This window comes from Pseudomonas sp. A-RE-19, assembly GCF_019956555.1.
In the GTDB taxonomy this organism is placed as follows: Bacteria; Pseudomonadota; Gammaproteobacteria; order Pseudomonadales; family Pseudomonadaceae; genus Aquipseudomonas.
In genome coordinates this window covers 1-115,343 of record NZ_JAHBDQ010000003.1, presented here as the reverse complement: position 1 = coordinate 115,343, position 115,343 = coordinate 1, and the positions used below count along the sequence as shown (strand labels likewise).

98 protein-coding genes, 2 tRNA genes and 1 pseudogene (1 of these 101 running past the window's edge) are annotated in these 115,343 nt (G+C 60.1%); 48 read left to right on the top strand and 53 right to left on the bottom strand.

Features of this window, described 5'->3' with window-relative positions; translation table 11 throughout:
• From KGB14_RS02540 to cobG, 5 genes are all read right to left on the bottom strand, one after another.
• A protein-coding gene (locus tag KGB14_RS02540; protein ID WP_223483954.1) for a TcdA/TcdB pore-forming domain-containing protein crosses the window boundary here: on the bottom strand, window positions 1-5,178 show its 5' portion. It extends 1,902 nt beyond the left edge of the window; only the first 5,178 of its 7,080 coding nucleotides appear in the window; its start codon is at window positions 5,176-5,178; its stop codon lies beyond the left edge, outside the window.
• 578 nt (window positions 5,179-5,756) lie between these two features.
• Window positions 5,757-7,460 (bottom strand): precorrin-3B C(17)-methyltransferase, encoded by a 1,704-nt coding sequence (cobJ, locus tag KGB14_RS02535; protein ID WP_223483953.1) that lies wholly within the window; start codon window positions 7,458-7,460, stop codon window positions 5,757-5,759.
• Window positions 7,460-8,191 carry a precorrin-2 C(20)-methyltransferase gene (locus KGB14_RS02530; RefSeq protein WP_183681463.1) on the bottom strand — a complete coding sequence of 244 codons (732 nt, stop codon included), beginning with the start codon at window positions 8,189-8,191 and terminating at the stop codon, window positions 7,460-7,462. The genes cobJ and KGB14_RS02530 overlap by 1 nt, the downstream gene beginning before the upstream one ends.
• Window positions 8,191-8,817 carry a precorrin-8X methylmutase gene (locus tag KGB14_RS02525; protein ID WP_007937188.1) on the bottom strand — a complete coding sequence of 209 codons (627 nt, stop codon included), beginning with the start codon at window positions 8,815-8,817 and terminating at the stop codon, window positions 8,191-8,193. Before KGB14_RS02525 ends, KGB14_RS02530 begins: the two co-directional genes overlap by 1 nt.
• Window positions 8,810-10,117 carry a precorrin-3B synthase gene (gene cobG, locus KGB14_RS02520; protein ID WP_317851007.1) on the bottom strand — a complete coding sequence of 436 codons (1,308 nt, stop codon included), beginning with the start codon at window positions 10,115-10,117 and terminating at the stop codon, window positions 8,810-8,812. Before cobG ends, KGB14_RS02525 begins: the two co-directional genes overlap by 8 nt.
• A 144-nt stretch (window positions 10,118-10,261) precedes the next feature.
• Here cobG and cbiE point away from each other — a divergent pair, with 144 nt between their 5' ends.
• From cbiE to ureC, 25 genes are all read left to right on the top strand, one after another.
• Complete coding sequence (gene cbiE, locus KGB14_RS02515; RefSeq protein WP_223483951.1) at window positions 10,262-11,473, top strand: precorrin-6y C5,15-methyltransferase (decarboxylating) subunit CbiE; 1,212 nt, start codon at window positions 10,262-10,264, stop codon at window positions 11,471-11,473.
• The gene (locus KGB14_RS02510) at window positions 11,466-12,563 is read left to right on the top strand and encodes a cobalt-precorrin-5B (C(1))-methyltransferase (protein ID WP_223483950.1); all 1,098 of its coding nucleotides are present in this window, start codon (window positions 11,466-11,468) and stop codon (window positions 12,561-12,563) included. The genes cbiE and KGB14_RS02510 overlap by 8 nt, the downstream gene beginning before the upstream one ends.
• The gene (locus tag KGB14_RS02505) at window positions 12,560-13,285 is read left to right on the top strand and encodes a cobalt-precorrin-6A reductase (RefSeq protein ID WP_223483949.1); all 726 of its coding nucleotides are present in this window, start codon (window positions 12,560-12,562) and stop codon (window positions 13,283-13,285) included. Before KGB14_RS02510 ends, KGB14_RS02505 begins: the two co-directional genes overlap by 4 nt.
• Before the next feature lie 56 nt (window positions 13,286-13,341).
• Entirely contained in the window at window positions 13,342-13,677 is a 336-nt protein-coding gene (locus KGB14_RS02500) for a type II toxin-antitoxin system RelE/ParE family toxin (RefSeq protein ID WP_052965863.1), read from the top strand.
• 4 nt (window positions 13,678-13,681) lie between these two features.
• Window positions 13,682-14,005 carry a DNA-binding protein gene (locus KGB14_RS02495; RefSeq protein ID WP_030128266.1) on the top strand — a complete coding sequence of 108 codons (324 nt, stop codon included), beginning with the start codon at window positions 13,682-13,684 and terminating at the stop codon, window positions 14,003-14,005.
• A 116-nt stretch (window positions 14,006-14,121) separates the two neighbouring features.
• Window positions 14,122-14,520: a DUF2946 domain-containing protein gene (locus tag KGB14_RS02490; protein WP_223483948.1), complete on the top strand. Its 399-nt coding sequence runs from the start codon at window positions 14,122-14,124 to the stop codon at window positions 14,518-14,520.
• Between the two features lie 48 nt (window positions 14,521-14,568).
• Entirely contained in the window at window positions 14,569-15,048 is a 480-nt protein-coding gene (locus tag KGB14_RS02485; protein ID WP_223483947.1) for a copper chaperone PCu(A)C, read from the top strand.
• A 21-nt stretch (window positions 15,049-15,069) separates the two neighbouring features.
• Window positions 15,070-15,525, top strand: a complete 456-nt coding sequence (locus KGB14_RS02480; protein ID WP_223483946.1) for a DUF2946 domain-containing protein — start codon at window positions 15,070-15,072, stop codon at window positions 15,523-15,525.
• Between the two features lie 84 nt (window positions 15,526-15,609).
• Window positions 15,610-17,727 (top strand): TonB-dependent copper receptor, encoded by a 2,118-nt coding sequence (locus KGB14_RS02475; RefSeq protein WP_223483945.1) that lies wholly within the window; start codon window positions 15,610-15,612, stop codon window positions 17,725-17,727.
• A 126-nt stretch (window positions 17,728-17,853) separates the two neighbouring features.
• Window positions 17,854-19,233 carry a PepSY-associated TM helix domain-containing protein gene (locus tag KGB14_RS02470; protein ID WP_223483944.1) on the top strand — a complete coding sequence of 460 codons (1,380 nt, stop codon included), beginning with the start codon at window positions 17,854-17,856 and terminating at the stop codon, window positions 19,231-19,233.
• A gap of 198 nt (window positions 19,234-19,431) precedes the next feature.
• Window positions 19,432-20,220: an ABC transporter ATP-binding protein gene (locus KGB14_RS02465; RefSeq protein WP_223483943.1), complete on the top strand. Its 789-nt coding sequence runs from the start codon at window positions 19,432-19,434 to the stop codon at window positions 20,218-20,220.
• Window positions 20,217-21,164: an ABC transporter substrate-binding protein gene (locus KGB14_RS02460; protein ID WP_223483942.1), complete on the top strand. Its 948-nt coding sequence runs from the start codon at window positions 20,217-20,219 to the stop codon at window positions 21,162-21,164. The genes KGB14_RS02465 and KGB14_RS02460 overlap by 4 nt, the downstream gene beginning before the upstream one ends.
• Window positions 21,161-22,171 (top strand): FecCD family ABC transporter permease, encoded by a 1,011-nt coding sequence (locus KGB14_RS02455; protein ID WP_223483941.1) that lies wholly within the window; start codon window positions 21,161-21,163, stop codon window positions 22,169-22,171. Before KGB14_RS02460 ends, KGB14_RS02455 begins: the two co-directional genes overlap by 4 nt.
• Window positions 22,172-22,695: 524 nt before the next feature.
• A complete protein-coding gene (locus tag KGB14_RS02450) occupies window positions 22,696-23,067 on the top strand; it encodes a DUF6124 family protein (protein WP_223483940.1) in 372 nt (123 codons plus the stop codon).
• A 392-nt stretch (window positions 23,068-23,459) separates the two neighbouring features.
• Complete coding sequence (gene urtA / locus KGB14_RS02445) at window positions 23,460-24,725, top strand: urea ABC transporter substrate-binding protein (protein WP_223483939.1); 1,266 nt, start codon at window positions 23,460-23,462, stop codon at window positions 24,723-24,725.
• Window positions 24,726-24,883: 158 nt separating this feature from the next.
• Entirely contained in the window at window positions 24,884-26,386 is a 1,503-nt protein-coding gene (urtB, locus tag KGB14_RS02440; protein ID WP_223483938.1) for an urea ABC transporter permease subunit UrtB, read from the top strand.
• Window positions 26,386-27,465, top strand: coding sequence for an urea ABC transporter permease subunit UrtC (gene urtC / locus KGB14_RS02435; RefSeq protein WP_223483937.1), 1,080 nt, complete (start codon window positions 26,386-26,388; stop codon window positions 27,463-27,465). Before urtB ends, urtC begins: the two co-directional genes overlap by 1 nt.
• Window positions 27,462-28,331, top strand: a complete 870-nt coding sequence (urtD, locus tag KGB14_RS02430; RefSeq protein WP_411740768.1) for an urea ABC transporter ATP-binding protein UrtD — start codon at window positions 27,462-27,464, stop codon at window positions 28,329-28,331. The genes urtC and urtD overlap by 4 nt, the downstream gene beginning before the upstream one ends.
• A gap of 132 nt (window positions 28,332-28,463) precedes the next feature.
• Entirely contained in the window at window positions 28,464-29,162 is a 699-nt protein-coding gene (urtE, locus tag KGB14_RS02425) for an urea ABC transporter ATP-binding subunit UrtE (RefSeq protein WP_123721453.1), read from the top strand.
• Window positions 29,163-29,192: 30 nt separating this feature from the next.
• Entirely contained in the window at window positions 29,193-30,032 is an 840-nt protein-coding gene (locus KGB14_RS02420; protein WP_223483936.1) for an urease accessory protein UreD, read from the top strand.
• Between the two features lie 157 nt (window positions 30,033-30,189).
• On the top strand, window positions 30,190-30,492 hold the full coding sequence (gene ureA, locus KGB14_RS02415) for an urease subunit gamma (protein WP_007937143.1): 303 nt from the start codon (window positions 30,190-30,192) through the stop codon (window positions 30,490-30,492).
• Between the two features lie 9 nt (window positions 30,493-30,501).
• A complete protein-coding gene (locus KGB14_RS02410) occupies window positions 30,502-31,035 on the top strand; it encodes a GNAT family N-acetyltransferase (protein WP_223483935.1) in 534 nt (177 codons plus the stop codon).
• 6 nt (window positions 31,036-31,041) lie between these two features.
• Window positions 31,042-31,575, top strand: coding sequence for a GNAT family N-acetyltransferase (locus KGB14_RS02405; RefSeq protein ID WP_223483934.1), 534 nt, complete (start codon window positions 31,042-31,044; stop codon window positions 31,573-31,575).
• A complete protein-coding gene (locus tag KGB14_RS02400; RefSeq protein ID WP_030128285.1) occupies window positions 31,575-31,880 on the top strand; it encodes an urease subunit beta in 306 nt (101 codons plus the stop codon). Before KGB14_RS02405 ends, KGB14_RS02400 begins: the two co-directional genes overlap by 1 nt.
• Before the next feature lie 139 nt (window positions 31,881-32,019).
• Window positions 32,020-33,720, top strand: a complete 1,701-nt coding sequence (gene ureC, locus KGB14_RS02395) for an urease subunit alpha (protein ID WP_223483933.1) — start codon at window positions 32,020-32,022, stop codon at window positions 33,718-33,720.
• A gap of 54 nt (window positions 33,721-33,774) precedes the next feature.
• On the opposite strand, the gene KGB14_RS02390 is transcribed toward ureC, so the two are convergent.
• Window positions 33,775-38,859, bottom strand: coding sequence for an NEL-type E3 ubiquitin ligase domain-containing protein (locus tag KGB14_RS02390; protein WP_223483932.1), 5,085 nt, complete (start codon window positions 38,857-38,859; stop codon window positions 33,775-33,777).
• Between the two features lie 249 nt (window positions 38,860-39,108).
• Between KGB14_RS02390 and KGB14_RS02385 the strand changes: the two genes are divergently transcribed.
• On the top strand, window positions 39,109-40,236 hold the full coding sequence (locus KGB14_RS02385; RefSeq protein ID WP_223483931.1) for a sensor histidine kinase: 1,128 nt from the start codon (window positions 39,109-39,111) through the stop codon (window positions 40,234-40,236).
• Window positions 40,237-40,371: 135 nt separating this feature from the next.
• Here KGB14_RS02385 and KGB14_RS02380 read toward each other — a convergent pair whose 3' ends face one another.
• Together KGB14_RS02380 and KGB14_RS02375 are read right to left on the bottom strand one after the other, a co-directional pair.
• Window positions 40,372-40,677 carry a chaperone modulator CbpM gene (locus tag KGB14_RS02380; protein ID WP_223483930.1) on the bottom strand — a complete coding sequence of 102 codons (306 nt, stop codon included), beginning with the start codon at window positions 40,675-40,677 and terminating at the stop codon, window positions 40,372-40,374.
• A gap of 24 nt (window positions 40,678-40,701) precedes the next feature.
• A complete protein-coding gene (locus KGB14_RS02375) occupies window positions 40,702-41,649 on the bottom strand; it encodes a DnaJ C-terminal domain-containing protein (protein ID WP_223483929.1) in 948 nt (315 codons plus the stop codon).
• A gap of 296 nt (window positions 41,650-41,945) precedes the next feature.
• Between KGB14_RS02375 and KGB14_RS02370 the strand changes: the two genes are divergently transcribed.
• Complete coding sequence (locus tag KGB14_RS02370; protein ID WP_223483928.1) at window positions 41,946-43,220, top strand: Hsp70 family protein; 1,275 nt, start codon at window positions 41,946-41,948, stop codon at window positions 43,218-43,220.
• Between the two features lie 122 nt (window positions 43,221-43,342).
• Here the strand turns inward: KGB14_RS02370 and KGB14_RS02365 are convergent, their stop codons facing one another.
• From KGB14_RS02365 to KGB14_RS02355, 3 genes are all read right to left on the bottom strand, one after another.
• Window positions 43,343-44,356, bottom strand: coding sequence for an AI-2E family transporter (locus KGB14_RS02365; RefSeq protein WP_223483927.1), 1,014 nt, complete (start codon window positions 44,354-44,356; stop codon window positions 43,343-43,345).
• A 163-nt stretch (window positions 44,357-44,519) separates the two neighbouring features.
• On the bottom strand, window positions 44,520-44,825 hold the full coding sequence (locus KGB14_RS02360) for a PsiF family protein (RefSeq protein ID WP_223483926.1): 306 nt from the start codon (window positions 44,823-44,825) through the stop codon (window positions 44,520-44,522).
• Between the two features lie 72 nt (window positions 44,826-44,897).
• A complete protein-coding gene (locus tag KGB14_RS02355; RefSeq protein ID WP_223483925.1) occupies window positions 44,898-45,686 on the bottom strand; it encodes an AraC family transcriptional regulator in 789 nt (262 codons plus the stop codon).
• 97 nt (window positions 45,687-45,783) lie between these two features.
• Here KGB14_RS02355 and KGB14_RS02350 point away from each other — a divergent pair, with 97 nt between their 5' ends.
• Window positions 45,784-46,671 carry a DMT family transporter gene (locus tag KGB14_RS02350; protein ID WP_223483924.1) on the top strand — a complete coding sequence of 296 codons (888 nt, stop codon included), beginning with the start codon at window positions 45,784-45,786 and terminating at the stop codon, window positions 46,669-46,671.
• Window positions 46,672-46,774: 103 nt separating this feature from the next.
• On the opposite strand, the gene KGB14_RS02345 is transcribed toward KGB14_RS02350, so the two are convergent.
• From KGB14_RS02345 to KGB14_RS02330, 4 genes and pseudogenes are all read right to left on the bottom strand, one after another.
• A complete protein-coding gene (locus KGB14_RS02345) occupies window positions 46,775-47,665 on the bottom strand; it encodes a lipase family alpha/beta hydrolase (protein ID WP_223483923.1) in 891 nt (296 codons plus the stop codon).
• Window positions 47,666-47,774: 109 nt separating this feature from the next.
• Window positions 47,775-47,939, bottom strand: a pseudogene (locus tag KGB14_RS02340) (DMT family transporter); the annotation flags it as partial.
• A gap of 264 nt (window positions 47,940-48,203) precedes the next feature.
• Window positions 48,204-48,347, bottom strand: a complete 144-nt coding sequence (locus KGB14_RS02335; protein ID WP_411740767.1) for an SMR family transporter — start codon at window positions 48,345-48,347, stop codon at window positions 48,204-48,206.
• Window positions 48,348-48,986 (bottom strand): FMN-dependent NADH-azoreductase, encoded by a 639-nt coding sequence (locus tag KGB14_RS02330; protein ID WP_223483922.1) that lies wholly within the window; start codon window positions 48,984-48,986, stop codon window positions 48,348-48,350.
• Between the two features lie 109 nt (window positions 48,987-49,095).
• Here KGB14_RS02330 and KGB14_RS02325 point away from each other — a divergent pair, with 109 nt between their 5' ends.
• Window positions 49,096-50,073: a LysR substrate-binding domain-containing protein gene (locus KGB14_RS02325; protein ID WP_223483921.1), complete on the top strand. Its 978-nt coding sequence runs from the start codon at window positions 49,096-49,098 to the stop codon at window positions 50,071-50,073.
• Between the two features lie 129 nt (window positions 50,074-50,202).
• On the opposite strand, the gene KGB14_RS02320 is transcribed toward KGB14_RS02325, so the two are convergent.
• Window positions 50,203-52,278 (bottom strand): AsmA family protein, encoded by a 2,076-nt coding sequence (locus KGB14_RS02320; protein ID WP_223483920.1) that lies wholly within the window; start codon window positions 52,276-52,278, stop codon window positions 50,203-50,205.
• A 386-nt stretch (window positions 52,279-52,664) separates the two neighbouring features.
• Between KGB14_RS02320 and KGB14_RS02315 the strand changes: the two genes are divergently transcribed.
• The 7 genes from KGB14_RS02315 to KGB14_RS02285 all read left to right on the top strand — a co-directional run bounded on the left by KGB14_RS02315 (window position 52,665) and on the right by KGB14_RS02285 (window position 57,914).
• Window positions 52,665-53,135 carry a hypothetical protein gene (locus tag KGB14_RS02315; protein WP_223483919.1) on the top strand — a complete coding sequence of 157 codons (471 nt, stop codon included), beginning with the start codon at window positions 52,665-52,667 and terminating at the stop codon, window positions 53,133-53,135.
• Between the two features lie 154 nt (window positions 53,136-53,289).
• Window positions 53,290-53,922, top strand: coding sequence for a TetR family transcriptional regulator (locus KGB14_RS02310; protein ID WP_223483918.1), 633 nt, complete (start codon window positions 53,290-53,292; stop codon window positions 53,920-53,922).
• A 246-nt stretch (window positions 53,923-54,168) separates the two neighbouring features.
• Window positions 54,169-54,669, top strand: coding sequence for an urease accessory protein UreE (ureE, locus tag KGB14_RS02305; protein WP_223483917.1), 501 nt, complete (start codon window positions 54,169-54,171; stop codon window positions 54,667-54,669).
• Complete coding sequence (locus tag KGB14_RS02300) at window positions 54,666-55,340, top strand: urease accessory protein UreF (protein WP_223483916.1); 675 nt, start codon at window positions 54,666-54,668, stop codon at window positions 55,338-55,340. The genes ureE and KGB14_RS02300 overlap by 4 nt, the downstream gene beginning before the upstream one ends.
• Window positions 55,341-55,363: 23 nt before the next feature.
• Window positions 55,364-55,978 carry an urease accessory protein UreG gene (ureG, locus tag KGB14_RS02295; protein ID WP_223483915.1) on the top strand — a complete coding sequence of 205 codons (615 nt, stop codon included), beginning with the start codon at window positions 55,364-55,366 and terminating at the stop codon, window positions 55,976-55,978.
• A 28-nt stretch (window positions 55,979-56,006) separates the two neighbouring features.
• Window positions 56,007-56,579 carry a HupE/UreJ family protein gene (locus tag KGB14_RS02290; RefSeq protein ID WP_223483914.1) on the top strand — a complete coding sequence of 191 codons (573 nt, stop codon included), beginning with the start codon at window positions 56,007-56,009 and terminating at the stop codon, window positions 56,577-56,579.
• A gap of 201 nt (window positions 56,580-56,780) precedes the next feature.
• Window positions 56,781-57,914 (top strand): AGE family epimerase/isomerase, encoded by a 1,134-nt coding sequence (locus KGB14_RS02285; protein ID WP_223483913.1) that lies wholly within the window; start codon window positions 56,781-56,783, stop codon window positions 57,912-57,914.
• Window positions 57,915-58,043: 129 nt separating this feature from the next.
• Here KGB14_RS02285 and KGB14_RS02280 read toward each other — a convergent pair whose 3' ends face one another.
• The 9 genes from KGB14_RS02280 to KGB14_RS02240 form a co-directional block, all read right to left on the bottom strand.
• Window positions 58,044-58,949 carry a cation diffusion facilitator family transporter gene (locus KGB14_RS02280; RefSeq protein ID WP_223483912.1) on the bottom strand — a complete coding sequence of 302 codons (906 nt, stop codon included), beginning with the start codon at window positions 58,947-58,949 and terminating at the stop codon, window positions 58,044-58,046.
• 159 nt (window positions 58,950-59,108) lie between these two features.
• Window positions 59,109-59,876, bottom strand: a complete 768-nt coding sequence (locus KGB14_RS02275; protein WP_223483911.1) for an SDR family oxidoreductase — start codon at window positions 59,874-59,876, stop codon at window positions 59,109-59,111.
• Window positions 59,877-60,728: 852 nt separating this feature from the next.
• The gene (locus tag KGB14_RS02270; protein ID WP_223483910.1) at window positions 60,729-61,445 is read right to left on the bottom strand and encodes an ABC transporter ATP-binding protein; all 717 of its coding nucleotides are present in this window, start codon (window positions 61,443-61,445) and stop codon (window positions 60,729-60,731) included.
• Window positions 61,442-62,317, bottom strand: coding sequence for an ABC transporter ATP-binding protein (locus tag KGB14_RS02265; protein WP_223483909.1), 876 nt, complete (start codon window positions 62,315-62,317; stop codon window positions 61,442-61,444). The genes KGB14_RS02270 and KGB14_RS02265 overlap by 4 nt, the downstream gene beginning before the upstream one ends.
• Window positions 62,314-63,612 (bottom strand): high-affinity branched-chain amino acid ABC transporter permease LivM, encoded by a 1,299-nt coding sequence (livM, locus tag KGB14_RS02260; RefSeq protein ID WP_223483908.1) that lies wholly within the window; start codon window positions 63,610-63,612, stop codon window positions 62,314-62,316. Before livM ends, KGB14_RS02265 begins: the two co-directional genes overlap by 4 nt.
• Before the next feature lie 2 nt (window positions 63,613-63,614).
• Window positions 63,615-64,529 (bottom strand): ABC transporter permease subunit, encoded by a 915-nt coding sequence (locus tag KGB14_RS02255; RefSeq protein ID WP_057397753.1) that lies wholly within the window; start codon window positions 64,527-64,529, stop codon window positions 63,615-63,617.
• Window positions 64,530-64,720: 191 nt separating this feature from the next.
• Window positions 64,721-65,854, bottom strand: a complete 1,134-nt coding sequence (locus tag KGB14_RS02250) for a branched-chain amino acid ABC transporter substrate-binding protein (protein WP_223483907.1) — start codon at window positions 65,852-65,854, stop codon at window positions 64,721-64,723.
• Window positions 65,855-66,235: 381 nt separating this feature from the next.
• Window positions 66,236-67,519, bottom strand: a complete 1,284-nt coding sequence (locus KGB14_RS02245; RefSeq protein WP_223483906.1) for an NAD(P)/FAD-dependent oxidoreductase — start codon at window positions 67,517-67,519, stop codon at window positions 66,236-66,238.
• Window positions 67,520-67,673: 154 nt separating this feature from the next.
• Window positions 67,674-69,164: an aldehyde dehydrogenase family protein gene (locus KGB14_RS02240; protein ID WP_223483905.1), complete on the bottom strand. Its 1,491-nt coding sequence runs from the start codon at window positions 69,162-69,164 to the stop codon at window positions 67,674-67,676.
• A gap of 184 nt (window positions 69,165-69,348) precedes the next feature.
• Between KGB14_RS02240 and KGB14_RS02235 the strand changes: the two genes are divergently transcribed.
• The 3 genes from KGB14_RS02235 to nadE all read left to right on the top strand — a co-directional run bounded on the left by KGB14_RS02235 (window position 69,349) and on the right by nadE (window position 72,589).
• On the top strand, window positions 69,349-70,257 hold the full coding sequence (locus tag KGB14_RS02235) for a LysR family transcriptional regulator (RefSeq protein WP_223483904.1): 909 nt from the start codon (window positions 69,349-69,351) through the stop codon (window positions 70,255-70,257).
• Between the two features lie 273 nt (window positions 70,258-70,530).
• Window positions 70,531-71,757 (top strand): nicotinate phosphoribosyltransferase, encoded by a 1,227-nt coding sequence (gene pncB, locus KGB14_RS02230; protein ID WP_223483903.1) that lies wholly within the window; start codon window positions 70,531-70,533, stop codon window positions 71,755-71,757.
• A 4-nt stretch (window positions 71,758-71,761) separates the two neighbouring features.
• Window positions 71,762-72,589, top strand: coding sequence for an ammonia-dependent NAD(+) synthetase (gene nadE / locus KGB14_RS02225; RefSeq protein ID WP_223483902.1), 828 nt, complete (start codon window positions 71,762-71,764; stop codon window positions 72,587-72,589).
• Between the two features lie 181 nt (window positions 72,590-72,770).
• Here nadE and azu read toward each other — a convergent pair whose 3' ends face one another.
• Window positions 72,771-73,217, bottom strand: coding sequence for an azurin (gene azu / locus KGB14_RS02220; protein ID WP_223483901.1), 447 nt, complete (start codon window positions 73,215-73,217; stop codon window positions 72,771-72,773).
• A gap of 344 nt (window positions 73,218-73,561) precedes the next feature.
• Here azu and KGB14_RS02215 point away from each other — a divergent pair, with 344 nt between their 5' ends.
• Together KGB14_RS02215 and KGB14_RS02210 are read left to right on the top strand one after the other, a co-directional pair.
• A complete protein-coding gene (locus KGB14_RS02215) occupies window positions 73,562-74,149 on the top strand; it encodes a TIGR00730 family Rossman fold protein (RefSeq protein ID WP_007902708.1) in 588 nt (195 codons plus the stop codon).
• 68 nt (window positions 74,150-74,217) lie between these two features.
• Window positions 74,218-74,409, top strand: a complete 192-nt coding sequence (locus KGB14_RS02210; protein ID WP_223483900.1) for a hypothetical protein — start codon at window positions 74,218-74,220, stop codon at window positions 74,407-74,409.
• 223 nt (window positions 74,410-74,632) lie between these two features.
• Here the strand turns inward: KGB14_RS02210 and KGB14_RS02205 are convergent, their stop codons facing one another.
• From KGB14_RS02205 to rnr, 11 genes are all read right to left on the bottom strand, one after another.
• Window positions 74,633-75,523 (bottom strand): transglutaminase N-terminal domain-containing protein, encoded by an 891-nt coding sequence (locus KGB14_RS02205; RefSeq protein WP_223483899.1) that lies wholly within the window; start codon window positions 75,521-75,523, stop codon window positions 74,633-74,635.
• Complete coding sequence (locus KGB14_RS02200; protein WP_223483898.1) at window positions 75,523-78,009, bottom strand: circularly permuted type 2 ATP-grasp protein; 2,487 nt, start codon at window positions 78,007-78,009, stop codon at window positions 75,523-75,525. Before KGB14_RS02200 ends, KGB14_RS02205 begins: the two co-directional genes overlap by 1 nt.
• An 88-nt stretch (window positions 78,010-78,097) precedes the next feature.
• Complete coding sequence (locus tag KGB14_RS02195; RefSeq protein ID WP_223483897.1) at window positions 78,098-81,373, bottom strand: DUF2126 domain-containing protein; 3,276 nt, start codon at window positions 81,371-81,373, stop codon at window positions 78,098-78,100.
• 304 nt (window positions 81,374-81,677) lie between these two features.
• Window positions 81,678-83,996: a YgiQ family radical SAM protein gene (locus KGB14_RS02190; protein WP_223483896.1), complete on the bottom strand. Its 2,319-nt coding sequence runs from the start codon at window positions 83,994-83,996 to the stop codon at window positions 81,678-81,680.
• A 170-nt stretch (window positions 83,997-84,166) separates the two neighbouring features.
• Window positions 84,167-85,564, bottom strand: a complete 1,398-nt coding sequence (gene dnaB, locus KGB14_RS02185) for a replicative DNA helicase (RefSeq protein WP_019691515.1) — start codon at window positions 85,562-85,564, stop codon at window positions 84,167-84,169.
• A gap of 135 nt (window positions 85,565-85,699) precedes the next feature.
• Window positions 85,700-86,146: a 50S ribosomal protein L9 gene (gene rplI, locus KGB14_RS02180; RefSeq protein ID WP_003197251.1), complete on the bottom strand. Its 447-nt coding sequence runs from the start codon at window positions 86,144-86,146 to the stop codon at window positions 85,700-85,702.
• Window positions 86,147-86,165: 19 nt separating this feature from the next.
• Window positions 86,166-87,059 carry a hypothetical protein gene (locus tag KGB14_RS02175; protein ID WP_223483895.1) on the bottom strand — a complete coding sequence of 298 codons (894 nt, stop codon included), beginning with the start codon at window positions 87,057-87,059 and terminating at the stop codon, window positions 86,166-86,168.
• Window positions 87,060-87,095: 36 nt separating this feature from the next.
• Window positions 87,096-87,326, bottom strand: coding sequence for a 30S ribosomal protein S18 (gene rpsR, locus KGB14_RS02170; protein ID WP_002551829.1), 231 nt, complete (start codon window positions 87,324-87,326; stop codon window positions 87,096-87,098).
• Window positions 87,327-87,354: 28 nt separating this feature from the next.
• Window positions 87,355-87,777, bottom strand: a complete 423-nt coding sequence (rpsF, locus tag KGB14_RS02165; protein ID WP_095052890.1) for a 30S ribosomal protein S6 — start codon at window positions 87,775-87,777, stop codon at window positions 87,355-87,357.
• A 351-nt stretch (window positions 87,778-88,128) separates the two neighbouring features.
• Window positions 88,129-88,890, bottom strand: coding sequence for a 23S rRNA (guanosine(2251)-2'-O)-methyltransferase RlmB (gene rlmB, locus KGB14_RS02160; protein ID WP_223483894.1), 762 nt, complete (start codon window positions 88,888-88,890; stop codon window positions 88,129-88,131).
• Window positions 88,887-91,517, bottom strand: a complete 2,631-nt coding sequence (gene rnr / locus KGB14_RS02155; protein ID WP_223483893.1) for a ribonuclease R — start codon at window positions 91,515-91,517, stop codon at window positions 88,887-88,889. The genes rlmB and rnr overlap by 4 nt, the downstream gene beginning before the upstream one ends.
• 226 nt (window positions 91,518-91,743) lie before the next feature.
• Here rnr and KGB14_RS02150 point away from each other — a divergent pair.
• The 5 genes from KGB14_RS02150 (at window position 91,744) to KGB14_RS02130 (ending at window position 94,981) form a co-directional block, all read left to right on the top strand.
• A tRNA-Leu gene (locus KGB14_RS02150) sits at window positions 91,744-91,830 on the top strand.
• Between the two features lie 165 nt (window positions 91,831-91,995).
• Window positions 91,996-92,082, top strand: a tRNA-Leu gene (locus tag KGB14_RS02145).
• Window positions 92,053-92,322: a hypothetical protein gene (locus KGB14_RS02140; protein ID WP_223483892.1), complete on the top strand. Its 270-nt coding sequence runs from the start codon at window positions 92,053-92,055 to the stop codon at window positions 92,320-92,322. The genes KGB14_RS02145 and KGB14_RS02140 overlap by 30 nt, the downstream gene beginning before the upstream one ends.
• Before the next feature lie 83 nt (window positions 92,323-92,405).
• Window positions 92,406-93,416, top strand: coding sequence for an iron ABC transporter substrate-binding protein (locus KGB14_RS02135; protein WP_223483891.1), 1,011 nt, complete (start codon window positions 92,406-92,408; stop codon window positions 93,414-93,416).
• Window positions 93,416-94,981: an ABC transporter permease gene (locus KGB14_RS02130; RefSeq protein WP_223483890.1), complete on the top strand. Its 1,566-nt coding sequence runs from the start codon at window positions 93,416-93,418 to the stop codon at window positions 94,979-94,981. The genes KGB14_RS02135 and KGB14_RS02130 overlap by 1 nt, the downstream gene beginning before the upstream one ends.
• Before the next feature lie 92 nt (window positions 94,982-95,073).
• Here the strand turns inward: KGB14_RS02130 and KGB14_RS02125 are convergent, their stop codons facing one another.
• The 12 genes from KGB14_RS02125 to KGB14_RS02070 all read right to left on the bottom strand — a co-directional run bounded on the left by KGB14_RS02125 (window position 95,074) and on the right by KGB14_RS02070 (window position 110,076).
• Window positions 95,074-97,008, bottom strand: a complete 1,935-nt coding sequence (locus KGB14_RS02125; RefSeq protein WP_223483889.1) for a methyl-accepting chemotaxis protein — start codon at window positions 97,006-97,008, stop codon at window positions 95,074-95,076.
• Between the two features lie 150 nt (window positions 97,009-97,158).
• A complete protein-coding gene (locus KGB14_RS02120) occupies window positions 97,159-98,451 on the bottom strand; it encodes an adenylosuccinate synthase (protein ID WP_105340473.1) in 1,293 nt (430 codons plus the stop codon).
• Window positions 98,452-98,505: 54 nt separating this feature from the next.
• On the bottom strand, window positions 98,506-99,693 hold the full coding sequence (locus tag KGB14_RS02115) for an ATP phosphoribosyltransferase regulatory subunit (protein WP_223483888.1): 1,188 nt from the start codon (window positions 99,691-99,693) through the stop codon (window positions 98,506-98,508).
• A gap of 313 nt (window positions 99,694-100,006) precedes the next feature.
• On the bottom strand, window positions 100,007-100,876 hold the full coding sequence (gene hflC, locus KGB14_RS02110; RefSeq protein WP_223483887.1) for a protease modulator HflC: 870 nt from the start codon (window positions 100,874-100,876) through the stop codon (window positions 100,007-100,009).
• Complete coding sequence (gene hflK, locus KGB14_RS02105) at window positions 100,876-102,045, bottom strand: FtsH protease activity modulator HflK (RefSeq protein ID WP_223483886.1); 1,170 nt, start codon at window positions 102,043-102,045, stop codon at window positions 100,876-100,878. The genes hflC and hflK overlap by 1 nt, the downstream gene beginning before the upstream one ends.
• A 96-nt stretch (window positions 102,046-102,141) precedes the next feature.
• Window positions 102,142-103,443 carry a ribosome rescue GTPase HflX gene (hflX, locus tag KGB14_RS02100; protein ID WP_223483885.1) on the bottom strand — a complete coding sequence of 434 codons (1,302 nt, stop codon included), beginning with the start codon at window positions 103,441-103,443 and terminating at the stop codon, window positions 102,142-102,144.
• Between the two features lie 12 nt (window positions 103,444-103,455).
• Window positions 103,456-103,716, bottom strand: a complete 261-nt coding sequence (hfq, locus tag KGB14_RS02095; protein WP_007902656.1) for an RNA chaperone Hfq — start codon at window positions 103,714-103,716, stop codon at window positions 103,456-103,458.
• A 93-nt stretch (window positions 103,717-103,809) separates the two neighbouring features.
• On the bottom strand, window positions 103,810-104,781 hold the full coding sequence (gene miaA / locus KGB14_RS02090) for a tRNA (adenosine(37)-N6)-dimethylallyltransferase MiaA (RefSeq protein ID WP_223483884.1): 972 nt from the start codon (window positions 104,779-104,781) through the stop codon (window positions 103,810-103,812).
• Window positions 104,781-106,691: a DNA mismatch repair endonuclease MutL gene (gene mutL, locus KGB14_RS02085; RefSeq protein ID WP_223483883.1), complete on the bottom strand. Its 1,911-nt coding sequence runs from the start codon at window positions 106,689-106,691 to the stop codon at window positions 104,781-104,783. Before mutL ends, miaA begins: the two co-directional genes overlap by 1 nt.
• Window positions 106,688-108,118, bottom strand: a complete 1,431-nt coding sequence (locus KGB14_RS02080) for an N-acetylmuramoyl-L-alanine amidase (protein WP_317851006.1) — start codon at window positions 108,116-108,118, stop codon at window positions 106,688-106,690. The genes mutL and KGB14_RS02080 overlap by 4 nt, the downstream gene beginning before the upstream one ends.
• On the bottom strand, window positions 108,119-108,589 hold the full coding sequence (gene tsaE / locus KGB14_RS02075; protein ID WP_223483882.1) for a tRNA (adenosine(37)-N6)-threonylcarbamoyltransferase complex ATPase subunit type 1 TsaE: 471 nt from the start codon (window positions 108,587-108,589) through the stop codon (window positions 108,119-108,121).
• Window positions 108,577-110,076 carry an NAD(P)H-hydrate dehydratase gene (locus tag KGB14_RS02070; RefSeq protein ID WP_223483881.1) on the bottom strand — a complete coding sequence of 500 codons (1,500 nt, stop codon included), beginning with the start codon at window positions 110,074-110,076 and terminating at the stop codon, window positions 108,577-108,579. The genes tsaE and KGB14_RS02070 overlap by 13 nt, the downstream gene beginning before the upstream one ends.
• A gap of 63 nt (window positions 110,077-110,139) precedes the next feature.
• On the opposite strand from KGB14_RS02070, the gene queG reads away from it, so the two are divergent.
• Window positions 110,140-111,204: a tRNA epoxyqueuosine(34) reductase QueG gene (gene queG / locus KGB14_RS02065; RefSeq protein ID WP_223483880.1), complete on the top strand. Its 1,065-nt coding sequence runs from the start codon at window positions 110,140-110,142 to the stop codon at window positions 111,202-111,204.
• Between the two features lie 117 nt (window positions 111,205-111,321).
• Here queG and KGB14_RS02060 read toward each other — a convergent pair whose 3' ends face one another.
• Together KGB14_RS02060 and orn are read right to left on the bottom strand one after the other, a co-directional pair.
• Window positions 111,322-111,933 carry a trimeric intracellular cation channel family protein gene (locus KGB14_RS02060; RefSeq protein WP_223483879.1) on the bottom strand — a complete coding sequence of 204 codons (612 nt, stop codon included), beginning with the start codon at window positions 111,931-111,933 and terminating at the stop codon, window positions 111,322-111,324.
• A 180-nt stretch (window positions 111,934-112,113) separates the two neighbouring features.
• Window positions 112,114-112,656, bottom strand: a complete 543-nt coding sequence (gene orn / locus KGB14_RS02055) for an oligoribonuclease (protein ID WP_223483878.1) — start codon at window positions 112,654-112,656, stop codon at window positions 112,114-112,116.
• A 107-nt stretch (window positions 112,657-112,763) separates the two neighbouring features.
• On the opposite strand from orn, the gene rsgA reads away from it, so the two are divergent.
• A complete protein-coding gene (gene rsgA / locus KGB14_RS02050) occupies window positions 112,764-113,795 on the top strand; it encodes a small ribosomal subunit biogenesis GTPase RsgA (protein ID WP_223483877.1) in 1,032 nt (343 codons plus the stop codon).
• 154 nt (window positions 113,796-113,949) lie between these two features.
• Here rsgA and KGB14_RS02045 read toward each other — a convergent pair whose 3' ends face one another.
• Window positions 113,950-114,219, bottom strand: a complete 270-nt coding sequence (locus KGB14_RS02045) for a hypothetical protein (protein WP_223483876.1) — start codon at window positions 114,217-114,219, stop codon at window positions 113,950-113,952.
• A gap of 354 nt (window positions 114,220-114,573) precedes the next feature.
• The coding region (locus KGB14_RS02040) for a hypothetical protein (RefSeq protein WP_223483875.1) at window positions 114,574-115,343 on the bottom strand (770 nt) is incomplete at its 5' end.

Below are 115,343 nucleotides of genomic sequence, written 5' to 3'. Positions count from 1 at the left end.
ATAGCGCCGAATCAGCGTTCCCGTGGTTGCATCAACCTGCCAGACGTAGAAAGACTCGCGGTGATAGAAGTAGGCCGAGCCCTCGACCACTGCCCCCAATATAACCTCTTCGGCAAGTAGCACCTGCGGGTCACGTATATACAGAAAACGATCTTGAGCCGAGTCGTAATACGCGGCGACCGTCCTGGGTTCGTCCGGATTTTCGAACGGAACCACGAACTTATGAACGGGGGTATAAGGCATGATCAGTCGGTGTTCACGGGCCAGAGACTTGAAATGATCCAGCAACGCTTGCTCCCCGAGAGCCGGGTCCGCATCCTCTTCGACCTCCTCCAACCGCAGGTCAACAAGATCAACGCGCATGATCTTGTTGCCAGCCAGCTTGAGCAATACATCGTGAACGCCGTCACCCGCAAATTTCACACCCAACGTGGCAGCCACAAGGCGACCCAAAGGTTCTATCCGGATATCTGCCTCTTTCAGCCAGGGGACGAGCAGCACCCAGCGAGTTGCGATGTGGAACGGTGTGATCAGCTCAAGGCTGACGCCTGGATTGAGCAGCACGGAACATTGCGCGCCCGCGCTTTCAATCCGGTAGGTAAGCAGGCCATGCCAGACTTTGGGTAAAGCAGGCACCACCAGCGAGCGCTCGACATTGTCGAGACGAATGTTGAAAACTGTCGGTCTGTAGACAGGGTTCAGTCGGTTGACAACGTAGTCACCGGGAAACGAGTAAAACGAAAACAGAAACTGCCATTGCCCCTGTGCGTTCTTTTTCTCCAGACGACGTGCCGTATCAAATCCAGCATCATGACGAAACGTGACAAACGGCAGCCACTTGTATTCGTAGCCGTACCAGGTTTTGGGCGTGCAGGGCAGCACGATCGTTTGCCCGGCCTGCGGTGAGAAATGTGCAGAGTCGGGCAATTCAAGGCCCTGGCGAATATCGGTGGCACGTGCGTAATCCACATCGAAATCCGGAACCCCGAAATGGTCTCGCAGCGGGAACAACTTCGGGCTGTCAAAACGAACGGTGGATTCACGCAAATCCAGTTTGGCGAATACCAGCAGCGGATGCGCAATCCAGGTATTGGAAACAGCATCCAGGTGATAACCGCCTTGTAAATAAGCCTTTTCGAGCCCGTCAAAGAACAGCCCGACCTCCTTGGCCTCCTCCGCAATGGTCGCAAAGCCTTCTGCCAGCGCAGTAACGCCCACCGCCAGCCCGCCCAGAATCACTGCGCCGCCCCCCAATACCGCAGCAGCCGTGCCCGCACCCACAACTGCGGCGCCCAGGCCGGCGGCAGCCAACACTACACTGGCGGAGTCGAACGCCAACTGTGTCCCGAACTGCGCCTTTTCAATGTCATTGGTCGCATGGCTCAGCTGGTAAATATCAAACCCGACATTCACCAGCCCCAACACCGTCCCCACCCCTTCGTTGGCAATATGCCCCAAGGCTTTTTGCACAATCGGTACGCTGGTCCGGGCGATCAGTTTTTCATCGTCCAGTGCCAGGCGAACCAGTTTGACAATGCCGATGACGTCCACCACGTTGCCATGGGCCAGTTGGGCATAACTCACATAAGCATGCAGGCGAATAGCGGTGGTCAACGCATTGTCACCACCGCTTGCCGCGCCTTCATGCTGTCGCAGCGCGTTCATCAAAGCCTGTATGGTGAAGCCGGCATTAAGCGTATGAACACTGCCCGCGTCAGTCGGATCGGAGCCGGGGACTGGCGATTGTTGTTGGCTGGCCAATGTCCTGAAAACCCCAGAGAGAAACGCCTTTATCCTGAGGAACCGGTGATCATCCGTCGTGACACGCGCCATGGTCTGCCCAACTTTTGGATCGACCAGACTGATCTTGTATTCTCCGCTCGGCGTAACCTCCAGCGTCTCGAACAGCGGGACAGTATCCGGCGATAACTGGTGCCGGGTCTGCAACTGCCTTGTCGCCTGGGCGATCTGTTCTCCCCACCAATGAGCATCCAGCTCCCGCAAAGAGCTGCCCAGCACTGCATTGTTCACCAGCGATCGCCCACGGGCGCTGGCCACGCGTTGTCGAACCCGTGACAGCGTTTGTTCAGGCAAAGCGCCGGGCCTGGACAAGCTCGACACTTCGATACCGGACGCAAGCACCCTCTTGTTCAAGCCCGCCCCGTCGAGCTCGATCAAATCAAAGGTCGGCCGCTGCGCATCGCCAAAGGCTGCGTAATGGCTAGCCATCTGCTTGCTGATGAAAAAGTGCGTCAATGCATCATTGAACGCCAGTGGTGTAGCAAATTCGAAGATCCCGAAATTCGGGTCATAGAGAAGATAAATGCTGTGCTCGCCTTCAAAGGTTTTCGCCACCAGCATCGAGTGGTTATCCGAGTTGAGCATCAGGGTCGTGGTGGCCGTTTTCTCTTCCAGCATCGCGACGACCCGAGTCAGATCAGAGCGCATCAACGGTTTGCCGATGTCGTTGAAAGGGACATCACGCAACTCTTCGATCAAGTTCACAAACGCCCTTGAATCACCGGCCTCGGGGTCAGTGACGGCCAGGTAAAAACGTTCGCGCAGGGTGTTTGCCGCGTTGTTGCCATTGTGAAGCGCTGCCGCCATGGCCAACGCCAACGGGTAACAGCGCCCGGCGACCCGGTCGCCCGCGCCTTCGAGCAACAAGTCCTGTGGCACCATTTTGAAACTGCCGTGATCGAAGCTTGCCAGCACTTCTCCCATTTGCTCGCTGATCCGGTCGCGGTATTCGAGTTTCGCCACGTGCTGAATTTTCGCGACCCGGCGCCCCCACTCGATCAGGGTCAGCGGCTGGTCGAGTGCCTGCCGCTTGAGTTCGACACTGGTTTCGGACAGGGTCGCATACGGGTTGGAAGTACCCGCCAACCCTGCCAGGAACGCCGGATGGCTCTGCCTGAACAGCTCCTGTTCAATGGCCCCATAACGATGAGAAACGCCCAATTCGGACACCGTATTGGTCAGGTTCTCCAACCCGGCGCTGGCCACATCAAAGCTGCGCTGATCCAGTGCCTTTGCCCCCACCAGCGCGCCAATCAACAACCGTTGCAGAGGGTTCAGTTGCTCGACCTGCAAGGATCCCTTGGCAATTTGGCGAAGCATTTCATCGATCGGCAAATCCCGCGTCGCCGCCTCATTGGGAGACGCCGGCGGCGGGAGCTCAACCGCTTGCGCAATGATGGATTGGCGCTCATCGAAACCCAGCTGCAGTTGCTGTTCGAACGTCACTTCACCCTCGGCGCGCTGGCTCATTGCCTGCAACAATGGTTCGCCAAGATTCTCCGCCAGGGACTGCAGCAGGTCCGTCGACAACACATGCCGACCTTCGATCACTGGCCAGCCATTATCGAAAAGGATTGTCTGGTTACTGAGTAACTGATCCAGTTTGCCGACATAGCGCGCCTTGAACTGCCCCTCCTCCCAACGCTGTTTTTCTCTTTTCAGCCATTGGGTGGTATCGCTCTCGTTCTCCTTCCAGGAGTGGTCCAACTCTTCCTCGGTCGCCCGATTGACGGTCGCGATGGCTGGAATAGCGACTTCAGCCCGCGAGGCTTCAGCGCCCCGTGGGGTGAAGTGCATCTTTTCGTAATCCGCCAGTCCATCGCGCATCGCAGCAGGCCCGGTCAGATAGATCGTCACTTCGCTCTGGGGACGGATACCGTCGCTGTAGTACGCAGCGGCGGCTTCAACCAGGAAACTGACCGCTATTTCTTCCTCCATCGACAGTTCATGCAAGGGGCCGAACCTATTCTCGACTACCTCTTCGGCCAGGCCACTGACGGCTTCAGCGTCGATAAACGCAATCTTTCTTTCAATGGCCAACCGAGCGGTGGCATCGACCACTTCATAGTTGAACCTGAAACGGTCAAGAACGGCCTTGAGCATTGCAGAACCGGGATGAGCCATCATGAACGCATTACTCAACGAGCTTTGTTCGGCGACGGCTCGCAGCCCATCCGGCCGAACCTTGCGCTCTGCCGGCGCGTGGAAAACATCGCTGATCTGCGGTCGGCTTCGGGCGAAACGCTCCAACTCCGCGCGATGCTCCAGGGGGATTTGCTCGAAGAAGCGTGTGTACCTGCCGCGCGCAGCCTGACGTCCCGGCATCCATTCGGGTTGTTCATCCAGTATCAACTGCAGAACACCCAGGCGTGCATCCGAACCGAACCGGCTGATATCCACACCACCCAGCGTTTCAAACAGAGGCGGCAGATTATCGACATCGGCGTAGCTGCCACCTTCGGCGAACAGCGCCTCGGCGCGTACAACATCGGAGGCAGCAGCAAAATTGCCGCGCAAGCTGATTTCTCGCTCGTAGATATCTTGCAAGTAAAGCGGAGTCGCCTCGGTGGCGAGATCGCGCAGAACCATACCGCCCTCACCCAACGCCAACAGGCTACGGCGATTGCTTTCCCTCAGAACATTCAAACGCTCCTCATTCTGACCATAGCCGCGAACCAGCAAGCTGATTCTGGCGTCGTCTGCGTTCTCGCCGTGTTCTATCGCTTTACTGATGTGCGCGAACATTTGTTGCTTGAGGGCGATGGCCCGCTCTTCATACTTGTCGCCCAGCTCAATAGCGCTGCTACTGGCCTGCCCGCCATTAAGCATGGCATCAGCCTTGGCCGCCTCGACAATAATCCGGTTGGTTTCGTAAGCCAGCAGCGCATCGCTGTCATACCAAAGTTTGAGGGTGTAACCCTGCCCGGCCAACGTCTGTTTCCAGAGGTTGATATAGTCGCGTTGAATATCTCCGATCCCGCCGCCGAGCCAGACGAAGTGCAAGTTGTCAGGCACTTGGGTTGCCGGAGTTTGCAACTGCCGGACCCCGCTCGCGAGACGAACTTCGAAACCTTCAATTCGTTCGTAGATATCGGTCAGGTCAGGCGCTGCGCGCTCGGGAATTGATTCCGTGGTTCGCCGCAGTCGGTCGACAGGCACGATGAAAGAAGCCAAAGCCTGCTTCAACAGGCCCAGCGGCTCCAGCAGCCTGGGAGAATCGAGCAAACCGATGCAGCCAAAGTAATACCTGAAGACAGCGTCGTATTCGGCCGTCCCTTTGTGCGAAATCAAAGCGTGCTCAAGCTCAGCAACTTTAACCAGATTAATGAACTTCACGTAGCCACCCACGTGCGGGGCATAGAAATTATTATTAGACAAAATGCTCTCCTGCCATCAATACATGCAAATAAAGGTTGAATACCAGGCACACCAAACAGGCCTCCCGGCATCTATCAACAATGAAGATCGTTATTTCTCAGGCGTACAAATACCGCCCGGCAACCCCGCCAAACATCTCGTATTCTTTTCGAATAAAACCAAACTAACAGGGCAAAGCAAGTGCTTCACACGAGACAAACTAAATCGTGTGAACCGGCACTTCAAACGTGAAGAAATTCAATTAATTTCAACGCAGCCAAACTTGTAAAAAAATAAAACTTCATATTGCAGCAGTCACATAAACGCACACACAAGCCAGAACCCTGAAACCCTGCAACAAACAGACGGCTTTACCCGTCACGCGCAAGATTGAGGTATCCAACTAAAGAAAAGGACTACACGAACAGTGGAAAGCAGCAACAAACGACTGTCGAATTTCTTCTTGGCAGGAGTAATAGATCCGACAACAACTGTTGAAATAGATGACATTTCAATCGCCGAAACAATCGAAATGAAAGGACGGCCGCCAAAGGGTGGGGACCTTTAATGACAGGCGGCCCCGACGGGGCCGCTGTGATTCAGGAGGCAGGCTTGGTGCCATACCAGCGCGGTGTGTATACCCAATCGCCACCTTCGGCGCGGGGGAACACGCAGGTGGTGGACGAGCCGATCAGCACCATGGTGCGCATGTCCACTTGCTCCGGCGTGAGCGCGCCAAGCGTGGTGACCCGCAGCGTCTGGCCAGGCCGGCCGATATCACGGCCCAGAACCACCGGGGTTTGCGGCGTGCGATGCTGTGCGACGATTTCCAGGGCACGGCCCAACTGCCACGGTCGCGAACGGGAAATCGGGTTGTAGAACGCCAACGCCAGATCGGCTTCGGCGGCCAGGTCCAGACGCTTTTCGATGATCGACCACGGCTTGAGGTTGTCCGACAGCGACATCACGCAGAAGTCATGCCCCAACGGCGCACCGGCCTGAGCAGCCGTCGCCAGCGAAGCGGAAACCCCTGGGAGGATCTCCAGATCGACGCTGTGCCAGGCCGGGTCACTCGACTCGTGCAACGCTTCCAGCACGGCGGCCGCCATGGCGAACACGCCGGGGTCACCGGAGGACACCACAATCACCGAACGCCCCTGGGCCGCCAGTTCGAAAGCGTGACGGGCACGCTGCATCTCCTCGCGGTTGTCGGTGCAATGCAACACTTGATCCGGCCGAAACGGCCCGGCCATGCGCACATAGGTTTCGTAACCGAGCACATCAGTGGCTCTGGCCAGTTCGGCCTTCACCGCAGGCACCATCAGTTCGGCGGCGCCCGGGCCCAGGCCGATCACCGCCAGTCGACCACGAGGGCGGCCGATCTGCGCGATGTCCAGCGGTTGCTCAGCGATCGCCAGCGCCAGGTTTGAGTCGATCGGGATAATCGTGGCGCCGGGAACAGCCCCGCGAGCCAGCTCGCCGGCATCGCTGGCGGGCGCCGCAAAACGCAGCGGTACACCCAACTCAAGCGCCGCTTCGCGCAACGCCGGGCTGGCCATCTCCGTGACCGGCGCCAGCAGGCACGCCAGCGATTGAACGGCGACTTGGGCCTGACGCAACGCCGCGCGAATCGCCTGGGGCAAATCCGCCACACTGACGCTGACCGCCAACAACACACTGCGTGGGTAGATCAGCAGTTCATTGGCTACCGGCGTCCGTTCGGCGCTGCCGACATGGATCGACAAATGCGCCTGAGGATCTTCTGGCAACTGTGCTTGCGCCAACCAGGGCGCAGCGCCTTCGATGCGCACGTGTTCGCCGGCCAGCAAGTCCGAGACGAAGCGCTTGCCCAGCTCCAGATCGCCCAAGGCATAGCCGCTGGGTGGGTTGAGCAGGCAGGTGCCGAAACGCAGCTCACCGCTGGTGGTGATCGCCGCCGCGACGTCGAGGCCGGCGGCAATCGCGCGCGCCATGACATTCACACCACCGAGGCCGCCGAGCAATGGCACCACGGCGCTGCCGTCTTCGGCCACGGCCAGCACCGGCGGTTCGGCGCCCTTCTCCAGCAGCAACGGCGCCAGGGTGCGGATCACAATCCCGGCGGCGCACAGCGCGATGATCGGCGAGTCCTGTTGATAAAGCTCGCGCAGGGTCGCGCCGAACTCATGATAAACACGGTCCGCGCCTTCGACCCGTTCGGCCAGGCCATGGATCAGTGCGCCCGGATACACCTGCTGAATCTTGCGCGCGGTCGCGAGGCTGCCATTGCCGAGAATGACAATCGCCGGAGCGGAATGGGCCATCAGCCTTGCCACCTTTCACCGGGAACGATGATCAGCGAGAAGTACGGCGAGGACATCGGCTCGACCTGATCCAGCGGCACGATTTTCTGATTGGCCATGGTCGCGCGCTCGACGTACAGCGCACGCTGCGCCAGACCGAGTTCTTCGAGCACCTGACGGACCTTGGGGAAGTTGCGCCCCAGTTTCATGATCACCGCGGCATCGGCATCGGCCAGTCGCCGCTTGAGGTCTTCGTGGGGCAGCACACCCGACAACACCGACAGGCTCTGATTGCGATACACCAGCGGTGCACCGAGTACCGACGCACCGCCGAGCATCGAGCAGACACCCGGCACCACTTCGGCTTCATAGCGTTCGGCCAGACGATCGTGCAGGTACATGTAAGAGCCGTAGAAGAACGGATCGCCTTCGCAGATCACCGCCACGTCACGGCCCGCATCCAGATGCGCGGCCAGTTGCTCACCGGCGGCATCGTAGAAATCGCTGATCACTTGTTCGTACGACAACGGCGCCGGCAACGCTTCGGTGGTCACCGGGTAAACCAGTGGCAGCAGGGTTTGTGCGTCCTGCAAGTGCGCTTCGATGATGCCGAAGGCGTTGCCTTTCTTGCCCTTGGCGACGAAGTACGCCACCACCGGCGATTCGCGCAGTAACCGCAGGGCTTTGACGGTAATCAGTTCCGGATCACCGGGGCCGACGCCCAGGCCAATCAAACGTCCAGGTTGCTGCATCATTCAATCTCCGTGGCGAGGGCGTTGACGGCGGCGGCGGCCATGGCACTACCGCCCAGCCGGCCTTGCATGATGACAAAGGGCACGCCACGGCTGTCCGCCGCGAGCATCGCCTTGGATTCGGCGGCGCCGACGAAGCCCACCGGGAAGCCGAGGATCAGCGCCGGTTTCGGCGCGCCGGCGTCGAGCATTTCCAGCAGATAAAACAACGCGGTCGGCGCATTGCCGATCACCACCACGCTGCCTTCCAGGTGCGGGCGCCACAGCTCCAGCGCGGCGGCGGAACGGGTATTGCCCAACTCGCGGGCAAGCTCCGGGACGCTGTCGTCGCGCAGGGTGCAGATCACTGGGTTATTGGCGGGCAAACGCGCGCGGGTCACGCCTTCGCTGACCATCCGCGCGTCGCACAGAATCGGCGCGCCGGCCGCCAGTGCATCGCGCCCGGCCTTGCCGGCGCCTTCGGAAAATTGCAGACCGTCGATGGCCTCGACCATGCCGCAAGCGTGGATCACCCGCACCGCGAGTTTCTCCAGATCGGCCGGAATGCGCGCGAGGTTGGCCTCGGCACGAATGATCGCGAAGGAGTTGCGATAGATCTCCTGACCGTCGCGGATGTAATCAAGCATCAAGGGGGCTCCGTGAGCGGGCGTCGAGCAAGGCTGCGACCGCTTCAATAGTAAGGTTGCGTGCATGCAGCGCGCCGAAACCCGGCTGCGCTGCATCGCGAAAATAGAGGTCGTAGTGACCGGGTGAGACTGCCAGCAAGGTCACTGGCGTGATGTGCGCCGCCGCGCAGGAACGCGCGCAGCCAGACAGATGCACATTCAGGATTGAGCCGTGATGTTGCAGCAACGCCGCCAGTTGCAGGGCATCACCCTTGGTGTCGGACAGGCCTTTGCCGCAACCCGCCGAACCGGTGCAGGCGATCAGATGCGCCAAGGCGTCGTCTGCCGAACAGCGCAGGCCCAGATTTTCCAGGCTGTGGATAACTTCAGCGGCATCGCGTTCGTGGATATCGGGCAACAGCAGGCTTTGCCAAGGCGTGAAGCGCAGACTGCCATTGCCCCGTTCACGGGCCAGTTGTGCCGCGCCCCGAAGCATGGCGGGATCGAGCCGGCCCAGAGGCGGCGTCGCGCCGACATAGACACGACCGGTTTCACGCTGAGGATGAGCGCCGATATGCGAAACGTTAGAGTTCATAACGCGCGGCGCGATCACGCTGGACAGTAACGGCACACGTTCGGCCAGTTGAGCGACAAACCCGGCCACCGGGTATTCGGCCAGCAGGTGACGCATGCGCGTCTGGTCGGGACGCGCCAGATCAAGGAACAGCTCAAGCACCGCGATCACCAGCGCATGCCCGTCTTCCAGTCGCACCGCGCCCGACGGCGTCTGCGTCGGACAACCCGCCAGCCCGAAAGCCAGCACACACGCGCCCTCTTGCTCAACGGCGCTCAACCACAGGTCGTGAGGATGTTCGAGCATCGCCAGGCCTTCGCCGCCATCGAGTTGCACGGCAAATTTGGCGCTCAATTGGTGAAAACGCTCATGGCTTTGCAGGCTGGTGAGGATCTGTTCGGCCAGCGGGCGCGTATCGAACGACATCTGCCGATCAATCCCGGCGCTCGGGCTGAGCATCAGGTTGCGCACATCGTCACCCGCCGCGGTACGCGGGCCCAATCCTGCGGCGAGCAGGCTGTCGATCAAGGCCGTCTGTTCGCTGCCAATCCCGCGAATCTGCAGGTTGGCCCGGTTGGTCGCCTCGATCACGCCGCCGGCAAACCGTTCGGCTGCGCTGGCCACCGCTTCAGCCTGGGCGGCGCTGATCGAACCGCCGTTCAATTTGATCCGACAGATGCCGCCATCCAGCGCCTGGACGATACGCAGCAACCCCGGGCAGGCCGAGGGGCGTAAGGCGGTGGACATCGGGCGTTCGTTCAAAGGGGCGACCGGCTGTGTGGGAAAGGCGCTTCGCGGGCGAAGGCGCGGTATTATGCCTGCTTTGTTCGACGGCATGAAAAGCCTGCCCGTCGGAACAGTCCGTTTGCGGACTTTTTTTGAGGACGGCAGATGTCACCCTGGCTGACAGTAGTAGGTATCGGTGAAGACGGCTTCAAGGGCCTGGGCAAGAACGCTCGACGGGCTCTGCTGGGCGCTTCGCGGATCATTGGCGGTCAGCGACAACTGGATTTGCTGCCGGTGTGCATTCGCGGCGAGCGCCAGCCCTGGCCCAGCCCGTTTACCCTTGAGCCATTACTGGCACTGCGTGGCGAGCCGGTTTGTGTGCTGGCCAGCGGTGACCCGATGTTCTTTGGCGTGGGCGCCAGCCTTGCACGGCAAGTGCCCGCCGAGCAGATGCTGATTCTGCCGGCGCCCTCTTCTTGCTCCCTCGCGGCAGCGCGAATGGGCTGGCCGTTGCAGGACGTGGTGACGCTTTCGGTAGTCGCCCGCCCCGTCGCCGCACTCAACGCCCATGTGTTCAGTGGTGTGCGCTTGCTGGTGTTGAGCAACGACGGCCACAGTCCGGCGGCCATCGCGGCGTTGCTGCGCGAGCGCGGTTTCGGGCCCAGTCGCCTCACCGTACTGGAACATCTGGGCGGTGAAGCCGAACGACGCATCGAGGCTGTCGCCAACGACTGGACTGACCCGGCTATCGCCGACCTGAACCTGATCGCCATCGAATGCATCGCCGAACCGAACACACCTCGCCTGTCCCGACTGGCCGGTCTGCCGGACTCTGCCTTCCAGCACGACGGCCAACTGACCAAACGCGACGTGCGCGCCATTACCCTCGCCCGCCTCGCACCGACACCCGGCGAACTGCTGTGGGATGTCGGCGCTGGCAGCGGTTCGATCGGTATCGAATGGATGCGCGCTCACCCGAGCTGCCGGGCGCTGGCCATCGAAGCCGATGACGGTCGGCAGTTGTTGATCGAACACAACCGCGATGCCCTCGGCGTCCCGGGTCTGCAATTGATTCGCGGCAGCGCGCCGCAAGCCTTGGCCGGGCTGGAACGCCCGGACGCGATTTTCATCGGCGGCGGCGTCACCCGCGAAGGCGTGCTCGACACTTGCTGGGCGCAACTCAAACCCGGTGGCCGGTTGATCGCCAACGCCGTCACCCTGCAAAGCGAAGTGACCCTGATGGCCTGGCGCGAACGGCATGGCGGTGAGCTGACCCGCATTCACGTCGCTCAGGCGCAACCGCTGGGCGAGTTCGACACTTGGCGTCAGGCGCTGCCGATTACCTTGCTGGACGTGACGAAACCCCTCGATGCGTGACGAAACCGCCGAACAACCCGCCCCGCTGCGCAGCGGCCTGACCACCGGCAGCTGCGCCACCGCCACCAGCCTCGCGGCGGCACGCCTGCTGCTCAGTGGCGTGGAAGCGGACGCCGTCGAGATTATTCTGCCCAAAGGCAAACGGGTGCAGATGCGCCTGGAATTCTGTCGGCTGATGAATGACGGCGCCGAAGCCGGAACGATCAAGGACGCTGGCGACGACCCGGACGTGACCCATGGCGCCCTGCTCTTTTCCCAGGTGCGCCTGCACAGCGAACCGGGCATCCGCTTCAGCGCCGGCCGTGGCGTGGGCACCGTCACCCGTCCCGGGCTGGTGCTGAACGTCGGCGAACCGGCGATCAACCCGGTGCCGCGCAAGATGATCAGCGAACACCTGACGCTGCTGGCCGAGGAGCTTGATTACCGGGGCGGCTTCGAGGTCACGGTGAACGTCGAGGGCGGTGAAGCCCTGGCGCTGAAAACCATGAACCCGCGCCTGGGGATTCTCGGCGGCTTGTCGATCCTCGGCACCAGCGGCATCGTCCGGCCATTCTCCTGCGCGGCCTACATCGCCTCGATCCATCAAGGCATCGACGTCGCCAAAACCAACGGATACCTGCACATCGCCGCGTGCACCGGCAACGCCAGCGAAGACACCATGCGCCGAGTCTACGACTTGCCGGAAATCGCCCTGATCGAAATGGGCGACTTCGTCGGCGCGGTGCTCAAGCACCTGCGCAAAGTGCCTGTGGATAAACTCAGCCTGTGCGGCGGCTTCGGCAAGATCAGCAAACTGGCGGCCGGGCACATGGATTTGCACAGTCGGCATTCAAGCATCGACCTGTCGCAACTGGCCGAGTGGGCCGCGGCGGTCGGCGCGGATGAGGCGTTGCAACAGGCGATCCGCGAAGCCAATACCAGTCAGCAGGCGTTGGCCATGGCCAGCGCTGCCGGTATCACGCTCGGCGATGCAGTGTGTCAGCACGCTCTGGACTTCGCCCGCAGCGTGGTGCCAGCGCAGGTTCAGGTCGAGGTGTTCGCCATTGATCGCCAGGGCGGGATTGTTGGCCATGCGGGAGTTTTTCAATGAAGCGCGTGTTATTGCTCGGCGGCGTCACTGAGGCCCTGGCCATCGCCCGGACCCTGGGCCCGGAACACATCTATAGCCTGGCCGGTGTCGGTCGCGTGCCGACGGATCTGAACTGTCAGGTTCGCGTTGGCGGCTATGGCGGCGCTGAAGGTCTGGCGCAATTCATCCGGGATGAAGGCATTGACCTGCTGCTGGATGCGACCCATCCCTACGCCGCGCAAATCAGCCAGAACGCCGCCACTGCCGCGCAATTGTGCGGCATCGCCTGCTGGGCCCTGCGGCGTCCGGCCTGGCAACCACAAGCCGGGGATGATTGGCGCGAAGTCAGCGACTGGGCCGAACTGATCGAAGCACTGAAACCCTTCCGCCGACCGCTGTTCACCCTCGGTCGCGAACCGTTGCAGCACCTGCACGAAATCCCGCCGGAGCAATTCTGGACGTTGCGTGCACTGGACGTTTACCCGGGCAACGAGCGCTGCGAAGTGATCGGCGCGCGTGGGCCGTTTCTGATCGAGGATGAACGCGAGCTGTTCGAACGCCGGCAGATCGACGTGCTGATCAGCAAGAACAGCGGCAGCACCGCCACCGAGCCGAAACTGGAAGTGGCGCGGGAGCGTGGAGTGCCGGTGCTGGTGTTGAAACGGCCGGTGTTGCCGGGGGTTGAGCGGGAGTTTCTGACGCTTGAAGAAACACTTGTTGCATTGGCGACCTTCACTCCGTAAGGCAGGATCATTGGCTTGCATGAACAGTAACCTATTTGTTACCTTCAAGGCCGCCTGTGATCACACTCGAAGAATACTTGCAAGAAAACGAAACAAGCCCGTTCGGACGTTGGTTCTCAACCTTGAGCCCACAGGCAGCTCTCAAGGTATCCAACGCTATGGTTCGATTGGAATTGGGCAACACCTCCAACATCAAGTGGTTCGACGGTCTCGGTGAATACCGAATCAATTGGGGACCTGGCTATAGAATCTATTTGGTACAAGAGGGAAAGCGCCTGATCATCCTGTTCGGCGGTGGCGATAAGTCCACTCAAAAAACCGACATAAAACAGGCAAAAACACTAATAGCCGAATTTCGAACTCGAAAAAAAGCTGAACGGAACCGGAGGTAACTTCATGGCTCTCACCCGAAGCTACAAACACACCATTGCCGAACGTGCCAAGCGTGATCCTGAGTTCGCACAGGCATTACTGGATGAGGCTGCTACTTTGTTTCTCAATGGTGAGCCGGAAATGGCCAGGATCATATTGCGCGACCTCGTCAACGCTACCGTCGGCTTCGAAGAACTGGCGAAGGAAACGGCAAAACCCAGCAAAAGTCTCCATCGAATGCTATCTGCCAAGGGCAACCCAAGCATGGATAACCTCGCCGCAATATTCGCAGTTATTCGAGCTACGCTAGGAGTAGATATGCAAGTACATGCCGTACCTGCACACTGACAGCTCCAAATCAGCAGTTTTACTGCGACACCACACCGCACGCGGCCTTTTTACTTATCGCCCCTGATCAGGCTAAATAGCCGCGCCTGATTGCTCACTCAACCGGATCTGCCCTCATGTCCCGACAACGGCTTGCATTTGCCTGGATCGCCTGCTTTGCAGTGCTGTTCAACATGCTCGCCATGCCGATGTCCGGAGCGATGGCGCAGACGGCGAAATCGCCTGCCGAGCAGTTGTTGTGGGGCAGTTTCTGTTCTTCCAGCGGCACGAAGCTGGTGGCGATTTCCCTGGGCGCTATCGAGCAGAAAGCTCCGCAGAGCGACGACCATTCCAACATGCAACATTGCTGGTGTTGCTCGGGTTCCGCACCGTTAGTGGCGCTACCGGGGCATGCTCCGCAATTGTATTTCGCGCGTTTCGAGGCCAATCGAAGCCTGCCGCCTGCCACGCTCGACACACCGACACCGCGCCAGCAATGGCCGAGTCTCAACCCCCGCGCTTCCCCTCTGGTGTGATTCCTTCTCGCAATTGACCTGCGTTTTGAATCGTTCTGGAGAACTGCCATGTTGAACAAACTCATCGTCCTGGCTGCGTTGCTGCTGCCTGCCTGTTTTGCCAATGCCCACGAATACAAGGCTGGCGAGCTTGAGATCGCCCATCCATGGTCGCAAGAGTTGCCACCCAACGCGCCCACCGTCGCAGCGTATTTCGTGATTCACAACAGCGGCAAAAGCGCCGACCGATTGCTGAGCGTCGACTCGCCGATCGCAGGCGTTGCCCAGCTGCACGAGCACGTGATGCAAAACGACCTGATGAAAATGCAGCAAGTGCCCAGCGTCGAGATTCCGGCGGGCGGCGAAGTCACTTTCGCCCCGATGGCGTATCACGTGATGCTGCTGGAGCTGAAAGACCGCAGCCTGTTGAGCGACGGCAAGCGCTTCCCACTGACGATGCACTTCGAGAAGTCCGGCAATGTGACGGTCGAGGTCGCGGTGCAGAAAAAGGCACCTGACGGCATGCAAGGGCATATGCACGCCCAGTAATCGCCCGCGTTGAAATCGCCCATGCCCCCGCCTGGTGCCAGGTCATCCGTGCAACGTCGTCAGTCAATGAGCCTGACGCGTGGCAGCTGGATCAGCCTGTTCGCCATGCTGATGATCTTTATCGGTCCGCTGATTTCTCAGTCGATGCCGATGGATCAACGCGCCTCGGCTCTGATGAAAGCCTCCGTGAGCATGAGCATGTCGATGGACATGCCCATGGACATGTCGGCCATGGAGCATGGCGCGCAACCCGCCGCCGAGCACTGCCCACCCAAAGCCGAGCATCACGCACTCTGGGAAAAATGCGGCTATTGCAGCCTGCTGTTCAATTGCCCGGCGCTCACTGGCGGTCAATCCTTCGTCGCCTTCGACAGTCCACAGACAACCACCTTCACCACTCCTGCCACCCGCCTGGGCCATGCCCGGCAAACCTTCTTCCCCGGCGCTCGCACCCGCGCGCCGCCCATCGTCGCGTAAACACCCACCTCCGATCTCACACGGTTTAGAAGACAGCCGCAGGCTGCCGGCCGTGTCGTTTACGACTGTTCGATGGAAATTGTCATGTCCAGGTTTTCTGCTGACACACGTTTGGGCGCTGCCCAGGCTTCTTTTGCCCTGAACGAATCCCGCGTTCGTTTCAGGCACGCCACCGCCGTTCTTTGCGGCTTGCTGCTGACACCGATGGTGCTGGCCGATGAACACACCGACCACACCGAAGAACTGAGCCCGACGGTGATCACCGCCATCGCGCCGAGTTCGCCGCTGACCATCGTCACCAACCCCAAGGACCCGCGCCAACCGGTGCCGGCCAGCGACGGTGGCGATTATCTGAAAACCATCCCCGGTTTCGCGCTGGTGCGCAACGGCGGCACCAATGGCGATCCGGTGCTGCGCGGCATGTTCGGCTCGCGACTGAATATCCTCACCAACGGCAGCATGATGCTGGGCGCCTGCCCCGGCCGCATGGACGCGCCGACTTCGTACATTTCACCGGAAACCTACGACAAACTCACCGTCATCAAAGGCCCGCAAACCGTGCTCTGGGGCCCCGGCGCATCGGCCGGCACCGTCCTGTTCGACCGGGAGCCGGAAAGCTTCGGCGAACTCGGCACCCGGGTGAACGCCAGCGTGCTGGCCGGTTCCAACGGCCGCTTCGACAAAGTGGTGGACGCCGCTGCCGGCGGGCCGCTGGGTTACGTGCGAGTGATCGGCAACACCGCCCATTCCGATGACTACAAGGACGGCAACAACGACACCGTGCCCTCGCGCTATGACAAATGGAACGGCGACGTCGCGGTCGGCTGGACCCCGAACGCCGACACCCTGCTGGAACTGACCGCCGGTAAAGGCGATGGCGAAGCCCGTTACGCCGGGCGCGGCATGGACGGTTCGCAGTTCTTGCGCGAAAGCCTGGGCCTGCGTTTCGAACAGTCGAACATCGGTGAGGTGCTGGATAAGGTCGAGGCACAGGTCTACTACAACTACGCCGACCACGTGATGGACAACTACACCCTGCGCACGCCGTCCGGCACCGGGATGATGGCCGGCCCCATGGCCTCCAACGTCGACCGTCGAACCCTCGGCGCGCGGATCAAAGCCACCTGGCGCTGGGCCGATGTGCAGCTGATCGGTGGCCTGGATGCGCAGACCAACGAACACCGTCAACGCAGCGCCATGGGCGTCGACGCCTACAAGGATGTGCCGCGCAACAAGGACGCCGACTTCCACAATTACGGCGTGTTCAGCGAACTGACCTGGTACGCCGCCGACCGTGATCGGTTGATCACCGGTGCGCGACTGGATCGCGCGTCGGCCAAGGATTATCGGCAGACCATCGGCTCCGGGATGATGGCCCGCCCGAACCCGACGGCCGACGACACCCGCGCCGATACACTGCCGAGCGGTTTTGTCCGTTACGAGCATGATCTGGCCGACAGCCCGACCACGCTGTATGCGGGCCTCGGTCATGCCCAGCGTTTTCCGGATTACTGGGAGCTGTTTTCGCCCAAGTCCGGCCCCGTCGGTTCGCTGAATGCGTTCGACTCGATCAAACCGGAGAAAACCACCCAGCTCGACTTCGGCCTGCAATACAAGACCGAAGACCTCGAAGCCTGGGCCTCGGGTTACGTCGGGCAGGTGCGTGACTACATCCTGTTCAACTACACGCCGGGGATGATGGGCATGACCTCGCAAGCCGAGAACATCGACGCGCGAATCATGGGCGGCGAACTCGGTGCGGCCTACAAGCTGACAGCCCACTGGAAAGCCGACGCGACCCTGGCCTACGCCTGGGGCAAGAACAGCAGCGACGGCACTGCCCTGCCGCAAATGCCACCGCTGGATGCACGTTTCGGCCTGACCTACAGCGAAGACAACTGGAGCGCCGGCGCCTTGTGGCGCGTGGTTGCGGCGCAGAACCGCATCGACCAGAACAAGGGCAACGTGGTCGGCAAAGACTTCGATAAAAGCTCGGGCTTTGGCGTGTTCTCGCTCAACGGCGCGTACCGGATCAACAAGAACTGGAAGGTCAGCAGCGGAGTCGACAATTTGTTCGGCAAGGCCTACGCCGAACACTTGAACCTGGCGGGCAACGCCGGTTTCGGCTTCCCGGCCAATGATCCGCAAGCCATCAACGAACCGGGGCGCACGCTCTGGACCAAGGTTGATATGAGCTTTTAAAAGCATCGCGAGCAGGCTCGCTCCCACATGGACAGTGTTGAACCTGTGGGAGCGAGCCTGCTCGCGATCGGTTGCGCAGCAACCGCAACAAACAACTAAAAGATCCAAGCCTAGCGGAGCACACGAATGAAACACCCCAAACCGAATTTCTACAACCTGGCCTGGCGCTGGCATTTCTATGCTGGCCTGTTCGTCGCGCCCTTCATGGTGATGCTGGCCCTGACCGGCATCATCTACCTGTTCAAACCGCAACTCGATCCATTGATGTACGGCAGCCTGCTGAACGTCCCGGCTGCTCATCACACAGTCTCCGCCGATGACCTGCTCAAGCGGGTGAAAGAGGCGTACCCCCAAGGCCGGATCAAACAGTACCTGCCGCCGGTCAATGCCGAACGCAGTGCGCAATTTGTCGTCATCCATGAAGGTCATGAACTGAACGTGTTCATCGATCCGTACCACGGCGACATCCTTGGCGAGCAAGATGCGAAGAAGAATCTGCAGGCGATTGCGCGCTCGATTCACGGCGAATTGATGATCGGCACCGTCGGTGATCGGCTGGTGGAACTGGCCGCCGGTTGGGGCGTCGTGCTGGTGGTCTCCGGGGTATTTTTGTGGTGGCCGCGCGGCCAGTCCGCCGGGGTTCTCTGGCCACGCTTGAACAGTCGTGGTCGAGTGCTCTGGCGTGACCTGCACGCGGTGACCGGGTTCTGGGGCGCGGCTTTGCTGTTGGTGATGCTGCTCAGCGGCATGACCTGGACCGGGTTCTGGGGCAAGCAATACGCCGACCTCTGGAACCGCTTCCCGGTCGCCATGTGGAATGACGTGCCGAAGTCCGACGTCGAGGCCCGCAGCCTCAACAGCGCCACGCGCCAGACCGTGCCCTGGGCCATGGAAAACACGCCGATGCCGATGTCCGGCGACCATGCTGAACACATGGCTCACGCCAGCACGCCAGCCGGCCCGGCGGCGCCGACCATCAGCCTGCAAGACGTGCAAGACATCGCCGTGCAACGCAAGGTCGAGCCCGGCTACAGCATCACCTTCCCGACCACGGCCACCGGCGTGTTCACCATCGCCGTATTCGCCGACGACCCGCGCAACGACGCCACCCTGCATGTCGACCAGTACACCGGCGACGTCCTCGCCGACGTGCGCTGGCAGCATTACAGCAACGTCGCGCGGGCCACGGAAGTCGGCGTGATGCTGCATGAAGGCAAGATGTTCGGCCCGTTCAACCAGATCATCGTGCTGCTGATCTGCCTGATGATTTTGCTTAGCGCGGTCAGCGGTGTGGTGATCTGGTGGAAGCGCCGGCCACAGGGCAAGTTCGGTGTACCGCCGTTGCGTCACGACCTGCCGAAATGGAAAACCGCGATGGTCATCATGTTCGGGCTGGCGGTGATGTTTCCGTTGGTGGGGGTTTCGCTGGTGGTCGTGTGGGTATTGGATCGGGTACTGCTGTCGCGTTTGAGCCGGCAAACTGAATCCACTTCAGCTTCATCATGAAACAGGCGAGATGCGCGTTTTAGAGGGATCTATAGACTTCTGGCGCTTATCTCTGAAGCATAAGGCCTCTTCGCGGGCAAGCCTCGCTCCTACAGGTTTTGTGTCGATCACAAATATTGCGTACGACACACAACCTGTAGGAGCGAGGCTTGCCCGCGAAGGCGTCATCAGCCACACCAAAAATCCCAAGAGAACCGCATGACCTCGCTGAACCTCACGAACCTCGCCTGGACACCCCTGGGCCACGGCCATTGCCATCACCAGTTCCAGCTGCGTGACGCATCGCTGCACGTGGCCGCCGGTGAGTTCGTCGGGTTGATCGGCCCCAATGGCAGCGGCAAGACCAGCCTGTTGCGTTGCGCCTACCGTTTCAGAAAACCGGAAAGCGGTGAGGTCAAACTCGACCATCACAACGTCTGGAAGCAATCCTCACGCTGGTGCGCGCAACGCATCGCCGTGGTGTTGCAGGAATTCCCCGATGCCTTCGGCCTGACCGTCGAGGAAGTGGTCGCCATGGGCCGCACGCCGCACAAAGGCCTGTTCGATGGCGACACCCTTGAAGACCGAAAACTCGCGACCCACGCCCTCGAATCAGTCGGCCTCAAGGGCTTCGAAGACCACGCCTTCGCCACCCTTTCCGGCGGTGAAAAACAGCGTGTGATCCTCGCCCGCGCCCTGGCCCAGCAACCGCAATTGCTGATCCTCGACGAGCCGACCAATCACCTCGACCCACGCTATCAGCTGGAGCTGTTGCAACTGGTCAAGCGTCTGCAGATCGGCACGCTGGCAAGTATTCACGACCTCAATCTGGCGGCGGCTTTCTGCGATCGGCTGTACGTGATCAATCACGGTCGCATCGTGGCCAGCGGCCCGCCCAAAGAAGTCCTGACCGCACAACTTCTGCACAACGTGTTCGGCGTCGACGCCCTGATCGATGACCATCCCTTGCACGGCTACCCACGAATCACCTGGATAACCCAACCATGACTTTGCGTTCCCTGCTTTGCGTCGCTCTGTTGCTGGGCAGTGCCCAAGCATTGGCCGAGGCCACCCATTACCCGCTGACCGTCCAGAGCTGCAACCGCGAAGTCACCTTCAAGGCAGCGCCGAAACACGCGGTCAGCCATGACATCAACATGACCCAGATGATGCTCGCGCTCGGTCTCAAACCAAGGATGGCGGGGTATAGCGGCGTGACGGGCTGGAAGTCGGTGACGCCCGAGATGCAAACCATCCTCGACGGCTTGCCGGAGCTGGCGGCCAAGTACCCGTCGGTGGAAACCCTGCTCAACGCCAACGTCGATTTCTTTTTCGCCGGTTGGGATTACGGCATGCGCGTCGGCGGTGATCTCACGCCGCAAACCCTGCAACCGCTGGGCATCAACGTCTACGAACTCACCGAGTCCTGCGCCTTCGTCATGCAGCGCCCGCCCGCCAGCCTGGAAGACACTTACAACGACCTGCGCAACCTCGGGAAAATCTTCGACGTGCAGGACCGCGCCAACACTGTGATCGCTGAGATGCAGGCGCAAGTGGCCGAGGTGCGCAAGGATCTGCCGACGGACAAACCTCGGGTGTTTCTCTACGACAGCGGTGAGGACCGGGCCATGACTTCCGGTCGTCTCGGCATGCCTCAAGCGCTGATCGATGCCGCCGGCGGGCGCAACATTCTCGACGACGTCGAGGCGAGCTGGACTCGGGTCAATTGGGAGAACGTGGTCGAGCGTAATCCGCAGGTGATCGTGATCGTCGATTACGGCGAAGTCACCGCCGAGCAGAAAGAGCAATTCCTGCTCAACAACCAGGCCCTGCAATCGGTGGACGCGATAAAGAACCAGCGCTTCATCGTCATTCCGTACGTGCAGGCCACGCCGGGGATCGACAACGTGCTGGCGGTCGAAACCCTGGCCAAGGGTTTCCACCGCGAATGATCGATCGTCGCTATGCCTTGTTGTTGATTGCCCTCGGCGCGTTGTTGCTGGTGTCGTGCGTGGTGTCGCTGGGCTTTGGCCCGGCGCGGGTGCCGGTGGAGGTGGTGTGGCGAATAGTGCTGCACAAGATTTTTGGTGTCGGTGTTGCGGACTGGACGGCCGGCCAGGAACACATCGTCTGGCTGATCCGCGTGCCACGCATGTTGCTCGGTGCGCTGGTGGGCGCCGGTCTGGCGTTGATTGGTGCGGTGCTGCAAGCGGTGACGCGCAATCCGCTGGCTGATCCGCACTTGCTCGGCGTGACCTCCGGCGCGACCCTCGGTGCGGTGATCGTGGTGCTGCATGTTGGTGAGATTGTCGGGTTGCTGACCTTGCCGATTGCCGCGTTTCTCGGCGCGTTGTTGAGCATGTTGATCGTGCTGATGATCGCCAATCGTCATGGGCGGCTGGACAGTGATCGGCTGCTGTTGTGCGGCGTGGCGGTGTCGTTCGTGATGATGGCGATCGCCAATCTGCTGTTGTTTCTCGGTGATCACCGCGCCAGTTCGGCGGTGATGTTCTGGATGCTCGGCGGGCTCGGATTGGCGCGTTGGGAATTGCTCGCGGTGCCGGCGGCGAGTGTGTTGCTCGGGTTGGTGTTGTTGCTGGGGATGGCCCGGCCGTTGAATGCGTTGATGGCGGGTGAGCAGACGGCTGTGACCCTCGGGTTGAATGCTCGCACCGTGCGGCTGCGGGTGTTTTTGATTGCGTCGTTGATGACTGGGGTGTTGGTGTCCGTCAGCGGCTCGATTGGTTTTGTCGGGTTGATGGTGCCGCACATTGCGCGGCGATTGGTAGGTGCCGAGCATCGTCGGTTGTTGCCGGTCTGTGTCTTGCTGGGCAGCCTGTTTCTCGTCTGGGTCGACGTGGCCGCACGCACCCTGATCGCCCCGGAAGACCTGCCCATCGGCGTCGCCACCGCCGCCATTGGCGGGTTGTTCTTCATCGGCCTGATGCGCCGTCGCTGACTCACCACCGAACCTGTGGGAGCGAGCCTGCTCGCGATGACGGCGGCACATCCAACATCACCGCGCCTGACAAACCGCTATCGCGAGCAGGCTCGCTCCCACAGGGATTTGCGCCCCTGCATACCCGGATGATCATTCCCACGCTCCCGCGTGGGCGCGTGGGAATGCCGCCAGGGACGCTCCGCGTTCCGTTTTTGAATGTTTAACGCATGTGTCAAAACACGGAACTTTCCCACGCCTTTTTCAGGTTGTTCGTCGGACGCGAGCCCTCTAGTCTTGGGCTGTCGCTGAAAACTCAGCGATCGGGTGTGAGAACCCGGTTAACACTATTAATCCAACATCAGTACCACCATAATTGCCGCCGGCTTATCCGCTGCCCGCAATGCACTATGGCGGCTGTGTGCGGGCGGACTTCGGTCCGGCCGGGTTTGGGTGTTGACCGGTTTCTCACTCCGCACATAGCTGCCACCCCTTCGTCGCGTGAGAAACGACAAAGGATGGCTCCAATTGAGAGACAACACCCGATGAGCAAGAAGATAGTTCCCGATCCACCCATCGACACCACCACTCCCAAAGCGGAAAAAACGCGCGACGACGACCTGCTCAAAGACCGCGAAGCCATAAAACGCGCCCTCGACTACTACCTCGATCCCCCGGTGCAATACACCGAAAAACCCCGCCGCCCCAGCACCCTATTCATGGTCGCCCCCGGTGCCGACACCGAAAGCCTGCTGGCCTACGCCTACGAAGCGTTGGCCTCAGCGAGTGTCCTGGTCAGCGATTTCGCCAACAATCTGATCGGCCCGCAGCGCCATACGGCGTTGGCGATTCAGCAGGTCATCATGGTGGCGGAATTGGCGGTGAACCGGGCGCTGGATAACGTCGATCCAGCGTAACCGCGTTATCGTTCATCGCGAGCAGGCTCGCTCCCACAGGGGTCATCGTCGTTCACAGACTTGGTATACGCCACCAATCAACTGTGGGAGCGAGCCTGCTCGCGATGACGGCGGCACATTCAACATCACCGTGACTGCCCCACCGCTTTCGCGAGCAAGCCCGCTCCCACATTTGATCTGCGGTGCCTGCACTGCCTGCGCCCCAATCTGGCGCACCTCTTCGCACCAACGCGCCAGTCGCGTTCCTTCATGGTGCGCCGCCAAACCTGCGCAACCGCTCTAATACGACATTTCCTTGCCCGTACCCGACCGGGCACAGCCCTTGCTAAAGACCCTTCAGTCGTCCGCATCTGCCAACCATAAAAAACTTTAACGTTCATGGAGATCGCACAATGAAGCGTCGCAGTTTGATCAAGGCTTTCACACTATCGGCAAGCATTGCCGCGATGGGCATGGCCTGGACGATCCAGGCCGCCGAGACCATCAAGGTCGGTATTCTGCATTCGTTGTCCGGCACCATGGCGATCTCCGAAACCTCGCTCAAAGACATGGCGTTGATGACCATCGACGAAATCAACGCCAAGGGCGGCGTGAATGGCAAGATGCTCGAACCGGTGGTGGTTGACCCGGCATCAAACTGGCCGCTGTTCGCCGAAAAGGGCCGGCAGTTGCTGACCCAGGACAAGGTGGCGGTGGTGTTCGGTTGCTGGACGTCGGTGTCGCGTAAATCGGTGCTGCCGGTGTTCGAAGAACTCAACGGCCTGCTGTTCTACCCGGTGCAATACGAAGGCGAAGAGATGTCGCCGAACGTGTTCTACACCGGCGCGGCGCCCAACCAGCAGGCGATTCCGGCGGTGGAATACCTGATGAGCGAAGAAGGCGGCAGCGCCAAGCGTTACTTCCTGCTCGGCACCGACTACGTCTACCCACGCACCACCAACAAGATTCTGCGCTCGTTCTTGCACTCCAAAGGTGTGGCGGACAAGGACATCGAAGAGGTCTACACCCCGTTCGGCCACAGCGATTACCAGACCATCGTGGCCAACATCAAAAAATTCTCCGCCGGTGGCAAGACAGCAGTCATCTCCACCGTCAACGGTGACTCCAACGTGCCGTTCTATAAAGAGCTGGCCAACCAGGGCCTGAAAGCCACCGACGTGCCGGTCGTGGCGTTCTCCGTGGGCGAAGAAGAACTGCGCGGCATCGACACCAAACCGCTGGTGGGCAACCTCGCGGCGTGGAACTACTTTGAGTCGGTCGAGAACCCGCAGAACAAGAAGTTCGTCGCCGACTGGAAGGCCTACGCCAAGAAACACAACCTGCCGGGCGCCGACAAAGCGGTGACCAACGACCCGATGGAAGCCACCTACGTCGGCATCCACATGTGGGCGCAAGCGGCGGAGAAAGCCAAGTCCACCGACGTCGACAAAGTCCGCGAAGCCCTGGCCGGCCAGACCTTCGCCGCACCGTCGGGTTACACCCTGACCATGGACAAGACCAACCACCACCTGCACAAACCGGTGATGATCGGCGAGATTCAGGCCGACGGTCAGTTCAACGTGGTGTGGCAGACCGAAGGGCCGATCCGCGCCCAACCGTGGAGCCCGTTCATTTCGGGTAACGACAAGAAGCCGGACTATGCGGTGAAGAGCAACTAAGCCACTGGGTGTCGGCCTCGGGCACCAAACCCGAGGCTGACACAAATCCCTGTGGGAGCGAGCCTGCTCGCGATGAGGCCACGACCATTGATGGTGAATGTCAGACCGCTATCGCGAGCAGGCTCGCTCCCACATTTAGTCTGTGCAAGGCCATGCATATGCCCACCGCCCTTTACCGCTTCATTCTCGCCATCGCACTGTTATTGCCGATGGCCACTCACGCCGGCGACGCCGAAGACTTCGTCGCAGCCAATCCCGTGCAACAAGCAAAACTGCTGGAAGCCTGGGCCGCGCAGCCCAATCCGGCTCGTATCGAACTGATCAACGCCCTGCAACAAGGTGAGTTGACCCTCGATGGCCAGCCGAAAACCCTGCGCCTGAATAACCGCCTGCGCGGTCTGATCGACACCGCTTTGGCCAGCCACCAATTGCTCGCCGCCGACGCCAAAATCCGCTTGGCCGCCGCGCAGCAATTGCAGAAAAGCGCCAAACCCGCGCAGCTTGCATTCCTCGACCAGCGACTGGCTGGCGAAAAAGACGACACCGTTCACGCCGCCCTGAGCCTGGCGCTGGCCAATCTGCAACTGGTCGATACCGATCCGGCCGTGCGTCTTGCCGCTGTGCGTCTGCTCGGTGAAACCGGCGACCCATTGGCCCGCACCCGCCTCGAAGGTTTGCTGGAACCCGGCGTCGAAGCCGACGCCAGCGTGCGCACCGCCGCCGAAACCAGCCTGGCCCAGGTCAAACGCAAATTGCTGATCGGCGAAATGCTTGGGCAGGCCTTCAGCGGCATGTCCCTCGGTTCGATTCTGCTGCTGGCGGCCCTCGGGTTGGCGATCACTTTCGGCCTGCTCGGCGTGATCAACATGGCCCACGGCGAGATGCTGATGCTCGGCGCTTACTCGACCTACGTGGTGCAGCTGATGTTCCAGCGCTTCGCCCCGCAGGCCATCGAGTTCTATCCGCTGATCGCCCTGCCGGTGGCGTTTTTCGTCACTGCCGGGATCGGCATGGCGCTGGAACGCACGGTGATTCGTCATCTCTACGGCCGCCCGTTGGAAACCCTGCTCGCCACGTGGGGCATCAGCCTGATGCTGATTCAATTGGTGCGGCTGGTGTTCGGCGCGCAGAACGTCGAAGTGGCCAACCCGGCGTGGTTGTCGGGCGGGATTCAGGTGCTGCCGAATCTGGTGCTGCCGTACAACCGTATCGTGATCATCGCGTTCGCCTTGTTTGTGGTGGTGCTGACCTGGCTGCTGCTGAACAAGACGCGCCTCGGTCTGAACGTGCGTGCCGTCACCCAGAACCGCAACATGGCCGCCTGCTGCGGCGTGCCGACCGGACGCGTCGACATGCTCGCCTTCGGCCTCGGCTCCGGCATTGCTGGCCTGGGCGGTGTGGCGCTCAGCCAGATCGGCAACGTCGGCCCGGACCTCGGCCAGAGTTACATCATCGACTCATTCCTGGTGGTGGTACTCGGCGGTGTCGGTCAACTGGCAGGTAGCGTGCTGGCCGCCTTCGGCTTAGGGATCGCCAACAAAATTCTCGAACCGCAGATCGGTGCGGTGCTGGGCAAAATCCTGATCCTCGCGCTGATCATTCTGTTCATCCAGAAACGTCCGCAAGGCCTCTTCGCACTGAAAGGACGGGTGATCGACTGATGAACCAGCCTCTGATGCTCACGGCCACACAAAAGGCCGGCCCCAAGGTCACGATCGCCGTCGGTGCGGTGATCCTTGCTCTGCTGCTGGCGTTGCCATTGCTGTCGCTGTTATCGCCTATCAGTGTTTTTCACGTCTCGGCCTACACCCTGACACTGGTGGGCAAGATTCTTTGTTACGCCATCGTCGCCCTGGCGCTGGATCTGGTCTGGGGTTACGCCGGCCTCTTGTCGCTGGGTCACGGTCTGTTCTTCGCCCTCGGCGGTTATGCCATGGGCATGTACCTGATGCGTCAGGCTTCGGGTGACGGCTTGCCAGCGTTCATGACGTTCCTGTCGTGGACCGAATTGCCATGGTACTGGACCGGCACCAGCAGCTTCCTCTGGGCCATGTGCCTGGTGGTATTGGCGCCGGGATTACTGGCGCTGGTGTTTGGCTTCTTCGCCTTCCGTTCGCGGATCAAGGGCGTGTATTTCTCGATCATGACCCAGGCCCTGACCTTCGCCGGGATGCTGCTGTTTTTCCGCAACGAAACCGGGTTTGGCGGCAACAACGGCTTTACCAACTTCCGCACCATCCTCGGGTTTGGCATTACGGAACCGGGGACTCGCGCGGTGCTGTTCTTCGCCACGGTGCTATTGCTGGTGGCGAGTCTGTTTATTGGTTGGCGGCTGGCGCAAAGCAAGTTCGGCCGGGTGCTGACCGCGTTGCGCGATGCCGAAAACCGTTTGATGTTTTGCGGTTACGACCCACGCGGCTTCAAGTTGTTTGTCTGGGTCTTGAGTGCGGTGCTGTGCGGCTTGGCCGGCGCGTTGTATGTGCCGCAAGTCGGGATTATCAACCCGAGTGAAATGTCGCCGACCAACTCCATCGAAGCCGCCGTGTGGGTGGCGCTGGGTGGTCGCGGGACGCTGATCGGTCCGCTGCTCGGCGCGGGTGTGGTCAATGGCATGAAGAGCTGGTTCACCGTGGCGTTCCCGGAATACTGGCTGTTCTTCCTTGGCGCGCTGTTTATCGTCGTGACGTTGTACCTGCCCAAAGGCGTGATCGGTCTGCTGAAGAAAAGGGGTGAGCAATGAGAGTAACTGCGACGGCCGAATTCATGCTCGAACCGGTTTTTTTCCCACCGGAGCCCAACAAGGACGCCGGCAGCAGCCGCGACGCCATTGGCCTCGGGCAACGCGTGGGCCCCGGCCTGAATACGCGCCACGGCACCATCCTGACCCTGGAAGACATCAGCGTCAGCTTCGATGGTTTCAAGGCGCTGAACGATTTGAACCTGTACATCGGTGTCGGTGAATTGCGCTGCATCATCGGCCCCAACGGCGCGGGCAAGACCACGCTGATGGACGTGATTACCGGCAAGACTCGCCCCAGCCACGGCAAGGCCTGGTTTGGTGAAACCCTCGATCTGACGCAGATGAGCGAAGTGCAAATCGCGCAGGCCGGCATTGGTCGCAAGTTCCAGAAGCCAACGGTGTTCGAAGCCTTGAGCGTGTTCGAAAACCTGGAGTTGGCGCAGAAGACTGACAAGTCGGTATGGGCCAGCCTGCGGGCTCATCTGAGTGGCGAGCAGAAAGATCGCATCGCTGAAGTCCTGGAAACCATTCGCCTGACCGCCTCGGTCAATCGCCCGGCGGGGTTGTTGTCTCACGGTCAGAAGCAGTTTCTGGAAATCGGCATGCTGTTGATGCAGGACCCGCAATTGTTGCTGCTCGACGAGCCGGTGGCGGGCATGACCGACGCCGAAACCGAATTCACCGCCGAGCTGTTCAAGCGCCTGGCGGGCAAGCATTCGCTGATGGTGGTGGAACACGACATGGGCTTCGTCGGCTCGATCGCCGACCACGTCACCGTGTTGCACCAGGGCAGCGTGCTGGCCGAAGGATCGCTGGAACAGGTGCAGGACAATGAGCGGGTGATCGAGGTCTACCTCGGTCGGTAGACCCTATGAGCATTGCTCTTATGTGGGAGCGAGCCTGCTCGCGATAGCGGTTTATCAAACAACATCATTGTTGCCTGACCTACCGCTATCGCGAGCAGGCTCGCTCCCACAGGGATTGAGGAGAATTTGAGAATGCTGCAAGTCGACAAGCTGCACCAGTACTACGGCGGTAGCCACATCCTGCGGGGCCTGACGTTTGAGGTGAAGGTCGGCGAAGTCACCTGCCTGCTCGGGCGCAACGGCGTGGGCAAGACCACCCTGCTCAAATGCCTGATGGGTTTGCTGCCGGCCAAAGAAGGCGCGGTGAACTGGGAGGGCAAACCGATCACCACGTTCAAGCCGCACCAACGGGTGCATGCCGGTATCGCTTATGTACCTCAGGGCCGGGAAATCTTTGGTCGACTGACGGTGGAAGAAAATCTGCTGATGGGCCTGTCGCGGTTTCCCGGCGCTGAAGCGAAGGAAGTCCCGGCGTTTATCTACGAGCTGTTCCCGGTGCTGCTGCAAATGAAGCAACGGCGCGGCGGTGATTTGTCCGGTGGTCAGCAACAGCAGTTGGCGATCGGCAGAGCACTGGCCAGTCGTCCACGGCTGCTGATTCTCGACGAGCCCACCGAAGGCATCCAGCCGTCGGTGATCAAGGAAATCGGCGCGGTGATCAAGCAGCTTGCGGCGCGCGGCGACATGGCGATATTGCTGGTGGAGCAGTTCTACGATTTCGCCGCCGAACTGGCCGATCAGTACCTGGTGATGTCCCGGGGCGAGATCGTGCAGCAAGGTCGCGGCGAAAATATGGAAGCCGAAGGTGTACGCGGCCTGGTTACGATCTAACCTGCAGTGTCCTGACGATAATTAGAAATCATGAATTTACCTGCCCCTATCACGCTGTTCACCCCAAGCTGGCACGCCGAGCTGGAACTGGGCTACGCCCGTTTTGGCGATAGCACACGCCCGGTGCAGCGCCGCCATAAAGGCCCGCTGCGGGTGCAGAAGCATTTGTACGCCGAAGGCCCCGAGGTGTGTCAGCACATCATCGTCCACCCGCCGGGCGGGATCGCCGGCGGTGATCGGCTGGACATCTCGGCCAGCGTCGGCACAGACGCCTGGGCGCAAATCACCAGCCCCGGCGCCGCCAAGTGGTATCGCGCGGCAGGGCCGGCTTATCAGAAACTCGACCTGCGCGTGGCCGCCGGTGCTACGTTGGAGTGGCTGCCGCAAGAGACGATTATCTTCAGCGACGCTCAGGCGGAACTCAGCACCAGCATTGATCTGGAAGGCGATGCGCGGCTGTTCTACTGGGACGTGGTGGCGCTGGGTCGCCCGGCCAGTGGCGAGCGTTTCGACCTCGGGCATTTTCAGGCGCACCTGGATATCCGCCGCGACGGCCAGTTGCTCTGGCACGAACGCCAGCGCATTGTCGGGAGTGATGGTTTGCTGGATTCGCCGATCGGGCTGGATGGCCAACCGGTGTTTGCGACGTTGCTGGTGACGGGTGAAATCGATAGCGAATTGCTGGAAAAGTGCCGCTCGCTGCCCAACAACGTGCGCGGAGATCTGACGCAGTTGCCGGGGCTTCTGGTTGCCCGATGCCTGGCCAGTGAGGCGCTGTTGGCACGGGGTTGGCTGATTGATTTGTGGCGGTTGCTCAGGCCAGCATTGCTTGGCCGAGAAGCCGTCCCGCCGCGAATATGGAGCACCTGAAATGCTTTTCAATGTGGGAGCGAGCCTGCTCGCGATAGCAATCGTACAGTCAACATCTTCACTGGATGTGATGACCTAATCGCGAGCAGGCTCGCTCCCACAAGTAACGCGTTCACAACTCCGAATACCTTTTTATCTGCCCGGATGGATTGCAACGATGGACCTGACCCCACGCGAAAAAGACAAGCTGCTGATCTTCACCGCCGGCCTCGTGGCCGAGCGGCGTTTGGCGCGCGGCGTGAAGCTCAATTACCCGGAGGCCATGGCCTATATTTCCGCGGCGCTGCTCGAAGGCGCGCGGGACGGCCAGACCGTGGCCGAGCTGATGCATTACGGCACCACCCTGCTCAGCCGCGAACAAGTGATGGAAGGCATCCCGGAAATGATCCCGGAGATCCAGGTCGAAGCGACGTTTCCCGACGGCACCAAACTGGTCACCGTTCACCAACCGATCGCCTGAGGCCGCGCCATGACATACCACATCCGCGATGCGCTGCTCGCCGACCTGCCAGCGATCCGCAACATCTACAACGACGCCGTACTCAACACCACGGCGATCTGGAACGAGCAGGCCGTGGACCTGGGCAACCGCCAGGCCTGGTTCAGCGCCCGGCAAGCCCAGGGCTATCCGGTCCTGGTGATCGTCGACCGCGACGACAGCGTACTCGGCTACGCTTCATTTGGTGACTGGCGGCCGTTCGACGGGTTCCGCCACACGGTCGAGCACTCGGTGTACGTGCGCAACGACCAACGTGGCAATGGCCTCGGGCCGCAACTGATGGACGCACTGATCGAACGCGCCAAAGGCTGCAACAAACACGTGATGGTCGCCGCCATCGAGAGCGGCAACGGCGCCTCGATTCGGCTGCACGACCGGGCCGGTTTCGTCGTCACCGGCCAAATGCCGCAGGTGGGTACCAAGTTCGGCCGCTGGCTGGACCTGACCTTCATGCAACTGACCCTCGACCCGGGGGCAATGCCGCCCGGGGCCCACAAGGAGTAATGCCCCATGAACGCCGCCCAACTGCGCCGCGTCAATGTTGAAAGCTTTGCGCACTATCGTCAGGGTTTGATTGATTTGCTGCTCGACGCCGTCGGCTATGGCGCCAGCGTCGGGTTCATGGCGGATCTGGACGCCACCCAGGCCCGAGCCTATTTCGATGAAGTCCAGGAGAACCTGAACAAAGGCAACGTGCTGCTCTGGGTGGTGGTCAAGGACGAACAGGTGCAGGCCAGCGTGCAACTGACGTTGTGCCAGAAAGCCAATGGGCTGAATCGCGCCGAAGTGCAGAAACTGCTGGTGCGTGAACACGCCCGTCGTCGCGGCCTGGGCCAACAGATGATGCATGCCGTTGAGCTCGCCGCCCGCCAGCACAAGCGCGGCATGCTCTACCTCGACACCGAGGCCGGCTCCCCCGCCGAAGACTTCTACAAGGCGATGGGCTACACCCGCGCCGGCGAAATCCCCGACTACGCCTGCGACCCGAACGGCCAGTACAAACCGACAGCCCTTTACTACAAGATTCTCCAAGGAGCCCATTGATGATTCCCGGTGAATACCAGATCCAGCCCGGCGACATCGAACTCAACGTCGGCCGCCGCACCCTCAGCCTGAAGGTGGCCAACAGCGGCGACCGGCCGATCCAGGTCGGCTCGCATTATCACTTCTTCGAAACCAACGACGCCCTGACCTTCGACCGCGCCGCGAGCCGCGGCATGCGCCTGAACATCCCCGCCGGCACCGCCGTGCGCTTCGAACCGGGACAGAGCCGCGAGGTCGAGCTGGTGGACCTGGCCGGACATCGCCGGGTGTTCGGGTTTGCCGGCAGGATCATGGGTGATCTCTGACTAATGCGGCGTCTGCACTGGCCCCATCGCGAGCAGGCTCGCTCCCACATGAGACCGCGATCAAATGTGGGAGCGAGCCTGCTCGCGATAGCGAGTAATGCGAGCGATCTCAAAATCAATTGAATTCCAAGGCGAACACATGAAGATTTCCCGTCAAGCCTACGCCGACATGTTCGGCCCCACCGTCGGCGACAAGGTTCGCCTGGCCGACACCGAGCTGTGGATCGAAGTGGAACAGGACTTCACCACCTACGGCGAAGAAGTGAAATTCGGCGGCGGCAAAGTCATTCGCGACGGCCAGGGCCAGAGCCAATTACTGGCCGCTGAAGTGGTCGATACCCTGATCACCAACGCGCTGATCATCGACCACTGGGGCATCGTCAAGGCCGACGTCGGCCTCAAGGACGGGCGCATCGCGGCCATCGGCAAGGCCGGCAACCCGGACATCCAGCCCAACGTCACCATCGCCGTCGGCGCCAGCACCGAAGTGATCGCCGGTGAAGGCATGATCCTCACCGCCGGCGGCATCGACACGCACATCCACTTCATCTGCCCGCAGCAGATCGAAGAGGCGCTGATGAGTGGCGTCACCACCATGATCGGCGGCGGCACCGGGCCGGCCACCGGCACCAACGCCACTACGTGTACCTCCGGGCCATGGCACCTGGCGCGCATGCTCCAGGCCGCCGATGCGTTCCCGATGAACATCGGCTTCACCGGCAAGGGCAACGCCAGCCTGCCGGAGCCGTTGATCGAACAGGTCAAGGCCGGCGCCATCGGCCTCAAGCTGCACGAAGACTGGGGCACCACCCCGGCAAGCATCGACAACTGCCTGAACGTGGCCGATCAGTACGACGTGCAGGTGGCGATTCATACCGACACCCTCAACGAGTCGGGCTTCGTCGAGACCACCCTCGCCGCCTTCAAAGGCCGCACCATCCACACCTACCACACCGAAGGCGCCGGCGGCGGTCATGCCCCGGACATCATCAAGGCCTGCGGCTTCGCCAACGTGTTGCCGAGTTCGACCAACCCGACCCGGCCGTTCACCCGCAATACCATTGATGAACACCTCGACATGCTGATGGTCTGCCACCACCTGGACCCGAGCATTGCCGAAGACGTGGCCTTCGCCGAAAGCCGTATTCGCCGTGAAACCATCGCCGCCGAAGACATCCTCCACGACCTCGGCGCCTTCTCGATGATCAGCTCCGACAGCCAAGCCATGGGCCGCGTCGGTGAAGTCATCACGCGCACCTGGCAGACCGCCGACAAAATGAAAAAGCAGCGCGGCCCGCTGCCACAGGACGGCGAAGGCAACGACAACTTCCGCGCCAAACGCTACATCGCCAAGTACACCATCAACCCGGCGATCACCCACGGCATCAGCCATGAAGTGGGCTCGGTGGAAGTGGGTAAATGGGCCGATCTGGTGCTCTGGCGCCCGGCGTTCTTCGGGGTCAAACCGACGCTGATCCTCAAGGGCGGTGCCATTGCGGCCAGCCTGATGGGCGACGCCAATGCGTCGATCCCGACGCCGCAACCGGTGCATTACCGCCCGATGTTCGCCAGTTACGGCGGCTCGTTGCACGCCACCAGCCTGACCTTTATCAGCCAGGCGGCGCAGGAGGCCGGGTTGCCCGAAACCCTGGGCCTGAAGAAGAAAATCGCCGTGGTCAAAGGCTGCCGCGAAGTGCAGAAAACCGATTTGATCCACAACGATTACCTGCCCCATATCGATGTCGATCCGCAGACCTATCAGGTCAAGGCCGACGGTGTGTTGTTGTGGTGTGAGCCGGCGGACAGCCTGCCAATGGCGCAGCGATATTTCCTCTTCTGATCCATAAGAAAGCCCCGGGCGCCAGGCGTCCGGGGCTGGATACAAACGTGATGGTCAGCTGCCGATCGTCGTGTTTACCTTATCCAGTCTGGCCCGGTTCAGAGCCTGCTGGGTCAAGGTCTTCTCGAGCTCCTTGATGGCCTTGAATACCTCCTCATCCTCAGCACCTTCAAGACGCAGCTGGAGCGCGTCGAAGTCATGACGATAGGTCGCATCCATAAAGGTTTGCCAGATCGGTTGCTCAAGTATCCGCTCAGTCAACAAGTCTCCTTCTTCCAGAGCCAGCACCCGTTGGCGGGCAGCTTCGATCATGTCCTTGCTCACACCGGAGATGTTGCGAAACTGCATGCCTCGCGCTTGCCACGGAAGATCGAGGCGTTCGGCCAGATCCGTCATGTAGGCCAGATGCACCTCGACTTCGTCGATAGTTCCACCCTCGACGCCACGGCGATAGAACGTCTCCCCGGCACGCAATCGTTCGGCGACTCGTTCGCGGGCAATCCTGCCCAACTCATCCAGACGTGACTTGCCCCGCGCCAATTGCAGTAACTCGGCCTCCACCAACCCCGGGTTTGCCAGCGCACGGGCTTCGTGCGCCAACACTTCTACACCCATGGCGTTGAACAACTGAGTACCGCCATCGACACAGTTGGTTGTACTGGTTGCCTCGGCAAAGATTTTTTCGCGCAGTTCCGTATTTTCGGCCATGGCCTCCAGCATGCGCCACACCTTGGCGGTCAGCTCGATTCGATAACTCTTATCGTCGGCCTTGAAATCGTAGGACTGGGTCAACCTTCTGATCTCATTGAAAAACGGCACCGAGCCGTGCTCGTCCTCCACCATGTTCCAGATTTCATGCTTGCCCCCCCACTGCTCAATGGTCAGTCCCGCATCCCATTCGGAGCTGTCCAGCACACCCCGTGGGGGATAAGGCCTATCTGGGTCGAGCCCGAGGGATTCAATGTACAGGCGAAACCGTTCAAGGTTCTCGGCGGAAATCCAGCCTTCGGTTCGAGTAATGAACGTGCGAGCCAATAATTCCGCGCGGAAGGAACCGGGTGCCACTTCCGGTATCCGGGTGAGCACGTTGAACTCCAGGTTCAGATAAATATCGCGTATCCGGACCCGGCCGAGATACCCCGTAGGCCAGGTGTTCAGTTGGGCATGGTCGAGGGTGATCACTTGCAAATGGGGCATGCGACTGATGTCAGGCGGCAACTGCAGCGGATTGTTGTTCAAGCGCATCCGGCGCAGGTGAGTCAGCCCTCGCAGACGAGCAATCCCGTCAGCGGTCAAGGTGATCTGGTTGTTGTTGAGCTCCAGATGGGTCATCGATCGCATATTGCCGATTTCCTGGGGAAACGAGGTCAAGCGATTCAGCGGCATATTCAAACGACGCACATTCGGGAAGGCTCGCAGGAACCCGACTTGATCATCTCGCAGTTTTGCATTGTTCAAGCTCAGATCAGTGACATGATCAAAGCTGACGGTCAGCTCAGGCATCGTCGCCAGATACCTGTCCAGAGGAAAACCATCCAGGTTCAGCGACTGCGGCGCCAGAATACCCGGAGCTTCTATCCCCGCCGGTCCGGTTCGCTGCCAGCATTGCCTGAGCTTTGTGTAGATCTCATTTCTGGAATTCCACTGCGCGATCCCCTCAGGCGTAAAACCCCACGCATCGGTACGCTGGTTGACCCATCGGCGCATCGCATCATTGAAGCGGTTGAACTCCGATTCCAGCGCAGACAAGCGCTGCTCCGCCGCCTCACCGAAGCCACTCAACAATGCCTGCACCTGAACATCATTCAATCCTGGATAGAGCGACCGTGTGCGAATGCGCTGGAGATCGGCATTCAGCGACGGCCGTCGATAACTGTGCATACCACCGCGCAGACGCATGACTTGCGGATCGTAAGCGGGTTTGCGTATGGGGTTTTCCAGCAGGGTTACCGAGAACTTGTCGTGGGGCAACGGTGATGTTTTTACCGCTTGGCGAAGTTGCGCGCCTTGATTGATCTCGTACCCCAGGGTTTTACGCTCGGCATCCGGCAAGGCGTGCAGTATTGCTGCGTACAAATCATCCGCGCCGTGCAAGTGACGGCCCTCATCGTCAAAAGCCTCATAGCGACCGTCCTCGCCCAGCACCAGTACTTTGTGAATCCTGGCATCGGCCGGGCCGATGCTGTCGTGCACGTTGCCGGAGAAGGAAATTTCGCGAACCTCGATTCGCACATCCTCGGGCCATTGAGCAAAGTTTTCCAGGCTATGCAATGCCACTCGATCGGTGTCGGCATGGCTCAGTTCCTCCAGATAGAGCCCTTCATACGCGCGACTCGAACGCACGCCGAACTCAGACTGCCTTGCCAGGTTGCGCAAGCGCAAAGGGATGCGTTTATCCCGGGTCAGTTTCAACAACTCTGCCTCACTGGCATCGTCCAGGAGTGTTTTTGCGGCAGCGTTCGAGAGGGTTGGAAAATCGCGCTGCAGCAGGTTTATCCGCGCATCGGCGGTGGCTTCTCGTGCCTGGTACAGCGTGTCGAATACCGACTTTTTCCTGACCTCTGCCTGCCTGGCAATACGCCTTTGCAGTTCGCTGATACGAGCCGACCGCTCTTTGGGTATTTCGCCGCCCAAGAAGTCCTGTAGTTGCGTTTCACTGAGAGAATCCACGATCCGTGCCGGCAGCCTGCCTTCGCGCACATCGGCCCGGGTCAGACTGAAGGTGTTTTCAGCCTCGGCCCAGGCATCACCGAAGCGCTGCGACGGTTTGCCCGAGGGCACATCGGCTTCCAGCATCAGAGCTCTTGATGACGGCCAGCCATCCAGTTCGGTGACGAATCCCGGCACCCTTTCCAACAGTTCCTGCGGCACCTGGCCGGCGAGGATTTGCGCGCTCAGCCTGTCGGCGTCAGCGTAGGCCTTGAAGCGTTTCAACGTATCGATGAGCAAGGGCGCCGGCGTCTCATTTTCCACATGCATGCGACGCAGCACGCCTTCTTCGACACCGCTGACAAGGCGGGCTTGCTCCAGCATCTCGTCGCTGAGTCCGTCCGCTGCCGGGCCAAGGCGCCGCAATAGCTTGCCATTGTCCCATTCCATGGGTGTTTCGAACTCTGTGTGCCAGGCACCGGCACCGTTGTGTTCGATGCTCAATGGATAGGCGTCCGGGCGCAGCGGATGTTGCAGACGAGGCTGTCCGGTGAGCGGATCCTCCTCGATGACGTAATGTTTGCCTTCAAGCGGCAGCACCTTGCGACCCGCGTGTTCGATCACGCCCAAGCGATCGGGCGCTGCAGTTTCAGGCAATGTCAGGCGGTGCTCGTAAGGCGCAGGATCGGGCTTGATCAAGCGTGTTTTGCCGCTAGGCAGTTCAACCGGTTTAAGGCTGTCGATCAGTGCTGACGGTTTGACCGGTGCCGGGCCTTTTGGCAGCACGCCGCCAACGGACATCAGGGCCAGCTGCGCACCGTTGATCAGCACACTGTTGATATGCGCTGCGCCTTCTTCGACGTCACCCTTGCTCCAGTCCTCAATGCCCTCGACCAGCTCCGTCAGCATTTGCGCGGCCATCAGGCCCAGCATGGCCGGCGCCAGCCCCGGTACCAGCATCGCGCCAAAGCTGAAGACGTTCCAGGCAATGTTCAAGTAGCCGCTCAGTCGTTTCCAGCGTGCGTTGGCATCTTCGTCATTGGTCGGCACCGCGATCAATCGGGCATCGGCAATGGCTTTGTCCCGCCGCTCACAAAACAGGCGATCCCACAGATCGTCACTGATCAGATGAGTGATGGGCTCCGCATCCGGATTCTCGACCGGCGTTTCACGCCACCAAGGGCCCATGTCGAGCGGTTCGCGCTGCTGCCAGGTGATGGTCTTGAGTCGTTCGTTGACCCGATTGAAAAAAATCGCCTTATCTTTTTGCGCGACAAAACGGCTGAAAAACGCCTGATAGTCGTTATCGCGCAACTGACCGATCAGCGCCTTCATGAAATCGGTGAACGAGTCGTACTCCTTAAGCGGATGATCCGGATCATCCGGCACATAGGCGATCAGGTTTCCGACCAGTCGATTCTGGGTATAGATTTCGTCCTTGCGCAGCATCTCTTCGGCCACACCTTTCGGGCCGTTGGCGAAAAAGGCCTTGAGCAAGCGAAGGGTCTCAAAGCCGCGAGGGACCGAGGACGTTACCCCTACGGAGAAATCAAGCCACTGCTTGAGCGCATCGGGGGGCAGGCCATCGATGGAATTCTTTATTGCTGTTGGTTCGGCCACGGCGCTGAACAACACAATGCCAGTCATCCGACAGCCCATCAGGGACAAGTGATGACTTTGCATCGGGTGGCCGTACCATTGGATATCGGTCTTGCCGTCGATCACCTCGCCAAGCTTTTCAAAACCGTACAGACCGATATCGCTCTTGAGGTACGCCGTCATCGATGCCAGTTTGAGCGCCGCCTTGTCACTGGCGATCGAACGCTCCTTGAGCAAGCGGCGGGCATTGGCGTCTACGGGGGTGAGCACTGACTTGATGTGGGTCTGATACTGCTTGCCGATGTCGAGCCGACGGCACAGCGCAGCCATTTTTTGCGGGGTGATGACTTTGATCTCGTGCAGGTTGCCACGAACGTCCTTGCGCAACACGGCGGATCCGCTGCGAAACGCATTATCGCGGGTTTCATCCTCCTCGAAGTTATGCAGCGCCGCTTCGAGCAATGTGGAGTGACGGATGGTACTGGCCTGGGTATCGATCACACCCAGGATATTGCTTGGCACATACAGGCGCAACTGCAGTTCGTTCGGATCGCCATGTTCGTTGAAATTGGAGTACAGGAGGGTTTTGAGCAACGGTTCGGCAAACGCCTTGATGTCGTGCTGCAAATCACCGAGCAATTCGTCGAGCTCTCCTTGCAGGCGCCAACGCTTGTCGCTGAGCGCCTTCAGATAGTCACGATCCTCCGGCCAGGCCTTCAGATACCAATCGGGGAACGCTGGCTGCACCTCCAGCGCAGACAGGAGTCTGGCCCGTGGTGCCTCGGTGATCGCCTTGGGGATCAACGGTTTTATTCGCGGGTAGTGGACGCCTTTGTCGTCCTGCTTCGCCGGACTTGATGCGTTTGGATTGCTTCCTTGCAATTCAGGCATGTCTTGAACACCTTCAGACCAATGGTTGGAACCCTATGGTCATGCGCTGGCCCAGTGAACAAAAGCGCAAAAAGTTGTTGATTCGCCACGCAAAAAAGACTCCACGCAATTGAAATCCAGAAGCTGAAAATAACTATCTACCGCACCACACAATCCAGAATCTGCTTGCGCCATCGAAGTGGTGTTCCATCCTAAAGGAGCTACTATGCCTAACGCTGTTTTGCATTCATCGCGCAGGAAAAACCGGTAATGGGTCTTTCGGAGTTTATCGTGGCAAACGTTGACCACGTGGTCGACGAGTGGGAGGCCTTCGCCCGAACCATCGCTCCGGAATCGGTGGCCATGGATAGAACGCTGCTGCGCGACCATGCCCGGGCAATTCTCCTGGCCGCCGCCCGCGACATGACACTGCCCCAGACCGGCCACGAGCAGGCGGCCAAGGCCAAGGGCGATGGCCCGGACAAAAACCCCGCGCTGGATCAGGCCAGCGCCAGCCATGGCGAACTGCGCCACAGTAACGGCTTCGATCTGGTGCAGATGACGGCTGAGTTCCGCCACTTGCGTGCCTGTGTGATTCGCCTGTGGGCCAACAGCCTGACAACGCCGGATCTGGCCCAGCTGCAGGAAATGATCCGTTTCAACGAAGCCATCGACGAAGCGCTGGCCGAATCCACGGCGGCCTATGCCGAACAGGTCAATCGCTCGCGGGACATCTTTCTCGCGATCCTCGGTCACGACCTGCGAGCGCCGCTGCAAGCGGTGAGCATGTCCACCGAAATACTGATGCGCAAAACTAACCTTGAGGGTGACGCATTGACCTGTGCACTCCACATCAAGCGCGGCACTCGCCACATGGCGGTGATGGTCGGCGATTTGCTGGAGCTGGTCCGCAGTCGCCTGGGCAAGAGCCTGCCGATCGAACCGGCGCCCATGGATCTGGCCGATACAACGCGTGAAGCGATTGCGCAGGCTTGCGCCGCTCATCCGCAATGCGATCCGACGTTGATTGTCGAAGGCGATACCCAAGGTGTGTGGGATGGCCGCAGGCTCGATCAGATGCTGCAAAACCTGATCGGCAATGCCTTGCAACACGGCTCGAACAACAGCGAGGTCAAACTGACCCTCAGGGGCGATGCGGACAGTGTTCGGCTTACCGTGCACAACGACGGTGCGCCGATTCCACCCGAGGCGATCGGCACGATCTTCGATCCGCTGGTACGCAGTGCCGACGAAGAGCTCGGCGGGCCGAGCACCAGCCTCGGCCTGGGGCTGTTCATCGTCAAGGAAGTGGTCAAGGCCCATCAAGGGACGATCGAAGTCAGTTCCAATGAGACCGATGGCACGTTGTTTACCGTGGTGTTGCCGAGAACGGTCTGACAGCGGGAGACCGCGTTATCGTTCATCGCGAGCAGGCTCGCTCCCACAGTGGATTTGCGGCGTACACAGATCAAATGTGGGAGCGGGCTTGCTCGCGAAAGCGCCCTCAGGCGCAACACAAAAACAGCAGAACGATTATTCGATCACCAACCGCCCCAACCGCTGCTTGAGCATGCGGTTTTCGGCCCGCAGTTGCTGCACCTCTTCGAGCAGGTCCAGCGCCAGGGCGACGCTTTCCCATTCCAGCTCCAGGTCGCGCTGCAGCTTGATGGCGCGCTTGGCCAACACCAGTTCATAGTCGGTGAAACGCCAATTCCTGGGCTCTGTCCCCTGAGGTTCGAGGATGCCGTGTTCGACGATCTCGATCACGTGCACGTCCGACAGTTCGGTCGCCTCGCAAAATTCTGCCAGGTCCAATAGAACGATCACAGGGTCGCTCATGATTGGCTACTCCTTATCTCGGAATCAAAAATTCTCTCGTGGATCGAAAGCGGCTTTTTTCGCCAGCTCTTCCCACAACTCTTTGACGTCATGGTCGAGTTTTTTCGGCATCACTGCCTTGAGCTGCACGAACAGGTAGCCACGGTGACCGGCCTTGTGCAGCAGGCCATGGCCCTTGGCGCGCATGCGCTGGCCATTCTGGCTACCGGCCGGAACCTTGAGGTTGATCTTGCCGGTCAGGGTCGGCACCGCGACTTCGGTCCCCAGCGCCAGCTCCCACGGTGCCAGCGGCAAGGTGATGATCAGGTTCTCGCCTTCGACGTCGAATTTGGGGTGCGGCGCAAAACGAATGGTCAGGTACAGGTCGCCATTGGCCCCGCCACCGATGCCCGGAGCGCCCTGGCCCTTGAGCCGGATGCGCTCGCCGTCGGTCACGCCGGCGGGGATCTTCACGTTCAGGCTTTTGCTGGTGTTGCTGACATGCTGGCCGGCGGCGTTGTAATGCGGCACCTGGAAGCTGACCTTCTTCGATTCGGTCGAGAGGGTTTCTTCCAGAAAAACCGGTAATTCCATTTCCACGTCTTGCCCTCGACGTCCGGCGCTTTGGCCCGACCGTCCACCACCCCCGAAACCCGGACCACGGTTGCCGAAAATCGAACTGAAGAAGTCCGAGAAATCGCCCGTGTCCTGACCACCACCACCGAAACCACCGCGGCTCTGCCAACCCGGCGGCCCCTGAAAAGGCTGACCGTGCTGGCCGTATTTGCGCAAGTCGTCGTATTCGGCTCGCTTGTCGGCGCTTTTCAGCGCTTCATAGGCTTCCGACGCGTCCTTGAACTTGGCCTCGGCGTCCTTTTCCTTGCTGACGTCGGGGTGGTATTTGCGCGCCAGCTTTCGATAGGCGGCCTTGATCGCCTTGTCGTCCGCGGTCGGCTCCACACCGAGAATCTTGTAATAGTCTTTGAAGTCCATCGAGGGAATCACCATCCATTATCGAAATCGCGCAGCCAGGCACAGCATGCTCTTGTTTGCAGCATTTGGATTGACCAATCTCAACTTTGTGACCGGGCAGCGCATCAGAAGTTTATCGGCAGCAGGCGTGGTTCTTGCAGTCGCCCTGAGGGCTGCCAAGCCTATGCAGGGAAGTTTGGGGGTGATTGACCATCTTTCAAGCGCTAATCACTGCGATTTAACGGATAGTCGGCCTTCGAATCTTCGCCGCACTGACATACACTGCGCGGCCGTTTTTTAACCGGAACCTGAAAGACATGAAAAACGCATCTCCAGCCCGTGCCTGTGGTATCGACTTCGGCACGTCCAACTCCACCGTCGGCTGGCTGCGCCCCGGCATGGAAACGCTGATTGCGCTGGAGGACGACAAGATCACCCTGCCCTCGGTGGTCTTCTTCAATATGGAAGAGCGCCGCCCGGTGTACGGCCGGCTGGCGCTGCACGAGTACCTGGAAGGCTACGAAGGCCGGCTGATGCGCTCGCTCAAGAGCCTGCTGGGCTCCAAACTGATCAAGCACGACACCAGCGTCCTGGGCACGGCGATGCCGTTCAAGGACCTGCTCGGGTTATTTATCGGCCAGTTGAAAAAGCGTGCCGAAACCGCTGCCGGTCGGGAATTCGAGGAAGTGGTGCTGGGCCGTCCGGTGTTTTTCGTCGATGACGATGAAATGGCCGACCAGGAAGCGGAAAACACCCTGGTGGACGTGGCCCGCGCCATCGGCTTCAAGGATGTCTCTTTCCAGTACGAGCCGATTGCAGCGGCGTTCGACTACGAGTCGACCATCGAAAAGGAAGAGCTTGTCCTGATCGTCGACATCGGCGGTGGTACGTCCGACTTCTCGCTGGTGCGCCTGTCGCCTGAGCGCCGCAACCACGACAACCGCCACGACGACATTCTCGCCACCGGCGGCGTGCACATCGGCGGGACCGATTTCGACAAGCAGCTGAGCCTGCAAGGCCTGATGCCGCTGTTCGGCTATGGCAGCCGGATGAAAAGCGGCGCCTACATGCCCACCAGCCACCACATGAACCTGGCGACCTGGCACACCATCAACTCGGTGTACTCGCAGAAGTCGACCCTGGCCCTGGGCAGCATGCGTTACGACATCGAAGACACCGGCGGCATCGATCGCCTGTTCAAGCTGATCGACCAGCGCGCCGGGCATTGGCTGGCCATGGAAGTGGAAGAAACCAAGATTCAGCTGACCCACGCCGACAGCCGCCATGTGCCACTGGATCGTATCGAACCGGGTTTGAGCGTGGAACTGAGCCGGGCGCTGTTCGAATCGGCCATCGACAACTTGCTGGAGCGGGTGCGCAACAGCGTGACCCAGTTGCTGAACGACGCCAATGTGCGGGTCGATCAGGTGGACACGGTGTTCTTCACCGGCGGTTCGAGCGGAATTCCGGCGCTGCGCAACAGCGTCTCGGCCATGTTGCCGAAGGCGCAGCATGTGGAAGGCAACATCTTTGGCAGCATCGGTAGCGGGTTGGCGATCGAGGCGATGAAGCGCTACGGCACTTTGGCCTGATCCGGCACCGAGGTGCCCCCATCGCGAGCAGGCTCGCTCCCACATTTGTCCTGCGAACACAGGTCCATTGTGGGAGCGAGCCTGCTCGCGATGGGGTCAGTTCAGGCGATACATCTGCCGGATCAAACCATCCCCACCTGCTTCAACTCACTCTTCAGATACGCGTAGTAAATCGGCCCCGCCACCACCCCCGGCAGGCCGAACGCGGCTTCGAACACCAGCATCGCCAGCAGCAACTCCCACGACTTGGCGCTGATTTGCCCGCCGACGATGCGTGCGTTGAGGAAGTATTCGAGCTTGTGGATGAAAATCAGATAACCCAGCGCCGCCACCGCCACCCAGATCGACAGCGACAGGCCGACGATGGTGATCAAGGTGTTCGACATCAGGTTGCCAATCACCGGCAGCAAGCCGAGCAGGAACGTCAGCACGATCAGGGTTTTGGTCAGCGGCAGCTTGATCCCGAACATCGGCAGAATCACCGCGAGGAAAATCCCGGTGAAAAAGGTGTTGAGCAGGGAAATCTTGATCTGGGCAAACACGATGTTGCGAAACGCCTGGACCAACAGGTGCAAACGGTCGAACAACGCCGCGGCCAAGGGCTTGCGCTTGGTCAGGTCTGGCACGCGCTGCAAGGCGATGATCGCCCCCAGCACCATACCGATCAGCAGAGTCACGAACATGTGCGCCGCGTCCTTGCCCACCAGCTGCAAGTCGCTTAAGTGCTTGCTCATCCACTCGCCGATGGCCACCCGGAACTCGGCGGCACTGGCGGGCAAATAAGCGTCGATGAACGGCGGTAACTGCCCGCGCGCGCGGTCGACCACGACCATGAATTTGTCGAGAGAAGCGCCGGGGTTTTCCGCCTCGTGCAGCAGAAAACTGATCGCCCCGGCAAAGATCAGCGCCAGCACGCTGACCACCAGTGTTCCCAGCAACGCCACCGCCAGCCAGCGCGCGCGACGGCCTTCAATCAGCCGCTGCAATTGCGGCGTGAGCATGTTGACCAGTTCGAACACCAACAACCCGGCCAGCAGGCTGGGCAGCAATCGCAGAGGGAGCACCAGCAGCAAACCACCAAAAATGATGACCCAGCTGATAAGCAACAAGACCTGACGCTGAGAAAACGCTGACATACAGCCTCAAAACGAACGACGTAAAAGGATTGGCAGTCTGCCAGCGTTCCGGCGCCGAAGCGAGCAAACAACCTGTGGGAGCGAGCCTGCTCGCGATAGTATCACTGCGGTCCTCCGTGATACTGAGTCGCCTGCATCGCGAGCAGGCTCGCTCTCACAATGCTTATTTTTTCTTCAGGCAATCGCTCATGAAGGTTTTGCGCGCATCACCCGTGAGGGCCTGGGTGGTGGCGGTGGCGTTACAGGTTTTCATCTTTTCTTGTTGAGGTGTCATAGGCTTTGCGGCATCGGCGGCCGGCGCAGCTTTGAGGCAGGTACTCATGAAGGCTTTGCGCTCGTCGCCCTTGAGGCTCTTTGCGGTAGCGTCGGCATTGCAGGTGGTCATTTTGTTCTGCTGGGCAGTGGCGGCGAAACCCTGGGAACAGAGCAGCAAACCGATCATCAACAACGGGGCACGCAACATCTTCATGGAGTGTTCTCCTTGTTACCGCACCGACGGGTGCGGCCTCGTTACGAAGTGTAGACAAAGCCCGTTACACCTTCACCTGCTATCGAGATGGCTGCGTCGATACTGCTCCGGCGTGCACCCGGCCTGGCGCTGAAACATTGCGATAAATGCCGAGCCGGTGCTGTAGCCCATGTCGAAGGCGATTTCCTGAATGCTGCGCTGGCTGTCCAGCGCTTCGATCGCCGCCAGAAAGCGTAACCGTTGCCGCCATTCACCGAAACTCATGCCCAACTCGCGGACAAACTGCCGCGCCAACGTGCGTTCGCTGACATGAATGTTCGCCGCCCACTGCGCCAATGGCCGGTTATCCCCAGGCTCGGCCTGCAGGGCTTCCAGAATGCCGAGCAACCCGGGGCTGCTGGCGTAGGGCAAGTAACACTCATGCATCGGCGCCTGTTGCAGTTGGTCCACCAACACTTGGGCCAGACGCTTGTCTGCGTCGTGTTCGGGAATTTTCACATCGCGGGCGGCGAAGTCTTTCAGGATCGCCTTGAGAATGTCGCTGATCGCCAGGGTGCAGGCCTGCTGCGGCAGATCACGGCACAGCGTCGGCGCCAGGCAGACCGCGCGATAGTTGATCGGCTGATTGCTATAGAAACTGTGCTCGGTCTCGGGCGGCACCCACACCGCGTATTGCGGCGGCGACATGAAGCGGCGGCTGCCGATTTCCATGTGCAAGACCCCGTTGGCCGAATACTCGAGGGTGCCCCACGGGTGATGGTGGGCCGAGGCGTATTCGTGGGTGTTGAAGTCGGCATAACGGAAATAGACCGGGGCCGGCAGTTCGCTGAAATCCAGCAGGTCGATGTGTTTATTGTTCATGCTGTCCGGAATCAGGGGCAGGTTGTCTGGATCGCAGTATAGGCATTGATTCAGACAGGCGGATAATCACCCTTCATTAACGTTCTGGTTTCTCCCGATGCAATACGCTTATCCCCTGCTGGCCATTTTCATTTGGGCTGGCAACACCGTGATCAACAAACTGGCGGTCGGCGCGATTTTCCCCGCCGAAATCGGTTTCTACCGCTGGCTGCTGGCCGCAATCCTGTTCACGCCTTTCATGCTTAAACCGGTGATCGCCCACTGGCCGATGATCCGCCCGAACCTGGGCAAGATTTTTATCCTCGGCGTGCTCGGCATGGCGGTTTATCAGAGCCTGGCCTACTTCGCCGCAACGCTGACTTCGGCGACCAACATGGGCATCATTTTGTCGCTGATGCCGCTGATGTCGCTGGCGATGGCGATTGTCAGCCTCGGCCAACGCCTGACCGCCGGAGCCCTGGCCGGTGCAGTGCTGTCGTTTGCGGGGGTTTTGGTGGTGGTGTCGTCCGGCAGCCTTGGCGCGTTGCTGGAGCACGGGGTGAACCTGGGCGACGCGATGATGCTGATCGCCACGCTGGCGTATGCGATTTACAGCACCCTGTTGAAAAAATGGCAGCTGCGTTTGCCGCCGCTGGTGTTGTTGTATTTGCAGGTGTTGGTGGCGGTGGTGGTGCTGTTTCCGCTGTTCCTCGCCTCACCGAAAATCGGTCCGACCCTGCAGAACATTCCGCTGGTGCTCTACGCCTGCCTGCTAGCCTCGATGCTGGCGCCGCTGGCATGGATGCAGGCCGTGGTGCGCCTGGGGCCGAGCCGGACCACGTTGTTTTTCAATCTGCTGCCGTTGATTACGGCGCTGATTGCGGCGGTGGTGCTGCATGAGCAGTTGGCGTTGTATCACCTGGTGGGTGGAGTGCTGACATTGGGTGGGGTGATTTTGTCGGAGCGGTGGACTACCGTGCTTGGCCGAAAGGTCACCGTTGGCTGATCTGGCGCCATCGCGAGCAGGCTCGCTCCCACAATGGGCCTGTGTTCACAGAGTAAATGTGGGAGCGAGCCTGCTCGCGATGAACGATAACGCGGTCTGACGGCTAAACCCCGGCCGCCTTCAACCGCGCCGCATGCTCGACAAACAACCGCACCGGCTCTGCGCCCTTGCCCACCAACCCGAGCGACTGGTTGACGATATCGAAGTGATCCATCGGGTATTCATCACCAATCACCGTCCCCAGATGTGAGCTGTAACGCCCGACCATCCCGTCGCAATGCCCCGCTTCACGCACGAAGGTCTTGGCAAACAACCGGCAACTGCGATTGGTCCCGTCGAACAGGTTGCACCCGCGATCGGTCTTGCCCGCCTGCAAGGTCCCGGACCAGGAGTAATAGCGCACGCCATTGACCACTTCCGGGCCGTGCCCGCCCCAAGTGTCAGGCAGCCCCTGTGGATAACGCTGATTGAACAGCGCCACGCCTGCGGTGGTCAGGGATTGGTGCGAAGCCGGGATATCCACCGGCAGTCTCGGCCCGCGATAGCCGGTTTCCAGCAGGCACATCAACGCGCTGATCAGCCACAGCAAAAAGCTGAGCAGCCGGCCCTTGGCGCTGTCAGCCGGATAATTTTCATGCAGGTAGTCCGCCAGCTCCGAGCCATGGTTGGGGCCGGCCACCGAGGTCACCGACGCCACCTGGTCCGGGCGTTTTGCCGCGGCATAACGGGCGGTCAACGAGCCTTGGCTATGGCCGATCAGGTTGACCTTCCCGGCTCCGGTTTCGCGCAGAATCTCCTCGATCCGTGCCAGCAATTGCTCGCCGCGTACCTCCGTGGAATTGAGCGGCGAGACCTGCACCGCGATCACGGTCGCCCCATCCCGGCGCAACGCCGAAATGATTCCGTACCAATAGGGGTAGAGCAGCAGACGGATAAACCCGAGCATCCCCGGGACCAGCACCAACGGGTAACGCGTGGCGGAACCTTGCGACATGGATGAACAATCCTTGTGATCGGTGAGATGAAGCAAGGCTGGATGCAAGGCATCAGCCAAGCATCGTCACCCGAGATGACAATTCGATAACCAGTCTATGTCATCCGCCTTACTTCAATCCCACCACGCCCGCCACAATCAGCCCGACCGACACCAGCTTGAGCGCGGTCAGGCTTTCGCCGAGCAGCGCAAAGCCGAGAAACACCGTGCCCAGCGAGCCGATAGCCGTCCAGATCGGGTAGGCGATGCTCACCGGCAATTCGCGCAGGGTTAGGGGGCGTTCTCAATTAGTTTCCCCGCCGCGTTGTCGCCTTAAAGCGGGCCAGGCAAGGCGCAGGCCGCTGGGAATGGTTGTTCCCTTTCCAAGGCCTGCAACGCAGCCTGGCCCGCTTTAAGGCACAACCCGAAGGGCCGGGCCTGCTGTTGTGCAGGGCTGCGTTGCTCGAAGCTTATTTGGAATGACCAAACCACGCTTCTCGCGCCTTGCCCTGCACAACAGCAGACCCGGCGCGGCGGGGAAACTAATTGAGAACGCCCCCTAGGTCAGGAAGTAAATCCCGCCCACCGCAGCCACCACCGTCACCACTGACGGCCAGGGCCGGGTGAAGCCTTCGGCGTACTTCATGCCCATGGCGAAGGTGACCTCGAACCCGGCGGCGATCAGCAAGAACAACCAGGCCATCTAGAACTCCCTGGCCAGCGCCAGCAAGCGCTGCTCGGCCTCGGCCACGGAAACCTGGAAGGTGCGCTCGGCGGACTCTTCGCCCTCGGCGGCGACAACGGTGATGTCGGTGATGCCGATGAACCCCAGTGCCGTGCGCAACAATGGATCGGCATGGTTCATCGCTTCCAGCTCACCGCCGGGGCCGAAGCCGAATCCGCCGCGACTGGTGACGATCAACGCTTTCTTGCCTCGCACCAGTGGTTCGTACTGCGCGACGCCGTTGTCCAGGGTGTGATTGAACGTCAGCCCGAGCCGCACAATCTGGTCGATCCAGGCCTTGAGGCCGCTGGGCACGCTGAAGTTGTACATCGGCGTGGAAATCACCAACAGATCATGGCCGAGCAACTCCCCCACCAATTCATCGCTGAGTGCCAGATCGGCCTGCATCGACAGCGGTCGTGCTTGCGGCTCTGGATGAAAAGCGGCCGCTACGAAGGCTTCGTTGACGGGCGGAATCAACGCCCGACCGACTTCACGGCGAGTCAGTTGCGACTGCGGGTTGCGGACCTGCCAGGCCGAAATAAACACCTCGGCCAAACGTCGTGAATGGGAACGGTCGCCACGGGGGCTGGCGTGAATGGCAAGAATTGTGCTCATCTGAATCTCCTGAAGACTAAACTCGAACTGTTTGTGGCTCGCAGCTTGAAGCTGGCGGCCGCGTCTATTCAAATGAGCAAAAATCAGTTTGGGTGAATCCATTTCATCCATGGAGTTTCAAATGTTTGCCTCGTTACCGCTGACCGCCCTACGGGCCTTCGAATCCGCCTCACGCCTGCTGAGTTTCAAGGCCGCCGCCGAAGAGCTCTCCGTGACGCCGACGGCGGTTTCCCACCAGATCCGCGCCCTGGAAAGCTGGCTCGGCGTGCCGTTGTTCGAACGACTGCCACGGCAGGTGCGCCTTACCGAATGCGGCGAACGGCTGTTCCGCAGCCTGCACGGCGCCCTGCTGGAAGTGGCGCAAAGCGTTGATACCTTGCGCCCGCAACGCAGCGGCACGAGCCTGACGATTTCCACCACGGCCGCCTTCGCGGCCCTCTGGCTGGTGCCAAGGCTGGGCCGGTTTTACGCCTGCCATCCGAACATCAGCCTGCGGCTGGACACTCACTGCGAAGTCATCGACTTGCATCAGGACGCCAGCGTCGATCTGGTGGTGCGTTACAGCCTCGACGATTACCCGAATCTGTATGGGCTGTGCCTGTTCGACGAATCCTTCGGGGTCTATGGCTCGCCTGAACAAGTGGCCCTGGCAGCCCGTCGGGTACCGACCCTGATCAGCGTGCGCTGGCACAACTCCAAGCTTTATGCCCACGGCTGGGAGGCCTGGTGCGCGCAGTCCGGCGAAACCTGGCTGACCGGGCAACCGGCAGTACGTGAATACGACGAAGAGCATTACGCCCTGCAAGCCGCCATCGCCGGGCAAGGTCTGGTACTGGCGAGCAATATTCTGGTGTCGGAAAGTGTGGCCAGCGGTTTGCTGGTGGCTTATCGGGGTGAGATTCAGGTCGACGGGGCCGGATACAGCGCGCTGTGCGTGCCGGGCCGTGAACGGCATCCGCCGGTGCGGGCGTTTTTTGCGTGGTTGCAGGAGGAAGCTCGGTTGTCGGGCCTATTACCAAGATCGCAGCCTGCGGCCCAGGAAGAAGAGCATGCGGATGATATGGCTGACATTTTGAAAGATTTGTAGCGCCTGCCAGACCGCTTTCGCGGGCAAGCCTCGCTCCTACAGATTTGCGTCGCATGCCAACGATGGGCACGACGCAAAACCTGTAGGAGCAAGGCTGCCCGCGAAAGCGTCATAACAGACGCCAACGGATTACCGGGTTGGCTTAACCGTCACCGGCGCCTTCCCGGCCTTCATCTGCTCCAGCAACGGCGCACATTGATTGGGCTCACCCGCGCTGGGCGCTATCAGCGCCAGCAAGCCCGCCGCCGGCGCGGCAATCACACCCAATGCCACCATCCCCGCCCCACGCAACATCAACGGCACCGCTTTCACACCCGCATCCGGCTTGATGAATTTACCCCGCACATACAGCGGCGACCGCAGCGAAATCAAACGCCAGCCCTTGGATTCCGGGCTGATGGTCAGGTCCAGTTGCTCGGTTGCCATGTTTGCGGTGCCATCGATGTAGACGATCGCATTCTCGGTATCGAAGACGAACAGCCGTGTGGTCGCCAGACCGCTCTTGATGTCGAAATCGGCCGCCGCGCAGTTGATCTTCACTTCCTTGTCGCCAAAGATTTTGCCGACCACATAGTTGCCGACGTTCAATCCCGCCAGTTCCATCAATTCGCGGCTGATCGCGCCGTCATTGATCAGCATTTTCAAATTGCCATCGGCAGTGCCCAGCAATTTGGCCACCGAGTTGCCCCGGCCGGTAAGGTCGGCGTCGCCATTGAGCTCACCGAAACTGGTTTTCATCACATCAAGGGAGGGAAATAGTTGCTTGAGCTTGAACTTGCGCGCGGTCAGTTTGGCCTGGCCTTCCAAGGGCTCGGCACGTCCGTTCAGACGAATCTGCGCATCCAGGTTGCCGCCGGCCACACCGAAACGCAGGGGCTCGAGGCTGAGCACGCCATCCGTCAGCACTAGATGAGTGTAGAGATCGTTGAACGGCAGTTTTTCGTTGTGAACAATGCGCTTGCCGGTGAACTCAACGTCGGCGTCCATGACGCGCCAGCGCTCGGTCTTGAACTCCTCGACCGGCAGCACCTTGTCTGTCGGCTGTTTGCTTTCACCGCCACGGGCCATTTGCTTGGCATTGGAGTCGGCGCCGATCAACGGGGCCAGGTCGGTAAACAGCAGTTGATTGGACTCCAGCGCCCCGCTGAGTTTGGGCCTCGGCTGGCTCGCGACGTAGCTCAGGTTGCCATGGATATCACTCTCGCCGATCTTGCCGTTGAACGCCTCATAACGGTAAACCGCCCCGTCCGGCTCGTGCAGCTTGGCGATCAAGTGACCGTCGGTGGCGTACGGCGGAGTATCCGGGAGCGTCACGCCGATCAGCGGATAGAGATTGCCCAGGCTGGCACCGGCCAGTTTCAGGCGCAGATCCAGCGCGCCGAGATTCAATGGATCGGTGAGCGTGCCGGCCAGTTCCACACGGGTGTCGGCGATCTTCATTTGAGCGTGAAGCGGGAACGGCCGGGTGGCGTCCTGTAAGGCCAGCAGGCCACCGATCTTGCCTTGACCCGCGAGATCCTGACCGTGGTATTGGCCTTTGACCTTCAACGCAAACGCATAATTTTGCGGTGCGCCGCCCTTCTCAAGTGCGGATTTCGCCGCCTTTTCGCCGACGATGTCGCTGAATGGAATCGGTTTGCCCAACGGATCGATGAGCAAGTCGAGTTGAGTCTTCAAACTCTGATCATCAAGCGTGACGTGGCCCTTGTCGAAGCCGATGGCCCCGATGTCCACCACCCAGTTCGAGGGCTCGGCGTTCGGGTCTTTGGGGTCGAATTTGAACGTCCAGTTGGCGCGGCCATCGGCCAGACGTTGTAGGTCGGCATTGGGTTCGGTCAGGTCGATGCGCGGGATCAGCACCCGCTGCGTCAGCAAGGCCAACGGCGAAATGCGCAACTCGACGCGTTTGAGGGTGGCCATCTGCGGTTGCTTCGACCAGTCCGGGTTGCCCAGGCTCAGGTCTTCAGCCACCACATGTGGCCACGGCACCCAGGCCCGCCAGCCGCCTTCATCGGGTTCGCGCTGCCAGACCACTGCGAGGTTGCCATTGATGGCAAATGGACGATGCAGTTCTTCGGAAACCTTGGCATTGAGAGGTGGTTTGATCCGGTTCCAATCGAAGAACGCGATGATCAGAACCAATACAGCCAGCAGGACGATGAGGCTGGCAAAGGTCCAGGCGAGAATTTTACGAGTGCGCGTCATTGCACAGGACTCCTGAATACAACTGAGCGCCCGGACAGCGACGCACCTATGAAACGTTAGGCCAGAACCGGCCTGCCATGACATCTAGGACTGGGAAATGGCGTGCAGGTTTAACCGAATAGCCGTTTAACACTCAAATAATCGGTCGTGGCCACACTGCTCCCTCATCCGGCGTTACAGACCCGCACTTTTGTGCTGCACGAGTGAGTCGAAAACACCCACCTCAGTGCAAAAACGGTTGCCGGAAATGCCCGTTCTAGAGCGCCTCGGCGAAACAATCAATTCCGTTGATTATTACCATTGCGTTTATGAACTTTTATATCGACTTCTCGAGAGTAGCATTGCCCTCGTACCCACTTTATCGCCCTCCCAAGGAGCAACCCATCATGAAACGCGAATTACTGCTTAGCCTGACCCTCTCGATGTTAGCCAGCACCGCTTTTGCCTTGCCAGCCGCTGACCAGGCCACTCCACAAGTCAAAGACAACCACTCGGTGTTCAGCCAGACCGTGGCTGCCGATGGTACCGACCGCACCCCACAAGGTCAGACCCTGGCCGAAGGTGGCAATGATCGCCTGAAAGAAAAAGGCCTGATCACTCAGGATGGTTCGGACCGTACTCCACAAGGTCAAACCCTGGCCGCTGATGGTGCGGATCGCACTCCACAAGGCCAAACCCTGGCTGCCGATGGCACCGATCGCACTCCACAAGGCCAAACCCTGGCTGCCGATGGCACCGATCGCACTCCACAAGGCCAAACCCTGGCTGCCGATGGCACCGATCGCACTCCACAAGGCCAAACCCTGGCTGAAGGCGGTGGTGACCGTGTAATCGAACGCAACAGCGCTGTGAGCTAAGTCCATGGCGGCCCTGAATAAAAGCCCAATCCCCGGATTGGGCTTTTGACTTTATAGAAGCCACATTTCCCTGCGTGCCCCCGATCCCCGTTCGACGCCAGCGAAGCCGATTTGTTAGAGTGCGCCGCTGTCCTGTCCAGAAAACACCCTTGCGATGCTCCCCCGCGCCGAACAGAAACAACAGACCCGCAACGCCCTGATGGACGCTGCCCGCCAGCTGATGGAAAGCGGCCGAGGATTCGGCAGCCTGAGCTTGCGCGAAGTGACCAGAACCGCCGGGATCGTGCCCACCGGTTTCTACCGGCATTTCGCCGACATGGATGAACTGGGCCTGGTGCTGGTGAGCGAAGTCGGTCAGACCTTCCGCGAAACCATCCGCCTGGTGCGCCATAACGAGTTCGTCATGGGCGGCATCATCGATGCCTCGGTAAGAATCTTTCTCGACGTGGTGACGGCCAATCGCTCGCAATTCCTGTTTCTGGCCCGCGAGCAGTACGGCGGTTCGCTGCCGGTGCGCCAGGCCATTGGCCGCTTGCGCGAAGATATCAGCTCGGACCTGGCGGCAGACTTGTCGCTGATGCCGAAACTGCAGCATCTGGATATTGCCGGGTTGAGCGTCATGGCCGATCTGATCGTCAAAAGCGTGTTCGCCACCTTGCCAGACATCATTGATCCGCCGACCGAGGCGTTGCCGGAGCATCTGACGCCGCAGGCGAAAATCACTCAGCAGTTGCGCTTTATCTTTATTGGCCTGAAACATTGGCAAGGACTCGGCAGTACCGAGTAAATACATACCCCTGTGGGAGCGAGCCTGCTCGCGATAACGTCGCCACAGTCAACACTTGATGTGACTGATACTCCGCCATCGCGAGCAGGCTCGCTCCCACATTGGTGCGCGAAACCTCCACATGCACCAACATGATCCAAAATTCTGAACCACCCTTCACGCTCCGACAGGCATTTCCTACGCCTCCCCCAATTGGCAAGCCCCTTGCTCTAACCCTGAGTATTGTCCATTGCTGGAAGCCTTCCGATGCTGGTGATTCATCGCAGAATCGACCCTCAACCCGTCTGGGGCGCCGAGTTGCACCTGACCTTCGAAGCCCGGAGCAAAAGCCGTTTGCGCTGTTTCAGTGCCGAGGGTGAAGACGTCGGGTTGTTTTTGGAGCGCGGGCAGCCACCGTTGTATGACGGCGAATGCCTACAGGCTGAAGACGGGCGCATCGTTCGCGTTTGCGCTCGTCCCGAACAATTGCTGCACGTTACCTGCGCCAATGCCTTTGAACTGACCCGCGCCGCCTATCACTTGGGCAACCGCCACGTGGCCCTGCAAGTCGGCGACGGCTGGTTGCGCCTGCTTGATGATTACGTGCTCAAGGCCATGCTCGAACAGCTGGGTGCCAAGGCCGAGAACATCGAAGCCCCGTTCCAGCCTGAACATGGCGCCTATGGCGGCGGCCATCATCATTCGCGGCATGGCGACGAGGATTTCAACTACCCGCCGAAACTGCACCAGTTCGGCGTGCGTTTATGAACCCAGCCTGGGCGCTGTTGCGTCTGGCCAGCCCGCAGCTGCCAATCGGCGGCTACAGCTATTCCCAGGGTCTGGAGATGGCTGTGGATAACGGCCGCGTGAACGATCCCGACAGCGCGCGGCGCTGGATCAGCGACCAATTGCTGCTCAATCTTGCCCGTTTCGACGCCCCGTTGTTGCTCGCCCATTGCAGCGCCGCCACTGAAGAAAACTGGGGCCAATTGCTGCAACGCTGCGAAGAGCATCGCGCCAGCCGCGAAACCCGCGAGCTGTATCAGGAAAGTCGACAGATGGGTTATTCGTTGAAGCAACTGCTCAACGGCTTACCGGAACTGGACGCTCCAGCCCGGGCCTTTCTCGACCAATGCCCTGAACCGCACCTGGCCCTTGGCTGGGCGCTGGCTGCTCGCGCCTGGCAGATCAACCCGCAAGATGCGCTGGCCGCCTGGCTCTGGAGCTGGCTGGAAAACCAATTGGCAGTGCTGATGAAAACCCTGCCTCTGGGCCAGCAAGCCGCCCAACGCCTGACCAGCGAGCTGTTGCCGCTGCTGCAACAGGCGCAGCAAGACGCCACCCGAATCAATCCCGAACATTCCGGCAGCGCCGCTTTCGGCCTGTCCCTGGCGTGCATGGCCCATGAGCGCCAGTACAGCCGTCTGTTCCGTTCCTAGGGCCTTTTACTTTGGAGAATCACATGAACGCCCAACCTCTGCGCGTCGGCATCGGCGGCCCGGTCGGCTCCGGCAAAACCGCCCTGACCCTGGCCCTGTGCCTGGCTCTACGTGAACGCTACAACCTCGCCGTCGTGACCAACGACATCTATACCCGCGAAGATGCTGACTTTTTGGTGCGTAACGAAGCCCTGGCACCCGAGCGGATCATCGGCGTGGAAACCGGCGGCTGCCCGCACACGGCGATCCGCGAAGACGCCTCGATCAACCTCGAAGCCGTGGATCAACTGAACCGGCGCTTCCCGGGGCTGGACCTGATTCTGGTGGAGTCCGGTGGCGACAACCTCTCGGCCACCTTCAGCCCGGAACTGTCCGACCTGACGATCTACGTGATCGACGTTTCGGCCGGCGACAAGCTGCCGCGCAAGGGCGGGCCCGGCATCTGCAAGTCAGACTTGCTGGTGATCAACAAAATCGATCTGGCGCCGCTGGTAGGCGCCTCGCTGGAGATTATGGACAGCGACACCCAACGCATGCGCAACGGCAAACCGTTTGTTTTCAGCAACCAGAAAACCGGCCAGGGCCTGGAAGCCATCATCGCCTTCATCGAACGCCAGGGCCTGCTGACTGCGGCCTGACCACACTTATCAACAAGGAAGCTTATCCATGACACTGAAACGCATTCTGGGCGCCATGGCCCTGCTGCTGACCCCGGCCATCGCGTTCGCTCACCCAGGCCATGGCGACAATGGCTTGATGGCCGGCATCGGCCACCCGATCGGCGGCCTCGATCACTTGCTGGCGATGCTTGCCGTGGGGTTATGGGCCGCGCAACAGAAAGGCGCCGCGCGCTGGGCGCTGCCGTGCACGTTCGTGGGCACGATGCTGATCGGTGGGCTGCTGGGCTTCGAAGGATTGAACCTGCCGGCGCTGGAAAGCGGGATTGCCGCATCGGTATTGGCGTTGGGGCTGGCTGTGGCGTTGGCGGTGCGTCCGCCGTTGAGCCTGGCGCTGGCCGCGACCGCATTGTTTGCGCTGTTTCATGGCGTGGCGCATGGTCTGGAATTGCCGCAAATGTCGAGCCCTTGGGCGTATGCAATAGGGTTTGTGGCGGCGACGGCGGCGTTGCATGGGTTGGGTTATGCGATGGTTCGCGTCTTGCCTCAGGCCGCCGCCCCACTGGTTCGGCTGGCGGGTGCGGCTTCGGCGGCGACTGGGGTTTGGTTGCTGGCGGGGTGATTCTCTAGCGTCTGAACCGGCCTCTTCGCGGGCAAGCCCGCTGCCACAGGATATTCGCCGCCAGCACAAATCGTGTGAATGCTGATGATCCCTGTGGGAGCGGGCTTGCCCGCGATAGCGTCTGATCAGACACCGCCTCTCTCAAGCCTGCCTCTCTGCTACCATGTCGCGCAATCGCCCCTGCCGTGACGACGCCAGCCAATGCCCTCTGTTTCCCGCTCTGCTTCCCAGCCTGAATTGACCGCCCTGTTCGCCTCGGTGCAACAGCACTTCCAGGACGTGATCGTGCCGCTCTGGCAAGGCCCCGGCTGGAACGCCGACATGGCATTGCCGTATGAAGCGCTGGACGCCGAGCATCAACCGCTGCCACCTCAGCGCTACCGGGCCATGGCTTGCGCGCGGCAGTTGTTCCTGTTTTCCAGCCTGATCGGCCAAGTGCCTCACGCCGAAGAACGCGCGGCGGCGTTGTTCCGTTCCTTGCAATGTCACTTCCATGATGCCGAGCATGGCGGCTGGTTCTACAGCATCGACCCGCAAGGTGCGCCGCTGGATCAACGCAAAGACCTCTACACCCACGCCTTCATCCTGTTCGCCTGCGCCCATTACTGGGACAAGGTTCGCGAACCGCTGGTGGAGTCTGTGCTCAACGCCACGCTGGAAGTGTTGGCGCAGCGTTTCGCCACAGGCGACGGCCTGTACGAAGCCAGCCTGGGCCGTGATTGGTCCTCGCTCAACTCCGGGCCGCTGCAGAATCCATTGATGCATTTGGCCGAAGCCTTCCTCGCCACCCTTTCGGTACGCGACGATGCTGCCGTGCAGAGCGCGCTTGTGGCGTTATGCACAGCCATGCAAAAGCGCTTCATCGACCCGCAATACGCAGTGTTGATGGAAAAGCCGTTGGGTGCTGTGGATAACTGGTTCGAGCCAGGCCATCAGTTCGAATGGTATTTCCTGCTGCAATCCTCACCGTTGCTGCGTGGTTCGCAACTGCACGCCTCGCTGGAGCGCGCCTTTGCGTTCACCGAGCAACTGGGCGTGGATCAGCAGACTGGTGCTGTGCGAGCAATGCTCGACCTCGAACTGGACGGGCGCCCTCGCGACGCGACCCAACGCATCTGGGCCCAGGCCGAATACCTGCGCGCCCTGACCTTGCGCCCGGGTAGCGAAGCGTCTGTGCGGCACCAATTGCAGGCGTTGCAACAACGCTTTTTGCATGCGGGTGGCTGGTATGAGTGTCGCGATGAGCTGGGCGAAGTGAGCCGCAAGGACATGCCTTCGACCACGCCTTATCACTTGGCGACCTGTTATCGAGGGTTGGCCGAGTATTTGCGCTGACCGGGAGATTGCTTTCGCGGGCAAGCCTCGCTCCTACAGGTTTTATGTCGTTCGCAGAATTGTGATCCAGCACAAAACCTGTAGGAGCGAGGCTTGCCCGCGAATGACCTCACACAGGTCACCAGCCAATCAGGCAATCCACTTCCTGTCACCCGTAAAACTGATGGTCAACCATCTCGCCGCATCCGGCTTGCCGAGCTTCGCGGAAATCTCCTCGCGCAACGCATCCAGCTGTTGCACGCTCTTCAGCCGGTAATCCACCGGCAACACCACGTGAATCTCGATAAACCGCGCCCGTCCGTGTTTCTGCACGTAGGAGATGTAGTCGTCGAAGCCATGTTCGACTTTGGCCGCGTCCATGACCTGGCGCACGGTGTCATTGAGTTGATCCGGGGCAATCCCCAGTACATCTTGCAATGCCGGGCCAAGGATTTTGAAGGCCGGGGCCAGCATGCTCAGGGCCAGCAGAATCAAAATCAGAGGGTCGACATACATCGCCCACGCGCTATAGCCCTGGCTCTTGAGCAGCAGCGCGGCAAGAAAACTGATCAACAGGCCCACCGAAAGCATCGCGTCCACCAGCCAACTGATGTTGTCGAACTGGATCAGCGTTGATTTGAGCTTTCGATTGCGGTGGCGGACGTAGAAGAAATAGGCGAACTCGACGACGGTGAACACCGCCGCGTAGATGATTACCAACCCAAGCTCGATCTCACGACCACCATTGATAATGCCAAACACGCCGTTGAGAAAGGCGTAGATCGCGATCAACAGCAGAAAGCTGCCTTCGATCAGCAGCACCATAGGCTCCAGGTGCCAGAAGCCGAACTGGAAGCGATGGTTGCTTTCCTTGGCGATCAGCTTGGCGGTGATCAACATCAGGACCTTGATGAAGGTCGCGATCAACGAGAAAAAACCATCAAACAGGATGGATTGGGCCCCTGAAATAAAACCGGTGACAATCCCGGCGATCGCCACGGCGAACATCAGAATGGTCGATTGCTTGAGCAGCGACTGCTCGCCTCGGTTACTCACGTAACCTCCTCTGAGAACCTTGAAACCGCAGGGTGCGGTGGGGTTGTTGAGGAAGGAGTCTACCTTATGTCCTGTTTTGCCTGTTCTGGCCCAATCGCGAGCAGGCTCGCTCCCACATTGGAATGCGTTCCCTGCTCGCGACTTGGCCGTTACTCGGCCTTACGCCTTGGCATTACGCTCAATGGCAAACCCGCTCCAGGTCTGGCTCACCGGCATCAGCTCGAGGCTGTTGATGTTGATGTGGGCCGGTGCGTTGAGCACCCAGAAAATGGTCTCAGCGATGTCTTGTGGCTGGATCGCCTCGGCACCGGCGTAAGTGGCGTTGTAGCGCTCCTGGTCACCGGCGAAACGCACCAGCGAGAACTCGCTCTCGCACAGGCCCGGCTCGATGTTGCTGACCCGCACGCCCGTACCTTGCAGATCGCAGCGCAGGTTCAGGGAGAACTGTTTGACGAACGCCTTGCTCGCGCCATACACGTGGCTGCCCGGGTAGGGGTAGTTGCCAGCGATGGAACCGAGGTTGACGATGCCGGCGCCACGACCGTGAGCGATCAAACGCGGCAGCAGCAGGCGGGTGCTGTACATCAGGCCTTTGATGTTGGTATCGACCATGGTGTCCCAATCATCAAGATTGCACTTGGGGGCCGGATCCACGCCCAAGGCCAGGCCGGCGTTGTTGATCAGCCCGCGCAGCTTGGCGAAGGACGGCGGCAGGTTGGCAATCGCCTCCTCCATGGCCTTGCGATCCCGTACGTCGAGCACCAGGCCATGGACCTCGGTCTGCTTCGACAACTCGGCGCACAGGGCATTGAGGCGTTCTTCACGACGACCTGTCAGCACCAGCTTCCAGCCGGCTTCGGCAAAACGACGGGCACAGGCTTCACCAAAACCGGAGGTCGCGCCGGTAATAAACAGGGTGTTGGACATCGTGTTCTCCTTGCTTCGGCTGATCGACAGCCCTTGGAATAGAAAATCAGTTGCCAGCATGCCCGGCCTTGCCCACAGCGGCAACTATCGCAAAAACCGTATAAAAAACGATCAATGCTGGCAACGCCATATGAACCGTGGCTTGCAGCCATGTACGCGCACGTTATCCACAGGCCGGTCCACAGTTTCCGGGGGCAAGTGGAAAAGCTGCAAGCCACTGTCCACAAGGCTTTGCGAGCAGATTAGAAAGTTTTTTGCTTGACCCTCGGGTGCCTGCTGTGTAGCCCGGGCAATTTGCACGACCGAGCGGTCAAACCGACGATGGCGCCAAGCCAGCAACTACGGCCCTCAGCCGAGTCTTTCCAGAGTTTAATCACAGACTTATCCACAGGCTTGTCCACCTCGATTCATACCGTGTCCGCCCATAACAAAAAGGTTGACAACGCCGGCTCGAGCTCCGGGAAAAACCACTGATCAAAAAACAACCACACCCCTGCAAGCCACGGATTCAAAGGCTTACAGCCAGCTACTCCCACGTTATTCACAGCCAGCTCCACAGCAAACGGGGACAAGTCAAAACCGAGATAAAACAGTAATTTGCAGCGGCTTTATGTCGCGCTTTGAGAGGTCATGAATATTGTTTTCCACAATTTCCCTTTACCTCAAAGCACCGGCCCGTGTAGGAGCTGCCGAAGGCTGCGATCTTTTCCACAGACGCCTCAGTGCCGACCCCGAAAAATCAAAAGCAAGATCAAAAGATCGCAGCCTTCGGCAGCTCCTACAGGGGGATTGTGCAGGCATAAAAAAACGCCCTGACGTTGAGTTCGTCAGGGCGTTTTTCGGGCTCTTCGGTCAGTGCCCGCCGAGATAGGCGTTACGCACCTCCTCGTTCACCAGCAGCTCCTTGCCGGTGCCGCTGAGGCGGATCTCGCCGTTGACCATCACGTATGCCCGGTCCGACAGCTTGAGGGCGTGGTTGGCGTTCTGTTCCACCAGGAAAATGGTCATCCCTGTCTTGGCCAGTTCCCGCAAAGTCGCGAAGATCTGCTTCACCACAATCGGCGCCAGCCCCAGGCTCGGCTCATCGAGCAGGAGCAGTTTTGGCCGGCTCATGAGCGCCCGGGCGATGGCGAGCATTTGTTGCTCGCCGCCAGACATGGTCATGGCCCGCTGTGTACGCCGTTCCTTGAGCCGCGGAAACAGCTCGAACATGCGCTCCATGTCTTCGGTGGCGTACTTGTCACCAATAGGGATGGTGCCCATCAACAGGTTTTCCTCGACGGTCATGTCAGGGAACACCCGCCGGCCTTCCGGCGACTGGGCGATACCGTGGGACGCAATGTAGTGGGACGACTTGTGCGTGATATCCACACCCTGATAGATGATTTGCCCGTCAGCGGCCCGGGGCTGGCCGAAGATCGACATCAGCAGGGTCGATTTGCCGGCGCCGTTGGAGCCGATCAGGCTGACGGTTTCACCTTCATTGATGTGCAACGAGACTTTCTTCAGGGCCTGAATCGGCCCGTAAAACACGTCCAGCTCCTTGAGTTCGAGGATGGGTGCACTCATACCACTTCCTCTTCATCGGCGCCCAGGTAGGCCGCAATCACTTTCGGGTCGTTGCGGATCGCTTCAGGGTCACCCTCGGCGATCACGTTGCCGTGGTCCAGCACCACGATGTGGTCGGAAATGCTCATTACCATGCCCATGTCGTGTTCAATCAGCACCACGGTAATATCGTGGTCGTCGCGCAGATGTCGAATCATCGCGCTGAGCGCCTCGGTTTCCTGCGGGTTGAGGCCCGCCGCCGGTTCGTCCAGGCAGATGATCTTGGGCCGGGTGCACATGGCTCGGGCGATTTCCAGACGACGTTGCTGGCCGTAGGAAAGCTCACCGGCCAAGCGGTTGGCGCAGTCCACCAGATCCACCACTTCCAGCCAGTAGAAGGCATGGTCAAGGGCATCGCTCTCGGCCTTGCGGTAGTTCTTGGTGTTGAGCACACCGGACAGCAGATTACGGTTGACCCACATATGCTGGGCCACCAGCAGGTTCTCGATGACCGACATTTCCCTGAACAGGCGAATGTTCTGGAAGGTCCGCGCCAGGCCAGCACGGTTGATCAGGTGCGTGCCGCCGAACATCTTGTAGTGGAGCCGGCTGACGAAGCTCTTCGGCGAAACGAAATCGGTCGCCTTGAACGGTTCCCCGAGCATTTTGATGACGTCGGTTTTCACACCACGAGTGTCAAGTTCAATGTGCCCGCCGGTGGCCTTGTAGAAACCGGTCAGACAGTTGAACACCGTGGTCTTGCCCGCACCGTTGGGGCCGATCAACGCGAAAATCGAGTTACGTTTAACTTTCAGACTGACATCACTCAGGGCTTTGATGCCGCCGAAATGCATCATAAGGTTCTCGACCTTTAGAACGATTTCTTCGCTCATGGCGCGGCCCTCTCAGTCAAGGCACCTTTACGCGGAGTCACACCGGTACGGCTGATACGAATCAGGCCGCGCGGTTTCCAGATCATCATCAATACCATGAGGACGCCGAACAGCAACACGCGGTATTCGGCGAAGCTGCGCAGCAGTTCCGGGGCGACAGTCAGCACGAACGCCGCGATCACCACTCCCACCGTCGACCCCATGCCGCCGAGCACGACGATGGCGAGGATCAAGGCCGACTCGAAGAACGAGAACGAGGTCGGATTGACGAAGCCTTGATAGCTGGCGAAAAACACACCGGCCAGACCGGCAGTGGAAGCCCCCAGGGTAAAGGCCGACAGCTTGACCAGAACATGGTTGAGGCCCATGGCGCGACAGGCGATTTCATCTTCGCGCAAGGCTTCCCAGGCGCGCCCGACCGGCATGCGAGTCAGGCGATGCTTGATGTACAGCACCAGCATCACAACGAGGAACAGCACACCATAGATGAGCATGAACTTTACGTTTGGGTTGTATTCAGTCCCAAAGAATTGATGGAAGGGTATCCCGCCATCCTTCGCTATACGCCCGAACTCAATACCGAAAACCGACGGTGATGGCACCGGCATACCGTTAGGTCCTCCCGTGAAGGACAGCCAGTTGGTCAGTATCAGGCGAATGATTTCACCGAAGCCCAGCGTCACGATCGCCAGATAGTCACCATGCATGCGTAACACGGGAAAGCCGAGTATGCATCCGGCCATCGCCGCCATGAGTGCCGATAGCGGCAACATGGTCCAGAAACCCAGGCCAAGGTAGTGATAACCCAGTGCCAGGCCATAGGCGCCGATGGCATAAAACGCCACATAACCCAGGTCGAGCAGGCCAGCCAGACCGACCACGATGTTCAGGCCAAGGCCCAGCAACACATAGATCAATCCCAGTATCACCACCGTCAGCAGGTACTTGTCTGCGAAGATCGGAAAGACAATAGCGATCACGATCAAGACCGGAATGATCAAGCGCAGCCGCGACTTGTAATCAGGCGGCAGCACATGCACGCCTGAGCCGACGACTTCGAAGCTTTGCTGAACCTTCACACCCTTGGCGGTCTGCAAAAACAGGCTCAAGACAAAACGCCCGATCATCACCGCCCCGACCATCCAGGCCACACGTGTCGGCTGCAGGTTGTAGCTATAACCCTCCAGTACCACACCCACGATCGGGCCGAAGACAATCAGGGCAATCAACCCGGCCAGGACCGTGTCGATAAGGCTTTTTTTGACATCGATAGTGTTTTTATTAGTGTCGGACATACTTATACCTTCGCCACAAGTGGGCGACCCAACAGGCCTTGAGGACGGAAAATCAGGATCAGTACCAGCAGCGAGAAGCTGAAGACGTCCTTGTAGTCAGAGTTGATCACGCCGGAAAACAGCGACTCGGAAACGCCGAGAAGGATCCCGCCGAGCATGGCGCCAGGCAGCGAACCAATCCCGCCGAGCACGGCAGCGGTGAAGGCCTTTATGCCGATCACGAAACCTGCATAGAAGTCGAAGGTGCCGTAGTTCACCGTGATCAAGACACCGGCCAGCGCAGCCATGGCGGCACCAATGATGAACACGTAAGAGATCACCCGGTCGGTGTTGATCCCGAGGATCGAGGCCATCTTGCGGTCTTGTTGGGTCGCACGACACATGCGCCCCAACTTGGTGTATTTGATGATGTAGGTCAGCAAGGCCATCCCGACAAACGCTGCGACCAGAATAAAGATCTTGGTGTAGGTGATCTGCACAAAACCAGTACCGATTTCGAATCTCAGTCCACCGCTCAGCAGCGTGGGGATACCCTGCTGCCGTGAGCCTTGAGCGATCTGTGCGTAGTTCTGCAGAATCAGGGAAACGCCGATAGCACTGATCAGCGGTGCCAGTCGGGTGGAGTTACGCAATGGCTTGTAAGCGATGCGTTCGATGACCCAGCCATACACACCGGTCACGAAGACAGTGAACAGCAGGGTGCCAAGGATCAACAACGGAAAGGATTCGACACCGAAGTAAGACAGCAGAGCCAGGCTGATCGCCGCGAGGTACGCGGAAATCATATAAACCTCGCCATGGGCGAAGTTGATCATGCCGATGATGCCGTAGACCATTGTGTAGCCGATGGCGATCAGGCCGTAGACCGATCCGAGAGTCAGACCGTTGATAACTTGTTGCAGGAAAATACCGTCCATCATGCACTCTCACTAACTTGAGAGGCCACCGCGAACCCGGTGTCGGAGAGCCCTTGTGAGGCGTACCTGGCCGGGTTCAGGTGGCTCAGAAGAAAAATACCGGGTCGCCACGATTGCAGAACCCATGACCAAAGCCCGGCTTGCGTCCCACGATTCATGTCGAGAGACCCAAGCCTGGCGATGCGCTTATCTCACTTCTGTTTATCCAGCTGGTGGTATTTGCCTGCAGCATCCCACTGGTAAACCACGTAGTCGGAGACTTTCAGGTCGCCTTTGCTGTCCCATTCCTTCTTGCCCATCACGGTTTCCACCGGGTGTTCTTTCAGCCATTTGCTGGCGTCTTCACCTTTGTTCGACTTGGCGCCATTGAAGCCGGCAGCCAGGGCTTGCACCGTGGCGTAGGCGTACAGGGTGTAGCCTTCAGGCTCGTAACCGGACTTGCGGAAAGTTTCTACGACAGCCTTGCTGTCTGGAATCAGGCGCGGGTCAGCGCCAAAGGTCATATACACGCCATCGACGAACGGCGCGCCACCGGCAGTCGTCACCATTTCGTCAGTCACGATGCCGTCATCGGACATGAACTTGACGTCTTTCAGACCTTGCTCACGCAGTTGGTGGACCAGTGGACCGGCTTCCGGATGCAGGCCGCCGAAGTAAAGGACATCAGCCCCTACCGAACGGACTTTGGTGATCAGGGCGCTGAAGTCTTTCTCGCCACGGGTCAGACCCTCTTCAAGAACCGGTTTCACGCCACGGGCGGTCAACTGCTTGGCAGTCGCATCCGCCAGGCCTTTACCGTAGGTGTCCTTGTCATTGATGACGGCAACTTTCTTGCCTTTCAGGACGTCGACAATGTAGTTGCCCGCGACAATACCTTGCTGGTCATCACGCCCGCACAAACGCAACATGGCAGGCAGGCCGCGCTCGGTAACCGTCGGGTTGGTAGAACCTGGGGTAATGGCGATGATGCCGGCGTCGGCGTAGACCTCAGAAGCCGGAATGGTCGACGACGAGCAGAAATGCCCGACAATGCCAATAACCTTGTCCTGCACCATTTTATTCGCGACAGCTACAGCCTGTTTCGGTTCGCAGGCGTCATCGCCCTGGACCAGTACAATTTTTTCGCCGTTGATGCCGCCCTTGGCGTTGATTGCATCCGCCGCAGCTTGCGCGCCTTTCATGTATTGCAAGCCGAAGGAAGCGTTGGCACCTGTCATCGGACCCGCCACACCAATTTTGACATCAGCTTGAACAAACGAAGAAACACCCAATGCAGTAGCAACTGCGAGTGCCAGAAAACCTTTCCTGTAAAACGTCTGCGACATGTGATGGTGCTCCTGAGGTTTTTTTAGTTAGCACAGCTACTTCAGCGCAAGCTTTGATTCAGCTACAAACGCAGAGCAAGTGGCGTGCCATCGGTTTTTTATTCTTCAAAAAGTCGCTGCTTTATTGTTATTTCGACTGTTTCGGGCCCATTTTCATTGGGCGTGCAACCGTCTAAACCGCGGGAGGTGAAACCCTTATTATTTAAAGGCGCAACCTCCACGCGCCATCATTGCAACCGCTACCCGAAACGACGTGCAACCGGCCTGTAACAGCCCGCGTCACCGAACTGCACACTGCTGGTGCGCAACTGCTACAACCCGCACCATTACAGGCTAGCTGCTGCGCGAAAAAGCGCCGCTTCCGACAACAGTTTCTCTGTGTTAAATGACAATCCGCAGGCACTGGCCCGCGTGATACAGCGAGAAACCCGCCTCGTACAGACAGCTGCGCAACCCTACCCCGGCCAATGGCTGCATCGGGGCGAAGGGAATCGGCAGGGCTTGAGGATTTCCGTTACACAAATAATCGGCAAAGGCTTTGCCGACCACTGTACCGGTGGTCACGCCTCGACCGTTGTAGCCGGTGACGGCCACCAGACCCGGTGCCGGCTCGAACAGGCGCATCAAATGATCGGGCGTAAAGGCAATGCAACCGGTCCAGGTGCACTCCCACTCCACCGGTTTGAGGTACGGGAAGTAATGCTGTTGAACCCGATCGGCCCAGGCTTTCAGAAACCAGGTCGGTTTCTGGTTGCCGTTGCCCAGACTACCGAGCAATAACCGTCCTTCGGCATCGCGACGGATGCTGCTGAGTACTTGCCGGGTGTCCCAGGAACCCTGGCCGCCGGGAAGAATCTGCTGCGCGGCGTCTTCGGTCAGCGGCACCGAGGCCACTTGATAGTAATAACCGGGGAAGAAGTTGCGCCGCAGCTCCGTCCAGTCGCCTTCGGTATAAGCATTGGAGGCGATGACCACCTGCTCGGCCAGCACCGAACCCTGGGCGGTCTGCACCGACCAGTGCTGGCCCTGACGTTCGAGTCGGGTCACCGGGGAATGATCGAACAGCTGACCGCCGAGACCAACGGCTGCCTTGGCCAGCCCCGTGGTGTAGGCCATCGGGTTGATTGTGCCGGCACGCCGATCGAGCAATGCGGCAGCGATTTTTTTGGTGCCTGTTGCTTGTTCGCAGGCTTGACCGGTCAACAGCTCCACCGGTGCCCCGCGACGTTTCCATTGTTCTTCGCGACTGCGCAGATCTGCCTCGCCACGGGCGTTGTGCGCCATGTGCAGCGTGCCTTCGCGGCGCAACTGGCAATCGATGTTGTATTTGTCGACCAGGCTGAACACCAGTGACGGCGCCGCCCCCAGCATGCGGTTAAGCTGACTGCCGACCGCCTCGCCGAAACCGGCTTCGATTTCATCCGGTGGTATCCACATCCCGGCGTTGACCAGCCCGACATTACGCCCCGAACCGCCATGCCCGGCGCGATGCGCTTCCAGCACACAGACACTTTTACCTTGTTCCAGCAGATGCACCGCCGCCGACAGACCGGTGAAACCGGCACCGACGACGCAGACATCCACCGTCACCTCGCCCTTGAGCGCCGCGTTGTCGGGCCTTTGCGGCGTCAGTTTTTCCCACAGACACTCTTCGCGTAACGGCATTGCCAGACTCCAATCAGAAACCTAACCAACACACCATTCAATGTGGGAGCGAGCCTGCTCGCGATTGCGTCGGCACATCCAGTATCTATGCGACTGATAAACCGCTATCGCGAGCAGGCTCGCTCCCACAGGGGATCACTGCTTGGCTCAAGCCTCAGTCGAAAGTGATCCCCTGAGCCAACGGCAACTCCAGCGAATAGTTCACGGTATTGGTCTGACGGCGCATGTACCCGCGCCATGCATCCGAACCGGACTCACGGCCACCGCCCGTTTCCTTCTCGCCGCCAAACGCGCCGCCAATCTCCGCGCCGCTCGGGCCGATGTTGACGTTGGCGATGCCGCAATCACTGCCCACCGCCGACATGAACTGCTCGGCTTCACGCACATCGGTGGTGAAAATGCACGACGACAGGCCTTGTGGCACGGCGTTGTTCAGGCGCAATGCCTCTTCGAAATCGGTGTAACCGATCACGTACAGAATCGGCGCGAAGGTTTCGCTGCACACCACATCGCTCTGCTCCGGCATTTCGACGATGGCCGGAGAAACGTAGTAAGCGTTGGGGAATTTGTCTTCCAGTTGACGCTCGCCGCCGAACACCCGGCCGCCTTCACTCAAGGCCTGCTCCAGCGCGTCATGCATGTTGTCGAAGCTGTGCTTGTCGATCAGTGGCCCGACCAGATTGCCTTCCAGCGGATGGCCGATGCGCACCTTGGAGTAAGCGGCTTTCAGGCGGGTGACGATTTCTTCCTTCACCGATTCGTGGGCGATCAGGCGGCGCAAGGTGGTGCAACGCTGACCGGCGGTGCCGACGGCGCTGAACAGAATCGCCCGTACGGCCATGTCCAGATCAGCGCTTGGGCCGAGGATCATCGCGTTGTTGCCGCCCAGCTCCAGAATGCTGCGGGCAAAACGTGCGGCGATTTTCGGCGCCACTTCGCGGCCCATGCGGGTGCTGCCGGTGGCACTGATCAGCGCAACACGCGGGTCATCGACCAGCGCTTCGCCGGCATCGCGGCCGCCGATGATCACTTGGCTCAAGTGCGGTGGTGCGTCGCTGAAGTTTTTCAGTACGCGGTCGAACAGCGCCTGGCAGGCCAGCGCGGTCAGCGGGGTTTTCTCGGACGGTTTCCAGATCACCGGGTTACCGCAGACCAGCGCCAGCGTGGTGTTCCAGGCCCAGACCGCCACCGGGAAGTTGAACGCACTGATCACGCCGACGACGCCCAGCGGGTGCCAGGTTTCGCGCATGTGGTGGCCAGGGCGCTCGGAAGCAATGGTCAAACCGTATAGCTGACGGGACAGACCGACGGCGAAGTCGCAAATGTCGATCATTTCCTGAACTTCACCCAAACCTTCCTGAGTGATCTTGCCCGCTTCCCAGGAAACCAGCTCACCGAGGTCGGCCTTGTACTCGCGCAAGATGTCGCCCAGTTGGCGCACCAATTCGCCACGACGCGGCGCCGGAACCTTGCGCCACAGTTCGAACGCATGATCTGCACGACTGATGTGCTGCTCGACTTCAGCGGCACCTTCCCAGTTCACAGCGGCAATCCGGCTGCCATCGATCGGCGAATGCACCGGCACTTTGCCGTTCTGGTACAGGGCCGGGTTCACACCAAGACGATCAAGCAATGCGGCAACCATGGGTCACTCCTCAAGCAAAAAACAGAAAACGTGCAGCCGAATTAATTCGGCTGATCAGACCTGTAGTTTTAGCTCCCCGGAGGTTACCCAACAAACGACCTTTAAGAGAGATATCATTCCGTTTATTCATGCTGCGAATCTGCCGGTAAAAAAGAGCATAGAGAAACAAGAAAAAGGACCACCCATGCTGAATAAACGCTACTTGCCGTCGATCACCGCCTTGCAGTGCTTCGAGGCCGTGACCCGGCATTTGAGCTTCACCCGTGCCGCCGAAGAGCTGAACCTGACGCAGAGCGCCGTGAGCAAACAGGTCGCGCAACTCGAAGAATTGCTGCAACACCTGCTGTTCCGCCGGGTGCGCCGGCGCCTGCAAATGACCCCCGCCGGCGATTTGTACCTGGTGGAGGTGCGAAAAATCCTCACCCAAGTCGAAATGTCGACTCATTACCTGCGTTCCTACGGCGGTGAAACCGAAGTCTTGCGAGTTTCGACGCCGCCAACCTTCGGTGCGCGCTGGCTGGTGCCACGCTTGAAAGGCTGGCGCCTGCGCCATCCGTCGATCCATCTGGACCTGTGCAGCGAGCAGGAAGCCGACGACCTCCTGCAAGGTCGCAGCGACCTGGCGTTCTACTTTGGCCAGGGCTCCCGGCCCGGCACCGAATGCCTGAAGCTGTTTGGCGAAGAGCTGGTACCGGTCTGCGCACCCGGCAGCCTGCCAGAGACACCGTTCACTGATCCTACGCAACTCACCGACCTGGTCCTGCTGCAAAATGCCTCCCGGCCTCAAGCCTGGCACGACTGGTTCGACAGTCAGGGCTACCACACCGAACACAGCTACCACGGCCCGCGCTTTGAAACGTTTTACATGTGCATTCGCGCCGCGCAGGTCGGCTGCGGCGTCGCACTGTTGCCACGGTTTCTGGTGGAAGAGGAATTGGCCGACGGCAAACTGGTCATTCCCTGGCAGCATGCAATGCCCAGCACCGATGCCTATTACCTGGCGTATCCAGAGCATTCGGCGGAAGTGCCCAAGGTGCGGGATTTTGTGAAGTGGATGCTGGAGCAGATCGACAATCCCCCCTCTAACGACTAACCCCTGTAGAAGCTGGCAGGAGCGGGTGGGAGCTGGTAGGAGCTGGTAGGAGCTGTCGAGTGAAACGAGGCTGCGATCTTTTGATTTTGCTTTTAAGGAACAAGATCAAAAGATCGCAGCCTCGTTTCACTCGACAGCTCCTACACAGAGGCAATTCGCGCTGATGCAAAAATCGCTGGCAATCCTCACCACTGATATGCGCCACTAGCCCCATTCATTGAAACAGCTGCAACGTCGCTGCCACAGGCCGCGGCCCGCCTGGAGAACCCCGTTATGAGCGAGAGTGTGTTTGCCGATCGCATCGTGCAGAACCTGCTCGACACCGACTTCTACAAACTGACGATGATGCAGGCGGTGCTGCACAACTACCCGAACGTGGAAGTCGAATGGGAGTTTCGTTGCCGTAACAGTGAGGATCTGCGCCCATACCTGGCGGAGATCCGCTTCCAGATCGAGCGTCTGGCCGAATTGAGCCTGAGCGCCGATCAGTTGAGTTTCCTGGAGCGCATCAGCTTTCTGAAACCGGATTTCCTGCGTTTTCTCGGGCTGTTCCGCTTCAACCTGCGCTATATCCATACCGGCATTGAAAACGGCGAGTTATTCATCCGTCTGCGCGGGCCGTGGCTGCACGTGATTCTGTTCGAAGTGCCGCTGCTGGCCATGGTCAGCGAAGTACGCAACCGCTATCGCTACCGGGAAGTCGTTCTGGAGCAGGCCCGCGAACAGCTCTATCGCAAGTTCGACTGGTTGACCGCCAACGCCAGCGCAGACGAATTGTCCGAGTTGCAGGTAGCCGATTTCGGCACCCGCCGTCGCTTTTCGTACCGTGTACAGGAAGAAGTGGTGAACGTGCTCAAGCATGACTTCCCCGGACGCTTCGTCGGCACCAGCAACGTGCACCTGTCCCGGGAGCTGGACATGAAGCCGCTGGGCACCATGGCCCACGAATGGATCATGGCCCACCAGCAACTCGGTCCGCGGCTGATTGACAGCCAGATTGCCGCCCTCGACTGCTGGGTCCGCGAATATCGGGGTTTGCTGGGAATCGCCCTGACGGACTGCATCACCTTCGATGCCTTCCTCAACGATTTCGACCTGTTCTTTGCCAAGCTCTTCGACGGTTTGCGCCACGACTCTGGTGACCCGGTGCAGTGGGCGGAAAAAGCCATCACCCACTATCACAAGCTTGGCATCGACCCGATGAGCAAGACCCTGGTGTTTTCCGACAGCCTGACGCTACCCAAATGTCTGGAGATTTTTCGGGCATTGCGCGGTCGGATCAATGTCAGCTTCGGCATTGGCACTAACCTGACCTGCGATATTCCGGGTGTCGAACCGATGAGCATCGTGCTTAAAATGACGGCCTGCAATGGCCAGCCGGTGGCAAAGATCTCCGACGAGCCTGGCAAGACTCACTGCAAAGACCCGAATTTCGTCGCCTATTTGCGACATGTTTTCCAAGTACCTGCCGCCATTTCCAACACATCAAGCAAGGAGTGAATTCATGCAAGCCGTACAGCGTGAGATTGCTGAACAGCTCAAGGTCCAACCGCCTTTCGCGGACCAACTCGCCCTTGAGGCTGAAGTCGCCCGGCGGATCACCTTCATTCAGGACTGCCTGGTCAATGCCGGGCTAAAGACGCTGGTGTTGGGCATCAGCGGCGGCGTCGACTCCCTCACCGCCGGCCTGCTGGCCCAGCGCGCCATGCGTGAACTGCGCGAACGCACCGGTGACGCCAGCTACAAGTTCATCGCCGTGCGCCTGCCTTATGGCGTCCAGTTCGACGAACACGATGCCCAGGCCTCAGTGGACTTCATTGCCCCCGATGAGCGCCACACCGTAAACATCGGCCCGGCGGTCAAATCCCTGGCCAGCGAAGTGGCGGCCTTCGAGGGTAAGGAAGCGGTGCAGAAGGATTTCGTGCTGGGCAACACCAAGGCGCGGATGCGCATGGTCGCGCAATACACCATCGCTGGCGCGGCTCACGGCCTGGTGATCGGCACCGACCACGCGGCAGAAGCGGTGATGGGCTTCTTCACCAAGTTCGGTGACGGCGCCTGCGACCTCGCACCGCTGAGCGGTCTGGTGAAAAATCAGGTACGGGCGATTGCCCGCAGCTTTGGCGCGCCGGAGTCGCTGGTGGAAAAAATCCCGACCGCTGACCTCGAAGACCTGGCGCCGGGCAAACCGGACGAAGCGTCCCACGGCGTGACCTACGCCGAGATCGACGCCTTCCTGCACGGCGAACCGGTGCGCGAGGAAGCGTTCAAGATCATCTGCGATACGTACAAAAAGACTCATCACAAACGCGTGATGCCGTTTGCACCTTGACTCCGCTGGTGCCTGTACCGGCGCCTTCGCGGGCAAGCCTCGCTCCTACGGCTCCCACAATCATGGAACGGCGCCCGCCCCTGTAGGAGCGAGGCTTGCCCGCGAAGAACGATAACGCGGTCAAACGTCAGGCACAAAAAAAGCGTCCCGAGCGGACGCTTTTTTTATGCGTTTGATTCGATTACTTCAGAGTAACCGTACCTTTCATCATCGAGATGTGGCCCGGGAACGAGCAGAAGAAGCCGTATTTTTCGGCAGCATTGAGCTTCGATACGTCGAAGGTCACAGAATCCTTTTCGCCAGCACCAATGACTTTGGTGTGGGCGATGATGCGGGCATCACCTTCTTTCAGGTAGTTCTTGTCGACACCGGCACTCAGACCATCGGTGGCGATTGGTTGCATGTCCGCTTCTTTGCTCAGCACCCAGTTATGGCCCATCACGTTTTTCGGCAGGCTGCCGGAGTGAGTCAGCTCTACGGTGAAGGTCTTGCAGCTTTTGTCGATTTCAATGGCCTTGGTGTTGAAGGACATCTGATCGGTGGAGTCGATGGTCGTCTTGCACTCGGCAGCCATCAATTGACTGCTGGCCAGCGTCAGCAGGGATACCGCAACAAGTTTGGCAAACATGGTGAATCTCCAAGGCAGGGTTAACAAAAGTGCTAATGGACAGAAGACTGCCTGAAATCTTCGCAAGTTCCTATGACCTGAATCAAAAATTGTATACAACTTTCGGGCTATGACACTCATCGAAACAATCTACCAGCCAAGCGTCTGGCACGGCCCTATCATCAGGGCCGTCATCACTCATCCGGAGCGCCTGTCATGTCCTTCAACAGCCTGTTGTGCAGTTTGCTCGCCGCCTACGCCTGCGGCGCCAGTGGCACCTGCGAAACACCGAAACGCGAGGTTTAACCCTTGGAACGATGCAAACCTGCCTTTACTCTGTGGTCCTGATAACCGTGGAGTAAGGCATGTCTTTAGCATCCGTTTGTGTATTTTGCGGTGCCAGCACCGGCACCAATCCGGCTTATCGTGAAGCGGCTGTCGCCCTGGGGCGAGCATTGGCCGAGCGCAAGCTGACTCTGGTCTATGGCGGCGGCGCCGTCGGGCTGATGGGGATCGTTGCCGACGCCGCGCTGGCGGCCGGCGGCGAGGTGATCGGGATCATCCCCCAGAGCCTCAAGGACAAGGAAATCGGCCACAGTGGCCTGACCCGCCTGGAAGTGGTCGACGGCATGCATGCGCGCAAGGCACGAATGGCCGAGCTCAGCGATGCCTTCATCGCCCTGCCCGGCGGCCTCGGCACGCTGGAAGAGCTGTTTGAAGTCTGGACCTGGGGTCAGCTCGGCTATCACGGCAAACCGCTGGGTTTGCTCGAAGTGAACGGTTTCTACAGCAAGTTGACGTCTTTTCTCGATCATATCGTCGGCGAAGGCTTCGTTCGCGAAGCGCACCGTGACATGCTGCAAATGAGCGAATCGCCGCAAACCCTGCTCGATGCACTGGACGCCTGGCAACCCTCGGTACCGCCAAAATGGACCGAGCAAAAACCCAGCTAACGGCTCGGCATCGATACAGGGCAGAATATGCGCCGCTCAACCTCACCTTCGACCCCAGAGGATCGCCCATGGCTAAACCTAATTATTCCTTCGCCAAACGTCAGAGAGACTTGGCCAAGGAGCAGAAGAAAGAGGAAAAGCTTCAGCGCAAGAAAGCTACAGCTGAAGAAGAAGCAGCAGCAGCACTGAACCCGGATACCGAAGGTGAAGTGGCTACAGACGAAGCTGAAGCACCGAAAGATCAGGCGCCCGACGCCTGAGACCCTCAGGGCCCGATGATCTGATCAGGCCCACCGGATCTGTGTCCAGGGTCAGCAACGTTGTTGCTGACCCTCACAGGCCAATCTGAAATACCCCTCCAGAACTGACTTACACATTCCCATGTGGGAGCGAGCCTGCTCGCGATGACGGCGGCACACTTAGCAATTATTTAACTGATACACCGCTATCGCGAGCAGGCTCGCTCCCACAATTTGATCTCAGTTACTCCAACGGCATTACCGTGACCCGAACCTCCGGATCATGACTGCCGCCCCCCAGAATCACCCCACGCAGCGGCGACACATCGGAAAAATCCCGGCCCCAGGCCAGGGTGATGTGCTCCAGCGCCGGTTGCACATTGTTGGTCGGGTCGAAATCCACCCAGCCCAGCACCGGACAAAACACCGACACCCAGGCATGAGATGCATCGGCGCCGATCAGCCGTGGCTGGCCCGGTGGTGGCTGGGTCAGCAAGTAGCCGCTGATGTATCGCGCCGCTAATCCACGGGAGCGCACACAAGCGAGCATCAGGTGCGCAAAGTCCTGGCAAACCCCGCGCCGCCTCTCCAGCACTTCCACCAGCGGCGTTGCCACTTGGGTCGCTTCGGCATCGAAGGTGAATTCGCTGAAGATCTTCTCCATCAACGCCTGAACCCCCAGTAGCAAAGGCCGGCCAGGCGGAAAACAACTTTGCGAGAACTCGACGAAGCTGCGCTTCAAATGCACGTAAGGCGATTCGAACCGGTAACGGCAGGCGTCCAGCAACTCAGGTGAAAGTGGCTGACTGCTGTAGGTCAGCGCGCTGCAGGTATCCTCCCAGGCCGGCGATTGATTGAAGTCCAACGATGGCCGGGCCAGCACTTCAACGGTGAGCCGGGCATTGACCAGCAATTCATCATGCGGTCGCTCGAAGGCCAGCCGGGTCAGGGGATTACCGAACACATCCAGCTCATCCCGGCGTGAAGTCGGCTCGGGACTGATCTGCAACCGCTGCTCGGTGCAGCGCTGCCAGGCACAGGGCCGTGGCCACAGATGCGCCAGCTGCTGAGCCAGGGACACCGGGCTGTCGTAGTGATAATGGGTGTCGTGGAAAATCTGGTAATGGGCATTCATCAGACGGACACCGTACGCTGGCTGACATCATCGACATGGGCGAAATGGCGCAAGGCCAGGCGATCCGATACTTGTCCGCTGGCATCGGCGATCTCCTGCAGCAGATCGGCCAACCCCTCTATGGCGGCGCGAACACTGGCCTCGCCGAACAGCGAGTTTTCCAAACAGCCCAGATCGAAGCGCGCCAGCCGCTCCACCAACTGCGGCAGACCCGTTTCGCGAGGCGCACCAAAGTCGTCATTCAAGCGCTTCAACGTGCGGGTCACCAGCTTCAACTGGAACAACACCGCGTGAGGGTTCTGCTCGTCGAGCAACAACAGGTCCAGCACCGGGATCAATTGCGCCACCGCCAAGTACCGCGAGCGGTAAGTAATGCTGCTGTTGCCCAACTCCAGCAGCCACTCCAGCCCGGCCTGATCGAAAGCCCCGGCGCCGCGCAGAAACGCCGCCAGGCTGGCGCTGAGAAACTGCAGCCGTTCGATCCGCCGACCGATCATCAGGAAACGCCAGCCTTCATCCCGGGTCATGTCGTCCAGGGCAAAACCGGACAGCGCCGCCAGCGACATCACCAATCGGTTGAGGAAATCCAGCAACTCACCGAAATCCGGTTCGTCGGTTTCCAGCTCCATGGCCTCGCGCTGCAATTCCACCAGCGCCTGCCAGTTTTCCCGCGAAAGCTTGCCGCGTACTTGCGAGGCCGCCCACTGCAAGCGTTGCAGGTTGGAGCGCAGGCTGAACGGCCAATCATCGCCAAGCAACGCCGCCAGCAATCGCTCCGGCAACTCGCCCTCCTCCGGCAACAGATTCAGACGTTCACCAAGATCGACCGCCGCCTCCAGGGCTTGTGGGTCATCGCCATCGACATAGCGCGCGAGCATGATGCGCAGCAGTCGCGCGCTGTCATCGCAACGCTCGCAGTAACGACCGAACCAGAACAGGTTCTCGACCACCCGCGATGGCAGATACGGATCGCGTCGCACCAGATCGTGAACGCCGATTGCGCGCTGAGTCTTCCATTGTTCGCCGCTGGGCGGGCGATCGCCCAGTACCCACGTGTCCTTGCTGGCGCCGCCGCGCTGCATCGACACCACTTCGGCGTCGGCTTCGGCGGCAACCCGGGTCAGCCCGCCGGGCAGTACTCGATAGCCGTCACGACTGGCCACCGCATAGACGCGCATGCCAATGGCTCGCGGTTGCAGCTGACCGTCTTCGGCCTGCCAGATCGGCGCCTGGGACAGTTGCGCCAGTTCTTGCGCGACATAGGCGTAAGGGCGTGCCTGCATGCGCTCGGCCAGGGTCTGGCGCTGTTTTTCACTCAAATCACGACCAAACACCGGAGCGAAGCTCTGCGACGGAAATGCTGGCTTGATCAACAGCTCCGGGAGTTTTTCCAGGGCTTGGGCCAGCACCGGCGCTTCGCCGCACCACCAGGTCGCGATGGACGGCAGAATCAGCTCTTCGCCGAACAGATACTGATTGATCTTCGGCAGGAAACCCAGCAACCCCGGCGACTCCAGCACGCCGCTGCCAAGGGCGTTGGCCACCAGCACCCGGCCCTGACGCACGGCTTCGAGCAGCCCCGGCACGCCGAGGGCCGAGTCGGTGCGCAGCTCCAGCGGGTCGCAGAAATCATCGTCGAGCCGACGCATGATCGCGTGAACCCGACGCAGGCCGCTCAAGGTTTTCAGGTAGACCGTGGCATCCCGGACGGTCAGGTCGCCGCCCTCCACCAACGGATAACCGAGCTGACGAGCCAGGTACAGGTGTTCGAAATAGCTTTCGTTGAAACGCCCCGGCGTCAGCAGTACCACCAGCGGCGTTTCATCATCGCTCGGCGCCTGACGGGCGAGGGTTTCCTGAAGGGTGCGGAAGAACCCGGCCAGGTGCTGCACCTTCAAATCACGGTACAACTCGGGGAAGGCCCTGGAGACGATGGTGCGGTTTTCCAGCGCGTAACCGGCACCGGATGGCGCTTGAGTCCGATCCGCCGTGACCCACCAGCGACCGTCAGGCGTGCGCGCCAGGTCCACGGCGTACAGATGCAGAAAGGCCCCGTCAGGCGGCGCAATGCCCTGACAGGGCCAGAGGAAGTTGTTGTGACCGAACACCAGCTCAGCCGGCAGCAGGCCTTCGGCGATCAAGCGCTGTGGGCCGTACAGGTCTGCCAGCACAGCATTGAGCAAGCGCGCCCGTTGAGCGATCCCGGCCGACAACTGTTCCCACTCATCGGCGGCAATCACATGAGGCAGCAGGTCCAGTTCCCAAGGTCGGTCAGCGCCCTTGGGGTCGGCGTAGACGTTGTAGGTCACGCCGTTTTCCTGGATCTGCCGGGTCAGCAGCGCCTGACGCTGCACCAATTGCGTTGGCGTGCTGCGTTGCAATTGTTCGAACAGCCGTCGCCAGTGCGGGCGCACGGCGCCGCTGTCGTCGAGCAGTTCGTGATAGGTGCCCGCGGTCAGCGGGTAGCGGTCAAGCAGGTCAGGCATGGAAAGCTCGGCAGACAGCAAAGAACGGTCAGACTAACGCAGGCTCATGACGCCCGGATATACGAAAAATCCGAGCGTCGCGTACGGTTTAGAAACGTCGTAAATCGAGAGTCATCGGCAGCTCGTCGTTAATTTCCAGATTCGGGATAGGAAGTTTCCCCGGCGTGTGTCCGATACGGAAGAACCGCGCCATACGCCGACTCTCGGCTTCATTGGCGTTCACCGGCAGACTGTCGTAGTTGCGCCCGCCCGGATGGGCGACGTGGTACTGGCAGCCGCCCAGCGAACGCCCCATCCAGGTATCGAGCAAGTCGAACACCAGCGGCGCGTGGACCGGGATGGTCGGTTGCAGGCAGTTGGCCGGCTGCCAGGCGCGAAAGCGTACGCCGGCAACGAATTCACCGACCCGCCCCGTGGGTTGCAACGGCACCGGGATGCCGTTGCACGTCAGCAGATAACGCTGGGGCGGCAGGCCGCTGAGCTTGACCTGCAAACGCTCCAGTGACGAATCCACATAACGCACCGTGCCACCCGCCGCGCCTTCCTCGCCGAGTACATGCCAAGGCTCCAGCGCCTGACGCAATTCCAGTTCGATGCCACTCACCGCGTAATCGCCGACCTTGGGAAAACGGAATTCCAGATGCGCCGCGAACCACTCGCCCCGCACGGGATAACCGGCGGCATTGAGGTCGACGATCACATCAGCGAAATCCTGCTCGATGAAGTGCGGTAACAGGAACCGGTCGTGCAGCTCCGTACCCCAGCGCGCCAGTTTCGGCGGTGCATAAGGTTCACGCCAGAACCGCGCCACCAGCGCCCGCAACAACAACTGCTGAGCCAGGCTCATGCGAGCGTGGGGCGGCATTTCAAAGGCCCGCAATTCCAGCAGTCCGAGGCGCCCGGTGGCGCCATCCGGCGAATAGAGTTTGTCGATGCAAAATTCGGCGCGGTGGGTGTTGCCGGTCACATCGATCAACAGGTTGCGCAACAGGCGGTCGACCAGCCATGGCGGACATTCTTCGCCTGGCTTGGGCATCTGTGCGAAGGCGATTTCCAGTTCATACATCGAATCGTTGCGCGCTTCATCCACCCTCGGCGCCTGAGACGTCGGGCCGATGAACAATCCGGAAAACAGGTAGGACAAGGATGGATGGTTATGCCAGTAGCTGATCAGGCTGCGTAGCAAATCCGGTCGCCGCAGGAACGGTGAGTCCGCCGGCGTCGCGCCCCCCAGTACGAAATGATTACCGCCGCCGGTGCCGGTGTGCCGGCCGTCGATCATGAATTTTTCGGTGGTCAGTCGAGTCTGGCGCGCCTCTTCGTAAAGAAACTCGGTGCGTTCCACCAACTCGTCCCAGGTGGCGGACGGCTGGACGTTGACCTCGATCACGCCCGGGTCCGGGGTAATGCGGAAGTTGCTCAAACGCGGATCGCTCGGTGGCTCATAGCCTTCCAGCAGTACCGGACAACGCAATTCCTCGGCGGTGGCCTCAATGGCGGCGACCAGTTCCAGATAGTCCTCGACCCGTTCCAGTGGCGGCATGAACAGGTACAACCGGCCTTCTCGCGCTTCGGCGCAGAACGCGGTGCGGGTCAGCCAGTCGGCGGATTCGTCGATCTTTGGCGCACGCTCGTCGGCGGTGTGCGGTTGCGCGTGATTCTGTAGCTGGTCGGTGCCCGGCAGCTCGGGGAAATCCTGATTCGGGTCGACCGGATGAATGAACGGGTACTCCGCTGCCTTCACCCAAGGCTGCGAACCGAGTGGCAAGCGATACCCCAGCGGCGAATCCCCCGGCACCAATCGGCAATGTTCTTCCCGCAGATACCAGCGACCGCTCTGCCATTGATCGCCCTTGGCAGTGCGCGCCAGCGGCAGGACCTGGCCGATCACCTTGTCCAGGCCCTGACTGAAGACTTTGCGCAGACGCGCCCGCTCCAATGGTTCTTCCAGACGTGAGTCTTCGGCGCTGACGTTCTGCGGCAACGCGCCTTCGCGCCAGAGGTAATAGAAATTGTCTTCGTAGGCCGGGAACACAAAGCGCGTCGGAATTTTCAGGCGTTCGGCGACACTTGCCAGGAAACGCCCAGCCAGTTCTCCATCGGCGCCGTAGTCTTCCTGCTCATCGGCGATCAGCGCGCTGTTGTGCCAGATCGGCACGCCGTCGCGGCGCCAATAGCAATTCAGCGACCAGCGCGGCAGTTGCTCACCGGGGTACCACTTCCCTTGGCCGAAATGAACCAGGCCTTCGGGCGCGTAATGCTTGCGCATGCGCTGGAACAGTTCAGCCGACAGCCGACGTTTGTCCGGCCCGAGCGCCGCGGTATTCCACTCGGCACCGTCCGGGTCATCGATGGAAACGAACGTTGGCTCGCCACCCATGGTCAGGCGCACGTCGCCTTCGAGCAGGTCGGCATCGATCTGCCGGCCCAATGCCTGAATCGCCAGCCATTGTTCTTCGGTGTAGGGCTTCGTGACCCGCGGCGCTTCCCAAATCCGCTCCACGGACATTTCATGGGTGAATTCGCACTCGCACGGTTCCACCAAGCCACTGATCGGTGCCGCAGAGGACGGATCGGGACTACACGCCAACGGAATGTGTCCTTCACCGGCAAACAGCCCTGAGGTTGCGTCCAGGCCGATCCAGCCGGCACCGGGCAAATAGACCTCGCACCAGGCGTGCAAGTCAGTGAAGTCCACTTCGGTGCCCGAGGGGCCGTCGAGGCTTTTGACGTCAGCCGTTAACTGGATCAGGTAACCGGACACGAAACGCGCCGCCAGGCCGAGGTTGCGCAGCAACTGCACCAGCAACCACGCCGAGTCGCGGCAGGAGCCGGAGGCATGCTCGAGGGTGTGTTCCGGGGTCTGTACGCCTGGCTCCATACGAATCAGGTAGCCGATGTCTTCGCTCAAGCGCTGGTTGAGCGCGACCAGGAAATCCACGCTCGGCAGCGGCGTGCGGTCTATGCCCTCCAGATAGGCCTTGAATTTCGGCGTCAGGGGCAAGGTTTCCAGGTACGGCGCCAGCTCCTTGCGCTCATCCGCGGCATAGGCGAAAGGGATCTTTTCAGCGTAGGGCTCGAGGAAGAAGTCGAACGGATTGAACACCGCCATCTCGGCCAGCAAGTCGACCTCGATCCGCAGCTCATCGGTTTTCTCCGGGAACACCAACCGCGCCAGGTAATTGCCCTGGGGGTCCTGTTGCCAGTTGATGAAATGCTGCTCGGGCGAGACTTTCAGCGCATAGGACAGTATCCGCGTGCGGCTGTGGGCAGCCGGGCGCAGGCGAACGATCTGCGGACCGAGCTCGACGGCGCGGTCGTAGCGGTAATGCGTGACGTGATGCAATGCGACATGGATCGACACGGCGTGCCTCCTGCGAGCCTTAAGCGTTATCGAAAGCGCGCAAGACTTATGCCATCCAGCAGGCTGGCGCTTTCACGGATTTGCTCAGGGCAGTACAGCACCAAAATCGGGCGGGAGGAGATTTTGCGTTGGGGCATTTGCACATAATTGTGGCGAAGATCAAAAGATCGCAGCCTTCGGCAGCTCCTACACAGGAATATGCGTTTCCCTGTAGGAGCTGCCGAAGGCTGCGATCTTTTGATCTTCAGGCACAACGCAAAACGCCAACCCGAAGGTTGGCGTTCTGTTCAGCTCAAGCGAGGGCTTAGCGCGGTACTACCGGCTTGCGCGCAGGTTTTGGCCCTTTGCCTTTGGCCGCGTCCTTGCGCTCCTTGGCCGCCTGCTGGTTGCGGGCGAATGCCGCCGCCTTGGCCTGTTCACGCTTGTCCCACGGGTTACCGCCATCGCTGGCACGCGGTGGCAGGCCAGTGTGCTGGGTCAGGATCCTGGTGGTCTTTTCACCGGCCACTTTATGGCTGCCGGCCGGCGTCGAGTTCTTGCGACGGGCGCTCTGGTAGCTGTCGGTCGCCGGCTGATGCAGCGGAATCAACTGGTTCTTGCCCGGCCCGATCAGGTCGGCGCGGCCCATGCGGGTCAGCGCTTCACGCAGCATTGGCCAGCCTTTCGGGTCGTGATAACGCAAGAACGCCTTGTGCAGGCGACGCTGCTCTTCGCTCTTGACGATGGTCACGCCGTCGCTCTTGTAAGTGACCTTGCGCAGCGGGTTTTTGCCCGAGTGGTACATCGCGGTGGCGGTGGCCATCGGCGACGGATAGAACGCCTGCACCTGGTCGGCACGGAAACCGTTGCCCTTGAGCCACAGGGCCAGGTTCATCATGTCTTCGTCGGTGGTGCCCGGGTGAGCGGCGATGAAGTACGGAATCAGGTACTGCTCTTTCCCGGCTTCCTTGGTGTACTTCTCGAACATGCGCTTGAACTTGTCATAGCTGCCGATGCCCGGTTTCATCATCTGGTTGAGCGGACCTTCCTCGGTGTGTTCCGGGGCGATCTTCAGGTAACCACCAACGTGGTGAGTCACCAGCTCCTTGACGTACTCCGGCGACTCGACCGCGAGGTCGTAACGCAGGCCGGAGGCGATCAGGATCTTCTTCACACCCGGCAAGGCACGGGCGCTGCGATAGAGCTGGATCAGCGACGAGTGATCGGTATTGAGGTTTTCACAGATGCCCGGGAACACGCAGGACGGCTTGCGGCACGCGGATTCGATGACCGGGCTCTTGCAGGCGATGCGGTACATGTTCGCGGTCGGGCCGCCGAGGTCGGAGATCACGCCAGTGAAGCCTGGCACTTTGTCGCGGATCTCTTCGATTTCGCGAATGATCGACTCTTCGGAACGGTTCTGGATGATCCGGCCTTCGTGCTCGGTGATCGAGCAGAACGTACAGCCGCCGAAGCAGCCACGCATGATGTTCACCGAGAAACGGATCATGTCGTAGGCAGGAATCTTTTCCTTGCCGTACGCCGGGTGCGGAACCCGTGCGTAAGGCATGCCGAACACGTAGTCCATTTCTTCGGTGGTCATCGGAATTGGAGGCGGGTTGAACCAGACATCCACTTCGCCATGCTTCTGCACCAGCGCGCGGGCGTTGCCCGGGTTGGTTTCCAGGTGAAGCACGCGGTTGGCATGGGCGTAGAGCACCGAGTCGCCACGGACTTTTTCCATCGACGGCAGACGGATGACCGTTTTCTCGCGGGTGAGGCGCGGGTTCGGCAGCAATTGCACGACCTTCGCTTCGTTCGGATCCTCACCTGCTCCTGAATAAGTCGCGCCCTTTTCCTGCTCGATGGCGCAAGCTTGCGTGTCCTGGGTGTTCACGTACGGGTTGATGATCTTGTCGACCTTACCCGGACGGTCGATGCGCGTGGAGTCGATCTCGAACCAGTCTTTTGGCGTGTCACGACGAATGAACGCGGTGCCGCGCACATCGGTGATGTCTTCGATCTTGTGACCGAACGACAGACGCTGGGCGACTTCGACGATCGCACGCTCGGCGTTGCCGTAGAGCAGGATGTCGGCGCAGGCGTCGATCAGGATCGAGTTGCGCACCCGGTCCTGCCAGTAATCGTAGTGGGCGATGCGGCGCAGGGAGGCTTCGATGCCACCGAGCACGATCGGCACGTGCTTGTAGGCTTCCTTGCAGCGCTGGCTGTAAACCAGGCTCGCGCGGTCCGGACGTTTGCCCGCCAGGCCACCGGGGGTGTAGGCGTCGTCGGAGCGGATTTTCTTGTCGGCGGTGTAGCGGTTGATCATCGAGTCCATGTTGCCGGCCGCGACGCCGAAAAACAGGTTCGGCTCGCCGAGCTTCATGAAGTCGTCTTTGGACTGCCAGTTCGGCTGCGCAATGATCCCGACGCGGAAGCCCTGGGCCTCCAGCAGTCGGCCGATGATCGCCATGCCGAACGACGGGTGGTCGACGTAGGCATCACCGGTGACAATGATGATGTCGCAGGAATCCCAGCCAAGCTGATCCATCTCCTCCCTGCTCATCGGCAGGAATGGCGCTGGCCCGAAACATTCGGCCCAGTACTTGGGATAGTCAAATAACGGCTTGGCTGCTTGCATGTCGATAACCGGTGTTGGCTTTCATTGAATTTCGCGGGCGCGGAATATAGCACAAAATTTGACCAATTCCGACGGCTATGGTCGGAAATTGCGGCGACCCCATCGCGGGCTCTACGTAACCTGTAGGAGCGAGGCTTGCCCGCGAAGAGGCCCGACCAGACTCCAAATAACTATTCGTCGTCGTCGAAGTTGTAGCTACCCGGCGCCAGGTTTTCAAATCGGGTGTATTTGCCGATGAAGGCCAGGCGGATAAAGCCGATCGGGCCGTTCCGCTGTTTGCCGATGATGATTTCGGCGATGCCTTTGTGTTCGGTTTCCGGGTGATACACCTCGTCCCGGTACACGAACATGATTACGTCGGCGTCCTGCTCGATTGCACCGGATTCACGCAAGTCGGAGTTCACCGGACGCTTGTTCGGGCGTTGCTCCAGGGAACGGTTGAGCTGGGACAGCGCCACCACCGGGCAGTTGAATTCCTTGGCCAGGGCTTTCAGGGACCGGGAGATTTCGGAAATCTCGTTGGTCCGGTTGTCACCGCTGGAACCCGGGATCTGCATCAGCTGCAGGTAGTCGATCATGATCAGACCGATCTCACCGTGCTCACGCACCAGACGACGGGTGCGGGCGCGCATTTCCGATGGGCTGATACCCGCCGTGTCATCGATGAACAGTTTGCGATCGTTGAGCAGATTGACCGCCGAGGTCAGGCGCGGCCAGTCGTCGTCTTCCAGGCGACCGGCCCGGACCTTGGTCTGGTCGATCCGGCCGAGGGACGACAGCATACGCATGATCAGCGATTCGCCTGGCATCTCGAGGGAGTAAACCAGAACAGCCTTCTCGCTGCGCAACACGGCGTTTTCCACCAGGTTCATCGCAAAGGTAGTTTTACCCATGGACGGACGGCCGGCGACGATGATCAGGTCGGACGGTTGCAGACCGCTCGTCTTCTCGTCGAGGTCGGTATAGCCGGTAGACAGGCCGGTAATGGCGTTGTCGGTGTTGAACAAGGTGTCGATGCGGTCGATGGCCTTGGTCAGCAGGTCGTTGACGCTGACCGGGCCGCCGGTTTTCGGACGGGCCTCGGCAATCTGGAAAATCTGCCGTTCGGCTTCGTCGAGGATCTCGGCGGCGGTGCGGCCTTCGGGGTTAAAGGCGCTGTCGGCGATTTCGGTACTGATGCCGATCAGTTGGCGCAGGGTGGCCCGCTCGCGAACGATTTGGGCATAGGCCTTGATGTTGGCGACGGACGGCGTGTTTTTCGCCAATTCACCCAAGTAACCGAGGCCACCGACTTGTGAGGTCTGACCTTCCTTGTCCAATTGCTCGGCAAGGGTCACGACGTCGATCGGGGAGTTCTGGTCCGCCAGCTTGGCGATGGCCCGGAAGATCAGGCGGTGGTCATGCCGATAGAAATCGCCGTCGGAGACTTGATCGAGCACGCGTTCCCAGGCGTTGTTGTCCAGCATCAGACCACCGAGCACGGCCTGTTCGGCCTCGATGGAATGCGGCGGCACCTTCAGCGCGGCGGTTTGCAGATCGTATTGCTCAGGAGCGGAGATATCGTTCATGGCCACTTGGTTTGTTAGGAGAAGCAGGGATTATGAAAATCAGGAACTGCAGAAAGACAAAGGGCACGACCTGTAAACAGGATCGTGCCCGATGTTACCGGCAAGCACCCAAGGGTGCCAGCCGACAAGTGCTGCTTAAGCTGCTACCACGACAACGCGTACGGTGGCTTCAACTTCGGCGTGCAGGTGCACGGCTACGTCGAATTCGCCTACGTTGCGGATGGTGCCGTTCGGCAGACGAACTTCGCTTTTTGCCACTTCAACGCCAGAGGCGGTCAGTGCATCAGCGATGTCGTGGGTGCCGATCGAACCGAACAGCTTGCCTTCGTCACCAGCGGTGGCAGTGATAGTCACTTCCAGCTCAGCCAGTTGGGCGGCACGGCTTTCAGCCGAAGTTTTACGGTCTGCTGCGGCTTTTTCCAGCTCAGCGCGACGCTCTTCGAACGCAGCCAGGTTGGCAGCGGTCGCAGCGGTAGCTTTGCCGTAAGGCAGCAGGTAGTTACGACCGTAACCAGCCTTAACGTTCACTTTGTCACCCAGGTTGCCCAGGTTGGTGACTTTTTCCAGAAGGATCAGTTGCATGTGAAAATCCTCTTAACTTTTAACCTTCACCGTTCGCGCTATCGGCATCTTTCGGTGCCGAACGACCGCGAAAATCAATCAGGCTGTCGACGATGGCCAAGACCACCAGCAACGGATAGATCAGCTGCATGAACAGCAACAGCGTGACGTACAACCCCACCAGCCAGAATTTGGCCAGTCGCTTTTGCGCCACCAGCCCGTGAATCAGGGCCAGCCCGGCGAACACCAGCGGTACGCTGCACAACGGCGTCAACATGGCCATCTGCGAGCCTAAGTTAGGCCCCAGAAGCATCAACACCAGCAGCAACATCGCCGGTAAAAGCGGGATTCGGATGGCGCGAAACTCGCGACCAAAACCACCCGGGTTGTACAACAACGCCTGCCAGTAGCGCCCGACAATCAGGCTCAGCACACTGACGATTTGCAACAAGGCCGCAATCAGGCCGGTCAGGACCGGTGCAATCAGGGACGCGAAACGCGCTTGCTCGTCTACCGACAATTGCTGGTAGACATCACCGAGTAGCGACGGCATGACTTTTATCAACGCCTGCGCCAGCATCTCGATCTGGGGCGCAAAAGCCGCCCCCAGCACCACTGAAAACACCACTCCCATCGCTATGCTGACCAGCAGCACGCGGTTCCAGGACTCGCTTGCGCGCAAAACCAACGCAAGGCTCGAAGACCCCAGCAGCACCAGAAGTGCCCGTGGGTCGTCGGAGTAAAGCCACCAGACCAACGCCGGCAGCAGTCCCAGAGCAAGAACGCCCAAGGCGTCCTTCAATCCGCGCCGCAGAAGCACAAGGCATCCGGCGGCAGCACCCAACCAATACAACAACGGCAATGTTGCGCATCCGGCCACTACCAGAGTGGCCTGCATACGGCCGCGCATGATGAACTCAGCTAAGGCGCGCATGCATTCAATCCTTTGCTACGTGTCGACTGCCCGGTCTCAGCGGCCGTGGCTGTCGGTGTAGGCCAGCAGGGCCAGGAAGCGGGCGCGCTTGATAGCGGTGGCCAGCTGACGCTGATAACGTGCTTTGGTACCGGTGATGCGGCTTGGAACGATTTTGCCGGTCTCGGATACGTAAGCTTTCAGAGTGTTGAGATCTTTGTAATCGATCTCTTTCACGTCTTCAGCGGTGAAGCGGCAGAATTTACGACGACGGAAGAAACGTGCCATGTAATAGGCTCCTCAAAAGGTCCGTGGATTACTCGTCAGCGTTATCGCTGGCGTCGCTGTCATCACCATCAACGCTATCGGCGTCGGAGTGCTCAGGACGGTCGCGACGCTCACGGCGCTCACTGCGGTTTTCTTCAGCCTTGAGCATCTCGGATTGGCCGGTAACGGCTTCTTCGCGACGGATGACCAGGTTACGGATCACTGCATCGTTGTAGCGGAAGTTGTCTTCCAGCTCGGCCAGGGCCTTGCCAGTGCACTCAACGTTCAGCATCACGTAGTGAGCCTTGTGAACATTGTTGATTGCGTAGGCCAGTTGACGACGGCCCCAATCTTCCAGACGGTGGATTTTGCCGCCGTCTTCTTCGATCAGCTTGGTGTAACGCTCAACCATGCCGCCGACTTGCTCGCTTTGATCCGGGTGGACCAAAAAGATGATTTCGTAATGACGCATGAATGCTCCTTACGGGTTGTAGCCTGCCGCTCAAAAGCGGTCAGACAAGGAGTGAATGACACTTATGGACTTGCTTGCGATAGACACATGCGTGCCTGCCGTCACAGCAAGGGGCGCAATTGTAGAGAAGGGACAGGAGAGGCGCAAGGCAATTGGTGATTATTTGAGCAATCACCCGAACTCAAATCCGAACACCTGTAGAACTGTAAGACTGTAGGAGCTGTCGAGTGAAACGAGGCTGCGATCTTTTGATCTCGTTCTTAAAAGCAAAATCAAAAGATCGCAGCCTCGTTTCACTCGACAGCTCCTACACAGCTCCTACAGTCCCGACACAGCTCCTACAGGAGAGCGTCAGGACTTTTTGGCGGCAGCCTTGACGCCGCGCTGACGCAGGGCCTCGAACAGACAGACCCCAGTCGCCACGGACACATTGAGACTGCTGACACTGCCCGCCATCGGCAGACGCACCAGGTAGTCGCAAAGATCACGAGTCAGACGGCGCATTCCGCTGCCTTCCGCGCCCATGATCAGGATGGTCGGGCCGGTGAGATCCTGCTGATACAACTCCTGTTCAGCCTCGCCCGCCGTACCGACAACCCACAAGCCGCGCTGCTTGAGTTTTTCCAGGGTGCGCGCCAGGTTGGTCACGGCCACCAACGGAATGACTTCCGCCGCGCCGCAGGCGACTTTCCGCACCGTCGGGGTCAGGGTGGCTGACTTGTCCTTCGGCACGATCACCGCCAGCGCGCCGGCCGCATCGGCCGAACGCAGGCAAGCACCGAGGTTGTGCGGATCGGTCACGCCGTCGAGCACCAGCAACAGCGGCGCGCCTTCGGTGCGATCGAGCAGTTCGTCGAGCATCGCCTCGCCCCAGACCTGGCTCGGGCTCACGTCCGCGACCACGCCCTGGTGCACGCCTTCTACCCACGCATCCAGCTCACGACGCTCAGCCTGACCGACCGCTACGCGATTTTCGGCCGCAAGCTCGATCAGCGTCTGCACTCGCGGATCACTGCGGCCTTCAGCCAGCCAGATCTGCTTGACGCGTTTTGGGTGGTGACGCAGCAACGCTTCTACAGCGTGCACGCCATAGATCTTTTCCAACTGACTCATGACTTGGCCTTAGGTTTACGCGCCCCGCCGCTTCTGGCGGCTGGAGCGGAACCCGCTTTTGGCGGGCCTTTACGGTGTTTGCTCGGTTTTGCTGGCTTGCCGCCGGGGGCCTTGTCAGGCGCCGACCGCCCGGTCTTTCCCCCAGACGCCGCTTTACCGCCGCTTTTCGCTTCAGACAGCAACGCCTGTTTCAGTTCACGGCTTTTGCGCAGCTCGGCATTTTTTGCCGCGGCATCGCTCGGGCGATAGGCCTCGACGGCCTTTTCCTTGGCAGGACGACGCCCGGTTTTCGCCGGCGCCGGTTCTGCGGCGGTTTTAGCAGCTGGAGCGGCTGTTTCGGTTCCGCGCTTCTTACGCCCGATTGGCGCGCTGATGGTTTTTTCAGCCATTTCGAAGTCGATCTTGCGCTCGTCGAGGTCGACACGCATGACCCGCACTTCAACGGTGTCGCCAAGACGGAAGCTACGACCGGTACGCTCACCCGCGAGGCGGTGGTGCACAGGATCGAAGTGGTAGTAATCGCCCGGCAGCGCGGTGACGTGCACCAGACCTTCGACGTAGATATCGGTCAGCTCGACGAACAGGCCGAAACCGGTCACGGCGGTGATCACACCCGGGAACGATTCGCCCACGCGGTCTTTCATGAACTCGCACTTGAGCCAGTTCACCACGTCGCGGGTCGCTTCGTCGGCACGGCGCTCGCTCATCGAGCACTGCTCGCCGAGCTGCTCCAGGATCGCTTCGTCGTACGGGTAGATGCGCGCTTTCGGAATGCTCATCGCGCCGGCACGGCGAACGTGCGGGGTGTCCATTTTCGAATGGATGACGCTGCGGATCGCCCGGTGCGTGAGCAAGTCCGGGTAGCGGCGAATCGGCGAAGTGAAGTGGGTATAGGCTTCGTAATTCAGGCCGAAGTGGCCCTGGTTATCGGCGCTGTACACCGCTTGGCTCAACGAACGCAGCATGACGGTCTGGATCAGGTGGAAATCCGGACGGTCCTTGATGCTGGCCAGCAAAGCCTGGTAATCCTTCGGCGACGGACCATCCTTGCCTTTGTGCAAGGACAGGCCAAGCTCGCCAAGGAAAGCGCGCAGTTTTTCCAGACGCTCCGGTGGCGGGCCATCGTGGACGCGGTACAACGCAGGGATTTCGTGCTTTTTCAGGAATTCGGCGGTGGCCACGTTGGCCGCCAGCATGCATTCCTCGATCAGCTTGTGAGCGTCGTTGCGAACGGTCGGACGGATTTCGGCAATCTTGCGCTCGGAACCGAAGATGATCCGGGTTTCCTGCGTTTCGAAATCGATCGCGCCGCGCACGTGACGGGCGGCCAGCAGAACCTTGTACAGCGCATACAGCTGCTTGAGGTGCGGCAGGACGTCGGTGTACTCGCCACGAAGCTGACGCGCCTCGGTGGCTTTCGGCGTTTCCAGCATGGCGCTGACCTTGTTGTAGGTCAGGCGGGCGTGGGAGTGGATCACCGCTTCGTAGAAGCAGTAGTCGGTCATTTCGCCGGATTTGGAGATGGTCATCTCGCAGACCATGGCCAGGCGATCGACGTGCGGGTTCAGCGAGCACAGACCGTTGGACAATTGCTCCGGCAGCATCGGCACGACACGCTCGGGGAAGTACACCGAGTTGCCACGCACCTGGGATTCGTTATCCAGCGCCGAACCGATTTTCACGTAGCTGGAAACGTCGGCGATCGCCACGTACAACTTCCAGCCACCGGAGAACAGGCGCAGCTTGCCCGGCTTGGCTTCGCAGTAGACCGCGTCATCGAAGTCGCGCGCATCTTCACCGTCGATGGTCACGAACGGCAGATGGCGCAGGTCGATGCGTTTCTCTTTGTCTTTCTCTTCGACTTCAGGCTTGAGCTTGGCGGCTTCTTTGAGCACCGCTTCAGGCCAGACGTGAGGAATATCGTAGGTGCGCAGGGCGACATCGATTTCCATGCCCGGCGCCATGTAGTTACCCACGACTTCGACCACGTCGCCTTGCGGCTGGAAGCGTGGCGTCGGCCAGTGGGTGATCTTCACTTCGACGAACTGACCGATCTGGGCGTTGGCGTTGCGGCCCGGGGTGACCAGCACTTCTTGCTGGATCTTCGGATTGTCCGCGACGACGAAACCGATACCGCCCTCTTCGAAGTAACGACCGACGATGGACTCGTGGGCACGGGACACCACTTCGACGATCATGCCTTCACGGCGGCCGCGACGATCGAGCCCGGAAACACGCGCCAAGGCACGGTCGCCGTCGAACACCAGGCGCATTTGCGCCGGGCTCATGAACAGGTCGTCACTGCCGTCGTCCGGGACCAGGAAGCCGAAGCCGTCACGGTGACCGCTGATGCGGCCCAGGATCAGGTCGAGCTTGTCCACCGGCGCATACGTGCCGCGACGGGTATAGATGAGTTGAGCGTCGCGCTCCATGGCGCGCAGGCGGCGACGCAGGGCTTCGATCTGGTCTTCCGTGGTCAGACCAAACTCTTCGACCAGCTGCTCGCGGTTAGCAGGCGAACCTCGATCAGCAAGGTGCTGAAGGATCAGTTCGCGGCTAGGAATAGGGTTTTCATATTTTTCCGCTTCACGAGCGGCCTCGGGATCGAGGGACTGCCAATCGGCCATTAGAGAGTTTTCACCTTGTCTATATGCGGGTTAGTTTGGCATAGGCGTAATGAAACGGGAAATTTCAAGCTATGACAGCCCATCTAAAGCCCTTTATCGACATCGCAAAGCTGATTTGAATACCACTGGAGAAAATTTCCAGTTTTTTTCGATGTCGGGGGTTTACAGTTAAAAAGACGCTCCGTATAGTGCGCGCCATCGACGACGCACACGCGCTGCCGATACTGCCCAGATGGTGAAATTGGTAGACACGCCAGCTTCAGGTGCTGGTGACCGCAAGGTCGTGGAAGTTCGAGTCTTCTTCTGGGCACCAATTTCGAGCTTGAGATTAGAACAATTTCAAGGCTCACACAAAAACCCGCGAAAGCGGGTTTTTGCATTCCAGGCTTCCGGTTTATTAAAATTAAATCAGGGGTTTACAGATCAAAAGGCTCTCCGTATAGTGCGCCACATCAACAGCGGCAACGCTGAAGATACTGCCCAGATGGTGAAATTGGTAGACACGCCAGCTTCAGGTGCTGGTGACCGCAAGGTCGTGGAAGTTCGAGTCTTCTTCTGGGCACCAATTCAAATTCAAGGTCACGATCTTGAATTTCACAAAAACCCGCGAAAGCGGGTTTTTGCGTTTCTGGCGTTCAAAAACTTCATGAATGTCAGCACGGCCCCTGTAGGAGCTGCCGAAGGCTGGGATCTTTTGATCTTTAGCTGCTTCAACTGCACCAACAATCAAGATCAAAAGATCGCAGCCTTCGGCAGCTCCTACGGGAGATCAAGCGGTGTGCCGCCTCTCGCTCACAAACCCTAACCCTCTCCGCAGGCGCACTTGAGAAGCAATATCGTTTATCATTGTTGCAAGATTTTGCAATGCGACAGTGAGGAACCCTGCGAATGATGTTTCGAAATACCCTGCGCCGTGGCCTGACCATCACCCTGCTCGGCCTGACACTCGCCACTCCCCTCACCCAAGCCGCCGATCCGGCTTCCCTGACACTCTATAACGGCCAACACAAGGAAGTCGGCGACGCTGTCGCCAAAGCCTTCGAAGCCAAGACCGGGATTCGCGTCAATGTGCGCAAGGGCAGCAGTAACCAGCTCGCCAGCCAGATTGTCGAAGAAGGCGATCGCTCCCCCGCCGACGTGATCTACACGGAAGAATCGCCGCCGCTGAACAAACTTGGCGAACAAGGCCTGCTGGCGAAAACCGACGCCGCTACCCTTGAAGCCCTGCCCAAGGACTACGTTGCCGGCAACGGCACCTGGATCGGTATCACCGCACGCGTTCGGGTTGTCGCCTTCAACCCTAAACTGATCGACGAAAAAGACCTGCCCAAGTCGGTGATGGAATTCTCCGATCCGAAATGGCAGGGCAAAGTCGGCTTCGTACCTACCAGCGGCGCATTCCAGGAACAGGCCGTGGCGATCATCAAGGTCCATGGCATGAACGCCGCCGAAGAATGGCTGACCGGCCTGCGTGCGTTCGGCAAGACTTACAGCAACAACATGGTCGCGCTCAAAGCGGTGGAAAACGGCGAAGTCGCCACGGTACTGGTGAACAACTATTACTGGTTTGCCTTGCAGCGTGAAAAAGGCCAGCTCGATTCGAAACTGCATTATTTCACCGGCGGCGACGTCGGCGGGCTGATCACCGTATCCAGCGCTGCGGTGCTGAAATCCAGTAAACATCCAAAAGAATCCCAGCAGCTGCTCGCCTACATGGCGAGTGAAGAAGGTCAGCGCGTGATCACCCAGACCACCGCCGAATACCCGCTGCACAAAGGCATGGAGTCGGATCGTGGTCTCAAGCCGTTCAGCGAACTGCAAGCGCCAAAGGTCACGCCAGCCGACCTCGGCAACGCCGAAGAAGCCCTGGACCTGGAACGTGATGTTGGCTTGAACTGATGAGCGCATCGCTATCCGCTCCCGCCTTGCGCGGGGGCTACGTGCCACGGCGCAAACGACCGTCGATCTGGTTGTTGCTACCGGTTTTGCTGCTGGTGACGCTCAGCCTGTTGCCACTGGCTTATGTCGGCCTCAAGACCTGGCAGGCGGGCTGGGCCGAGGCGCTGCATCTGTTGTGGCGACCCTACGTGTTTGGCCTGCTGCGCAATACGCTGGCGCTGATGGCGGGCGTCACGCTGGCCTGCGGTGTGATTGGCTTGTCGCTCGCCTGGTTGCTGGAACGCAGCAATCTGCCGGGGCGACGGCTATGGGGCGTAATTCTGTGTCTGCCGTTCGCGGTGCCGGCGTTTGTCAGCAGTTTCACCTGGGTCTCCCTGAGCGCTCACTTCGAAGGATTGGGCGGGGCGATTCTGGTGATGACCCTGTCCAAGTACCCGCTGATTTTTCTACCGGTGGCGGCGACCCTGCGCAATCTCGATCCGTCGCTGGAGGAGTCCGCACGGACCCTGGGGCAGAATCGCTGGGGCGTGTTCTTCAGAATCACCCTGCCCCTGCTCTGGCCGTCACTGCTGGCCGGTTCGCTGCTGATTGCGCTGCACATGCTGGTGGAGTTCGGCGCGCTGTCGATCATCGGCTTGCAGACTTTCACTACAGCGATTTACCAACAGTTCGAGCTAGAGTTCAGCAACGCTAACGCAGCGATGCTCTCGGCGGTGCTGTTGGCGCTGTGTTTGGTGCTGCTATGGCTGGAGTTGCGCGTGCGCGGCAAGGGCCGGCATGTGCGTACCGGCCAGGGCGCGGCACGACATGCGCAGCAGGTTCGTCTGGGGCCATGGGCGACTGTCGGGCAACTCTACTGCCTGTTGCTGGCGATCATCGGCAGCGGCATTCCGCTGGGAATGCTGGCGTACTGGCTGATGGTGGGCTCGTCGGCGGCGTTTCCGGTAGCGGCGATCAGCGAGGCCTTGTTGTCGTCTCTGGCGCTGTCCCTCGGCGGCGCAGCATTGTGCCTTGTGCTCGCGGTGCCGGTTGGGTTGCTGGTGGTGCGCCATAAAGGCCGACTGGCCATCTGGGCCGAGCGCCTGCCGTATCTGCTGCATGCGCTGCCGGGATTGGTGATTGCGCTGACCCTGGTGTATTTCGCCCTGCATTATGTGCCAGTGCTGTACCAGACCTCGGCGCTGCTGCTGATCGCTTATGCGCTGTTGTTTCTGCCGCTGGCCCAGGCACCGATTCGCACCGCCCTGAACAAGGCTGCGCCACAATTGGAAGAGGCCGCACGCACGCTGGGCGCGTCGTCCTTCAGCGCGTTTTGTCGGGTGACGTTGCCGATTATCTTCCCTGCCTTGGGAGCAGCCTTTGCGCTGGTGTTTCTGGATGCGATGAAGGAGCTGACGGCGACGCTGCTGCTGAGTCCCACCGGGCTCAATACGCTGGCGACAGAAGTCTGGGCGCATACCGCGAATGTGGAGTTTGCGGCGGCGGCGCCTTATGCGGCGTTGTTGATTGTGGTGTCGGGGTTGCCCGTCTATCTACTGACGACGCGGATGTATCTGCGCCATTAAGATCGCCTTCGCGAGCAGGCTCGCTCCCACAGGAGAATGCATTCCAATGTGGGAGCGAGCCTGCTCGCGATAGCGGTCGCCCAGACAACTCATCAGGCCCTGAACTGCCCCAGGCTCGCCTTCAACTGCGCCGCCAGCCCATCCAGCAGCTTGCCACTGGCCGTAGTCTCCACTACCGCCTGAGCCGCCTTCTCAGCCTGAGCATGAATGGTCTCAACCCGACCCCGCACCGCCTGCGCACCTTGCGCCTGATGCGCCGCGGCCTGGGTTGCCAGACCGATCGCCGCATGCACCTGCTCGACCGACGCCTGCACCGACTGCTGCAACCGCGCACTGTCGCGCAACACCAGCAAACCTTCGCTGGCCTGACGTCCGGCCTGCCCGATGGCCGCGACGGCCTCGCGCGCGCCCTGCTGCAACGCAACGATATGCGCCTGAATGTCGCCGGTTGAGCTCTGAGTCTTGCTCGCCAACGCCCGCACTTCGTCCGCCACCACGGCAAACCCGCGCCCGGTCTCGCCGGCACGCGCCGCTTCAATGGCTGCGTTGAGCGCCAGCAAATTGGTTTGTTCGGCAATCCCGTGAATCACAGTCAGCACCACTTCAATCTGTTCACTTTGTTGTGCGAGGCGCTCGATGACTTTCGCACCGGTGTCGACTTGTCCGGCCAACGCTTCGATGAGACTGCCAACTTTCGCCGAGGTCCGGGTGTTCTCGTCCGTGGCTTGACGAATGTCCACCACCTGCTGCAAAGCGGCCTGCATGGCGTGGCTTTCCGACTGGGCTTCGTCAGCCATCTGCGACAACGCGCGCAAGCTTTCAGCCACTTCATCGCGCTGCATGCCTGCGGCCGCATCGGCACCGGCATTGCGCAGGGTCATGGCGCCGATTTCCACGCCGGTACGCTGAGCCACATCACCTGCCTCACGCACGATTGGCTGCAACTTATCCACAAAGCGATTGACCGCCGAAGCCATGTCGCCAATCTCGTCCTGACTGTTGATCTGCACGCGCTTGGTCAGATCGCCCTCACCTGCCGCCAGATCATCCATGGCGGCAATCAGCATTTTCAAACGATTGACCACTCGACGACCCAGCACCACCGCCAGCAACAGCAACACACCGAACCCCACCACCGCCAACCCCATGCCGATGCGCCAGCGCAAAGTCCCCGCGGCTTCCTGCACGGTACTGGCGGTATTGGCTTTCATTTCAGAGGCCGTGGACTGCGCCGACTGCAAACGCCCGCGCATCGCCGTTGCACTGTCAGCCGCCGCGCCTTTGAGGCTGTCACCCACCAGCTGATCGCCGCTGGCGATCAGCGCCGAGAAGCGCTTGTCCAGCGCCGCCAGATCGGTTTCCACGGAGGCGGTCGAAACCCCCATCAGGACTTTGCCGATTTCCACCCCATTGGGATTGATAGACGCTTCGAGGTAGTAGACCGAGGGATCGTTTTTCGCCGCATCCAGCACCTTGTCCAGCGCCCGCTCACCCTGGCCTTTCTCAAGAAGCGCTTTGTTGATCGCGTTCTCCCGGTTGAGGTAGCGCGTGAGGTGCTGGCCCGTGGCGTCGTCGTACACCACAAACAATACGTTGGGGTTGCGCTGCGCACGACGGGCGAATTCGGACAGGGTAGGAATGTCGCTGTCCCACATGGCGCGAGGTGCGACTGAGGCCAGAAGCTGCGCCATGTCGTTGGCCGATTCCTTCAGATCCTTCTCCAGCGTCGTACGCAGTTGCACCTGCTCGTCCTTCAGACGCGAAGACAGGCCGGCGGTCAGTCGCTGACGGGTGCTGGTCGACAGATTGTCCAGGCTCGAGGTGACTTCACGCCCCGCCTGCTCAAGTTCATTGGAGAGCTTCTGGCTATCGGCCCCCAGGCGCACACCCAGATCGGCTTCCAGCGCAGTCACTGTGCTCCGAGTCAGAGCGACAGCTACCAGCACCTGCACCAAAAGGGCGATACCAAGGGTAACGAACACAGGCCGCAATAGACGGCTTTGTAACAGTGAGAGAACGGCCGACACTTGAAATCCCTCTGCTTTGGCGCCATTAAATTGATGGCACACTGGAAGCGATGCTTTTATTCAACATCACAGCAAAGGTCATGCCGTTCGGCAGGCATCAACGACAAAGGCCCCAATGAAGGGGCCTTTGTGTTTTACATCAACGACTTATTAAGCGAACGGATGGCGCAGAACGATGGTTTCGTTGCGGTCCGGGCCCGTCGAAATAATGTCGATCGGCGCACCGACCAACTCTTCGACGCGCTTGATGTAGTTGCGTGCAGCCTGCGGCAGCTCTTCCAGGGTCTTGGCACCGACGGTGGATTCGGTCCAGCCTGGCATTTGCTCGTACACCGGCTCCAGGCCAATGTAGCTGTCGGCGTCAGTCGGTGCGTCGATCACTGCACCATCCTGGTTCTTGTAGCCAACGCAGATGTTGATGGTTTCCAGACCGTCCAGCACGTCCAGCTTGGTCAGGCACAGGCCCGAGATGCTGTTGACGTCGATGGCGCGACGCAGGATGACGGCATCGAACCAGCCGCAACGACGGGCACGACCGGTAGTAGCACCGAACTCGTGACCACGCTTGGCCAGGAAAGCACCGACGTCGTCGAACAGCTCAGTCGGGAACGGACCCGAACCCACGCGAGTGGTGTAAGCCTTGGTGATGCCGAGGATGTAATCCAGGTACATCGGACCAAAACCCGAACCCGTGGCGATGCCGCCCGCGGTGGTGTTGGAGCTGGTCACGTACGGGTAGGTGCCGTGGTCGATGTCCAGCAGGGAGCCCTGGGCGCCTTCGAACATGATGTCTTTGCCGTCGCGACGCAGGTTATGCAGTTCGGCGGTGACGTCGAGCATCATCGGCTTGAGCAGCTCGGCGTATTCCATGCACTCGTCGAGTGTCTTCTGGAAGTCGATCGCTGGCTCTTTGTAGTAATTGACCAGCACGAAGTTGTGGTAATCCAGCAACTCGCCCAGCTTGGCGGCGAAACGCTCGCGGTGGAACAGGTCACCGATGCGCAGACCGCGACGGGCAACCTTGTCTTCGTAGGCCGGGCCGATGCCGCGACCGGTGGTGCCGATCTTCAGCTCGCCACGGGCCTTTTCACGGGCCTGGTCCAGCGCTACGTGGTAGGACAGGATCAGCGGGCAGGACGGGCTGATACGCAGACGCTCGCGCACCGGTACGCCTTTCTCTTCCAGCTTGATGATTTCCCGCAGCAGGGCGTCGGGTGCAACCACCACACCGTTACCGATCAGGCACTGCACGCCTTCGCGCAGCACGCCCGAAGGAATCAGGTGCAAGACGGTTTTTTCGCCGTCGATCACCAGGGTGTGGCCAGCGTTGTGGCCACCCTGGTAGCGCACTACGGCGGCAGCATGTTCGGTCAGCAGATCAACGATCTTGCCTTTGCCCTCATCACCCCATTGGGTGCCCAGGACTACGACATTCTTACCCATAACACTTGTCCTCATTCGCGCAAACTTGGTGCCGGCGGCGGCCGGCAGGAAAACTCAAGAAGCCAGCGGCAATACTTGCCAAAGCCCGTTCTGCTGAATCAATTGCCGGTCGCAGTCCGCTTCACGGGCGGCGGCCAAAGGTTGCCCAGGCAATGCCTGAACGACACGCTGACCCTCACTGCGCAACTGGCAAACCTGCTGCCAGAGTGCTGCATCCGTACTGTCAGGCATCCAGATACCGCCAGACGGTAGCTCGATCTCAGCACGCCCCAGGGTCACCAGGGTTTTCAAATCGGTAGAGAAACCAGTCGCCGGACGGGCACGACCGAAGTCGGCACCGATGTCGTCGTAACGACCGCCCTGAGCGATGGACTGGCCGACACCCGGCACAAACACGGCGAACACCACACCGGTGTGGTAGTGGTAGCCGCGCAATTCGCCCAAGTCGAAGTACAGCGGTAATTCCGGGAACCGCGTGGACAGACGCTCGGCAATCGCCAGCAAATCGTCCAGGGCCGCCAGCACAGGCGCCGGCGCACTGGCCAGACGCTCGCGGGCAGCGCTCAATACTTCACGACCGCCACACAGGTCGACCAGCGCTCGCAGCATGCCCGACAGATCGGCAGGCAGGCCTTCGGTCAAGGTAATGACCTCGTCGATGGCTTTACGTTGCAACGCATCGAATAACTGTTGCTCGGCTTCGCCGGACAAACCGGCGGCACGGGCCAGGCCGCGGTAGATGCCGACATGACCGAGGTCCATGTGCACATCCGGCACATCGGCCAGTTGCAGCATGGCCAGCATCAGGCTGATGACTTCCACGTCGCTGCTCGGGCTGGCATCGCCGTACAACTCGGCGCCCAGTTGAATCGGGCTGCGCGAGGACGACAAGGCACGTGGCTGGGCATGCAGCACGCTACCGGCATAACACAGACGGCTCGGGCCTTCGCGACGCAGGGTATGCGCATCGATGCGCGCCACTTGTGGCGTGATGTCGGCACGGAAACCCATCTGCCGGCCCGACTGCGGGTCGATGACCTTGAAGGTACGCAGATCGAGGTCCGAGCCCGCGCCGGTCAGCAGGGATTCCAGGTACTCGATATGGGGAGTCACGACAAACTCGTAACCCCAGCTCTGGAACAGATCCAACACCTGACGACGCGCGACTTCAATACGCGCCGCCTCCGGTGGCAGTACTTCTTCGATGCCATCTGGCAGCAGCCAGCGGTCTACCGTTGCCATTACGCCATTCCCCTATGATCCGGGCGACAAGCCTTTGGGCGAGCCTTGAGTGAAGCAGAAAATGATCGGCTCATGTGCAAACCACGCGCATGAACAACGGGGCGAAAAGCCTGAAATCGGCTTCGCCAATCATTTTCCTCGAAAAATCTGTCGAGTCATTCAACTCGGGCGCCTGCATAAATACTGCAATCAAACGTGCAGACGCAAAAAAGCCGGGAATTTCCCGGCTGCCGCATCATACACACGTTTTCCCAAAGGATCACCCCGCCCGAGGTTTTAGCCGCCCGGCGGGATGATTCAGGTCAACGTCGTATCAAGGCTTGGCTTTTTCCAGGTAACGGAAGAAGTCGCTGCCCGGGTCCAGGACCATGACGTCGGATTTGTTCGCGAAGCTTTCACGGTAGGCACGCAGGCTACGGTAGAACGCGTAGAACTCCTGATCCTGGCCGTATGCCTTGGAGTAGATCGAAGCGGCCTGGGCGTCACCATCACCGCGAACCTCTTCCGATTCACGATAGGCTTCAGCCAGCAACACGCGGCGTTGACGGTCGGCGTCGGCACGGATGCCTTCAGCCAGCTCGTTACCCTTGGCGCGGTGCTCGCGAGCTTCACGCTCACGCTCGGTGCTCATACGCTCGAACACACTGCGGTTAACTTCCTTCGGCAGGTCGATGGTCTTGACCCGGACATCGATCACTTCGATGCCCAGCTCTTTTTCCGCCATCTTGTTCAGCGAAGCGGTGATGTCTGCCATCAGCGCATCACGTTCACCGGACACGACTTCGTGCAGGGTGCGCTTACCGAACTGGTCACGCAGGCCCGACTCCAGACGACGGGAAAGACGCTCGTCGGCAATCTGCTTGAGGCCAGACGTCGCGGTGTAGAAGCGCTCGGCATCTTTCACGCGCCACTTGGCGTAGGCGTCGACCATCACGGCCTTCTTTTCCAGCGTCAGGAAGCGCTGTGTCGGTGCATCCAGCGTCATCAGGCGCGCGTCGAATATGCGCACCTTGTTAACGTAAGGCACTTTCACGTGCAGGCCCGGCTGAACATCGGCCTGAACCACGCGACCGAACTGCAGCATCACCGCGCGCTCGGTCTGAGCCACGATGTAGAAGCAGTTCCAGGCAACGATCGCCACGACGACGCCGATAATAAGGGCGATCAGCGATTTATTGCTCATCAGCGACTCTCCCTGGTACGTGCTTGCTGCTGCAGGTCGGCTGCCGCACGCGCATTTGTTTCATTGCTGCTGGCTGCCGCACCGGTCACCGGGGCGCCAGGGCTGCGACCACTGTCGATCATCTTGTCCAGCGGCAAGTACAGCAGATTGTTCTGGCCATTCTTGTTGCCGGTCACGAGAACCTTGCTGGTGTTGCTGAAGATTTCCTGCATGGTGTCCAGATACAGACGCTGACGGGTAACTTCAGGGGCCTTGCGATATTCGGCCACCAGTTTGGTGAAGCGATCGGCCTCACCCTTGGCGCGGGAGACGGTCTCGTCGCGGTAACCGTTGGCATCTTCGAGGATGCGCTGGGCCTGACCACGGGCTTCCGGCACGACGCCGTTGGCATAGGTTTCAGCCTGGTTGCGCGAACGCTGCTCGTCTTCACGGGCACGGATCACGTCGTCGAAGGCTTCCTGAACTTCACGCGGTGCCGCTGCGCTCTGTACGTTGACCTGGGTGACGGTGATGCCGGTGCGATAGGTATCGAGGAAGCGTTGCAGACGCTCCTTGATTTCGCTGGCCATCAATTCACGACCTTCGGTCAGCACCTGGTCCATGGCGGTAGAACCCACCACGTGACGCAAGGCACTGTCGGTCGCGTTCTGCAGACTGATTTCCGGCTGATCGACGTTCAGCACGAAGTCCTGCAGGTTGCTGATCTTGTACTGCACGGTCAGCGGCACTTCGACGATGTTTTCGTCTTCAGTCAGCATTTGACCCTGCTTGGTGTAGGCACGCTCACGCGTGACGTTTTCCAGGTACTTGCGATCGATCGGCGGGAAATAGATGTTCAGGCCCGGGCCGACGGTTTCATAGTATTTGCCGAAGCGCAGCACAACGGCCTGCTCCTGCTCATCAACCACATAAACCGCGCTGTACAGCCACACGGCTGCGAGCACGACCAGGCCGATGCCGAGCAGGCCGCCGAAGCCGCCACTCCTGCCTGGACCACCGCCCTCGTCACCGCGTTTCTTACCACCACCGAACAACCCGTTCAGGCTTTCCTGCAGCTTTCGGAAGGCCTCGTCGAGATCCGGTGGTCCCTTGCGGTCGCCGTTATTGCGGCGCTTGCCACCCCAAGGATCCTGATTATTCGAGTTGCCACCCGGCTCATTCCAAGCCATAGCGCTCTCCATCTGATAAAGCAAAGACGCACCCACGGCGCGCCGACCAATGCTACAGAATGCCTGTCACCGCGGCACAACCGCTTTCTCAGGCTTTTATTGCAAAGTGTGTTGCTCGATGAACTCCATCGGCTGAAGACCTTCGCGACTCACGAGTCGATTCAATTCGATCCGCGGCAAGCGAACGGCCAGCAGGCTGATGCCTTCTTCGTCGTGTTCTTCTTTTTGCACCGCACCGAGTTCGAAAAACTGCGCACGCAGTCGAGCAAAACGTTGCGGCAAGCGCAAGGTGCCAACAAACAAATCACTGCCCAACAGTTCGGCCACGGCCTGCTTGAGCAGGTCCAGGCCGGTACCGTCCTTGGCCGACAACCAGACCCGCTGCGGCTTGCCATCGGCATCGCGCTGGATCTGCGGCTCAACACCCTCGAGCAAATCGAGTTTGTTGTATACCTCAAGGATCGGCAAGTCTTGCGCCCCGATCTCTCCGAGCACCACCATGACCTGTTCAATCTGGGCCATACGCTCGGGCTCGTGCGCATCGATCACGTGCAGCAGCAGGTCGGAGTTGCTCGACTCTTCGAGCGTAGCCCGAAATGCCTCGACCAGCTTGTGCGGCAAGTGGCGAATGAAGCCCACAGTGTCGGCCAGCACGATCGGCCCGAGGTCGTCGAGTTCGAGTCGGCGCAGGGTCGGGTCGAGGGTGGCGAATAGCTGGTCGGCGGCGAAGACGTCGGAATCGGTGACCGAGTTGAACAGCGTCGATTTGCCGGCGTTGGTATAACCCACCAGTGAAACCGTCGGAATGTCAGCACGTTTGCGCCCGCGTCGAGACTGCTCGCGCTGGCTGCGGACCTTTTCCAGGCGCCCCTTGATCTGCCGCAGGCGAACCCGCAACAGGCGCCGGTCGGTTTCCAGCTGGGTTTCACCCGGGCCGCGCAGACCGATACCGCCCTTCTGCCGCTCAAGGTGAGTCCAGCCACGAACCAGCCGCGTACTCATGTGTTCAAGCTGGGCCAGTTCGACCTGGAGCTTGCCTTCATGGGTGCGGGCGCGCTGGGCGAAGATATCGAGAATCAGACCCGTGCGGTCAATCACGCGACACTCGAAAACACGTTCGAGGTTACGTTCCTGACTGGGCGTGAGGATGTGATTGAAAATCACCAGATCGACCTGTTCGGCTTTGACCAGGTCGCGTAATTCTTCGACCTTGCCGCTGCTGATCAGGGTTTTGGCGGTTGGCCGATGACGCGGCACGTTAAAAAACGCGACGGTCTCGGCGCCAGCCGAAATTGCCAACTCCTGAAACTCCTGCGGATCTTCGCGCGCCTCAGGGTCCTGACCATCCAAGTGAACGAGAATTGCCCGCTCACCACCACCGTGGCGCTCAAAGAACAAAGGAGACTCCTATCAGGCGTTACCTGGCTCAGCGTCACCTGCTTCGGATTCGGTTGCGCTAGGCAGACGAATTGGACGAACCGGCACCACTGTAGAGATAGCGTGTTTGTAAACCATCTGGCTGACGGTGTTTTTCAGCAGGATAACGAACTGGTCGAAAGACTCGATCGTGCCTTGCAGTTTGATACCGTTGACCAGGTAGATGGAAACCCCCACTTTCTCTTTACGTAAAGTATTCAAGTAAGGGTCTTGTAGCGAATGCCCTTTTGACATGTGCCGCACTCCTTTAAGGATTCAATATAAAAAATAGGTAAACAGATGGCTTGGGCCGTCACACCCCCAAGGATAGACGGCAATTGCAAGGACTCAGCTCAATATGGAGATGGTCCCGAGGTATTTCAAGGCGCGCGGCAGATTGTCGCAATCGAGGCTGTCCAACCAATGTAAATCAGCCCAACTGCGCAGCCAGGTGAACTGGCGCTTTGCCAATTGGCGCGTGGCAATGATTCCACGCTCCTGCATCTCGGCTGACGTCAGCTTGCCATCCAGGTAGTCCCAGACTTGTCGATAGCCTACAGCACGTATAGACGGCATCCCCGAATGCAGGTCACCTCTATCTCGCAGGGCTACGACCTCGTCTATGAATCCCTGTTCCAACATATTTGTGAATCTTTGTTTAATGCGCTCGTGCAGTACCTGGCGATTTGCCGGGGCGATGGCCAAGTTCGCGACAGTATAGGGCAATTGTTGCAGTCCCGAAGCGGCTGCTTCAGTACTTTGCGCAGATTGTCGCAAGCGTAGCTCAGTCATGCTCTGACCACTGACGCGATAAACTTCCAGCGCTCGACTGAGGCGTTGTGGATCGTTCGGATGAATACGCGCTGCGGACTGCGGATCGATCACCGCCAATTGATCGTGCAGGGCTTGCCAGCCAAGGCGTGCAGCCTCTTCTTCGATTTGTGCGCGAACATCCGGGTCGGCCGCCGGCATGTCTGCCAAACCTTCGAGCAAAGCCTTGTAGTAGAGCATTGTGCCGCCCACCAGCAGCGGAATTTTGCCCCGCGCGGTGATATCGGCCATGGCCTCGAGCGCATCACGACGAAAATCCGCAGCCGAATAGCTCTCGGCCGGGTCGAGAATATCGATCAACCGGTGTGGAAATTCGGCCAATAACGCTTTGGAAGGCTTGGCGGTGCCAATGTCCATGCCACGGTAGACCAGCGCCGAATCGACGCTGATCAGCTCGCAGGGCAGGACTTTGGTGAGCTCGATGGCCAGGTCGGTCTTGCCCGCAGCGGTCGGGCCCATCAGGAAAATCGCTGGAGGAAGCTGGCTCATCAACGACCGCGCAAGAACAGTTTGTCCAGATCGTCCAGGCCCAGTTGGGTCCAGGTCGGTCGGCCATGGTTGCATTGACCGCTGCGTTCGGTGTTTTCCATGTCCCGCAGCAGACCGTTCATTTCCGGCAGAGCCAGACGCCGATTCGCACGAATCGCGCCATGACAGGCCATGGTGCCGAGCAACTCGTTCAGGTGTGCCTGAATCCGGTCGCTGGTGCCATATTCCATCAAATCCGCCAGAACGTCGCTGACCAGTCGATTGGCTTCCGCCTGTTTCAGTAACGCGGGGATTTGCCGGATCGCCAGGGTTTCCGGGCCCAGACGTTGCAATTCAAAGCCCAGGCGCTGGAACCACGCGACGTGTTCCTCGGCGCAATCGGCTTCGCGCTGACTGACTGCCAGGGACTCCGGCACCAACAGCGGCTGACCGCTCAGGCCTTCGCTGGCCATGGCGATTTTCAGGCGTTCGTACATGATTCGCTCGTGAGCGGCATGCATGTCCACCAGCACCAGACCCTGGGCGTTTTCAGAAAGAATATAGATGCCCTTGAGCTGCGCCAGTGCATAACCCAGCGGCGGAATGTCGTCCTGCCCGGCCGGCAGCGCGACCGCATTGGCCTCGGGCAACGGCGCGAAGAACTCGCGATAGGCAGCCTGGGCTTCGGCGACAGGCACGCCGGACTGAGGCCGCGGCGTGTATTGATACTGATAACCGGCACCAGCGCCCGAGCCAGCCGGCGTATTGACGGTCGGCTGGGCCTGAGGCTGTTCCAGCAGCGCATTGGCCGCCAGACGCATTTCACCCTGCGGACCGAACTCACCGGCGTCGAGCCCGGTTGGCCTGACAATCGCCGTCGCAACAGGCGCGGCCAGATGATCTTCCGGCCGCACATCGCCGAGGGCGCGGTGCAAGGTGCCATAGAGGAAGTCGTGAACCATGCGCCCGTCACGGAAGCGCACTTCGTGCTTGGTCGGGTGCACGTTGACGTCGACGCCCGCCGGATCGACTTCGAAAAACAGCACGAACGTCGGGTGCCGACCGTTGAACAGCACGTCGCGATAAGCCTGGCGTACCGCGTGGGCCACCAGTTTGTCGCGCACGGCGCGGCCATTCACAAAGAAATACTGCAAGTCGGCCTGGCTGCGGTTGAAGGTCGGCAACCCGACCCAGCCCCACAAATGCAGGCCATTGCGCTCGATTTCGATCGGCAGCGCCTGCTCCAGGAAACCCGCCCCGCAGATCGCCGCCACACGCCGGGCGCGGGCCGCGTCATCGTGGGCTTCGTGCAGGCTGAGGATGGTTTTGCCGTTGTGGCGCAGATGGAACGCCACATCGAACCGTGCCAGCGCCAGGCGCTTGATCACTTCTTGCAAGTGATCAAATTCGGTTTTTTCGGTCTTGAGAAACTTGCGTCGGGCCGGGGTATTGAAGAACAAATCACGCACTTCCACCGAAGTCCCCACCGGATGGGCCGCCGGTTGCACGCGAGGCGCCATGTCCCGGCCTTCGGTTTCGACCTGCCAGGCCTGATCGGCATCGCGAGTGCGGGACGTCAGGGTCAGACGTGCCACGGAGCTGATGGACGCCAGCGCCTCACCGCGAAAACCCAGGCTCATGACCTGTTCGAGGTCTTCCAGATTGCGAATCTTGCTGGTGGCATGCCGGGCCAGCGCCAAGGGCAGATCGTCGGCAGAAATACCGCTGCCATCGTCGCGTACCCGCAGCAGCTTGACGCCGCCCTGCTCCACATCGACATCGATGCGCCTGGCACCGGAGTCGAGGCTGTTCTCCAGCAACTCCTTGATCACCGAGGCCGGGCGCTCAACCACCTCACCGGCGGCAATCTGGTTCGCCAGCCGTGGGCTGAGCAGCTCGATGCGCGCCGTGTTGATCAACACCTGGTTCATTCCTTGGCCGCCAGTTCAGTGCCTGGAATGGTCAATGTCTGACCAATCTTCAGCTCATCGCTTTTCAGGTTGTTGGCGCTGCGCAGCGTGGCAGGAGACACCTGGTAACGCACGGCAATCATGGCCAGCGTCTCGCCCGGGCTCACCCGATGGTCACGCGGGCCTTGAGCGATTTTGCCGGAATCGCGCAGCCAGGCAATGTAAGTGCCCGGTGGTGGATTCTGCTGGAAGAACTGGCGCACACCGCTGCTGATCGAACGCGCCAGCGCCTGCTGGTGATTCGCCGCGGCAAGCTTGGAAGCTTCGTTGGCGTTGGAGATAAACCCGGTTTCCACCAGGATCGACGGGATGTCCGGCGACTTCAACACCATGAACCCGGCTTGCTCCACGCGCTGCTTGTGCAGCGGCGTGACACGGCCGATGTTGCTCAGTACTTTCTGGCCAACGTTCAGGCTGGACGTGAGGGAAGCGGTCATCGACAAATCGAGCAGCACGCCGGCCAGCATGCGGTCCTTGTCGTCGAGGCTGACGTTGCCGGCACCACCGATCAAGTCGGAACGGTTCTCGCTGTCGGCCAGCCAACGGGCAGTCTCCGACGTAGCGCCGCGGTCGGACAGGGCAAACACCGACGCACCGAACGCGGCGGCCGAAGGTGCGGCGTCGGCGTGGATCGAAACGAATAGATCGGCGCCCTTCTTGCGGGCGATTTCGGTACGGCCACGCAATGGAATGAAGTAGTCGCCGGTACGCGTCAGCTCGGCGCGGAAGCCTTTCATGCCATTGACCTGGCGCTGCAATTCACGGGCGATGGCCAGCACCACATCCTTTTCACGCTGACCGCTAGAACCCGAGGCGCCCGGGTCTTCGCCGCCGTGACCGGCATCGATCACCACGATGATGTCGCGCTTGCCGGCCGGAGCGGGCGGCAGTTTGATCGATGGCTCGGCTGGCGTGACGGGCACAGCGGGCACCGTAGCCACAGATGGCGTTGGCGCTGGCGGTGGCGCGGCGTCGGCGGCGTTATCGAACAGGTCGACCACCAGGCGATTACCGTATTGGGCGTTGGGCGCCAAGGTAAAGCTTTTCGGCGTGACGGCCTTTTTCAGGTCGATGACCACCCGCAGGTCGGTCGGCGTACGCTGAGCCGAACGCATGGCGGTGATCGGGGTGTTCGACGTGTTGATGTTCAACGGCGCACCGAGGGTCGCGCCATTGATGTCGATCACCAGCCGGTCCGGGGAGGACAGGGTAAAGACACTGTGCTGGACGGGCCCTGTCAGGTCGAACACCAGTCGCGTGTTGTCCGGCGCCCGCCACAGGCGAACACTGTTGACCTTCGTCTCGGCCACAGCGTCGACGGTCACCGCCAAAAACAACAATCCTACGGCAGCAACCAACGCGCGAAAGCGCATACCTAACCCCATCATTTAATTGGATTCCAATGCCAAAGCGGCACACCACAACTCGCCACGCGAGCCCTGGGGCAAAATTTTCAGCGAACGCCCGCTGTCTTGCGGGCTAATGGTAATGGTCAGGTCGGGCTTTGGCAAAAAGCCTGCACCGTTGCGGGGCCATTCGATCAGGCACAGTGCATCGTCTTCGAAATAGTCGCGGATGCCGAGGTACTCCAGCTCCTCCGGATCGACCAGACGATAGAGGTCGAAATGGAAGGCGCGGACCTCACCCATCTCGTAAGGCTCGACCAGGGTGAAGGTCGGACTTTTTACCGCACCCGTATGTCCCAGGCCACGAATAATGCCTCGAGACAGCGTGGTTTTCCCCGCGCCCAAATCCCCCTCGAGAAAAATCAGACCATGCCCTTCGGTGGTTTGAGCGATGCGAGCGCCAAACGCGGTCATCGCCTCTTCATCAGCCAGGTACAGGGTTACTTCAGACACGGTGCTTGCTCCTCCAACAACTGACGAATGGCTGGAATCAGATCACTGGCCGCCAGCCCACGGCCGAATTTACCTTGTTGCGCGCCGGCATTGGCGTGCAGCCAGACCGCCAGGCACGCCGCGTCATACGCGTCCATGCCCTGAGCGAGCAAGGCACCGACCAGCCCGGCCAGCACATCGCCCAAACCGGCGGATGCCATGGCCGGATGGCCCTGATGACACAGTGAAAGGCGTCCGTCCGGGCTGGCGATCAAACTGCCGGCGCCTTTGAGGATCACCACCGCTGTATATTTTTTGCTCAATGCATGGGCAGCAGCCGGACGGTCGGCCTGAACCTCGGCCGTCGATATCCCCAGCAATCGCGCCGCTTCGCCCGGGTGCGGCGTGATAACACAACCTGTGGGCAAGCTCACACTACCTTCGGCCAACAGGTTCAACGCATCGGCGTCCCAGACCTGCGGCAGTGACGCATTGGCCGCGGCCGACAACAGACTGCATCCCCAGGCGGCCTGCCCCAGCCCCGGGCCGACGACCAGCACGGTTGCCTTCTCAAGCAGGCCCATTAATTGATTGGCCGACGAAGTGCCGAGCACCATCGCTTCAGGCAATCGCGCCAATGCAGCCGGAACATGCTCGCCGCGAGTGGCCACGGACACCATGCCGGCACCGCTGCGCAGGGCACTTTGTGCACTGAGCAGGATGGCGCCGCCAAAACCGCGATCACCGCCGATGAGCAATACGTGGCCAAAATTGCCTTTGTGGGACGTTGGAGCGCGACAGGTCAGACGCGGCACATTACCGGCCGTCAGGCGACGAGCGCTGACCGTGGCCCCGATAAATGTCTCGGGGGCGGCTTGCAGATCGTTGAAGACCAGATCGCCAACCACATCCGCAGCGTCACCGGTGAACAGGCCCGGTTTCAAACCGACGAACGTCACCGTCAGGTCTGCCCGGATCGCAATGCCAAGCATGCGGCCCGTATTGGCGCACAGCCCCGAGGGGATATCCACCGCCACCACCGGTAGCCCACTGGCGTTGATCGCGGCAATGGCGCCGGCATACGGCTCGCGCACGTCACCGGTCAGGCCGGTGCCGAGCAAGGCATCCAGCACGATGCCGCGTAATTCGGAGTGCGCGCTCCAGCCTTGAATGGCGACGCCTTCGGCTACTGCCTCGGCATGGGCCGACGCCGCATCGCCCTGCAAACGCCCTGGGTCACCGGCGGCCAGCACCCGTACGTGCCAGCCGGCACGCCGGGCCAGCACGGCCACCAGGTAACCGTCGCCGGCGTTATTGCCGTGGCCGGCCACCACGCTCAATTCGTGCGCCGCCGGCCAATGACGGACCAGCGCACGCCAGGTCGCCCGCGCCGCACGCTGCATCAATTCGAAGCCCGGCGTACCGGCCGCAATCAGGCTTGCATCGAGCCCTCGGACTTGCGCCGCGCTATACAGCGCGTCGGGTAATTCATCTTTAGTGTGCGGCATGCGTCTTCAGGCTCCGATGTCTGGCAGAATTATACGCACCTCAGCTCCGGTTTCTCTCGCCCCATGCCCGCAATTACCACAGACCTGCCCGCCCTCGCCCAATCCATCAAGGACTGGGGCCGCGAGCTGGGCTTTCAGCAAGTCGGCATCAGCGGCCTCGATCTGGCCGAGCATGAGCAGCACCTGGAGCGCTGGCTCGCGGCCGGCTACCACGGTGAAATGGACTACATGGGCGCCCACGGCAGCAAACGCTCACACCCGGAAGAGCTGGTGCCAGGCACTTTGCGCGTGGTTTCCCTGCGCATGGACTACCTGCCGGGCGACACCGAAATGGCCAAGCGCCTGGCCCAACCGGAAAAAGCCTACGTCTCACGGTATGCCTTGGGCCGCGATTACCACAAATTGATTCGTAAACGCGTGCAACAACTGGCGGAAAAAATTCAGGCAGTGATCGGCCCGTTTGGCTACCGCGCCTTTGTCGACAGCGCCCCGGTGCTGGAAAAAGCCATCGCCGAACAGGCTGGCCTGGGCTGGATCGGCAAAAACACGCTGGTCTTGAATCGCAAGGCCGGCAGTTACTTCTTTCTCAGCGAACTGTTCGTCGACCTGCCGCTGCCGGTCGACCCGCCCCACGCCACCGAGCATTGCGGTCGCTGCACCGCGTGTCTGGACATCTGCCCGACCAACGCCTTCGTCGGTCCGTATGTACTGGACGCCCGGCGCTGCATTTCGTACCTGACCATCGAACTGAAAAGCGCGATCCCGGAAGATTTGCGGCCATTGATTGGCAATCGGGTGTTCGGTTGCGATGACTGCCAGATCGTCTGCCCGTGGAACCGCTTTGCCCGCCCCTCCGGGGAAAGCGACTTCAAGCCTCGGCACAATCTGGACAACGCCGAACTGGCCGAGCTGTTCATGTGGGACGAAGAAAAATTCCTCAGCAGCACCGAGGGCTCACCGCTCAGACGCGCGGGTTACGAACGCTGGTTACGCAATCTGGCGGTCGGTCTGGGTAATGCACCGTCGAGCATTCCGGTGCTGGAAGCGCTGAAGGCTCGGCGGGACTATCCGTCGGAACTGGTGCGCGAACACGTCGAATGGGCCCTGAAACAACACGGTCTGGCATAGGAGTTGCCGCAGGCTGCGATCTTTTGATCTTAAACAATCAACGTCAAAAGATCGCAGCCTGCGGCAGCGCCTACCGGTATGAGTACAGCCTGGGAGATGAGGCGTATTTCGTGAGCGTCAAGCCTCGTCGTTGTAAACGAACTTGGGCATTTCCCAGTGGAAACGGATCGCCAGCAAACGCAGCAGGAAGCCGCCGAACAGGGTGATCAGGATCGACTGCTCACCGGGTAATTGCAGGTAGATGCAAAGCAGATAGCACCACGCCGCGGCAAACGAGACGCTGGCGTAGAGTTCGCGGCGGAAGATCAGCGGGATGTCGTTGCAGAAGATGTCTCGCAGGATGCCGCCAAATACCCCGGTGATCACGCCGCTGACCGAGGCCACCAGCATGCCGTGGCCCATTTCCAGGGCGATCATGCAGCCAATCAGGGTAAAAGCCACCAGGCCCACGGCGTCGAGCACCAGAAACAGCGAGCGCAGATGGCGCATCCAGCGGGCGATGAAGATCGTCAGCATCGCCGCGACAGAGGTCAGCACCAGGTATTCCGGGTGTTTGACCCAGGTCAGCGGGTAGTGACCGAGCAACACATCACGCACCGATCCGCCCCCCAACGCCGTGACGCACGCAATCAGCACCACGCCAAACCAGTCCATGCCGCGACGGCCCGCAGACAGGGCGCCGGTCATGGCTTCGGCGGTAATGGCGATCAGGTAGAGCATCAGCAACATGGTGGCGGTCCTTACAAGAAGGCGCGCAGTCTACTCAGATCGTCAGGGCACCAAAAGGGGGCATTTACTCTGACAGACCGCATCGCCTTCTTCGCGGGCAAGCCTCGCTCCTACAGGAACAACGTAGATCCTGTAGGAGCGAGGCTTGCCCGCGAAGGCGTCAGAGCAGGCACCACCCAATCAGAACTTGATGAAGTGCTTGCGGTAGTGCTGCAGCTCGGCGATCGATTCGCGGATGTCGTCCAGGGCCAGGTGGGTGCTGCCCTTTTTGAAGCTGTCGCGTACGTCCGGTGCCCAGCGCGCGGCCAACTCTTTGAGGGTCGACACGTCAAGGTTGCGGTAGTGGAAGTAGCTTTCCAGGGATTTCATGTGGGTATAAAGGAAGCGACGGTCCTGGCAGATGCTGTTGCCACAGATCGGCGACTTGCCCTTCGGCACCCATTTCTCCAGGAAGGCGATGGTCTGGGCTTCGGCTTCGGCCATGCTGATGCGGCTGTCGCGAACGCGTTGGGTCAGCCCGGAGCCACCGTGCTGACGGGTATTCCACTCGTCCATGCCGGCGAGGATCTCGTCGCTGTGATGAATGGCGATCACCGGACCTTCGGCCAAGGTGTTCAAATCACTGTCGGTGACGATGGTGGCCATCTCGATGATGACGTCGGTATCAGGGTTCAGACCGGTCATTTCCAGGTCGATCCAGATCAGGTTCAGCGGGTTTTGCATGAGTCGGCTCCTCGGCGTAGGTGCGCAGTTTAGCCTAGGCCGGCGCCCGGGCGTGCTAAACTCGCGGCCGTTTTACCTAATCGCTGCATTCTTGATACGGAACACCCATGGCCAAACGCCAACTCAATCGTCGTCAAAACTGGCGCATCGAAAAGATTCAGGGCGAGCGCGCTGCCCGCGCCGCCAAACGCGAGTCCTCGGCTGTCGAGGCACTCGAAGGCGGCGACCTGGGTCCGGAACAGACGGGTCTGGTGATCGCGCACTTCGGTGTGCAGGTCGAAGTCGAGGCCCTCGATGGCGAATTGGCCGGCCAGGTGTTCCGCTGCCATTTGCGCGCCAACCTCCCAGCGCTGGTGACCGGCGATCAGGTTGTGTGGCGTGCCGGCAACCAGGGCATCGGTGTGATCGTGGCGCAACTGCCGCGTAAAACCGAGCTCTGCCGTCCAGACAGCCGTGGGCAGCTCAAGCCAGTGGCAGCCAACGTCGATTTGATCGTCATCGTCTTCGCGCCGCTGCCCGAGCCTCACGCCAACCTGATCGACCGTTACCTGGTCGCCGCAGAACACGCGGGCATTCGACCGTTGCTGCTGCTGAACAAATTCGACTTGATCGACGAGCAGAACGCCCCGGCGCTGAATGCCTTGCTGGCGGTTTACCGCACGCTGGGCTACCCGGTGCTGGAAGTGTCGGCCCACCACGGCAATGGCATGGAGCTGTTGCAGAAGCAGCTGGACGGGCACATCAGCGTATTCGTCGGCCAGTCTGGCGTCGGCAAGTCGTCGCTGGTCAACAGCCTGCTGCCGGAAGTCGACACCCGTGTCGGCCCACTGTCCGAACTGTCGGGCCAAGGCACCCACACCACGACTACCGCGCGGTTGTTCCACTTCCCCGGTGGCGGTGAGTTGATCGACTCCCCGGGTATCCGCGAGTTCGGCCTGGGTCACGTCAGCCGCGCCGACGTCGAAGCCGGTTTCATCGAGTTCAACGACCTGATCGGCACCTGCCGCTTCCGCGACTGCAAACACGACCGCGAGCCGGGTTGCGCCCTGCTCAAGGCTCTTGAAGAAGGCCGCGTGCAGCAGCAACGGATGAACAGCTATCGGTCGATCATCGCTAGCCTGCCGGAAACCAGCTACTAGACAGGGATGAACCTGTGGGAGCGAGCTTGCTCGCGAAAGCGGTATGTCAGTCAACATTGATGTTGAAGCTGATGCCCCCTTCGCGAGCAAGCTCGCTCCCACAGGGTTTAAGTGCCACACAAAAAAGCCGCGATCATTTCGCGGCTTTCTGGTTTCAGGGTGCTGCTTTTTCCAGCTTCCAACCCAGTGCATCCAAGGCGTCGCAGCCGTCCTGTATCAACATATGCGCAGCGTTGGCGAAATGCTCCAGGTCGTGTCCTTCGGCGTCTTTGACGCACAGGCAGGTGACGCTGTTGAGCAGATTGCGCGCGGCTTTGAGTCGGTGGACGGCGGTTTCGAGGAGATCGGAAGCGCGGGCTTCGGTGTCGATGTACAGCGTCGGGCCGACGCTGAAGTTGCCTTGGAGCGGGTGGTATCTGGACATGGTATGAATTCCTTCTGAAAGATGAAACTCCCACCCTTTTCGCGGCTAATCGAATGGAGTGGCAGCTGTACGTGGGTTAGCCGACCGGTCAGAGGAACCCGGCACACCCGAAGGTGTCCCACGCACAGCCACCATAGACAGATATGTCAGGCAGCAAATTGCGCCGCGATTATACGGGCGCTCGTGCATTCCTCTCAAACGACCGGCTAAGGTCCGTCACCGATTCGTCGGCGACGGACAAACTATAGGTGAGCCTTAAGCGAAGAAAAACCCGGTTTATACGTCTCGGAGCCGTCCTACACCTTTCTCGGAAATGCCTCTTTCTTTGATTTTTTACCGCTCGTGGGGGATAGATCAACCTTCCTTCGGTACGCCATAACCCTGCTCGTGTTCCAGATCGACAAGCCGAGTGGTAGGGCCATTGGCTTGAAGGCGGTCAGTGACAATCTTTGGCCATAGGTTGCGGGAGCGGCGTTTAGCAAGACTGTAGGTGAGTTCTTGAATTCGATCCTGCGGGTAGAGCAGTGGCTCGAGTATCAGTTTTGCAACATCGCTGGCGCCTAAGTAGTTTTTTCCACCCGCGTCGTTCTTCGCCTGTTTTAACTGCGCCAGTGTTTGCTTGAAGCTGTCACTCATTTTGGGTCGAACGGACAGCTGGCTTTTTACAAATGCATCCGACTCACTGTGATTACCGTTCTCGTCGAAATAAGGGCCGTTGTTCATGTAGGAACGGATGTATTCCCAAAAGCCTTTTTGCATCTCCAGTGATTTACCAAAGGGGGAACCTAGGCTCACCATCACAGCTGTTTCCGGCTCTTCAAACTTCCACATGCGAATTTCCAGTGAAGCGTTTTGCATGCCACCGATTTGGGTCCCGACTAAGTGAAATTCATTGGCGACCGCTGAGATGCCATCCCACGGGGCGTGGTAAAGATCGCCATCATGATCGAAGTACACTTCGCGGGTACGGCGGTTAAACACAATGGGCAGTGGTAGAGGACGAAGGGTTTCCCATAAAAATGGCACTAGGAACAAGGGACCGCATATACCAAGCATGATAAACAGCCCTTCAGGCTCACCACTTTGCATAAAGCTGAGCAGCCCAAGCCCCATCCCCCCAACCC

Excerpts from the sequence above, each read along its gene's own strand:
- KGB14_RS02360 (WP_223483926.1), bottom strand. The coding sequence starts at position 44,825 with ATGAAGATGTTGCGTGCCCCGTTGTTGATGATCGGTTTGCTGCTCTGT.
- urtC (WP_223483937.1), top strand. The coding sequence starts at position 26,386 with ATGAACCAGCCTCTGATGCTCACGGCCACACAAAAGGCCGGCCCCAAG.
- KGB14_RS02450 (WP_223483940.1), top strand. The coding sequence starts at position 22,696 with ATGAGCAAGAAGATAGTTCCCGATCCACCCATCGACACCACCACTCCC.
- KGB14_RS02315 (WP_223483919.1), top strand. The coding sequence starts at position 52,665 with ATGAAACGCGAATTACTGCTTAGCCTGACCCTCTCGATGTTAGCCAGC.
- KGB14_RS02270 (WP_223483910.1), bottom strand. The coding sequence starts at position 61,445 with ATGAGTGCACCCATCCTCGAACTCAAGGAGCTGGACGTGTTTTACGGG.
- urtA (WP_223483939.1), top strand. The coding sequence starts at position 23,460 with ATGAAGCGTCGCAGTTTGATCAAGGCTTTCACACTATCGGCAAGCATT.
- mutL (WP_223483883.1), bottom strand. The coding sequence starts at position 106,691 with ATGAACCAGGTGTTGATCAACACGGCGCGCATCGAGCTGCTCAGCCCA.
- KGB14_RS02365 (WP_223483927.1), bottom strand. The coding sequence starts at position 44,356 with ATGTCAGCGTTTTCTCAGCGTCAGGTCTTGTTGCTTATCAGCTGGGTC.
- KGB14_RS02290 (WP_223483914.1), top strand. The coding sequence starts at position 56,007 with ATGACACTGAAACGCATTCTGGGCGCCATGGCCCTGCTGCTGACCCCG.
- KGB14_RS02250 (WP_223483907.1), bottom strand. The coding sequence starts at position 65,854 with ATGTCGCAGACGTTTTACAGGAAAGGTTTTCTGGCACTCGCAGTTGCT.
- KGB14_RS02380 (WP_223483930.1), bottom strand. The coding sequence starts at position 40,677 with ATGAGCGACCCTGTGATCGTTCTATTGGACCTGGCAGAATTTTGCGAG.
- rplI (WP_003197251.1), bottom strand. The coding sequence starts at position 86,146 with ATGCAACTGATCCTTCTGGAAAAAGTCACCAACCTGGGCAACCTGGGT.
- ureG (WP_223483915.1), top strand. The coding sequence starts at position 55,364 with ATGAACGCCCAACCTCTGCGCGTCGGCATCGGCGGCCCGGTCGGCTCC.
- rpsF (WP_095052890.1), bottom strand. The coding sequence starts at position 87,777 with ATGCGTCATTACGAAATCATCTTTTTGGTCCACCCGGATCAAAGCGAG.
- KGB14_RS02325 (WP_223483921.1), top strand. The coding sequence starts at position 49,096 with ATGGAGTTTCAAATGTTTGCCTCGTTACCGCTGACCGCCCTACGGGCC.
- azu (WP_223483901.1), bottom strand. The coding sequence starts at position 73,217 with ATGTTTGCCAAACTTGTTGCGGTATCCCTGCTGACGCTGGCCAGCAGT.
- KGB14_RS02490 (WP_223483948.1), top strand. The coding sequence starts at position 14,122 with ATGTCCCGACAACGGCTTGCATTTGCCTGGATCGCCTGCTTTGCAGTG.
- KGB14_RS02355 (WP_223483925.1), bottom strand. The coding sequence starts at position 45,686 with ATGAACAATAAACACATCGACCTGCTGGATTTCAGCGAACTGCCGGCC.
- rlmB (WP_223483894.1), bottom strand. The coding sequence starts at position 88,890 with ATGAGTCAGTTGGAAAAGATCTATGGCGTGCACGCTGTAGAAGCGTTG.
- KGB14_RS02175 (WP_223483895.1), bottom strand. The coding sequence starts at position 87,059 with ATGCGCGCCTTAGCTGAGTTCATCATGCGCGGCCGTATGCAGGCCACT.
- KGB14_RS02135 (WP_223483891.1), top strand. The coding sequence starts at position 92,406 with ATGATGTTTCGAAATACCCTGCGCCGTGGCCTGACCATCACCCTGCTC.
- KGB14_RS02345 (WP_223483923.1), bottom strand. The coding sequence starts at position 47,665 with ATGTCGCAAGGTTCCGCCACGCGTTACCCGTTGGTGCTGGTCCCGGGG.
- hfq (WP_007902656.1), bottom strand. The coding sequence starts at position 103,716 with ATGTCAAAAGGGCATTCGCTACAAGACCCTTACTTGAATACTTTACGT.
- KGB14_RS02370 (WP_223483928.1), top strand. The coding sequence starts at position 41,946 with ATGAAAAACGCATCTCCAGCCCGTGCCTGTGGTATCGACTTCGGCACG.
- KGB14_RS02320 (WP_223483920.1), bottom strand. The coding sequence starts at position 52,278 with ATGACGCGCACTCGTAAAATTCTCGCCTGGACCTTTGCCAGCCTCATC.
- KGB14_RS02455 (WP_223483941.1), top strand. The coding sequence starts at position 21,161 with ATGATCGATCGTCGCTATGCCTTGTTGTTGATTGCCCTCGGCGCGTTG.
- cobG (WP_317851007.1), bottom strand. The coding sequence starts at position 10,117 with ATGTCCACCGCCTTACGCCCCTCGGCCTGCCCGGGGTTGCTGCGTATC.
- KGB14_RS02460 (WP_223483942.1), top strand. The coding sequence starts at position 20,217 with ATGACTTTGCGTTCCCTGCTTTGCGTCGCTCTGTTGCTGGGCAGTGCC.
- KGB14_RS02210 (WP_223483900.1), top strand. The coding sequence starts at position 74,218 with ATGGCTAAACCTAATTATTCCTTCGCCAAACGTCAGAGAGACTTGGCC.
- urtD (WP_411740768.1), top strand. The coding sequence starts at position 27,462 with ATGAGAGTAACTGCGACGGCCGAATTCATGCTCGAACCGGTTTTTTTC.
- KGB14_RS02335 (WP_411740767.1), bottom strand. The coding sequence starts at position 48,347 with ATGGCCTGGTTGTTCTTGCTGATCGCCGCCGGGTTCGAGGTCACCTTC.
- KGB14_RS02475 (WP_223483945.1), top strand. The coding sequence starts at position 15,610 with ATGTCCAGGTTTTCTGCTGACACACGTTTGGGCGCTGCCCAGGCTTCT.
- KGB14_RS02385 (WP_223483931.1), top strand. The coding sequence starts at position 39,109 with ATGGGTCTTTCGGAGTTTATCGTGGCAAACGTTGACCACGTGGTCGAC.
- livM (WP_223483908.1), bottom strand. The coding sequence starts at position 63,612 with ATGTCCGACACTAATAAAAACACTATCGATGTCAAAAAAAGCCTTATC.
- KGB14_RS02120 (WP_105340473.1), bottom strand. The coding sequence starts at position 98,451 with ATGGGTAAGAATGTCGTAGTCCTGGGCACCCAATGGGGTGATGAGGGC.
- dnaB (WP_019691515.1), bottom strand. The coding sequence starts at position 85,564 with ATGAACGATATCTCCGCTCCTGAGCAATACGATCTGCAAACCGCCGCG.
- cbiE (WP_223483951.1), top strand. The coding sequence starts at position 10,262 with ATGTCACCCTGGCTGACAGTAGTAGGTATCGGTGAAGACGGCTTCAAG.
- KGB14_RS02235 (WP_223483904.1), top strand. The coding sequence starts at position 69,349 with ATGCTGAATAAACGCTACTTGCCGTCGATCACCGCCTTGCAGTGCTTC.
- rnr (WP_223483893.1), bottom strand. The coding sequence starts at position 91,517 with ATGGCCGATTGGCAGTCCCTCGATCCCGAGGCCGCTCGTGAAGCGGAA.
- KGB14_RS02070 (WP_223483881.1), bottom strand. The coding sequence starts at position 110,076 with ATGCCGCACACTAAAGATGAATTACCCGACGCGCTGTATAGCGCGGCG.
- KGB14_RS02465 (WP_223483943.1), top strand. The coding sequence starts at position 19,432 with ATGACCTCGCTGAACCTCACGAACCTCGCCTGGACACCCCTGGGCCAC.
- KGB14_RS02405 (WP_223483934.1), top strand. The coding sequence starts at position 31,042 with ATGAACGCCGCCCAACTGCGCCGCGTCAATGTTGAAAGCTTTGCGCAC.
- KGB14_RS02330 (WP_223483922.1), bottom strand. The coding sequence starts at position 48,986 with ATGAGCACAATTCTTGCCATTCACGCCAGCCCCCGTGGCGACCGTTCC.
- KGB14_RS02205 (WP_223483899.1), bottom strand. The coding sequence starts at position 75,523 with ATGAATGCCCATTACCAGATTTTCCACGACACCCATTATCACTACGAC.
- KGB14_RS02130 (WP_223483890.1), top strand. The coding sequence starts at position 93,416 with ATGAGCGCATCGCTATCCGCTCCCGCCTTGCGCGGGGGCTACGTGCCA.
- urtE (WP_123721453.1), top strand. The coding sequence starts at position 28,464 with ATGCTGCAAGTCGACAAGCTGCACCAGTACTACGGCGGTAGCCACATC.
- KGB14_RS02375 (WP_223483929.1), bottom strand. The coding sequence starts at position 41,649 with ATGGACTTCAAAGACTATTACAAGATTCTCGGTGTGGAGCCGACCGCG.
- KGB14_RS02510 (WP_223483950.1), top strand. The coding sequence starts at position 11,466 with ATGCGTGACGAAACCGCCGAACAACCCGCCCCGCTGCGCAGCGGCCTG.
- rpsR (WP_002551829.1), bottom strand. The coding sequence starts at position 87,326 with ATGGCACGTTTCTTCCGTCGTCGTAAATTCTGCCGCTTCACCGCTGAA.
- KGB14_RS02485 (WP_223483947.1), top strand. The coding sequence starts at position 14,569 with ATGTTGAACAAACTCATCGTCCTGGCTGCGTTGCTGCTGCCTGCCTGT.
- KGB14_RS02060 (WP_223483879.1), bottom strand. The coding sequence starts at position 111,933 with ATGTTGCTGATGCTCTACCTGATCGCCATTACCGCCGAAGCCATGACC.
- KGB14_RS02245 (WP_223483906.1), bottom strand. The coding sequence starts at position 67,519 with ATGCCGTTACGCGAAGAGTGTCTGTGGGAAAAACTGACGCCGCAAAGG.
- orn (WP_223483878.1), bottom strand. The coding sequence starts at position 112,656 with ATGCAAAACCCGCTGAACCTGATCTGGATCGACCTGGAAATGACCGGT.
- ureA (WP_007937143.1), top strand. The coding sequence starts at position 30,190 with ATGGACCTGACCCCACGCGAAAAAGACAAGCTGCTGATCTTCACCGCC.
- queG (WP_223483880.1), top strand. The coding sequence starts at position 110,140 with ATGCCCGCAATTACCACAGACCTGCCCGCCCTCGCCCAATCCATCAAG.
- KGB14_RS02080 (WP_317851006.1), bottom strand. The coding sequence starts at position 108,118 with ATGATGGGGTTAGGTATGCGCTTTCGCGCGTTGGTTGCTGCCGTAGGA.
- KGB14_RS02255 (WP_057397753.1), bottom strand. The coding sequence starts at position 64,529 with ATGGACGGTATTTTCCTGCAACAAGTTATCAACGGTCTGACTCTCGGA.
- KGB14_RS02200 (WP_223483898.1), bottom strand. The coding sequence starts at position 78,009 with ATGCCTGACCTGCTTGACCGCTACCCGCTGACCGCGGGCACCTATCAC.
- KGB14_RS02275 (WP_223483911.1), bottom strand. The coding sequence starts at position 59,876 with ATGTCCAACACCCTGTTTATTACCGGCGCGACCTCCGGTTTTGGTGAA.
- KGB14_RS02390 (WP_223483932.1), bottom strand. The coding sequence starts at position 38,859 with ATGCCTGAATTGCAAGGAAGCAATCCAAACGCATCAAGTCCGGCGAAG.
- KGB14_RS02400 (WP_030128285.1), top strand. The coding sequence starts at position 31,575 with ATGATTCCCGGTGAATACCAGATCCAGCCCGGCGACATCGAACTCAAC.
- KGB14_RS02215 (WP_007902708.1), top strand. The coding sequence starts at position 73,562 with ATGTCTTTAGCATCCGTTTGTGTATTTTGCGGTGCCAGCACCGGCACC.
- cobJ (WP_223483953.1), bottom strand. The coding sequence starts at position 7,460 with ATGGCCCATTCCGCTCCGGCGATTGTCATTCTCGGCAATGGCAGCCTC.
- KGB14_RS02265 (WP_223483909.1), bottom strand. The coding sequence starts at position 62,317 with ATGAGCGAAGAAATCGTTCTAAAGGTCGAGAACCTTATGATGCATTTC.
- KGB14_RS02045 (WP_223483876.1), bottom strand. The coding sequence starts at position 114,219 with ATGTCCAGATACCACCCGCTCCAAGGCAACTTCAGCGTCGGCCCGACG.
- hflK (WP_223483886.1), bottom strand. The coding sequence starts at position 102,045 with ATGGCTTGGAATGAGCCGGGTGGCAACTCGAATAATCAGGATCCTTGG.
- KGB14_RS02530 (WP_183681463.1), bottom strand. The coding sequence starts at position 8,191 with ATGCAGCAACCTGGACGTTTGATTGGCCTGGGCGTCGGCCCCGGTGAT.
- KGB14_RS02285 (WP_223483913.1), top strand. The coding sequence starts at position 56,781 with ATGCCCTCTGTTTCCCGCTCTGCTTCCCAGCCTGAATTGACCGCCCTG.
- KGB14_RS02310 (WP_223483918.1), top strand. The coding sequence starts at position 53,290 with ATGCTCCCCCGCGCCGAACAGAAACAACAGACCCGCAACGCCCTGATG.
- KGB14_RS02480 (WP_223483946.1), top strand. The coding sequence starts at position 15,070 with ATGCCCCCGCCTGGTGCCAGGTCATCCGTGCAACGTCGTCAGTCAATG.
- hflC (WP_223483887.1), bottom strand. The coding sequence starts at position 100,876 with ATGAGCAATAAATCGCTGATCGCCCTTATTATCGGCGTCGTCGTGGCG.
- KGB14_RS02300 (WP_223483916.1), top strand. The coding sequence starts at position 54,666 with ATGAACCCAGCCTGGGCGCTGTTGCGTCTGGCCAGCCCGCAGCTGCCA.
- KGB14_RS02420 (WP_223483936.1), top strand. The coding sequence starts at position 29,193 with ATGAATTTACCTGCCCCTATCACGCTGTTCACCCCAAGCTGGCACGCC.
- KGB14_RS02350 (WP_223483924.1), top strand. The coding sequence starts at position 45,784 with ATGCAATACGCTTATCCCCTGCTGGCCATTTTCATTTGGGCTGGCAAC.
- KGB14_RS02505 (WP_223483949.1), top strand. The coding sequence starts at position 12,560 with ATGAAGCGCGTGTTATTGCTCGGCGGCGTCACTGAGGCCCTGGCCATC.
- KGB14_RS02470 (WP_223483944.1), top strand. The coding sequence starts at position 17,854 with ATGAAACACCCCAAACCGAATTTCTACAACCTGGCCTGGCGCTGGCAT.
- rsgA (WP_223483877.1), top strand. The coding sequence starts at position 112,764 with ATGGCCAAACGCCAACTCAATCGTCGTCAAAACTGGCGCATCGAAAAG.
- KGB14_RS02495 (WP_030128266.1), top strand. The coding sequence starts at position 13,682 with ATGGCTCTCACCCGAAGCTACAAACACACCATTGCCGAACGTGCCAAG.
- nadE (WP_223483902.1), top strand. The coding sequence starts at position 71,762 with ATGCAAGCCGTACAGCGTGAGATTGCTGAACAGCTCAAGGTCCAACCG.
- KGB14_RS02190 (WP_223483896.1), bottom strand. The coding sequence starts at position 83,996 with ATGCAAGCAGCCAAGCCGTTATTTGACTATCCCAAGTACTGGGCCGAA.
- urtB (WP_223483938.1), top strand. The coding sequence starts at position 24,884 with ATGCCCACCGCCCTTTACCGCTTCATTCTCGCCATCGCACTGTTATTG.
- KGB14_RS02525 (WP_007937188.1), bottom strand. The coding sequence starts at position 8,817 with ATGCTTGATTACATCCGCGACGGTCAGGAGATCTATCGCAACTCCTTC.
- KGB14_RS02410 (WP_223483935.1), top strand. The coding sequence starts at position 30,502 with ATGACATACCACATCCGCGATGCGCTGCTCGCCGACCTGCCAGCGATC.
- ureC (WP_223483933.1), top strand. The coding sequence starts at position 32,020 with ATGAAGATTTCCCGTCAAGCCTACGCCGACATGTTCGGCCCCACCGTC.
- KGB14_RS02240 (WP_223483905.1), bottom strand. The coding sequence starts at position 69,164 with ATGGTTGCCGCATTGCTTGATCGTCTTGGTGTGAACCCGGCCCTGTAC.
- KGB14_RS02115 (WP_223483888.1), bottom strand. The coding sequence starts at position 99,693 with ATGGCAACGGTAGACCGCTGGCTGCTGCCAGATGGCATCGAAGAAGTA.
- pncB (WP_223483903.1), top strand. The coding sequence starts at position 70,531 with ATGAGCGAGAGTGTGTTTGCCGATCGCATCGTGCAGAACCTGCTCGAC.
- ureE (WP_223483917.1), top strand. The coding sequence starts at position 54,169 with ATGCTGGTGATTCATCGCAGAATCGACCCTCAACCCGTCTGGGGCGCC.
- miaA (WP_223483884.1), bottom strand. The coding sequence starts at position 104,781 with ATGAGCCAGCTTCCTCCAGCGATTTTCCTGATGGGCCCGACCGCTGCG.